Source organism: Nostoc sp. (assembly GCF_036917435.1).
Classification (GTDB): domain Bacteria; phylum Cyanobacteriota; class Cyanobacteriia; order Cyanobacteriales; family Nostocaceae; genus Nostoc.
The window spans coordinates 1-115,343 of the sequence record NZ_JBALDM010000051.1 but is presented as its reverse complement, the minus strand read 5'-3'; the positions used below and the strand labels follow the sequence as shown (position 1 = coordinate 115,343).

93 protein-coding genes, 1 tRNA gene and 1 pseudogene (1 of these 95 running past the window's edge) are annotated in these 115,343 nt (G+C 40.9%); 56 read left to right on the top strand and 39 right to left on the bottom strand.

All coding sequences use genetic code 11. From position 1 onward, the window contains the following. Nucleotides 1–2,158: the final stretch of a PAS domain S-box protein gene (locus tag V7K98_RS25695; RefSeq protein WP_335027071.1), read on the top strand. The gene continues 3,494 nt to the left of window position 1, outside the view; 2,158 of the gene's 5,652 nt are visible here — the last part of the coding sequence; its start codon lies off the left edge, out of view; its stop codon occupies nucleotides 2,156–2,158. Between the two features lie 100 nt (nucleotides 2,159–2,258). Here V7K98_RS25695 and V7K98_RS25690 read toward each other — a convergent pair whose 3' ends face one another. Beyond that, the gene (locus tag V7K98_RS25690) at nucleotides 2,259–3,440 is read right to left on the bottom strand and encodes a GNAT family N-acetyltransferase (protein WP_335027069.1); all 1,182 of its coding nucleotides are present in this window, start codon (nucleotides 3,438–3,440) and stop codon (nucleotides 2,259–2,261) included. A 133-nt stretch (nucleotides 3,441–3,573) separates the two neighbouring features. After that, on the bottom strand, nucleotides 3,574–4,326 hold the full coding sequence (locus tag V7K98_RS25685) for a RibD family protein (RefSeq protein ID WP_335027067.1): 753 nt from the start codon (nucleotides 4,324–4,326) through the stop codon (nucleotides 3,574–3,576). Between the two features lie 294 nt (nucleotides 4,327–4,620). Between V7K98_RS25685 and V7K98_RS25680 the strand changes: the two genes are divergently transcribed. Continuing rightward, nucleotides 4,621–6,750 carry a sensor histidine kinase gene (locus V7K98_RS25680; protein WP_335027065.1) on the top strand — a complete coding sequence of 710 codons (2,130 nt, stop codon included), beginning with the start codon at nucleotides 4,621–4,623 and terminating at the stop codon, nucleotides 6,748–6,750. A 379-nt stretch (nucleotides 6,751–7,129) separates the two neighbouring features. Here V7K98_RS25680 and V7K98_RS25675 read toward each other — a convergent pair whose 3' ends face one another. Then, entirely contained in the window at nucleotides 7,130–7,540 is a 411-nt protein-coding gene (locus V7K98_RS25675; protein WP_335027063.1) for a hypothetical protein, read from the bottom strand. A gap of 219 nt (nucleotides 7,541–7,759) precedes the next feature. On the opposite strand from V7K98_RS25675, the gene V7K98_RS25670 reads away from it, so the two are divergent. Further along, nucleotides 7,760–8,095 (top strand): hypothetical protein, encoded by a 336-nt coding sequence (locus V7K98_RS25670; protein ID WP_335027061.1) that lies wholly within the window; start codon nucleotides 7,760–7,762, stop codon nucleotides 8,093–8,095. On the opposite strand, the gene V7K98_RS25665 is transcribed toward V7K98_RS25670, so the two are convergent. From V7K98_RS25665 to V7K98_RS25655, 3 genes are all read right to left on the bottom strand, one after another. Beyond that, nucleotides 8,049–13,286: an nSTAND1 domain-containing NTPase gene (locus tag V7K98_RS25665; RefSeq protein ID WP_335027059.1), complete on the bottom strand. Its 5,238-nt coding sequence runs from the start codon at nucleotides 13,284–13,286 to the stop codon at nucleotides 8,049–8,051. The genes V7K98_RS25670 and V7K98_RS25665 overlap by 47 nt on opposite strands. Before the next feature lie 171 nt (nucleotides 13,287–13,457). After that, nucleotides 13,458–14,822: a radical SAM/SPASM domain-containing protein gene (locus tag V7K98_RS25660; RefSeq protein WP_335027057.1), complete on the bottom strand. Its 1,365-nt coding sequence runs from the start codon at nucleotides 14,820–14,822 to the stop codon at nucleotides 13,458–13,460. Nucleotides 14,823–14,930: 108 nt separating this feature from the next. Further along, entirely contained in the window at nucleotides 14,931–15,311 is a 381-nt protein-coding gene (locus V7K98_RS25655; protein ID WP_335027055.1) for a hypothetical protein, read from the bottom strand. A gap of 664 nt (nucleotides 15,312–15,975) precedes the next feature. Here V7K98_RS25655 and V7K98_RS25650 point away from each other — a divergent pair. The 3 genes from V7K98_RS25650 (at nucleotide 15,976) to V7K98_RS25640 (ending at nucleotide 19,697) form a co-directional block, all read left to right on the top strand. Then, complete coding sequence (locus V7K98_RS25650; protein WP_335027053.1) at nucleotides 15,976–17,202, top strand: RNA-guided endonuclease InsQ/TnpB family protein; 1,227 nt, start codon at nucleotides 15,976–15,978, stop codon at nucleotides 17,200–17,202. Nucleotides 17,203–17,245: 43 nt separating this feature from the next. Further along, nucleotides 17,246–18,412 (top strand): sigma-70 family RNA polymerase sigma factor, encoded by a 1,167-nt coding sequence (locus V7K98_RS25645; protein WP_335027051.1) that lies wholly within the window; start codon nucleotides 17,246–17,248, stop codon nucleotides 18,410–18,412. Between the two features lie 109 nt (nucleotides 18,413–18,521). Continuing rightward, nucleotides 18,522–19,697 carry a DUF1822 family protein gene (locus tag V7K98_RS25640; RefSeq protein ID WP_335027049.1) on the top strand — a complete coding sequence of 392 codons (1,176 nt, stop codon included), beginning with the start codon at nucleotides 18,522–18,524 and terminating at the stop codon, nucleotides 19,695–19,697. A gap of 167 nt (nucleotides 19,698–19,864) precedes the next feature. On the opposite strand, the gene V7K98_RS25635 is transcribed toward V7K98_RS25640, so the two are convergent. The 6 genes from V7K98_RS25635 to hpsO all read right to left on the bottom strand — a co-directional run bounded on the left by V7K98_RS25635 (nucleotide 19,865) and on the right by hpsO (nucleotide 26,409). Further along, nucleotides 19,865–20,503 carry a peroxiredoxin gene (locus tag V7K98_RS25635; protein ID WP_335027047.1) on the bottom strand — a complete coding sequence of 213 codons (639 nt, stop codon included), beginning with the start codon at nucleotides 20,501–20,503 and terminating at the stop codon, nucleotides 19,865–19,867. Nucleotides 20,504–20,662: 159 nt separating this feature from the next. Next, entirely contained in the window at nucleotides 20,663–21,010 is a 348-nt protein-coding gene (locus V7K98_RS25630; protein WP_335027045.1) for a XisI protein, read from the bottom strand. Then, a complete protein-coding gene (locus V7K98_RS25625; RefSeq protein ID WP_335027043.1) occupies nucleotides 20,998–21,417 on the bottom strand; it encodes a XisH family protein in 420 nt (139 codons plus the stop codon). The genes V7K98_RS25630 and V7K98_RS25625 overlap by 13 nt, the downstream gene beginning before the upstream one ends. A gap of 58 nt (nucleotides 21,418–21,475) precedes the next feature. Beyond that, entirely contained in the window at nucleotides 21,476–22,651 is a 1,176-nt protein-coding gene (gene hpsP / locus V7K98_RS25620; protein WP_335027042.1) for a hormogonium polysaccharide biosynthesis glycosyltransferase HpsP, read from the bottom strand. Nucleotides 22,652–23,460: 809 nt separating this feature from the next. Then, complete coding sequence (locus tag V7K98_RS25615; RefSeq protein ID WP_335027040.1) at nucleotides 23,461–24,594, bottom strand: substrate-binding domain-containing protein; 1,134 nt, start codon at nucleotides 24,592–24,594, stop codon at nucleotides 23,461–23,463. 645 nt (nucleotides 24,595–25,239) lie between these two features. After that, complete coding sequence (hpsO, locus tag V7K98_RS25610) at nucleotides 25,240–26,409, bottom strand: hormogonium polysaccharide biosynthesis glycosyltransferase HpsO (protein ID WP_335027038.1); 1,170 nt, start codon at nucleotides 26,407–26,409, stop codon at nucleotides 25,240–25,242. A gap of 56 nt (nucleotides 26,410–26,465) precedes the next feature. On the opposite strand from hpsO, the gene V7K98_RS25605 reads away from it, so the two are divergent. Further along, nucleotides 26,466–26,612, top strand: a complete 147-nt coding sequence (locus V7K98_RS25605; RefSeq protein WP_335027036.1) for a histidine kinase — start codon at nucleotides 26,466–26,468, stop codon at nucleotides 26,610–26,612. Here the strand turns inward: V7K98_RS25605 and hpsN are convergent. The 4 genes from hpsN to glmM all read right to left on the bottom strand — a co-directional run bounded on the left by hpsN (nucleotide 26,554) and on the right by glmM (nucleotide 32,009). Further along, nucleotides 26,554–27,534: a hormogonium polysaccharide biosynthesis glycosyltransferase HpsN gene (gene hpsN, locus V7K98_RS25600; RefSeq protein WP_335027034.1), complete on the bottom strand. Its 981-nt coding sequence runs from the start codon at nucleotides 27,532–27,534 to the stop codon at nucleotides 26,554–26,556. The two genes, V7K98_RS25605 and hpsN, sit on opposite strands and share 59 nt — an antisense overlap. A gap of 57 nt (nucleotides 27,535–27,591) precedes the next feature. Next, entirely contained in the window at nucleotides 27,592–29,247 is a 1,656-nt protein-coding gene (gene hpsL / locus V7K98_RS25595; protein WP_335027032.1) for a hormogonium polysaccharide biosynthesis protein HpsL, read from the bottom strand. A 35-nt stretch (nucleotides 29,248–29,282) separates the two neighbouring features. Next, nucleotides 29,283–30,050 (bottom strand): glycosyltransferase family A protein, encoded by a 768-nt coding sequence (locus V7K98_RS25590; protein ID WP_335027030.1) that lies wholly within the window; start codon nucleotides 30,048–30,050, stop codon nucleotides 29,283–29,285. A gap of 486 nt (nucleotides 30,051–30,536) precedes the next feature. Beyond that, nucleotides 30,537–32,009, bottom strand: a complete 1,473-nt coding sequence (gene glmM / locus V7K98_RS25585) for a phosphoglucosamine mutase (protein ID WP_335027028.1) — start codon at nucleotides 32,007–32,009, stop codon at nucleotides 30,537–30,539. 571 nt (nucleotides 32,010–32,580) lie between these two features. On the opposite strand from glmM, the gene V7K98_RS25580 reads away from it, so the two are divergent. After that, on the top strand, nucleotides 32,581–33,297 hold the full coding sequence (locus tag V7K98_RS25580; RefSeq protein ID WP_335027026.1) for a biliverdin-producing heme oxygenase: 717 nt from the start codon (nucleotides 32,581–32,583) through the stop codon (nucleotides 33,295–33,297). A 374-nt stretch (nucleotides 33,298–33,671) separates the two neighbouring features. Continuing rightward, the gene (locus tag V7K98_RS25575) at nucleotides 33,672–33,941 is read left to right on the top strand and encodes a hypothetical protein (protein ID WP_335027024.1); all 270 of its coding nucleotides are present in this window, start codon (nucleotides 33,672–33,674) and stop codon (nucleotides 33,939–33,941) included. Nucleotides 33,942–34,120: 179 nt separating this feature from the next. Here V7K98_RS25575 and V7K98_RS25570 read toward each other — a convergent pair whose 3' ends face one another. Beyond that, nucleotides 34,121–36,217 carry a LysR family transcriptional regulator gene (locus V7K98_RS25570; protein WP_335027022.1) on the bottom strand — a complete coding sequence of 699 codons (2,097 nt, stop codon included), beginning with the start codon at nucleotides 36,215–36,217 and terminating at the stop codon, nucleotides 34,121–34,123. A gap of 205 nt (nucleotides 36,218–36,422) precedes the next feature. Beyond that, the gene (locus V7K98_RS25565; RefSeq protein WP_335027020.1) at nucleotides 36,423–36,575 is read right to left on the bottom strand and encodes an LLM class flavin-dependent oxidoreductase; all 153 of its coding nucleotides are present in this window, start codon (nucleotides 36,573–36,575) and stop codon (nucleotides 36,423–36,425) included. A gap of 752 nt (nucleotides 36,576–37,327) precedes the next feature. Here V7K98_RS25565 and sfnG point away from each other — a divergent pair. The 3 genes from sfnG to V7K98_RS25550 all read left to right on the top strand — a co-directional run bounded on the left by sfnG (nucleotide 37,328) and on the right by V7K98_RS25550 (nucleotide 41,318). Then, nucleotides 37,328–38,425 carry a dimethylsulfone monooxygenase SfnG gene (sfnG, locus tag V7K98_RS25560; RefSeq protein ID WP_335027018.1) on the top strand — a complete coding sequence of 366 codons (1,098 nt, stop codon included), beginning with the start codon at nucleotides 37,328–37,330 and terminating at the stop codon, nucleotides 38,423–38,425. A 289-nt stretch (nucleotides 38,426–38,714) separates the two neighbouring features. Beyond that, a complete protein-coding gene (locus V7K98_RS25555; protein WP_335027016.1) occupies nucleotides 38,715–39,923 on the top strand; it encodes an SfnB family sulfur acquisition oxidoreductase in 1,209 nt (402 codons plus the stop codon). Nucleotides 39,924–40,274: 351 nt separating this feature from the next. Beyond that, on the top strand, nucleotides 40,275–41,318 hold the full coding sequence (locus tag V7K98_RS25550) for a hypothetical protein (RefSeq protein ID WP_335027014.1): 1,044 nt from the start codon (nucleotides 40,275–40,277) through the stop codon (nucleotides 41,316–41,318). Nucleotides 41,319–41,658: 340 nt separating this feature from the next. On the opposite strand, the gene V7K98_RS25545 is transcribed toward V7K98_RS25550, so the two are convergent. Further along, entirely contained in the window at nucleotides 41,659–43,284 is a 1,626-nt protein-coding gene (locus V7K98_RS25545; protein WP_335027012.1) for an iron uptake porin, read from the bottom strand. Between the two features lie 647 nt (nucleotides 43,285–43,931). Here V7K98_RS25545 and V7K98_RS25540 point away from each other — a divergent pair. The 3 genes from V7K98_RS25540 (at nucleotide 43,932) to V7K98_RS25530 (ending at nucleotide 47,251) form a co-directional block, all read left to right on the top strand. After that, nucleotides 43,932–45,116 (top strand): acyl-CoA dehydrogenase family protein, encoded by a 1,185-nt coding sequence (locus V7K98_RS25540; protein WP_335027011.1) that lies wholly within the window; start codon nucleotides 43,932–43,934, stop codon nucleotides 45,114–45,116. 513 nt (nucleotides 45,117–45,629) lie between these two features. Further along, complete coding sequence (cobW, locus tag V7K98_RS25535) at nucleotides 45,630–46,670, top strand: cobalamin biosynthesis protein CobW (protein WP_335027009.1); 1,041 nt, start codon at nucleotides 45,630–45,632, stop codon at nucleotides 46,668–46,670. Between the two features lie 110 nt (nucleotides 46,671–46,780). Next, a complete protein-coding gene (locus V7K98_RS25530; protein WP_335027007.1) occupies nucleotides 46,781–47,251 on the top strand; it encodes an ABA4-like family protein in 471 nt (156 codons plus the stop codon). A gap of 51 nt (nucleotides 47,252–47,302) precedes the next feature. On the opposite strand, the gene V7K98_RS25525 is transcribed toward V7K98_RS25530, so the two are convergent. From V7K98_RS25525 to V7K98_RS25515, 3 genes are all read right to left on the bottom strand, one after another. Continuing rightward, nucleotides 47,303–47,518 (bottom strand): acetyltransferase, encoded by a 216-nt coding sequence (locus V7K98_RS25525; protein WP_335027005.1) that lies wholly within the window; start codon nucleotides 47,516–47,518, stop codon nucleotides 47,303–47,305. Between the two features lie 280 nt (nucleotides 47,519–47,798). Further along, the gene (locus tag V7K98_RS25520; protein WP_335027003.1) at nucleotides 47,799–48,107 is read right to left on the bottom strand and encodes a DUF3181 family protein; all 309 of its coding nucleotides are present in this window, start codon (nucleotides 48,105–48,107) and stop codon (nucleotides 47,799–47,801) included. A gap of 120 nt (nucleotides 48,108–48,227) precedes the next feature. Continuing rightward, complete coding sequence (locus V7K98_RS25515) at nucleotides 48,228–48,485, bottom strand: hypothetical protein (protein ID WP_335027001.1); 258 nt, start codon at nucleotides 48,483–48,485, stop codon at nucleotides 48,228–48,230. Between the two features lie 203 nt (nucleotides 48,486–48,688). Here V7K98_RS25515 and V7K98_RS25510 point away from each other — a divergent pair, with 203 nt between their 5' ends. Beyond that, on the top strand, nucleotides 48,689–49,360 hold the full coding sequence (locus V7K98_RS25510) for a Uma2 family endonuclease (protein ID WP_335026999.1): 672 nt from the start codon (nucleotides 48,689–48,691) through the stop codon (nucleotides 49,358–49,360). A 122-nt stretch (nucleotides 49,361–49,482) separates the two neighbouring features. Here the strand turns inward: V7K98_RS25510 and V7K98_RS25505 are convergent, their stop codons facing one another. After that, complete coding sequence (locus tag V7K98_RS25505; protein WP_335026997.1) at nucleotides 49,483–50,571, bottom strand: HoxN/HupN/NixA family nickel/cobalt transporter; 1,089 nt, start codon at nucleotides 50,569–50,571, stop codon at nucleotides 49,483–49,485. Nucleotides 50,572–50,917: 346 nt separating this feature from the next. Then, nucleotides 50,918–51,427, bottom strand: a complete 510-nt coding sequence (gene moaC / locus V7K98_RS25500) for a cyclic pyranopterin monophosphate synthase MoaC (RefSeq protein ID WP_335026995.1) — start codon at nucleotides 51,425–51,427, stop codon at nucleotides 50,918–50,920. A gap of 34 nt (nucleotides 51,428–51,461) precedes the next feature. On the opposite strand from moaC, the gene V7K98_RS25495 reads away from it, so the two are divergent. After that, a tRNA-Arg gene (locus V7K98_RS25495) sits at nucleotides 51,462–51,535 on the top strand. Nucleotides 51,536–51,566: 31 nt separating this feature from the next. Here V7K98_RS25495 and V7K98_RS25490 read toward each other — a convergent pair. Beyond that, the gene (locus V7K98_RS25490; protein ID WP_335026993.1) at nucleotides 51,567–52,820 is read right to left on the bottom strand and encodes an MFS transporter; all 1,254 of its coding nucleotides are present in this window, start codon (nucleotides 52,818–52,820) and stop codon (nucleotides 51,567–51,569) included. A 122-nt stretch (nucleotides 52,821–52,942) separates the two neighbouring features. Here V7K98_RS25490 and V7K98_RS25485 point away from each other — a divergent pair, with 122 nt between their 5' ends. Further along, complete coding sequence (locus V7K98_RS25485) at nucleotides 52,943–53,095, top strand: hypothetical protein (protein WP_335026991.1); 153 nt, start codon at nucleotides 52,943–52,945, stop codon at nucleotides 53,093–53,095. 11 nt (nucleotides 53,096–53,106) lie between these two features. Here the strand turns inward: V7K98_RS25485 and V7K98_RS25480 are convergent, their stop codons facing one another. After that, nucleotides 53,107–54,120: a glycosyltransferase family 2 protein gene (locus V7K98_RS25480; RefSeq protein ID WP_335026989.1), complete on the bottom strand. Its 1,014-nt coding sequence runs from the start codon at nucleotides 54,118–54,120 to the stop codon at nucleotides 53,107–53,109. Between the two features lie 14 nt (nucleotides 54,121–54,134). Continuing rightward, complete coding sequence (locus tag V7K98_RS25475) at nucleotides 54,135–54,839, bottom strand: C40 family peptidase (RefSeq protein WP_335026987.1); 705 nt, start codon at nucleotides 54,837–54,839, stop codon at nucleotides 54,135–54,137. Nucleotides 54,840–54,848: 9 nt separating this feature from the next. On the opposite strand from V7K98_RS25475, the gene V7K98_RS25470 reads away from it, so the two are divergent. Continuing rightward, nucleotides 54,849–55,781, top strand: a complete 933-nt coding sequence (locus tag V7K98_RS25470) for a serine hydrolase (protein ID WP_335026985.1) — start codon at nucleotides 54,849–54,851, stop codon at nucleotides 55,779–55,781. Nucleotides 55,782–55,963: 182 nt separating this feature from the next. Here V7K98_RS25470 and V7K98_RS25465 read toward each other — a convergent pair whose 3' ends face one another. Continuing rightward, the gene (locus tag V7K98_RS25465; RefSeq protein WP_335026983.1) at nucleotides 55,964–57,655 is read right to left on the bottom strand and encodes a metallophosphoesterase family protein; all 1,692 of its coding nucleotides are present in this window, start codon (nucleotides 57,653–57,655) and stop codon (nucleotides 55,964–55,966) included. A gap of 359 nt (nucleotides 57,656–58,014) precedes the next feature. Here V7K98_RS25465 and V7K98_RS25460 point away from each other — a divergent pair, with 359 nt between their 5' ends. Beyond that, the gene (locus V7K98_RS25460) at nucleotides 58,015–58,902 is read left to right on the top strand and encodes an alpha/beta fold hydrolase (RefSeq protein ID WP_335026981.1); all 888 of its coding nucleotides are present in this window, start codon (nucleotides 58,015–58,017) and stop codon (nucleotides 58,900–58,902) included. 104 nt (nucleotides 58,903–59,006) lie between these two features. On the opposite strand, the gene V7K98_RS25455 is transcribed toward V7K98_RS25460, so the two are convergent. After that, the gene (locus tag V7K98_RS25455) at nucleotides 59,007–61,724 is read right to left on the bottom strand and encodes a zinc-dependent metalloprotease (RefSeq protein WP_335026979.1); all 2,718 of its coding nucleotides are present in this window, start codon (nucleotides 61,722–61,724) and stop codon (nucleotides 59,007–59,009) included. Between the two features lie 908 nt (nucleotides 61,725–62,632). Here V7K98_RS25455 and gshA point away from each other — a divergent pair. Beyond that, complete coding sequence (gene gshA / locus V7K98_RS25450; RefSeq protein ID WP_335026977.1) at nucleotides 62,633–63,772, top strand: glutamate--cysteine ligase; 1,140 nt, start codon at nucleotides 62,633–62,635, stop codon at nucleotides 63,770–63,772. Between the two features lie 217 nt (nucleotides 63,773–63,989). Here gshA and V7K98_RS25445 read toward each other — a convergent pair whose 3' ends face one another. Beyond that, complete coding sequence (locus V7K98_RS25445; RefSeq protein ID WP_335026975.1) at nucleotides 63,990–65,462, bottom strand: glycoside hydrolase family 13 protein; 1,473 nt, start codon at nucleotides 65,460–65,462, stop codon at nucleotides 63,990–63,992. Nucleotides 65,463–65,749: 287 nt separating this feature from the next. Here V7K98_RS25445 and V7K98_RS25440 point away from each other — a divergent pair, with 287 nt between their 5' ends. The 8 genes from V7K98_RS25440 (at nucleotide 65,750) to rpsU (ending at nucleotide 74,323) form a co-directional block, all read left to right on the top strand. Beyond that, nucleotides 65,750–67,477 carry a S8 family peptidase gene (locus tag V7K98_RS25440; RefSeq protein ID WP_335026973.1) on the top strand — a complete coding sequence of 576 codons (1,728 nt, stop codon included), beginning with the start codon at nucleotides 65,750–65,752 and terminating at the stop codon, nucleotides 67,475–67,477. A gap of 114 nt (nucleotides 67,478–67,591) precedes the next feature. Further along, nucleotides 67,592–67,891, top strand: coding sequence for a hypothetical protein (locus tag V7K98_RS25435; RefSeq protein ID WP_335026971.1), 300 nt, complete (start codon nucleotides 67,592–67,594; stop codon nucleotides 67,889–67,891). A 362-nt stretch (nucleotides 67,892–68,253) separates the two neighbouring features. Beyond that, nucleotides 68,254–69,543, top strand: a complete 1,290-nt coding sequence (locus tag V7K98_RS25430) for a glucose-1-phosphate adenylyltransferase (protein ID WP_335026969.1) — start codon at nucleotides 68,254–68,256, stop codon at nucleotides 69,541–69,543. Nucleotides 69,544–69,581: 38 nt separating this feature from the next. Then, on the top strand, nucleotides 69,582–70,091 hold the full coding sequence (locus V7K98_RS25425; protein WP_335026967.1) for an AAA family ATPase: 510 nt from the start codon (nucleotides 69,582–69,584) through the stop codon (nucleotides 70,089–70,091). A 117-nt stretch (nucleotides 70,092–70,208) separates the two neighbouring features. Continuing rightward, nucleotides 70,209–71,237, top strand: a complete 1,029-nt coding sequence (locus tag V7K98_RS25420; RefSeq protein WP_335026965.1) for a DnaJ C-terminal domain-containing protein — start codon at nucleotides 70,209–70,211, stop codon at nucleotides 71,235–71,237. Nucleotides 71,238–71,613: 376 nt separating this feature from the next. After that, the gene (locus V7K98_RS25415) at nucleotides 71,614–73,233 is read left to right on the top strand and encodes a tetratricopeptide repeat protein (RefSeq protein ID WP_335026963.1); all 1,620 of its coding nucleotides are present in this window, start codon (nucleotides 71,614–71,616) and stop codon (nucleotides 73,231–73,233) included. Between the two features lie 457 nt (nucleotides 73,234–73,690). Beyond that, nucleotides 73,691–74,026: an RNA recognition motif domain-containing protein gene (locus V7K98_RS25410; protein WP_335026961.1), complete on the top strand. Its 336-nt coding sequence runs from the start codon at nucleotides 73,691–73,693 to the stop codon at nucleotides 74,024–74,026. A gap of 108 nt (nucleotides 74,027–74,134) precedes the next feature. Continuing rightward, nucleotides 74,135–74,323 (top strand): 30S ribosomal protein S21, encoded by a 189-nt coding sequence (rpsU, locus tag V7K98_RS25405; RefSeq protein ID WP_012407716.1) that lies wholly within the window; start codon nucleotides 74,135–74,137, stop codon nucleotides 74,321–74,323. On the opposite strand, the gene V7K98_RS25400 is transcribed toward rpsU, so the two are convergent. Beyond that, the gene (locus V7K98_RS25400; protein ID WP_335026959.1) at nucleotides 74,320–74,514 is read right to left on the bottom strand and encodes a hypothetical protein; all 195 of its coding nucleotides are present in this window, start codon (nucleotides 74,512–74,514) and stop codon (nucleotides 74,320–74,322) included. The genes rpsU and V7K98_RS25400 overlap by 4 nt on opposite strands. Nucleotides 74,515–74,605: 91 nt before the next feature. Between V7K98_RS25400 and V7K98_RS25395 the strand changes: the two genes are divergently transcribed. From V7K98_RS25395 to V7K98_RS25385, 3 genes are all read left to right on the top strand, one after another. Then, nucleotides 74,606–76,366, top strand: coding sequence for a serine/threonine-protein kinase (locus tag V7K98_RS25395; RefSeq protein WP_335026957.1), 1,761 nt, complete (start codon nucleotides 74,606–74,608; stop codon nucleotides 76,364–76,366). Between the two features lie 547 nt (nucleotides 76,367–76,913). Next, nucleotides 76,914–77,477 (top strand): pentapeptide repeat-containing protein, encoded by a 564-nt coding sequence (locus V7K98_RS25390; protein WP_335026955.1) that lies wholly within the window; start codon nucleotides 76,914–76,916, stop codon nucleotides 77,475–77,477. 199 nt (nucleotides 77,478–77,676) lie between these two features. Continuing rightward, nucleotides 77,677–78,873: a M20 family metallopeptidase gene (locus V7K98_RS25385; protein WP_335026953.1), complete on the top strand. Its 1,197-nt coding sequence runs from the start codon at nucleotides 77,677–77,679 to the stop codon at nucleotides 78,871–78,873. A gap of 81 nt (nucleotides 78,874–78,954) precedes the next feature. On the opposite strand, the gene V7K98_RS25380 is transcribed toward V7K98_RS25385, so the two are convergent. Together V7K98_RS25380 and V7K98_RS25375 are read right to left on the bottom strand one after the other, a co-directional pair. Next, nucleotides 78,955–80,007, bottom strand: a complete 1,053-nt coding sequence (locus V7K98_RS25380; RefSeq protein WP_335026951.1) for a hemerythrin domain-containing protein — start codon at nucleotides 80,005–80,007, stop codon at nucleotides 78,955–78,957. Nucleotides 80,008–80,729: 722 nt separating this feature from the next. Next, entirely contained in the window at nucleotides 80,730–81,227 is a 498-nt protein-coding gene (locus V7K98_RS25375) for a pentapeptide repeat-containing protein (RefSeq protein WP_335026949.1), read from the bottom strand. 335 nt (nucleotides 81,228–81,562) lie between these two features. Between V7K98_RS25375 and V7K98_RS28985 the strand changes: the two are divergent. From V7K98_RS28985 to V7K98_RS25305, 14 genes and pseudogenes are all read left to right on the top strand, one after another. Then, nucleotides 81,563–81,694 (top strand): annotated as a pseudogene (locus V7K98_RS28985) (IS4/Tn5 family transposase DNA-binding protein); the annotation flags it as partial. A gap of 248 nt (nucleotides 81,695–81,942) precedes the next feature. Next, complete coding sequence (locus tag V7K98_RS25370) at nucleotides 81,943–82,602, top strand: EcsC family protein (protein ID WP_335026947.1); 660 nt, start codon at nucleotides 81,943–81,945, stop codon at nucleotides 82,600–82,602. Between the two features lie 299 nt (nucleotides 82,603–82,901). Then, nucleotides 82,902–84,062, top strand: a complete 1,161-nt coding sequence (locus V7K98_RS25365) for a 5'-methylthioadenosine/S-adenosylhomocysteine nucleosidase family protein (RefSeq protein WP_335026945.1) — start codon at nucleotides 82,902–82,904, stop codon at nucleotides 84,060–84,062. Between the two features lie 160 nt (nucleotides 84,063–84,222). Then, nucleotides 84,223–86,298 carry a HEAT repeat domain-containing protein gene (locus tag V7K98_RS25360; RefSeq protein ID WP_335026943.1) on the top strand — a complete coding sequence of 692 codons (2,076 nt, stop codon included), beginning with the start codon at nucleotides 84,223–84,225 and terminating at the stop codon, nucleotides 86,296–86,298. 473 nt (nucleotides 86,299–86,771) lie between these two features. Then, complete coding sequence (locus tag V7K98_RS25355) at nucleotides 86,772–87,323, top strand: hypothetical protein (protein WP_335026941.1); 552 nt, start codon at nucleotides 86,772–86,774, stop codon at nucleotides 87,321–87,323. 153 nt (nucleotides 87,324–87,476) lie between these two features. Next, nucleotides 87,477–88,613 (top strand): glycine cleavage system aminomethyltransferase GcvT, encoded by a 1,137-nt coding sequence (gene gcvT / locus V7K98_RS25350; RefSeq protein WP_335027087.1) that lies wholly within the window; start codon nucleotides 87,477–87,479, stop codon nucleotides 88,611–88,613. A 125-nt stretch (nucleotides 88,614–88,738) separates the two neighbouring features. Continuing rightward, nucleotides 88,739–89,128, top strand: a complete 390-nt coding sequence (gene gcvH / locus V7K98_RS25345) for a glycine cleavage system protein GcvH (RefSeq protein ID WP_335026939.1) — start codon at nucleotides 88,739–88,741, stop codon at nucleotides 89,126–89,128. Between the two features lie 190 nt (nucleotides 89,129–89,318). Continuing rightward, on the top strand, nucleotides 89,319–92,255 hold the full coding sequence (gene gcvP / locus V7K98_RS25340) for an aminomethyl-transferring glycine dehydrogenase (RefSeq protein ID WP_335026937.1): 2,937 nt from the start codon (nucleotides 89,319–89,321) through the stop codon (nucleotides 92,253–92,255). Nucleotides 92,256–93,171: 916 nt separating this feature from the next. Further along, nucleotides 93,172–94,962 (top strand): translational GTPase TypA, encoded by a 1,791-nt coding sequence (gene typA / locus V7K98_RS25330; protein WP_335026935.1) that lies wholly within the window; start codon nucleotides 93,172–93,174, stop codon nucleotides 94,960–94,962. Nucleotides 94,963–95,093: 131 nt separating this feature from the next. Then, complete coding sequence (locus tag V7K98_RS25325; RefSeq protein ID WP_335026932.1) at nucleotides 95,094–95,834, top strand: DUF6585 family protein; 741 nt, start codon at nucleotides 95,094–95,096, stop codon at nucleotides 95,832–95,834. Nucleotides 95,835–95,897: 63 nt separating this feature from the next. Beyond that, on the top strand, nucleotides 95,898–96,635 hold the full coding sequence (locus V7K98_RS25320) for a hypothetical protein (protein ID WP_335026930.1): 738 nt from the start codon (nucleotides 95,898–95,900) through the stop codon (nucleotides 96,633–96,635). A 298-nt stretch (nucleotides 96,636–96,933) separates the two neighbouring features. Then, entirely contained in the window at nucleotides 96,934–97,227 is a 294-nt protein-coding gene (locus tag V7K98_RS25315) for a BrnT family toxin (RefSeq protein ID WP_335026928.1), read from the top strand. Continuing rightward, a complete protein-coding gene (locus V7K98_RS25310; protein ID WP_335026926.1) occupies nucleotides 97,190–97,441 on the top strand; it encodes a BrnA antitoxin family protein in 252 nt (83 codons plus the stop codon). Before V7K98_RS25315 ends, V7K98_RS25310 begins: the two co-directional genes overlap by 38 nt. Before the next feature lie 181 nt (nucleotides 97,442–97,622). Next, nucleotides 97,623–98,786, top strand: coding sequence for a DUF58 domain-containing protein (locus V7K98_RS25305; protein WP_335026924.1), 1,164 nt, complete (start codon nucleotides 97,623–97,625; stop codon nucleotides 98,784–98,786). Nucleotides 98,787–98,925: 139 nt separating this feature from the next. On the opposite strand, the gene V7K98_RS25300 is transcribed toward V7K98_RS25305, so the two are convergent. Next, nucleotides 98,926–99,582: a PEP-CTERM sorting domain-containing protein gene (locus V7K98_RS25300; protein WP_335026922.1), complete on the bottom strand. Its 657-nt coding sequence runs from the start codon at nucleotides 99,580–99,582 to the stop codon at nucleotides 98,926–98,928. A 459-nt stretch (nucleotides 99,583–100,041) separates the two neighbouring features. On the opposite strand from V7K98_RS25300, the gene V7K98_RS25295 reads away from it, so the two are divergent. The 5 genes from V7K98_RS25295 to V7K98_RS25275 all read left to right on the top strand — a co-directional run bounded on the left by V7K98_RS25295 (nucleotide 100,042) and on the right by V7K98_RS25275 (nucleotide 103,728). Continuing rightward, nucleotides 100,042–100,407: a ferredoxin thioredoxin reductase catalytic beta subunit gene (locus tag V7K98_RS25295; protein WP_334810291.1), complete on the top strand. Its 366-nt coding sequence runs from the start codon at nucleotides 100,042–100,044 to the stop codon at nucleotides 100,405–100,407. Next, entirely contained in the window at nucleotides 100,404–100,796 is a 393-nt protein-coding gene (locus V7K98_RS25290) for a DUF309 domain-containing protein (RefSeq protein WP_335026920.1), read from the top strand. Before V7K98_RS25295 ends, V7K98_RS25290 begins: the two co-directional genes overlap by 4 nt. A 232-nt stretch (nucleotides 100,797–101,028) precedes the next feature. Beyond that, nucleotides 101,029–101,526 (top strand): LptA/OstA family protein, encoded by a 498-nt coding sequence (locus V7K98_RS25285; RefSeq protein ID WP_335026918.1) that lies wholly within the window; start codon nucleotides 101,029–101,031, stop codon nucleotides 101,524–101,526. A 30-nt stretch (nucleotides 101,527–101,556) separates the two neighbouring features. Next, on the top strand, nucleotides 101,557–102,285 hold the full coding sequence (gene lptB, locus V7K98_RS25280) for an LPS export ABC transporter ATP-binding protein (protein ID WP_335026916.1): 729 nt from the start codon (nucleotides 101,557–101,559) through the stop codon (nucleotides 102,283–102,285). Between the two features lie 327 nt (nucleotides 102,286–102,612). Further along, nucleotides 102,613–103,728, top strand: a complete 1,116-nt coding sequence (locus V7K98_RS25275; RefSeq protein WP_335026914.1) for an LptF/LptG family permease — start codon at nucleotides 102,613–102,615, stop codon at nucleotides 103,726–103,728. Nucleotides 103,729–103,741: 13 nt separating this feature from the next. On the opposite strand, the gene V7K98_RS25270 is transcribed toward V7K98_RS25275, so the two are convergent. Both V7K98_RS25270 and V7K98_RS25265 read right to left on the bottom strand, forming a co-directional pair. Beyond that, nucleotides 103,742–103,924 carry a hypothetical protein gene (locus V7K98_RS25270; protein ID WP_335026912.1) on the bottom strand — a complete coding sequence of 61 codons (183 nt, stop codon included), beginning with the start codon at nucleotides 103,922–103,924 and terminating at the stop codon, nucleotides 103,742–103,744. A gap of 50 nt (nucleotides 103,925–103,974) precedes the next feature. Beyond that, nucleotides 103,975–104,595 (bottom strand): CBS domain-containing protein, encoded by a 621-nt coding sequence (locus V7K98_RS25265; RefSeq protein ID WP_335026910.1) that lies wholly within the window; start codon nucleotides 104,593–104,595, stop codon nucleotides 103,975–103,977. A gap of 420 nt (nucleotides 104,596–105,015) precedes the next feature. Between V7K98_RS25265 and V7K98_RS25260 the strand changes: the two genes are divergently transcribed. Beyond that, complete coding sequence (locus V7K98_RS25260; RefSeq protein WP_335026908.1) at nucleotides 105,016–106,257, top strand: hypothetical protein; 1,242 nt, start codon at nucleotides 105,016–105,018, stop codon at nucleotides 106,255–106,257. 156 nt (nucleotides 106,258–106,413) lie between these two features. Here V7K98_RS25260 and V7K98_RS25255 read toward each other — a convergent pair whose 3' ends face one another. Both V7K98_RS25255 and V7K98_RS25250 read right to left on the bottom strand, forming a co-directional pair. Continuing rightward, a complete protein-coding gene (locus V7K98_RS25255) occupies nucleotides 106,414–107,088 on the bottom strand; it encodes an S-layer homology domain-containing protein (RefSeq protein ID WP_335026906.1) in 675 nt (224 codons plus the stop codon). Between the two features lie 145 nt (nucleotides 107,089–107,233). After that, nucleotides 107,234–107,710 (bottom strand): hypothetical protein, encoded by a 477-nt coding sequence (locus V7K98_RS25250; RefSeq protein ID WP_335026904.1) that lies wholly within the window; start codon nucleotides 107,708–107,710, stop codon nucleotides 107,234–107,236. Nucleotides 107,711–107,902: 192 nt separating this feature from the next. Between V7K98_RS25250 and rpiA the strand changes: the two genes are divergently transcribed. From rpiA to V7K98_RS25230, 4 genes are all read left to right on the top strand, one after another. Continuing rightward, nucleotides 107,903–108,610: a ribose-5-phosphate isomerase RpiA gene (gene rpiA, locus V7K98_RS25245; protein ID WP_335026902.1), complete on the top strand. Its 708-nt coding sequence runs from the start codon at nucleotides 107,903–107,905 to the stop codon at nucleotides 108,608–108,610. Nucleotides 108,611–109,064: 454 nt separating this feature from the next. Further along, nucleotides 109,065–111,299: a hypothetical protein gene (locus V7K98_RS25240; RefSeq protein WP_335026900.1), complete on the top strand. Its 2,235-nt coding sequence runs from the start codon at nucleotides 109,065–109,067 to the stop codon at nucleotides 111,297–111,299. 13 nt (nucleotides 111,300–111,312) lie between these two features. Then, the gene (locus V7K98_RS25235; protein ID WP_335026898.1) at nucleotides 111,313–113,616 is read left to right on the top strand and encodes a COG1470 family protein; all 2,304 of its coding nucleotides are present in this window, start codon (nucleotides 111,313–111,315) and stop codon (nucleotides 113,614–113,616) included. Between the two features lie 19 nt (nucleotides 113,617–113,635). Next, complete coding sequence (locus V7K98_RS25230) at nucleotides 113,636–114,982, top strand: FAD-binding oxidoreductase (protein WP_335026896.1); 1,347 nt, start codon at nucleotides 113,636–113,638, stop codon at nucleotides 114,980–114,982. 179 nt (nucleotides 114,983–115,161) lie between these two features. Here V7K98_RS25230 and V7K98_RS25225 read toward each other — a convergent pair. Next, on the bottom strand, nucleotides 115,162–115,343 hold a 182-nt coding region (locus V7K98_RS25225; protein ID WP_335026894.1), incomplete at its 5' end, for a hypothetical protein.

Sequence of the window (115,343 nt, the reverse complement as noted above, 5' to 3'; positions counted from 1 at the left end):
AATTACAGATATTACCGAGAGAAAATTGGCAGAAGAAGCCCTGTGTGAGAGTGCAGAAAGGGAAAGAGCGATCGCCCAAGTTATTCAAAGGATGCGCCAAACACTAGATTTAGAGACTATATTTGCAGCTACAACCCAAGAATTACGGCAAGTACTCAATTGCGATCGGGTTGTTGTCTATCGTTTCAATCCCCAGTGGACTGGCGAATTTGTCTCCGAGTCAGTAGGTAATGGTTGGATTTCTCTCATCGAAGAACATAACAATGACCCTTCTCTCACAGAGGGTATCTTACAAGATGGCCGTTGCCTAGCAAAAATCTTGGATACAGAAGATAACTATCTAGAAGATCCTTATCTGCAAGCAACCCTATGTGCAAATTTCCTCTGTGTGCCAGACATTTACAACGCTGAGTTTCATCCTGCTTACATCAACCTCTTAGAGCGCTTTCAGGCAAAAGCCTACATTATTGTCCCCATTTTATATGGTAGTCAGCTTTGGGGATTACTAGCGAGTTATCAAAATTCCGATTCCCGCCAATGGAAACCAGGAGAAATCAATATTGCAGTTCAAATTGGCAATCAGTTGGGTGTCGCTTTACAGCAGGCACAATTACTAGCACAAACTCAAAGGCAGTCACAAGCATTGCAAGAAGCTGTGATCGTTGCTGATGCTGCCAACCGTGCCAAAAGCGAATTCCTCGCCAATATGAGCCACGAACTACGTACCCCACTCAACGCCATCCTCGGCTTTACCCAAGTCATGAGCCACGATCTTGCTTTATCTACTGAACATCAGCAAAATCTAGCAATCATTAATCGTGCTGGCGAACATCTCCTCAACTTAATCAACGACATTTTGGAAATGTCTAAAATCGAAGCTGGTAGAATAACATTAAATCTCAACAATTTTGACTTAATTCGCCTCTTAGAAAATCTCGAAGAGATGTTGTGCTTCCGTGCCACCTCCAAAGGATTAGAATTAGTATTTGAATATACATCTCACCTCCCCCAGTACATCCAAGCTGACGAAAGTAAACTGCGACAAGTCTTGCTTAACCTCTTGGGAAATGCCATGAAATTTACCGATACAGGGAGAGTAATATTACGGGTGGGGATTGGGCATGGGGCATTGGGCACTGGGCATGGTGAAGACATTTTATCCAATGTCCAATGTCCAATGTCCAATGCTCAATTCTTAATCTTCGAGGTTACAGATACTGGCCGCGGTATAGCCGCAGAAGAAATTGACTTGTTGTTTGAAGCTTTTGGGCAAACTGAAACTGGAAGAAAATCGCAACAGGGAACAGGATTAGGTTTAGCAATTAGCCGCAAATACGTGCAATTAATGGGGGGAAATATTAGTGTTACCAGCATTATTGGTGAGGGAAGTAAATTTGCCTTTGATATTCAAATTAGTCTAGCCACAGCCAGCGAAATCCAGATCAAGCAAATTAGACGGCAAGTTCTGAGTTTAGCACCAGATCAAAGCGAATATCGGATTTTGGTGGTTGATGACTCCATAGACAGCCGTTTAGTGCTGGTAAAAATTCTGACATCTATCGGCTTTGTAGTCCAAGAAGCGGCAAATGGCACCGAAGCGATCGCAGTTTGGCAGAAATGGCAACCACATCTAATTTTAATGGATATGCGGATGCCGATTATGGATGGTTACGAAGCCACAAAAATTATTAAAACGAGAGAAGAAATCTCAATTTCAAATTGCAAGACTATTATCATCGCCTTAACCGCTAATGCCTTTGAAGAACAGCGAGAGGCAATGATTCAAGCGGGTTGTGATGATTATATGAACAAGCCTTTCCGCGAGGAAGAATTACTAGAAAAATTGAGTGAATATTTAGATGTTAAATATATTTATCAGGAAGATAATTATCAGATAGGAAACTCAAAAGAACAGATAACAAAATCTATCTTAAAGCTTACAGATTTAGTGCCTATATTATCTGAAATGTCACCTGAATGGGTTCAACAAGTGTATACTGCCGCAGCCCAATGTAGCGATGACTTAATTTTAGAATTGATTAAGCAAATCCCTTCAGAAAATGAGGGGCTGCAAAATTTTATTAAGAATTTAGCTCAAAACTTTCAGTTTGAGAAAATTATGGAATTGACGAGTATTGCAGGAGTATTATCCAGTTAATTCAGAATTACAGGTTTGCCCATACTTGAAAATCTTTCTTTTCCGCTATTTTGCTTGAGTTCTGAACCTAAAAAATAGGCGATCGTAGGCAAAAGCTTTCTCAAGAATTCTTCTCAATAAATGGCAACTCTGCATTAATCGCCTCAATCTCCTGCTGTTCGAGTTGATTCACTTCTTTAATATAGGGACGGATAATTTGTCCGAGACGATTGTTGTAAAAGCGGTGCAAACTGTGATTGGGCATAGCGGGGAAACCGCGCCGTTTTTTATGGCGGCCACCCGCGCCAGGATCAAAACTTTGGATGTTGTTAGCGATCGCCCACTCAATCGGCGCATAATAGCAAGCATCAAAATGTAAACAATCTATTTCTTGAAAACTCCCCCAATAGCGTCCATAGAGTTTGTCACCTTTAAACAAACAAAAGGACATTCCTAAAGGATGAGAATTATCTTCCTCGCTATATGCAGCGACAAACAAGACTCGATGGCGATAATCGGTGTATAGCTGCTCAAAAAATCGCTGTGTGAGATACTTGCTACCCCACCAGCCAAACTTATCACAGGTGTCACCATAAAATTGGTACATCAAAGGAAATAAAGAGTAGGGAATTTCATCACCAGTCAGAGGTTGCAATCTTAAACCTGCTTTCTCTACAGCTTTGCGTTCCCGCTTAATATTGCGACGCTGATTAGCGTTGAAAACTTTTAAATAATCATCAAAAGTTTTAAAGCCAGAATTTTCCCAGATGTAGCTGTGATGCAGCCAAGTTGTAAAACCATGCCGTTCCAGCATCGGCCGCCATTGAGGATCGACGTAGAGAAAATGACACCCAGAAATTTTATTTTTGGAGCAAAAAGTGTCAATTTCATGCACCATTATCGCTGTGATTTCATCCTCATCTTCTCCTGGGGCAATTAAAAACCGATAACCTTCAGCTGGAGTAAATGGTGTCATTCCCAGCAATTTTGGATAATATTGAACTCCGATGCGATCGGCTAACTCTGCCCATTGGTGATCGAAAACAAATTCACCAGAACTATGTCCTTTGAGATAAAGTGGCGCAGCCCCAATCAGCGTTCTATCTCGCCACAATGTCAAGTGATTTGGCAACCAACCAGCTTTAGCCGTAGCACTCTGGGAGGTTTCGATATTGTTTAACCACTCCCATTCTAAAAACGGCGTTTTGAGTGGCATTGCCAAAGCATTCCAGGCATTTTGGGGTACTTCGGCAATTTTGTTCGTCCAAACAACAGAATAGCGAGGCTTAAGTTGTTCCACCATATTAGAGGAGTAGGGGACAGGGGATAGGAAGCAGGGGAAGCAGGGGAAGCAGGGGGAGAAGAACCATTTATGATTATTTACCCAATGCCCAATTCCCAATGCCCAATGCCCAATTCCCAATAAATAGCGTAATCTAATTTGCTGATCGTTGCAGGCGATAGTGCAAAAACACTTCTTGCTCTACTGTATGAACCTCTAAAAGTTGCAACTTGGGAGCTAAATCAGATAAAAATCCTTTCCCTCCGGCGGGTGTGGGGGCGGTGTTACCACCTAAAATTAAGGGACAGACAGTTAGCCATAATTCATCAATTAAATCTAAGCCCAGTAGGGAAGCGACTAATTCACCTCCACCTAAGACTACCAATCGTGTTATATCTATATTGGCTAGATGCCTCAAAGCTGCGGAAATGTCGATTTCTCGCGTTGGTGTTTCAAAAACCAGAATCTGTTCAAATTCTGGAGAGAATTCTGGAGAACACTCTTGTGTTCCGGTTCTTATAGTTGAAGGAAGCGTCTGTAAGCGTCTTTTCCATAAAAGTGTTCCTGCTTTCGTCGTGAGTAGCCAGCGTCTAATTGGTTGCTTAAAAAAGTTAATTTCCGGATTGAGGTTTGCAGAGTGTGTAGTCACTATATGAACTGGCTGCGGAGGCTTACCTTCTTTTGCCCGAAGTTCCACTAGAGTTGGATCTGATACAGTAAGTGTCGTTCCGTAGGCCCGGAGAGTACCAGCACCGAATAAAACCGCATCAGAGGCAGCAATTTGTTTTTCTAGATGTGCTTTATCAACCCTTGAGCCAAACCGAGCAGGCGATCGCCTAAAATCTGCTATCTTGCCATCTACACTCATTGCTAAAACAACTGTAGTATGAGGACGATGCTGCAACATTAAATTGATTTCATAGGTTGAATATTTTCTTTATTAGTGTGTAGATTCGCAAAAAAATCCATGCCTGTAAGTTGCTTTTTTACAATTTTACCACTGTATTTATATGCAATACAAACAACTTTTGCATTTAGCATATATAATTTTTTGTATACTAGATTTCTTTTTAAATTATAGCAATTTGTTATTTTTAAACATTGAAAATAAAATTCTGATCATTTAATAAAATGTCTCATCTAGCCAGTCTAATTACATATCTTTGCTGTTGTGGTTTGCGGATGCAAAGTGAGACACTCGATGACTAATTCTCGCCAATCTTCCTTTCGTCGAATTTTAGTAACAAAAATATTGCTGGTGTTCGTTCCAGTTTTACTTATAGGCGAGATTATTGCCTTGAATAAGGCACGTTCTGGCATATTGGGAACTGCGCGTCAAAATTTAACAGAAAGTGCCATCAATAAAGGGGAGAGAATTGGCGATGCGATCGCAATCTTAAAAGCTAGTTTACTGAGTGTAAGTAAAACAACAGCGATTCCGTCTGGTTCACCTATACAAGAGCAAGAAATTCTCACGCAGCTAAAGCAACAACTTCCAACCAATATTGAATGCATCCAATTAACGGATCTCCTAAACCAGAAAGTAATTGCCAGCAGCTGTGGGGATCAAGCAATAGGAGAATTGATATACCCTTTGCCTAGTGATGGAATTGATGTCAAAGCAATCTTCCCGCCAAAGGCAGGAATGACTGGAAAAAGAAACCCACAAAATCAATTGCGATTAGTGGTATCTGCACCAGTCTCTGATAGCCGAAAAAATTTAGTTTACAGCTTAAGTATTCAGTCTGCACTATACCAACAAATTAGAAATCCGCCGGGATCGCTCACAGGCTCTATGGTTGTGATTGCTGAAGATGGCACAATTTTAGCGCACCCATACACAGACTGGGTGGGAACTAATATCAATCAACACCCAAATTCTTCCCAATTTAAGAGCATAATTAAAAATGCCCTTGCCGGACGAAACGATTCGATAAATTTGTCTTTTAAAGAGGGGAACGAATTAGTCGCTGGCTATACGGCTATTGCAAATCCGCTCACCCAAGAACAGCAGCAAAAATGGATAGTCTTAGCTGTTACTAGTGTCGATAATGCGCTTTTTGGTTTAGAAGAAATTAAACTGATTCTCATCGTTTTGACAGTTGGTTTGATTGGCGCAAGTTTGTTTGCATCCCTATATTTAGCTCCTTACTTGGCACGTCCTGTAGAAGAATTGCGAGACTACGCTCTCAATATTCACTCTCACCACGCCGCACAACCAGTTCCGCACAATTTCCAAATTCGAGAATTCAATCAACTAGCCCAAGCATTAGACCAAATGGTAGAACGGCTCAAAGCTGGGGCGGAAGAGTTAGAAATAGCATGGAAAGAAGCAAAAAGCGCTAACCAAATTAAAAGCCAGTTTTTGGCTACTACTTCCCATGAATTGAGAAATCCATTACATACTATTATTAGCTGCATTCGCGTGGTCGAAGATGGCTTGTGTGATGACCGAGAAGAAGAAATGGACTTCCTCAAACGTGCCGATGAAACAACCATTCATTTGTTAAATATTATTAATGATTTACTCGATATTTCTAAAATCGAAGCAGGTAAACTTTCTGTAGTCATTACACCTCTGGATCTCCGACAAATATTGCTAGAGGTGATTAATTTACAATCAGTTAATGTTCAACAAAAAGGCTTGCAATTAAAATGCGAGTTAGATCCTCAACCAATACCAATTAAGGCAGACGCGGCAAAACTGAAGCAAGTGCTGATTAATGTTATTGGCAATGCTACTAAGTTCACCGACACAGGAAGCATCACCATTGCTACAGAAATTCAATCTAGTAATGGTAAATCTCAAGTGGTGGTAATAGTTAAAGATACAGGTATAGGTATTGATCCCGCTCAACAACACAAACTATTTCGCCCTTTTGTGATGGTGAATGGTACAACCACGCGCCAGTTTGAAGGTACTGGACTTGGACTCGCAATTTCACGGAACTTAATCGAACTTATGGGAGGCAGCATTACTCTTGAGAGTACGGGACTTCATCAAGGTACGACACTGAAGATTACCCTACCTTTGATTGATATCTCGCTGTTACCTGTTTCAAAAAAAGATGCAAATGTTGGGGATATGGGATTTTCCTCTGAGAAGAAGGGGGCAAAAGCAAGCCAGCATTCTAGTCTACAACATTCTGGGGAAAGCCCCTCTTTGGAAAGCAACAAATCTGTAAAAGCAGGTGTAGATAAAGAGAAGTCGATGAAATTCCAGGTGTTACTTGGGAATGAGACTTACGAGATTAGTCTTTCGCCGCAGCAAACTCTCTTGGTAAGTCTTCCAAAAACAGAAGTTTATGCGAATGGGAGTTCTGAAAGGTAATAAGCTGAAAATACTTTAATTTGCATCCTCAAAAAAATAAATCTCTTGTGGGGTGGGCATCTTGCCCGCCCTAGCTGTGCAAATTAAATGCACGACAGCTTACCATTTTGGATTTTAGATTTTGGATTGAGAATTCTTTTTATTAAAGGGTTCTTTAATTCCATCTGTCGCAATTATTTTTCAAATTTGTAGAACCCCTTTTTTTATTTTTTCAGGAAGCTGTAAGTAAGTGAGCGTAGATAATTAAAGGTTTGTAGTAAGGGCTTTAGCCCTATTCTCAGGACTAAAGCCCTTACTACGAGCCAATTTAATTAATTTTACATTGCGTAACATAGTTTGATTTATTCTTGCCCACCTACTTAATTATTTAATGCTACTCTTAATTGCGATCGCTGTGATTAGGTGCTGACAGTTGAATTATCTCAGAAAAACGTGAATACTTAACCATATCAGTAAGAGGATAATCCTCTGACACTGCAAGTAAGCCAATTTTTATATCCTCGAAATAAATCACACCCCCAATACGTCCTTCAACTTGGAAAGGTCCATGAAATAACTGATACTCTGGAATGTAGATCAGAAAAAAACCAGTAATCTTTGTTGCTTTACCAAACAAATGCTTACAAGTTTTGTTGACGACAGCATCTAGGTATTCATTATAGGCAGCCTGACCTAGTTCAGTAAATTCTGGATGATCGGCAAAATGATCCATAAAAAATAACCAGATATTTGACAAATCTGATTCATTCGTCAATTTTTGCTTAAGTTCCTGGAATCGGTCGATTTTCATAGTGTGGATATTCACTCTTATGGGCCAGCAGACAGCAATGGTGAACTACTCATAAAACTGCATAAAAAAACTCAACTGGATCTATTAAGTTACTGAAGGGTTTTAAACCTATAATCTGGAATGCTATTGCTTGCCTTTGTAGCTAAGTATCTACAAAGGGATAGACTCTCTAGTAGTTCAGCTTTAAAAAGTATATATCCAAAAGGAAAAAGACTTGATATGCAAAAGCAAATTTTAAGTTTAGCGATCGCGTTACCAACAATATTATTCACTGCCTTACCCTCTTTGGCAAATCCCATACAATCTATCACACCCAAAGTTCGTAATTTACAACCAGGTTTGGTACAAACCAGAATTAATAATCCACTCAGGAACCCAGGCGATAGCGAATCACCAGGGCAAACAGGTAGTACCAAACCAGTAAAAGGCCCAGGGCCTAAACCTCCTCGCAGAGATCAAGATACATCGTTCCACAACCGGGGTATAGGTTTACAAAATACGCTCAATTCTAGCCCCGTAAATCTGAACATAGCGAATCCCGCTCTTGGTTACTAATCTTAGGGTTAGTTTTGAGGTAATCGTTTAGCAAATTACAACTGCGAATCAGGAGATTGTCTAAATCTTGGGTTTGCAGTTCTGTGCTAAGAAGATGCCAAAGTTTAGCTGTACCATCAAAACTGGCAGAAGCCAAAAATTTACCATCTGGGCTAAAACTGAGGCTCAATACTGCATTAGTATGACCTGGAAGAGTTTTGAGTTCTCTACCATCACGGTTCCAAAGTTTGATGCTTCCATCACCGCTAGCTGAGGCTATCATCTTGCCATCAGGACTAAAGCTGATGCTATAGACACCATCAGTATGTCCCCTAAGAGTTTGTAGCAAAACTCCATTGCTAACTTGCCAAAGTTTGATAGTTTTATCATCACTAGCTGAGGCGAGTACTTGACCATCAGGGCTGAAACTGATGGCGTTCACAGCATTAGTATGTTCTGAGAGAGTATACAGTAACTTGCCATCTTTAACTCTCCAAAGCAAAACTTTCTTATCTCTACCAGCTGAGGCCAAAATTTCACCATCAGGGCTGAAACGAACGCTCAAAACTTCAGCCGTATGTCCTTGGAGAGTTTTAATTAAAGCTTTTGTCTGAATATTCCAAAGTTTAATGGTCGTATCAGCACTAGCGCTTGCCAAAATTTTATTATCAGGGCTAAAACTAAGACCATTAACTTCGCGGCGATGACCTTGGAGGGTTTTAATCATATAGCCGTCACTAGTCCGCCAAAGTTTAATGTAATAGTCTTGACTCGCTGAGGCTAATGTCTCGCCGTCAGGACTGAAGGCTAAAGCGTAAATATCAGAACTGTGTCCATAAATTGAAGTACTATAACCTTCCAAGGTTTGGCGCAAACTTCCGTCACGCCGCCAAAGTTTGATAGTAGTATCTTGGCCTGCGGTGGCTAGAGTTTGCCCATCGGGGCTAAAACTCACACTATAGAGTTTACCTTGATGTGGTGTGAGAGTTTTGAATAGAAGATTGTCTCGCTGCCAAAGTCTCACCGTTTTATCAGCGCCAGCCGAAACTAAGGTTTGGTCATCTGGGCTAAAACTGACGCTGTAGACTGCAATACTATGTCCTAATAAAGTTTGAACTAAAGAACCGTCGTGAGAATTCCAAAGCTTGATTGTGCTATCAGCGCTAGTGGAAGCTAGGGTTTGACCATCATGACTGAAGTTGACGCTGAGAACCTCTGCATTGTGGGCTGCAATAATTCTCTGTAAACTGCCGTCTCTGCGCCATAGTCTCACAGTTTTATCTTCACTGGCTGAAGCTAAAGTTTGACCATCGGGGCTAAAAGCGACACTAGAAACTCCAGCGGTATGCCCTTGCAGGGTTTGCTGCAAGATTCCATCGCTAACGCTCCAAAGTTTAACAGTTTTATCTGCACTAGCGATCGCCAAAATTTCCCCATCAGGGCTAAAACTTACACTATTAACAAAATCCTTATATCCACTCAAAGTTCTCAGCAAATGACCATCGCTAACTTTCCAGATTTTAGCAGTGCGATCGGCGCTACCAGTGGCGATCATCTCACCGTTGCTAGACCAAGATACGCTCACAACTTCCGCAGTATGACCGTTTAGTGTTCTAATTAAACTACCATCCTTAGTTCTCCATAGCTTGACGGTACGATCAAAACTAGCAGTTGCAATCATTTGACCATCTGGGCTAAAACTGACACTCCGCACTTTAGCAGTATGCCCTGTTAATATTCGTAACTTTGTGCCATCACGTCCCCAAAGTATGGCTGTTTTGTCGTTACTAGCCGATACAATTGTTTGGCCGTCAGGACTAAAACTCACGCTCACTACTTCAGCGCTATGGGCTTCTAAACGATTGCGTTCTTGAGTTCCAGAAATTACTTGTTGTAAAACACCCAGAGTTTGAGTTTGTACCTCAGTTGGTGCTAGAAGAGTGTTTTTTAGCTGTTTACCTGCTTTGACACTGGCAATCAGTGCTTCTAACTGCTGATGTGATAAGAGATTAGCTTGAGATGAGGCATTTAATGCTTCAATTTCTCTTAATTGGGCTGCTTGAGATTTCCAATAGGCTAAAGAGCCGAAACAGACAGCCGCTAACCCCAAAATACTGAGTGCAACTACAGCCCTTTGAGCTTGCTTGAGTCTTGTTTTCTCTTGTAGTTGCTGTTGTTTTCTTTGTACTAAACAAGCTTCAATAAACCGTTGCACATCAGCAGAAAGTTCGTCGGTATATTTGATATAGATATCTTCTGCTTCGGCTAGTCGGACTCCTTGTAACAAGAAATCAGCTTGTTGAGTACGTTGTAGCCACAATTGGGAAGCTTGCTCAATTTGCCTTTGTTTTCGCAAGCGATCGCGGTTTTCTTCTAACCACCAACGTAAAGTTGACCAATGACGGATGAGGATTTCATGGGCAACTTCTACTGTTATGGGAGAAGGGGAGATATTTAGCAGGGGAGCAGGGGGAGAAATGTTTTCTGGTTCGCCTTCTCTACCTTGTCCTTCTGTGACTTCTTCTTCTTCTAAATTCATCACTACTAGCTTGGCAGAGGTTAAAGCGTTGAGGGTTTTTTCTACCAATGCGGCTGGATATTTTTTAACTATCAACTCTGATTTATGTATCCGTCTGCGAGTATCTTCTGTACCCTCGCCTAGTTGCGTTAAAGATAAAAAAATCCATTTAGCACACTCGCGCATTTGAGGATCTAAACTTTCGTAAACAGCTTGAGACGATCGCTCTAATGCTCCTTTAATTCCACCTAATTGCTCTTGATAAACCTGTAAAGTCAACTCACCAGCAACTCGATGTTGCCATAATTGCTCTAAAACAAATTCCAGTAACGGCAAATCTCCCGGTGAGTGATTTAGCTCCCGCAACAATACTTCCACCAATTCTGGTTCTACTTTTAACCCGACTTGTTGAGCCGGCTTTAGAATCACCCGCCGATAATCATCCAAACTGAGCTTCGGTGGAACTAACACGCTGAAATCCTGCAAAGCTTTAGCTAGTGCTGGTACTTCTAAACAGGAAGAAATAAAGTCTGCGCGTAAAGTAATAATTAATTTGAAGCGATCGCCAGCATATTGCACCGCTCCCAGCAATAATTCTAAAAATAGCTCTCTGTCTGCGGTTGGAGCGAGGGTAAAGAGTTCCTCAAACTGATCTACCACTAGCACCACAACTCGATGGGGTTGGTTGCGTATCCAGTAAACAAATCCCTCTACCCCTTGGTGAAATATTCCCTCTAACAAGAGATGGGGGGATTGGTGACTGGGAATTGGGAATTGGGAATTGGGAATTGGGAATTGGGAATTGGGAATTGGGAATTGAGTATAGTTGTTATTCTCCTTGTCCCCCTGCTCCCCTCCTACTCCCCCAAGTCGCCGCGCTAAAGCTTCTAACGGATTTGCTCCGGGACGAATGCTTTTAATCCACCATTGTTCGCTACTGGGTATTTGTTTACCCGATCGCAGTTGAGGGATGACACCAGCTTGCACAATTGAAGATTTGCCGCTTCCTGAAGCACCGATGACGGCTAGAAAAGAGCGATCGCGTAGTTGGTGAATTAATTGCTGAGTTAAAGCTTCTCTACCGTAAAAATATTGACTATCTTCTTCAGAAAAAGCACTTAGCCCCATGTAAGGGCATACTCTCAAATCCAATCCTGTGGTTGATTCTTGTGTATCTTTGTAAGTTTTTGCGCGGAGAATTTCTATAATGCCTTGTTTGCCTGATAGCCAGATGTAAAGAGGAACACCGCTACCTGCCAAGAATAATTGTAGTTGAGCGATCGCTCCGGCGGCTGAGAGTCCATCTGCTTGAGAAGCTGCCATCAAAGTATCGAGAAATTTTTGGGCAAAGCGTTCTGGTGCTTCAGCAGGGGAGGTGTAGGCGATTAAACATTGTCCTTGGTGGGAATCAATTTGCAAATCTTCTACCCAATTTTGCAAAGATGTATTAGCTAGAGGACAATCGAGGATGATAATTTGTTGAGCGTTGCATTGGCGTAGCTGTTGTTTCAACCAGGAACGTTTGATCCTAATATTTTCTCCCAGCAATAACCATTCACCTGTTTCGGTTTCTTCAATTCGTCCCCGCAGATAAAGTAGAATCACTTCTGAGGCTGGTTGTTGTAACTGACGAGCGATCGCTTCTTTAATCTGCTCGGCAGAGACTTTTGTTGCTGGCAAATACTCCACTGCAAAACCCCCAGCACTTCCGAGAAATTTGCTAATATCTAATGTTGTTTTACTAACTGATAATCCTTCTACTACTATTCCTATTCGACGTACCCCAAGAGTTGCCTTGGTTAATCCTTTGCCAATAATTAGTTCTCCAACTCCCTCAACAATTCGCTTAGGAGTTTGCAAAGGATATTCTCGAAAAATTTGAGTTTCTCCTTTGTTTTTTTTCTGCTGATTCATCAGTCGCAATTGTTGATTGCTTTTGTCTATATATTGCAGAGTTTGATGATATACATAGCGATACAAATTATCTATATAAATTAGACCTTGGCTATCTGCTGCCTCACCTTGCAACCCTTTCATTAAATAATAAGTAAATACCCCGTGTCCCAATTCGGGAAACTCCCAAGATTGCTGGTTAGTATCACAAGAAAGCAAAGCATAGAAACCTTTACTTTTCGTAGCACACTGTTGTAATACCTCAACCATTTTTGGTGTAGCATTCAGCAATGTTTCTTTTGTTGTACCTCTGAGTGTCATTCCACCACTATGACAAGCATCTAACCAAACAAGCTGATTTTGCGCCTTACTATTACCCAACAATTGTAAAAGTTCTTGTAAAGCTAAAGCAGTATTTTGGAGATCGGATTTTTGAGTATCTGCCAAACACAAAAATGCTTGTTGCGTACTTGGTTCTACAATCCCATGTCCAGAAAAATAAAATAAAACAGTATCAATAGATTGAGCCGCAGTAGTAATTTGCTGAAGACTAGCACGAATGTTTTCTAAAGATGGTGGTTGCGGTGCAAAATCATGATAAATTTTGACCTCTGTTTGACTAAATTGTGCGGCTGCATCTACCAATGCTTCTGCTAAACCTTGACAATCTACTGTTGAATAACTAAGGCTCGGTAATCCGTCATCTTGATACTGATTGACTCCCACCAAGATTAGCCACAATTTAGGAATTGCAGTTTGTTTGACTGAAGTTGAGCGATTAGTAATCCCAATAGGTGACATTATAGCAGTCCTAAATCATTTATATAAATCTCTCTTTCTTGTCTCTCTGTGTTCTCTGTGCCTCTGTGGTTAGATTAAAAAATATTTTTCACAACTCATTTATGATTACCATATTTGAACTGATTTTTATGCTGTTTTAGCATTATTTACTGTAAGAGTTGACTAGAAATATTAAGCATTAATTAAACTAACCTCCTGTAAACTCGATTCATCTTCCTCAATACGCGATAAAGCATAAGTTAGAAGTAAACGCTGCTCAATATTATGTTTTGCACTAGGACAAGGTGCTATTCCTTCCAGCCAACTTTTAGGACAAGCACCGCCACAAACTGGAAGCATCTGGCAGGTAGAACAGGGGTATTCGCCTTGACGAACTCGGTCATTAAAATCGCCTAAGCGATCGCGTTTACCAGGCATCTGTTCGCCAGATAGGTGGTCAATGGCATATTCATTAGGTGTACCATAAGTAGGTACGTAAGACACCTCAGTACAATTGAAAATATTCCCATAAGCATCCACCAATTCAGCATTCGGTGTTACAGCCATACAAACAATAGGTTTGATCTCTGGGATAAATCCAATCGGGAAACCAAGATTAATCATTTCACCGAACCAATTAATTTCCCACTCAGCAAACTCCTCTTTAGTGAGTGAACGAGTATGAGCATCATTTCCCCAAGAATGAATCGGTGCTACATAGAAACGAATCTTATTTTGTAACCCTTCATCAGCTAACTTTTGCAGTAGCAAAGAAACAGATTCATAATTTTCATGGTCAACATTACAACGGATATTCAACTGTACATCAAGGTCATCTCGATGTGCTAAAGCATTAACATTAGCGAAGATAGTATCGAAAGTTGGTAAGCCATTTTTCTGCATTCGCCGAGCATTGTGAAATTCTGCTACGCCATCCAAAGTAACCTCGATAAAAGTTACGCTGAATTCCTTAATTAGTTCAGTTGCCACCTTCTCTGTCAGTGCTAAACCATTTGTGACAATTCGGGCATCGTAACTACAACCAAAACTTTCAGCCAAAGATTTTAATTGAGGGGTAAGTGTTCTAATCACAGACAATCCTACTAGTGGTTCTGCACCAAACCAGCTAATAGAAAGACTATGAAACTTTTGAGTTGCTAACTTGACACGGGTACGTTCTAGGAATCTTTCTTGATCTTCTTGACTCATCATTTTGCTAGTATGCTCTTGACCACAATAATGGCATCCTAGCTGACAAAATGCGGTAGGTTGAACAACTAAAGAGAGAACATCATCATCTAATTTGGCAGCATTATTGCGATCCAAAATTGTTTTGAGTTCATCCTCATCGCTAGGAACTATCAGTTCAATATCAACAAAATCAAATAAGATATCTTGGGAAAATTGCTCAAATTCTCCAGCTTCTATAAGGTTCCAGCTACTATCGTCAATAATGCGTATACTTGCAGTACGTGTTGCAAAAATAACTCTTTTTGTCCGTTGTTCAGATTCATCAAAAATTGGCGATGTTGCAACATGATAATGGGAAAGTTTCATACTCATAATTTTCTTCCAAAATGTATAGGGAAGGAATAGTAGTTAAACTTTAATAAGTAGACATACTATTCCTGAGCTAGCATTGATATACCTTAATGAATCCAGCTTTTATTTGCGGATCTGAGGTAGAGATTGGTTGAGTAAAGACCCACTACGGTTGATAGGGTCAGTAATCAATTCACGTCCTCGTTCAGAAGGTTTCTTAACACCACAGGCACCATTCTTAGGACAGCTACCATTAACATCATCTAGTTGTCTTTGAAGTATTGAAGAGTTATTAATTCGTTCTACAGTAGGAGACACTTTTTCAATTGTGGTGTTTTGAATTTTGGTAGACTTAGTACTCAAATTGGCACGGTTCAAGAAAGCATCAACAGTAGCATCTGGCTTTAGAGTTTGAGCATTAACAGCTGAATTTAAAGCTGCAACGCTAGTCATAGCAAGAATACCGAGAATGAATTTAACTTGGTTAGCTTTTTTAGTAGACATGGAAATTATCCTTATTAAGTAAATTGCGATAGTGTGATATCTATTGAAAAACTCAGATTAGATTTTTCAAGTTTCACCTTTCACTTACTCAATAGGTTTGCTTTGATTTTTTTATGCAGCCTTGGGGGAAATTTTTGAGGATTTTATCAAAATTATTTTCCAAGACAAATTCAATTTGAGTGTAAACAGAAAAACCTCACAGAAGTGAGGTTTAATACTTGACTTTTCGGTTAACGAGACTTAAACATTCTTGAGAGAGAACAAGCCTCAAAGATACAGAGATAGGACTTACGCAAAACGACACGCGGTAGGGGCAATTCATGAATTGCCCCTACCGGAAACTCAAGGTTTCGACTATTTTTTGCGTAAGTCTTCAGAGAAAAGGAAATGCACAAAATGCTCAATATTTTTTTGAAGTCGAAATATAATCTTCGCCCCTTGTAGTAAAGTTTGTGTAGACGTTATTTAACGTGTCGCGGAAGTCCCCACTTTCAATGTACTCATAAGGTGGGGATTGTGAGCGGGGGATGAGGATTGCATCTGGAATTGATTTAATGCAAGAGCAAAAACAAATTCCAGATGTATGACGAATCCCCAATTATTTTATTACTTTACCACAATACATATTTATGGTAGGGTACGGATATTAAGCAGGTGACGTTGAGTGTTACACAAGGTTGTGCAAGTCCGTTTATATCCATCAGTTGAGCAGCAAATTCAATTAGTGCAAGCTTTTGGGTGTGCTAGATGGTGGTGGAACTACGCTCTAAATAAGTCAATCGAGACTTACAAGGAGACAGGGAAAGGACTTAGCCGTGCAGCACTCAACGCATTTTTACCTGAACTCAAAAAAGCTGAAGATACGGTGTGGTTATCTAATTGTTACAGCCAAGTTTTACAGGCTACAACACTAAATCTAACCACCGCCTACAAAAACTTTTTTGCAAAACGTGCTGGATTTCCTAAGTTCAAATCAAGGATAGGAAAACAGTCTATCCAGTATCCTCAAAACGTCAAGATTGTAGATGGTAATGTCAAACTCCCTGGAAATATCGGGATAGTCAAAGCCAAAATACACAGAGCGATTGATGGGACAATAAAAACTGTTACTGTGAGTAAAACGCAATCAGGTAAATATCTTGCATCTATACTGACTGAAGTTGAGGGTGAAAATCCAATTATTTCAGAGGGTAAAATTTATGGTATTGACTTAGGGCTGAAACACTTTGCAGTTGTGAGTGACGGAAATCATATTTCTAAGTACGACAATCCTAAACACCTTGCCAAGCATGAAAAAAATCTCAAGCGCAAGCAGAAAAAATTAGCTCGTAAAGTAAAAGGGAGTATTTCAAGAAACAAATATAGAAAAGTTGTCGCCAAGGTGTACGAGCGAGTTAGTAATTCGCGGCAGGATTTTCTACATAAACTTAGTTACAAGTTGGTCAGCGATAGCCAAGCTGTCATAGTAGAGAATTTTCATGTATTAGGCATGGTTCGTAATCACAAGTTGGCAAAATCAATATCTGATGTGGGTTGGGGAACATTCATTAACTTTCTAGCCTATAAGTTAGCTCGCATTGGTGGAAAGTTGGTTGAGATTGATAGATGGTTCCCAAGTTCCAAACTCTGCTCTAATTGTTTCTATCAAATAGGTGAGTTGCCATTGGATGTGCGTGAGTGGACTTGTCCTCATTGCAATATTCATCATGACAGGGATGGAAACGCCGCGATAAATATTAGAGCAGAGGGTATCAGAATGATAAAGGCGGAAGGTTCAGCCGTCTCTGCTGTAGGAGGGGAGGTAAGTCCTACTCTTGGGCGAAAGTCTAAGTTTAGGCATTCCCCCGTGATTGCAGAAGCTCCACCCTCAGCCGAAGGCAGGGTGGGGTAGTTCACCGCTTTCAGTCTTCCTATAGGTTGGGTTCCAATTTTTTATGCATCCTCGGCAAAGCATCATTGAAATCTTTTCAACTTTTATGCAATTTGAAGCCGATCGCTTCAGTCGTTGGGCGACGGAATCAAGGTTGCGTCGCAGTATCCAAAGTTGTCTCAACCGCACGCCTCAAGAAAGTTCGGAATATTTTTGGTCTTTATATTGGTATAAATTTTGGCTGATTCCTGAGACAAATTTACTGGCTAAACAGCATCTGACAGCTTATTTGCAAGAATCCTGTTATTGGGCATCCCAAAAAACAGTTAATAGTTTTGCGAGTACTCAATACAAGGTATCAGACTGTTTTCAAATTGCGATCGCTCAAGTTGATAAAGTCCTCAAAGGATTTAATGCAGATCAAGGCTTTATTTTAAAAAACTACGCTAGTGCAATCTTTAGCAGTGCTATTCGGGAAAATTTACGCCAAAATCGTGAAATTGATATTTGTACAGATTGGGGACTATTACGAAAAATTACTAAAAAGTTTTTGGTAGAGTCTTTACAAAATGCAGGTTTATTGCTAGACGATATTAATTCTTATGTCCTTGCTTGGAACTGCTTCAAAAGTCTATATATACCAACAAAAAAAGGTACTTCTCGCCAAATTGCTCAACCAGATAATGAGATTTGGGAGGCGATCGCTAAAGCTTATAATGCACAAAGTAGTCAGCAAGTCAACTCCCAAACCCTAGAAAAGCGGCTCTTAACTGCTGCTAAAGCCGCACGCCGTTATCGTTATTTTGCCGTTGACTCTTTGAATATCCCTAAAGGTGACGATAATTCCTGGGAATGGCTGGATAATATTCCCGGAACACAACAAGAGTCTTTAATTAATGAAATTCTTGCCCAAGAAGAGGAACAAACAAGAAACTTCCAACAAACTCAGATTAACAAAGTTTTAGTGGCTGCGATCGCTCAACTTGAACCGCAAGTACAAGAAATTTTACAACTTTATTATGCTCAAGAATTAACTCAAGACAAAATTGCCAAACAATTACAAATACAACAGTATACAGTTTCACGGCGACTGAAAAAAGCCCAAGAAACTCTATTACACTTTTTAGCTAACTGGAGTAAAGATAGTTTGCATATTTCTGTCACCTCAGACCTACTCCATAGTATAAACACACTAATGGAGGAATGGTTGAAAAATTACTATGGTGTATGACTGGGGATTGGGTAAGTTAGAACCTCGTTCATCCATCTCGAAACTCCGTTCATCCACCTGAAAGCCTCGTTAATCTAACTGAGAACCTCAACCCCAATCCTCAATCCCTATGACTCTTGACACCACTATATTTACTTTCGCTAGTTCCACAGATTTAGTTTTAGAAATCCCTATAATTACCCAAAATCAAGCATATTTGGATAGTCAAGCTTTTTCTAATGCTAATTCTCGCTATCAAGCTTATATTAATCAACTTTGCCTGAGTGCTATCTTGCTATGGTTGCAAGAAGATTGGACACCACAGACAAAAGTTTGGCCAACTACTACTGCTTTACCCAGTTTCTGGGAACTGGTTAATGGAATTGCACTCAGCCTTGAGGCAACAAGATTAATCTTGATACCTAGCGAGGCAATTGATTGGAGTGAATTACGAGTACCGCAAGAATGGGTGGATATTCCTAGTTGGGCAGGGGATTATTATTTAGCTGTGCAAGTTGAACCAGACGAAGGCTATGTCAGGGTTTGGGGTTATTGTAACCATGAAAAACTTAAAACTCAAGGCAGTTATGATGCCAGCGATCGCACTTATTGTCTAGACGCTGCTGATATAATCAACGACATCAGCGTTTTAGCTGTGGCGCGTCAATTGTGTCCAGAAGAACCCACCCGTAGCGTCATTGAAGAGATTCCCAGCTTATCGCCACAACAAGCACAAAATTTAATTGCCCGTCTGGGAAACCCGGAAATACTTACACCCCGGCAAGAAATTCCTTTTCAACTGTGGGGGGGATTAATTCAACATGGCGGTTGGCGAAAAAACTTATATCAACAACGCTTAAGATTACCAGAACAGTGGTCAGTTATCCAATGGTTGCAAAGCGGTATTTCTCAAGTTGCTGAGGCTGTCGGCTGGGGAAGCTTTGATTTACAACTAAGTGCGGCTGGGGCGCGGGGTGAGGAAGACACACAACTAAGTACTATTCTTTCTCGGCGGTTAGCGATCGCAGGTCAAATTTATGAGCTTAATATTATACCACAAGTAGAGCAAGATGCAACTATTTGGCGTTTTGAATTACGTAACACCGCCGTTGGTGCAGCTATCCCCGGCGGTTTTAAACTCCGATTACTCACCGAAGATTTACAGCCTTTTCCCGATAACGAAGATGTAGCCACAACAGCTGTAGAACAACTCTATGTAGAAGTTGCGTTAGAAGTAGGAGAAAGCATAGTCTGGGAAATACAACCTTTTCCCGACAACTACGATCGGGAAATACTCAAGTTTTAACAATCATACAAAGTACATCATAGCCCCCTCATCGCTTGCGGGGAGGGGGTTGGGGGTGGGGTTCAGTACCTACTCAACTGAGAACCGCTATATTCTCACGCAAAAAAAGCAAAGACGCAAAATTATATCTTTGCGCCTTTGCTTTTTATCCGAAATCATTTTCAGATTTACTTGTTAGGCTGAGGAGTTAGCCGCAGATATGGCTTGACTTCCCGATAGCCTTTGGGGAATTTTTCTTTGAGTACTTCTGGATCTTTCAGTGAAGGGACAATTACAACATCCTCTCCATCTTTCCAGTCAGCTGGTGTCGCCACGCTGTAATTATCAGTCAATTGCAGAGAATCAATTACCCGCAAAAGTTCGTCAAAGTTGCGTCCCGTGCTGGGAGGATAAGTAAAAGAGAGACGGAGTTTTTTATTGGGATCAATTACAAAAACCGATCGCACTGTCACAGATGCATTAGCATTGGGGTGGATCATGTCGTAAAGTTCAGCAACCTTGCGATCCGCATCTGCCAAAATTGGATAGTTAAGGGTGGTGCTTTGAGTTTCTTCAATATCTCCCACCCAGCCTTTATGGGATTCTACATCATCAACGCTGAGTGCGATCGCTTTGACATTGCGCTTGTCAAATTCTGGTTTTAGCTTGGCAACTGTGCCGAGTTCTGTTGTACAAACAGGTGTAAAATCAGCAGGGTGAGAGAACAGCACAACCCAGCTGTCACCTGCCCATTGATAAAAATCGATATCGCCGTGTGTTGAGGCTTGCGTAAAGTTTGGTACTGTGTCACCTAGACGGAGAGCCATGTGAGATTCCCTGTAGTTAGAAAAGCATATATATTCTAGTATGCCATCATGACATAAAACCCCCATTTCCCAATCGGACTTTAGCGGTTTGAAACAAAATTTTAGGTTGTCAGCACTCTCAGATAAGGGACGAGTGATGAGAAACGTTCTCTAACTTTCTCATCCCACACCATAATCACTCATTTCACGCATAAAAGGAGGATGGAACCCCAGCACAATATCTTGTTTGGGTACACCCAGCCTGACTAGATCAGCCGCGATATCATGTTCAGTTGAATTGTAAAAAATCCAAATTTTTTCATTCCGAATATCAAGATGCATTACACATTGATGAATCCAGCGCTTATGTTGCCAACCCAAATGCATAATTTGATAGTGATTTCGCTGAGTATCAAAAATAATTTCAACTTCAATATCACCATAAGCAGGCTTATTTTGAGCATAGCCAATCAATAATTGCTGGACAGTTTGCTGATAGTTGATTAATTGATCTGTCAGATTTTCCATTTTACAATCTGCTCCAATTGAATATCGTATATCAGCAGTTTCACAGTATTTTCTTGTAGCATTGCGGCAGGAAAATCAAGTTGAAAGAAGCTATTATAGGTTAAGTCAGGCACAGCTAGATAGAGGACGCGATGGGGTTCCTCACGACGCAAAGCCGCTCGGTAGTTAATGAACTGACCCAGTGCTGTATGAAACTGGTAAATTGGAGATGCGCTAGCCAGAAAACTTTTGACTTCAACCGCAATTTTTTCATCCCCTCGCTCTGCTGCCAGTAACCGTTCTGCCCCTAAATCAATCTCCATATCAATACCGCCCACCTTTATTTGTAATGGATCGTGAGTAATATTCCACCCATCCTTGCTGAGAGATGTCTTAACAACTTGATGAAAGCGATCTTTAGCAGCCACAAAAGATAATTTATCTTACAGTTTGTTATTTCAACCTATCACATTGCTCCCATGATACTTACAGTTTATTTGCCAGAATTTTCTGGTAGGCTTGGATTGTTTGCTTTGCGATCGCATCCCAACTAAAATTTTCCAAGGCATATTTTTGGGCGTTTAATCCCCGTCGTTGGCGTTCTGCGGGATTTTGCAAAGCTTCTTGCAGTAACTCTACCAAAGCTTGCACATCTGTTGCACCTACCCAACCAGACTCGCTATCACGTATTTGTTGACAAATATGCACTTGATCAGAAATTACTACGGGTACACCTGCTACCATTGCTTCCGCTACAGCAATCCCAAAATTTTCGTAGTAGGAAGGTAAGACAAATAAATCAGCCGCTTGTAGTAAACTAACTTTGAGTTCACCAGTAACAAAGCCTGTAATTGTAGTGTGCGATCGCAGTGGTGAATTTTGAATTTGGGATATTATCTTTTGTTCGTAATCTGGATCTTGAGGATTTGTCCCAGCTAAGACAAAATGAAACTTATAACCAACCGTTAACAGCTTCTCTAGCGCCGGAATCAACAAATTTAACCCCTTTTTAGGGTCAATTCGTGACATAAACAGCACCATTGGTACATCCTTTGGTATTTCTAACTGACTAGATATATTTTTAATAGAAGATTGAGGGGGAATAACACCCAATGGAATCACCAAATCTGGCGTAGATACCCCAAATCGTTCTGATATTTTAGCTTCTTGGTCGCTGGTAAAATGAATTGCTGCTGCACCAGCTAAATTTTGACGTTCTATAATTGCAACATAAAGCCGTTTTAATTGTTTTTTCTTCCGTAAATCAGCCGGATCGAGAGTACCCAAAGGACGGAAAATATAAGGTAGCTTTTGCTGACGACACACAATAGCAGCAGCGCTAATTATTGGGGAGAATAGAGCATGAATATGTGCTATGTCAAACTCGTGAGCATGAAGTTTTAGCCAGTTTAATAAATCTAAAGAAAATTTGTAGCGACGAAACGGCGCACAACGAAAGTAAATTATTTCATAGCCATCCTGTTTGATTGGGCAATTTAAAGGAACATCCAGAGGTGTTTGACCATTATCGCCATTACTATCAGTTGTGAGAATCGTAACTTCCGCTCCCTCTTTTACCAACGCTGGAGCTAACCCTAGTACCATTTGACTGGGGCCACCGTAAATTAGAGAAATAGAGGGGACAATTTGTAATATCTTCATTTTCTTGTCATTTATTATTTATTAACAGGGTTAAGTTAAAAAAATTTTCCTTCTCTTTCTTCTCTCTGTGTTGTCTGCACCTCTGTGCTAGCCGCTCCGCGTCTACGTTAAAAAAATGACTTCTAGAAAGACTGCTAACCTTAACCTAAGCGTAATAACTTTTTTGTTTGCTGGTACAGCATTGCACAATTAACTCAAGCGGCAAAATTGTATACTTTACCATAAAATAATTTTGCAATAGGTCTATTATATCCTTCCAAAAAGTCGGAACTCTCTGGACAAGTAACCTGATGGCTGCGGCGATCGCCTGATCCGGTTTTGTTGGGTTAATTTTCTCCAAAGCACTAAGTAATCAGACGAAATTAATTACACAAAAATCTGGTCTGAAATCCTTGATTGGCAAAGGATTGGTAATTGAAGAAGAATTCAGAAGTCAGAATTCAGGAGTCAGAATAAATCAGTCGGGGATTCAGCGCAAAGTGCGGTCTTGGGGTCTCCCCAAGAGGAGCAACTTTGTAAGAGAGACCGGCGCAGGATTTTGAGCTACTGAACGGTAGTTCAGTAGGGGTTTTAAACCCAATTATTCATCCACCAGTCGTACAGAATTCATGTCTGTTTTCTGACTCCTGACTCCTGAATTCTGTTCGATAACTAATATGTAATTAATTATGTTGAGGTACTTAGATTCCAAACTGGAAATCCTAATTACGAACTATCAAAGGTTGCTCACACCTTAATAGTGGTTGCAGCAGGAATTTAAATTTACGGAGAGTTTCCTTTAATCACACAACCAACCATTGCAATCCACTCTAAACAGTCGCTACAACTTCCCCAATCTTGCTGATATCGTAACCGCCGAGAATTTCAAATTGTGAGTGAACCATCCGATGTCCCAAAGTACTGAGCAACTGCTGTACAGGTGCTTCTTCGAGATATTCTTTGAGAATCACCAAATCATATCGTGATTGATGTAAAGGGATAAATCCCAGCCCGAAAGCGGTAGCTACAGATGCTGTGCTTATACCAGCATCAGCAATTCCTACTACTACAGCTTGGGCAACATCTTGGTGACTTTTGAGTATATTGTCAAAGCCTTGCACAGCATCGAATGGTATCTGCTCTTTTTGGAGTGTTTGTTCCAAAAGCATCCGACTACCAGAACCTATTTCGCGGTTGACAATAGTCCCGCCCCCTGCAACTAAGTCACTAACTGTTCTAATTCCCATCGGGTTGCCAGACTTCAACAAAAGTCCTTCTTCCCAGACACCAAGGGTAATCAGAACTGCTTCTCTGCCAGCCAAAACATCTCGAACAAAGGGAGTATTATACTCACCAGTTTCAGGATCGTACAGATGCATCCCAGCTATATGCGCCTCACCTCTGCATAGACTGTGCAATGCAGCCATGCTATTGGCGAAGTTATATTGAACTCGCAATTGAGGATGCCAGCGTTCGGTGGCTCTCGCCCATAGTGAAATCACAGGGGCACAACCAGCAATCACAACGGTGTTGTGAAGTGTGTCGAGATTATCGTCTAAAAGCCTGACTCGAACCTTATTTGTACCTGTTTGGCTAATGCCTTCACCATCAGCTGGAATCATATCTTGGCGAAAAGCATCCTTACCAATCAAGGGATAAGCTATCCATTGCCCGCCTACACGAGCCATGCTAACTCGTAGTTGCTGACCATTAGGAACAGGTTTCGCAAGAACGGCTTCAATTTCAGGTAAATCCCGCTCTAACCAGAATAGATCCTCAACTTGACAGCCAAGTGCCTTCGCCAAACGAAGTGTTATGGCAACTGAGGGAGCATATAGTCCTGACTCTACACCGCTAATAGTTTGACGAGTTACACTAGCGATGTTAGCCAAATCTTGTTGGCTCATGCCTAAGCGAGTTCTAATGGACTTCAAGTTATTACGGAGATCACTATCCTGCTTCATTGGCTTTATCTCTTAGTTTCAAAAAGCCGTAGCGGATTTAACTTATATCTGCCAAGGCGAAAGTGTGGTCTTTGAGTTTATATTATTTCTCTTTGACGACATGAGTCTGCTTTCGCTGTCTTGATTCCCCATATAAAAAGACTATCACATTCAATTGCCAATTTGCTTGCTAAGCGCAAATTATTTTTGCGGGTAGTTGCTTTTTAGTTGTTATTTTGGCTCAAAAGCCCCAAATTCCAATAAACAGAGCATTTGTCTAGTAAAATAAGCATACCAACCATCTTGATAAGAAGTAGTATTTAATACAGTTTTAGAAATTAGTTTCAGCTTTGATGCTTGATAGGCGAGTAATAGAAGCCGTAGAAAACATACCAACCGATTTCGCTTTTTGGGGTAAATTTTGCCCTAACTAAAAATTACCGATTTTATTCCTCTTTCTTTTTACTTTTTACTTTTTATTTTTGCCTTGTTCGGTGAGATTTTTCTTTTGTTTTGGGTAATTGGATGACTTGTATGTACACTGTACCCTTACTAAGGAGAGGGGAGAACTACTTGTTCTTTGTGGGGGTGAGGTTAAGTTGTATCTCAGTTGCTTACTCAAAATACTGCGAAAAATCGCTGCGGTTCAGGCAAGTTGTTTTAAAACTAAAAAACTAAATCTTGATAAAACTCTAGTTGCTGTTTAGCCAAAGCTTTATTTGTATATTTAACCATTGCTTTTTGATAACCCATTTTACCGAGAGTGTGAGCAAAATCTGGTTTATCCATTAATTGAACTAAGCAATTAGCAAGGGCTTGAGCATCACCTTCAGGAAATACTAAACCACCATCGCCAATTACATAGGGAATTTCACCAGAATCGGAACCAATCACAGGTACTTGGCAAGCCATCGCTTCAATTAGCACATGACCAAATTGTTCTTTCCAGCCAACAGAAGTTAAGGTTTTAAACTTAGAAGTTGTTTGTGAAGGCAATACTAAAGTACTCATTAAATTGATATAGTTTGTAACCTCGTCATGTGGGACGCTTTCTATCAAGATTAGCCGTCCTTGAAGATTGTTTTCTGCCGCAATTTTAATTAATTCAGTTTGCAACTCTCCTCGTCCCAGTAGTAGTAATTTCCAAGGTTTATTTTTCAAGGTAATTAAGGCTTGCAAAAGCGTTAATAAACCCTTCTCTTGCACAAATCTCCCAACAAAACCTACAACAAAATCCTCTGTGTTAATGCCAAACTTGGCTGCTAACTCTGGTTGGGCTTTGGGAGTAAATAAACTTTCATCTACACCCAGTTGTGGCATGACTTTAATTGCCCCTTTATATCCTCGTTGTCGCAAAACTTCTGCCCCATCTTGATTGCCAGAAATAATGCCGTGGCTGTGATTGAGGTTATATTTTTCTAATAAAGCAATTGGTAATTTCAGATTATATGGTAAATTCCACCAGGTAAAAAATACATTTTTTGCCTTGAGTCCTAATAGCTGATTTAAGGCAATCATCTGAGTATAAGCTAGCCCCCTAGACCCTTGTTCCACTTGGATGATTTGCGGACGAAATTGTTTTAGCAAAGATATCAAATCAGCGCCAAAAGTAAGAAGTCCCTGATGATTTTGACTAAAATTAGAAACGGGAACTATTCTAAATGTGCCTTCATCACGGTATTCAGTTTCAATAATTCTGTTTTGTACGCCTCCTGGTTTCCAGCGCTTTGGGACTACAACTGTCACTTCAACTCCCGGTTCTAGTTGAGATAAAGCGCGTAATTTTTCACAGTTGAGGTCTACGATATAAGTGTGACTAGCAACTAAGATTTTCATTAATATTTATTAATTGTTATTTGTCATTTGTCATTTGGCATTTTTTTAAATAACTAATGCCCAATGCCCAATGCCCAATGCCCAATGCCCAATGCCCAATTCCCAATGCCCAATGCCCAATGCCCAATTCCCAATTCCCAATAACTAAACTTGTTCATCCAATTGAGTGTAAATTTGGCCATCGTTCCACAGTGATTGGATGACAGTACCCAAGGCTTTGAAAAAACCCAAAGTGTAGAAAATAGCACGAGTGGCAATTTTGATGGGGGAACCGCTTTTGTTACAAGGTGGGTGTCCCAGAACGTGACAGTCAAATAAACGACCGTATAGACGTAAAGCTTGAGTTGCAGTAAGGTTTTTCAGCCCTAGCAAAAAATGGTTGTGGTAGAAGGTCAGCTGATATTTGAGCGATCGCATACTAATATCATGACAACCCCCAGTTTCTTCGCCTAAATGCACCAAATGGGCTTCTGGATCGTACCAAATCTTATATCCCGTTTTTCGCACCCGCAAACAAAAATCTGACTCTTCGCGCACTGCACTACCGCGAAACCTCTCATCAAACCTCAGCCCGTACTTAGTAAAGATTTCGCTACGAAATGACATATTACAACCCCTTGCTGTCAGCACTTGCTGGGGTTTGATGGTATGTACTAAATCAATATGATACCAAGCAATTCCTGGATCCATAGCTTCGGGAGGCAGATATTCAATCTGTAAATCTCCTCCAGAATCACCTAATTTCATTCTGTCAAATACCCGTCCGGCTACAGCCCCCACTTCTGGATTTTGCAAATAATTTTTCGCATGGGCTGCTAACAATTCTGGGGTTAGCTGAACATCATCATCAATAAATAATATTATTTCACCAGAAGCTCGCCGCACAGCATAATTTCGCGCTCCTGGCAAACTTGCCCAATCTAAGCGCAACCATCTAATTTTAGCTGCATTCGCCATCTCTTCTAGGTAAGCTTGAATTTCTGGTTGGTGCGTTGGAGTTTGGTCTACTACTAAAACTTCAAAGTTTGGATAGTCCTGTTTTAGCACGTCTACAATACTATCCCGTAGCGCTTCCTCTCTACCATAAGTCGGGATAACTACAGAAATTAAAGGATAATTATCCATGATTTTTATTAAGTAATTTTTCTATTTTGATAATAACTTTTGCCATTGTTCTCTGATTTAAATTGTTTTAAGACGTTTTTTCTTGTTTTTTTGCTGAGGGTCGGCATCTTCTTTATCTTGTTTATCCAGTTCTGGCAATTTAAAAAGAACTCCCGCAAAAAACCAATAATAGACAGCAACAGGATCGACATCCAAAGGGTAGTAGTAGGTGTTGTAGCTAATAAACAATATAAACACCCATAAAGCCGCTCCGTAACTGCGGAAATTACGGTTCTTTATGGAGCGATAGGTTTTAAAGCCAATAATTGTTAAACTTGTTACCAAACCTAGAAAAGCTAGTACTCCAATAATTCCAACTTCATAAAGTACTTTGGGGTAGTAGGTTTCTACAAGTTTAGTTGTACCCATTACGCGGGCAGAGTTAGTTGCTCGACCTAAGCCACTTCCCAAAGGCCCGTCTACGTCTTTCCAATTCTCTTGAAATTGTTGGATGATAAAATCTTGAGGTGGTGAAGCGTCCCACCGACTGGTAAAACTAGCGGTTCTCTCTTCGACGACGCTAGGGTTAGTCACCATCACAATTCCTAAAACTATAGCCAGTCCTATCCCTATGGGGATGAATCGTTTAAGGTTGCCAATTTGACCAGTTAGCAATAGCAAAATCCCGAAGCAGATTGGTACTAAAGCTAAGGCGATTCTTTGTCCAGAAATTACAGCATTGATAAAGACTGTTACTAAAGAACCTAAACCCACTAGCCGCCAAATTATGGAGGGATCGGTGAAGCCGGTGGCAAAGGTAAAAAAGGTGCTGGAAATTAAGAACCACGACCATTGCCAAGGGGCTACAAATGTTCCTGGTAGACGAATCACTCCTTCTTCGGGACTATACAAGAGCGCTCCGCCAAAATAGCACCGGGCTTCTAGTGATGTCACAAATAGGGCATTGCCTTCAAGACCTCTAGTGCCTTTACATATACCAGTTAGTAGTAACAGGTATTGGATAAATCCCAACAGACAACAAACCAGTATGAGGACAATCTGGAGGCGCGATAAAAAGAGAAAATCCCGCTTATCCCGAATTAGATAGTAAGCACAACCAAGCAGGGGGACATATCCTAAAAATACTTTTAGTCCGAGAATTCCCATACCTAAAGGTATTTCTTTCTCTACTTTTTCTAATAGTCCTACACTAGGTGGGTTAAACTGCTGCCCACCATTGACAAATAATAGTGTTAGAAGACTGCAACCCAAGACAATATAAAGTGGAATTTTAATTCCTTGGGGAATAATTAGGGGTAGCCCCTGTTTACGGCAAGTTTGCCAAAGTCCAATTAGCGCAGGGACATAAAAGGCATCTTTAGCTAATTGGAGTATGGGACTATTGCCTAAGTAGTAGGTGATAGTACCACCAATAGGGACGTAAATGATGAAGGCATATAATGCTTGACGCGGGTATTTGTAGGAAAGGGACAGAACTATTATCCCCAATACACCAGGGACTGCTGCTTTAATTCCACCTACAAAAAAAAGCACGATGCCAACGAAGAACCCGCCAAAAGAGGCGGTGGTGAGTAAACTAATGAGTTCTTTACGTGCTAGGGCTGCTTTGCGTTTTTGAGCTAACTGTTCTTTGAGGCTAAGAGTAGAAGTTTCCTTGGAAGCCTGCTTTTTCGAGTTTTTAGATTTCTGGGATTTTGACTTTATTTTCGGCATAGTAGCGCTGTAGCCTTTCAGCATCAAGGAATATATTATACTTGAGAAATTTCTTTGGATTGCTGTAAGTTGTACAATCCGAATTCATCTCTAACTGATTGATTTAATAATTTGCGATTAAAAATGCTAAATCTCAATCTTTTAGAATTATCAAAAAGGTTTTCTCCTGTATCCAGAATATAAACCGCTCCTGTAAATGGTAATGATTTAATAGCTTTTCCTTGGCTCTCTAAAATATCCTTAACTTTGCCATGATCTATATAATATCTATAGTATCCGTAGCCACGATTATATTCGGCAGTTTCGGGCAAATAATTCAAATCATAGCGAATAATGTTACAGCTACCGCACATTTTATAAAAGTTTCTTCTTTTAATATATATATATTTACTGCCTTCCTGATATTTATAACCTTTGTTGATAACCCATCCATCAGAATCGGGATGTTGTTGAATAAATTGGGCTAATTTTTTGCTGACACAATCATCAGCATCAATTGCCATAGTATGAGTAGGAGAAAATCGTTGAGCATGAATCAATCCTTTTAAGACTTTACGCCCTTTATCTGTATCTCCTTTAGCTACAGGGTTAGTCTCGTTAGGAGGGGAAAAATCAACTGTAAGGTATGTAATATGAGAATGGGTGAATTCTATTTTTGGCTTTTCGTGACAAACAACAATAACGTGAAAGTTAGGTGAGGTTTGATTGCAAACTGATTTAATGCATCTTTCAAATAATTGTGTAACACGTCCCCAGGAATTGGAAACTTTTGCACTTTTTAGTGGGATAACAAAAACAAGCATTAGATTATAAGATTCGTATTTAATTTCTAAAATATATGCAGGTTGCTTTATGCCAAAGTCTAACGCACTACCTGAAATTTTTGGTGTGTTACGCTATGCGATAACACACCCTACACATACTTAGATTTTTTCATAAAATCAAATCAGATTACTAAATCTTAGAAAAATAGCTAATAATCTTGAGGTAGATAATAACATGTTGATGCTGATGTAGTAAGTTTTCTCGGCAAGTAATTAGGGCTTTTCAAGAAATAAATTATTCATTTGTGGGATGGGCATCTTGCCCGTCCTAATATTGGGGACGGGCAAGATGCCCATCCTACAAGAAAATTTGGGATATTTTTTTATTTGGAAGTCCCTTAGCCGTAGACGATATAATAATACCAATACAAAATATCACAGCTTCTACAGTTAACCAAGGCTGGTTAATTTGTAGAAGCTGTGACAGAGAATTGGCGTTTGTTAAAAGCTGAGATAATAGCTAATTTAGTCCATCAGATGTTGCTGGACTTTTGAAACTAATTCATTTGTCCAGTAGTTGGTAAGTTCGGCATTGGCGGCTTCTACCATGACTCTGATTACTGGTTCTGTACCAGAGGCACGAACCAAGATTCTGCCGGAATCACCCATTGCAGCTTCAGCAAGGGCGATCGCTTGTTGTACTGGTTCGCAATCTTGCCATCCCAAACGGCGATCGCGATCTAGAACTCTCACGTTCCGTAATATTTGCGGATATGTCTGGAAGCTTTGATCTACTAATTCACTCAGAGAAACACCCGCTTCTTTCACCAAAGCTGCTATGTGCAAGGCTGTTAATAAGCCATCTCCAGTGACAGCATAATGACGGCAAAGAATATGACCAGATTGTTCGCCACCTAACATCGCCCCAGTTCGCTGCATTTCGGCTTGCACGTACTGATCGCCGACTGCGGTGCGAATTAAGTTACCACCAATTTGTTGCCAAGCTTTCTCAAAGCCTAAGTTGGCCATGACTGTAGATACAATCAGGTTATCTGGCAGTTGTTGGTTTTGTTGTAAATGCCGTCCCCACAGGTAAAGAATATAATCGCCGTTAACTTGCCTACCAGTGTTGTCTACTGCTAAGACGCGATCGGCATCACCGTCGAAAGCAAAGCCGATGTCGGCGTTGTGTTCTTTGACTGTGGCGGCCAGAATATCTAGGTGGGTGGAACCGCAGTTGACATTAATGCGATCGCCATCTGCTTCGTTATGTAAGCAGATTACCTCTGCCCCCATTTCTGTAAATACTGATGGTGCTAACCCAACTGCTGCACCCCACGCCAAATCTAAAACAATTTTCATTCCCTGAAGGTTTAGCGCACCATTCAAGGGTTTTTTCAATGCCTCGCCATAATGCGCCACTAACTCAAAACGTGAGTAATGCCGTCCGCAATTATTGACTTTAGCGATCGGTGATATTTTCCCACGCAGTCCCGCTTCTATTTCTGCCTGTAATACTTGCGGTAACTTTCCACCATTAGCACCAAAAACCTTAATTCCATTGTCCTCTGGGGGATTGTGGCTGGCAGAAATCATCACTCCGCCGATGGCATCACTGATGCTGGTAAGATAGGCAACGCAAGGAGTGGGACATAATCCCAAATACCAAACCTCTAATCCTGCTGCTGTTAACCCTGCACTCAAAGCCATCGCCAGCATATCGCTGGAGTTTCTAGAGTCCTGTCCGAGAATGACTGGCCCTATTTGAGTCGCATGGTTCTGTAAAACAATCCCCGTCCAAAACCCAACTTGTAATGCTAAAGGCGCATTTAGTAATTCTCCGACTCGTCCGCGAATCCCATCTGTACCAAATAAGGGATTTGCCGGTAGTGGGATTAAATTCAGCCCAAAACTGCTTTCAAGCCCTTTGCCTAATCCTTCAACCTCAGAAGCAGAATCCCCAGGAATGTCTGATGTTCGAGTTATAGATGAAACCATATATTTAAACACTCCACACAATCACACGAAAATAGTGATTAAGACTTTATTTAGCAATTTTGACATGCTTTTTCTCTTTAGAAATTCATTCTAAATAATAGCTATTTTTACGTAATTATACTGAATCGATGACTTTGAGATTGTAAATATTTCATGAAGCCAGTATTAGCTTTTACCTTATCAGTAAAGTTTCCACATTTTAGCTAATTATTTATTTTATGTCCTTAACTTGAGTTTTGATTTTTATCTGCATTAGTCCACACTTTGCAATGCTGTTAATAGAAAATAGAATGTCAGAAATATTACTTAGATTTCATCATCAATGTTTTTTAGGAAAACTCAGAATGAAAGCTGAAGTTAGCTAATAACAACAAAAAATCTAAACACGGCAATGTAAAGTTATATTTCCATAGTCTTACTGTTGTGTAAAAAACGACAAAATCTTTGCTGCTTAAAAAATTGTAATATAAATTCTCATCAAATAGTTTTAAGGTAATTTTTTAATGGCTATTTTTAGCCGTTAGTGAATTAAAACTCCGGCAGTTAACTTTTTAAAGTTGAGAAATTTAACATGAGCAGCAATTTAGCAACCAAATTACGTGTAGGCACAAAGAAAGCCCACACAATGGCAGAAAATGTAGGGTTTGTCAAGTGCTTTTTAAGAGGAGTAGTCGAGAAAAACTCTTACCGGAAACTAGTTGCTAACTTCTACTTCGTCTACTCAGCGATGGAAGAAGAAATGGAAAAGCATAGCCAGCACCCAATTCTTTCTAAAATTAACTTTCCCCAGCTAAATCGCAAGTATACCTTAGAACAAGACCTGGGTTATTACTTTGGTGCTAACTGGAAAGAGCAAATCAAACTGTCTTCCGCAGGGGAAGCTTATGTAAAGCGCATCCGAGAAATATCTGCCACAGAACCAGAACTGTTAATCGCTCACTCATATACTCGTTACTTGGGCGACTTATCTGGGGGACAAATTCTTAAAAACATTGCTGTAACGGCGATGAATTTGTCTGATGGGCAAGGAACAGCTTTTTATGAGTTTCCAGAAATTCCTGATGAGAAGGCATTTAAAGCCAATTATCGCCAGAATTTGGATGAATTGCCCCTTGATGAGGCTACAAGCGATCGCATCGTTGATGAAGCTAACGCCGCTTTTGGTACGAACATGAAGATGTTCCAGGAATTGGAAGGTAATTTGATTAAGGCGATCGGGGTAATGTTGTACAACAGCCTCACACGCCGTCGGACACGCGGCAGTACAGAACTTGTCACTGCTGAGTAACTCTGTTGAGATTGCGGAGTATGGTGTGTGGAATCTAAGCCCAGATAGCCTAATGAAAGATAATTAATAGGTGTTTCTGGAGAAAGAGCGATTAACGCTCAAAATATTTAGGGGCAATAGCCCTGTGACTAGCTTTGGATTGGTAAAAGCAAGCATAGGGAGATTGCCCCTCAATTTATGGTTTATTTAACTAAATTTAACAATCTTGTTACAAAAATTCTCCTAAAAATTACTTAACTTATTTGAGTGAAAAGGCTCAAAAATCAGGTTTGTGGCATGACCATAGATTTTTGGCTACCTGTTCCGAACAATAAATGCTTTTATTAGTTCTGAAACTACAATGATTGAAGAAGCAATCATTTGGTGAAATTTTGATGCAATCAATTTTCTGGACTGTAGAAGAAGTAGCCTTAAGAGCTAAACAATTTTACGAAAACGATATTCGTCAAAATGTCGAGTCTGGTGATAATATCGGTAAGATGATTGTGATTGATGCAGAAACTGGTGAATATGATATAGATCCAACTGGTGTAGAGACAGCATTAAAGTTAAAACAGAAAAACCCTAATGCTAGATTGTTTACTATACGGATTGGTTATGATGTTGCTGTAAGTTTTGGTGGTGCAATGGAGCGTACTGCTTAATGATTTATGGAAAAGTAATCGATGGTAGGGCAATAGTTCCAGTGGTTTTTCGTTTACCTTCGCAGCCAGATTTTTCTTTGGATTTTTTAAAAAGTAAAAAGTAAAAAGTAAAAAGATAATCCCCATAAATAAATTCAGGGGATTTGATAAAGTTATAGGACTAGCCCTTTCAAGGCGGCTCATAACATCTCTACTTTATTGTCTGGGCTGTGCCAGTTGCTATCTTCATTTTGTAAGGGTAAATCGTATTTATCATAGAGAACTTTTATGTGTCGGTTAAACTGCTCCTCGACAAAATAGCTGCTAGAAAATTCGCTTGCAAAAGAAACTTGATGAAAGTGATAATCTAGATTCAGCAAATTATAGACAAGTCTTAAAAAATAATCATCGATCCAAAAATCTACATCAAATAGTGAAATACCATATTTTCCTTCCAACCTGCGATTTAAGGTTTTGAGTAACCAAGACCATTGAGGTTTTAGGGTGGGATCGATGCGGTTCCCAAATACCGGATTAAAAAACTGATTTACTTGAGTTTTTCTCATATCAATCATTTTAGTTAGTAAATCTGCTGCTTTGATTGGAGATGAATTAAACCAATAGTTAGCAACTACTAAGTCATGTAAATAAGCAACTACAATTTTAGGATTTTCTTTAATGAACTGCGAACGACAGACAATTCCTCTGATTGATGGAATTCTTAAACTAATTGTTTGAGATAAAGGCAGTTTTCTAATAAAAGCATAAGTTTCTAGAATTGAGCCGAACGTGTGACAACACACGTAAGCATCTATAGTTTTATTTGCCAAACTCTTACTTACTTTACGAGGATCTTCATTCACTAATCTGCAATCTTTACTGACATCCATATTATAGAGGTCGAAAAGAGTGATGATGAACCTATGAGCATTGGAACCAAATAAGGTGGAAATTCGTTTACCTTTCAGATCCTCAATAGTATTTATTGAAGAATCTTTATGTAAAACAATATTTATATCTTGACCTAAAATATTATATGAAGCAATTCCAATTAATTTAGAACCAAAACTTAAATCATTAAAGAATTGGCTACCATTATTCAACAGAGAAATATCATCTAAAATACAAATATCTAATTCTCCCCGCTTCATTTTTCGGTTCATTTGTTCCCCAGAGTCAAAGGGCAGAATTTGTAACTCGAAATTTCGATTAATTTCAATATTTTTGACAATAGGCTGTTCAAGTGATGATGATGCTCTCTGTAAATCAGAAATATATTTAGTCCCATACCCAGCAAGAAACTGTCCTATGGAATCCCTCTGAATACCTATCCTCAGAATATTTTCCTCTTTGGGAGAATAGCTATCTAAAATTAGGTTTATATTAGGTAAGCTATCCAAGTTATCCTGATCTAGCCTAAAACTTCTCACCAAACCCTCTGCGGATATTAACAACTCACTAAAGCGAGGAACATGCAGATAAATACCATAAGCATTAATATCTTGAATAGGAAGAATTAAAACTTGGTATTGAGATATTATTTCACCTTGACAAAAATCAGGTAGAATCGTTAGCTTTTGATTTTTTGAAGCATAGTTTAGTACATCTTGGTAATTATGTAGTACGTGCGTGCCACTTAATTTATTCCTCAAACATCTATTTTTAGATAGTTCTTGATGAACCTCATCTAAAAGCACAATATCAGCCAGATCAATATCATTTATTTTAACTAGACTATGCTCATTTAAATATTTCCTTGCGCCAAAGGAAACCAACAGCATTTTATGAGTTGTTAATCGAGTGCAGTGGTGTTCTTCCTTATATCCAGCGCAACTGTTGAGCAGGAGATCCATTTCTATGAGTTGAGAATTTGAAAAAAATCTGCTATCTTTAACCGCAATTTGTTTAATATTTCTATCTGGAAAACAAAGCTGAAATCTCTGCAAATATTGTTTTAGCCAGACTTCTAAAATTAAACTAGTAGCCCCCAATATCAAATCTTCGCCTTCAGCGCTAAATGTTGTCTGAAATTCTTCTTGCAGATTTTCTACAGTTTCTACTACATTAAATGTCTGGGAAATCAATTTTTTGCCTTTATTAGTCAAGCAGATAGAGCCGGGAGAGCGATTTAACAGAATTACTCCGAAACAATCCTCTATTTGTTTGACTTTTTTACTAATTAATGCTTGACTATGCCCTAATTTTTCTGCTGCTTTAGAGAAGCTACCACAGTCATCTACTGCTTTTAAAATTTTGATATGGTTTAGGGTAATATCTTCGAGTTTAATCTTATTCATGCAAAATTTTTAATTACAACGTAACTAAGCTACTCTGCTGTGTATATTCGGAGATGAGTGACATACTGTTCGGTTAAGGCAAGAGACGTTTAAAACGAGGTTGTACAGCCGCAACAATCTTGATATTCTTGGTGTTTAAACTTGCTAAAGCTACTGTAATTCAAGCATCAGCAACATTATAGTTAGGCCCATGAACTGCATTTAATTAATGTTCAGGAATGTAATAAAAGTCATAACCTAACTCGTCTGCCTGAACCGCCAGCTTGACCAAATCTTGAGTGGATAAATTAGCCTCATGGTTGACAACGCGCAACCATCCACCACAGACGGGCGACCAAATTCCAAACTGAAGTTCCATAAATCTTTTTCCTGTGCCTTTTTTACGAGACATTAAAAGACTACGATATCCATATCTTTTTACCGTAGTTTAGTATTTCATGCTACCACGTTTATTTCTGCTATGTACAGTTGCTTATCACGATATGGAATAGTATCAAAACTTAGTTGAGTCCTGATTTCTGGTTACTCTGACTGAATCAGGTTGATAACCAGCAAATATCAAACTCAGTGAAATTGGGCAGTATTCCATTTTGGAATATCGAAATGGAATTTAAGTATATTGAGTCACGACATCAGAAAAATTCTCGTGATAAAGTCTGATTCATCAAAAACCACGGTAGTTCAGTCGGCTTATAGTATATTACGAACATAAGAATCTGAAATTGTCTACTTGTAAACTCAGAGTAGTTTCCAGCTGCTCTCAGGCTTTCAATTTTACCCTATCGTTTTCGCTTGTATCCAATATACTTTGACCTCTCTCCTCAAAGGCTACGGTATACACACAACTCCTATTACCCCCCTTAATCCCCCCGATATATTGGGGAGAAACAGGAAATCCGGTTCCCTCCCCTTTATAAGGGGAGGGTTAGGGTGGGGTAAAACCTTGTGTTCTTAATCTATTTTCAGACTTGTATATATCAAGGAGAGAGGCTTTAAATCTTACTCCCCTTCCCTTGTAGGGAAGGGGCTGGGGGTTAGGTCTGTATTGCATACAATATTTCCTCCTGCCTTCTCTTATAAACAAGCAGTTTCAAGTACAAACGCACAATTATGGTAGATATTAAGTTCGCATATTGGATTCCTAATGTTAGTGGTGGGTTAGTTGTTAGTAAAATTCCCCAACGCACAGATTGGACTTATGAATATAATGCTCAACTAGCTCAGACAGCCGAAGAAGTTGGATTTGAATATGCACTAGCACAAGCCAGATTTATCGCCAGCTATGGCGCTGAGTACCAGCTAGAGGCATTAACAACCGTGTCAGCCTTGGCTCCAGTCACCAAGAAATTAAAGCTAATTGCAGCAGTTCATCCTGGATTGTGGCATCCGGGAGTAGTTGCCAAAATCGGCTCTAGCATTGATTTTCTTTCTAACGGACGGTTCGCTCTGAATGTAGTTAGTGGTTGGTTCAAAGATGAATTCACTATATATGGTGAACATTGGTTAGATCATGACGAACGCTATCGTCGTTCAGAAGAATTTATCCGCGTTCTCAAAGGTTTGTGGACAGAGGATGAGTTTCACTTTAAAGGCGACTTTTACCGGATTAATGGCGGTTGGGTGAAGCCTAAACCAGTTAATCAGAATCCACACCCGGAGATATTTCAAGGTGGTAACTCTAAGGCAGCGCGGCGCATGGCTGGCCGCGTCTCTGATTGGTATTTCATGAATGGCAACACCATAGAAGGGGTGCAAGAGCAGATTGCAGAAGTGTCTGCATTAGCTCGTGATGAAGGACGCACAATTAAGTTTGGTCTGAATTCCTTTATCATCGTGCGAGATACGGAAGCAGAAGCCCATGAAGTATTACGCGATATTATTGCCCAAGCCGATGTAGAGGCGGTGAAAGGATTTGGTGAAGCGGTGAAACAAGCGGGAGCTTCTACTCGTGAACGTCAGGGAATGTGGGCAAATTCCAATTTTGAAGACTTGGTGCAGTATAACGATGGCTTCCGTTCCGGCTTGATTGGCACTGCTGAACAAGTAGCTGAAAAGATTCGCCAGTTCCATGAAGTGGGAGTTGATTTAATTCTTGGTGGTTTCTTACACTACACAGATGATTTACCTGCATTTGGTAAGACAGTAATTCCGCTTGTGCGCGAACTGGAAGCTAATCGTCGGACAGCTGATGAGTTAGTTGGGGTGTAGTGAAAAGTTAGATCCCCGACTTCTCAAAGAAGTCGGGGATCTGGACACCGCTAAGGAACAAGAATTAAATAACATACAGGTTATGTCCCTGGCTTACCTCACCCTCAATCCCTCTCCTTATAAAGGAGAGGGAAGCTAGAAACAGGATGAAGTTTTGCATTTTATTTAATCCACGTTCCTAACCACTCAGAATTAATGAAACAGACAAATAGATTAACAGGAACATACTTTGTTAGATGGGCAAGATGTCCATATCTCATAGTAGTAATCACAATCAAGGGGTTTTAGCATGACATCAGTAATTAATACAGAACAGAAGGCGCATATTATTCGGGATGATAAAGAAGCGATCGCGATCGCTCACGAATTAGCAGCTGAATTTGCCACGGGCGACTCAGAACGCGACCAAAATCGGCGTTTACCTGCCCAGGAAGTGGAAAAGTTCTCTCAGAGTGGATTGTGGGGGATTACAGTTCCTAAAGAGTATGGCGGGGCTTTTGTATCAAGTGCAACCCTTGCAGAAGTAATTAAAATCATCTCCGAAGCCGATTCTAGCCTCGGTCAAATTCCCCAAAACCACCTCTATATGGTGGAAGCAGTTCGGTTAGATGGCACTGATGAGCAGAAAAAGTTCTTCTTTGATTTGGCTCTACAAGGTAAACGGTTTGGTAACGCCTTCTCAGAAATTGGCACAAAGTCTGTCACTGATGTGCAGACAAAGTTACAACCAGATGGATCTGACTTCGTACTCAACGGACGCAAATATTACTCTGCTGGGGCACTCTTGGCACATTGGGTTCCCGTCATTGCCAGCAATCCAGATGGTAAAACAGTGGTGGCATTTGTCGAAAGAGATGCTGAAGGATTAACCCTACTTGATGACTGGACGAGCTTCGGACAGCGTACCACGGCTAGCGGCACTACCATTATTGAAAATGTGAAAGTTAAAGCAGAACACGTGATTCCCCACTACTTAGCCTTTGAAAGGGCTACACCAATGGGTGCGATCGCGCAAATCATCCAAGCCGCCGTAGACGTAGGAATTGCCAAAGCCGCAGTCCGTGACACCATCCACTTTGTCCGTAAATATACTCGCCCTTGGGTTGACAGCAATTTAGAAAAAGGCTACGAAGATCCTCTGACGCTCTATAACTTAGGCAATGTGCAAATCCAAGTTCACGCTTCTGAAGCATTGCTGCGTCGTGCAGGTGAATTTCTTGACATTGCCAACGAGTCAGGTTTAGAAGAATCCAAGGTAGTTGAAGCATCGATCGCAGTTGCTGAAGCCAAAGCTTTAGCTACCGAAGCAGCAATCCTAGCTACCAATAAGTTGTTTGAACTAGCAGGTACTAAGTCCACATTGGAAGAATTCAACTACAATCGCCACTGGCGAAATGCCCGCGCTCACACACTCCACGATCCCGTGCGCTGGAAGTACTACGCTGTTGGTAACTACTTCCTCAATGGTGTCTATCCTCCGCGCCATCCTTGGCTGTAATTGCCGCATACTCTACTGGGGTGAAACATTCGGAGGTAATACCGTTTCTTTGTGAAGCTGCGCCAAATTTCCTTTACTTCTTATTTCTTTCCTTCTTTGTGCCCTTTGCGTCCTTTGCGGTTCGTTCCTCATATAGTTCGGCGCACCTTCATGCAGAACTGGTATAACATTTACCAGAATACTTTACCCCAATACGCTTGGGTTAAGGTTAGCAGTCTTTGTAAAAGTCATTTTTTTTAAGCAACCACAGAGGCGCAGAGAACGCAGAGAGAAGAAAGAGAAGGAAGATTTTTTTAGCCAAGCATATTGTGCTTTAACCCTAATAAATCCAACATTATTTAAGTTGATACTATGAGTGTTGCAAACCCAATTCAGAGGCGGAGCCTTTGGAAAAATCAGCCATTTAAGGGGCTGCTTTTTATTGCTGTAATTGCTGTCATTAGCTATATTTTTGAACTCATTTTTGGTCAAATTATTCAGCTAAACGTGGGAACAAAGTTGACCTACATCACAATATGCTTTGTCTGGTGGTGGCATCTAGGTTTTTCCCTCAATGGCTATCCAGGTTATCGCTTTTCTTCTACCCGATTTGGACGGGGAACAGTGAATTTAGTAGTGCTATTAGCGCTAGTTTACATTACTGGAGAAGCCTGGAAATTCATTTCTGCAAAAACAATTCTCACTGATACACCTGTTGGCTTGTGGGGACAAACAGCAATCATTGCTGCCGCCGCTAGTTTATTCTTCTTTGATAATACGATTGTCACCACTGAGGAAGTACGCAGATGGCATCCAGTGAGCGGCTTTCTTAATATCTTTTTTGCCATCTTCTTTATTGCCCCTGCCCTTACCTTTTTGCCGCAAATGTGGGGACTTAAACCGTTTTATATTCCTTGGTACTGGTATCCTTGTTCGACAGTATTCGGTAGTTTCTTTGAACGTTGGCCATTAAGTAAATTGGAACTAGGAATGCCACGTTTAGGGTTACTCCATACAGGTATTATTTTGTTACTCACTCTGATTACAGAATTATTTCTCAAACAGCTAGGACTGGATTTGTTTACAACAACGACAGGGCCAACCTTTGCAGCTATTTGGACAACCGTTGGTTTAGGCTTTGTTTGGCAATTCAATATGTGGCCTTTCACGGATCTATCACAGCCTACAAAAGGTATAGTTGCATCTGTTGCCAGCTTAATAATTTCGGTCTTATTGTACTTGGTGACAGTATCTCTGGTAGGTCAAGAAAATATTATTCAAGGGCTTTATTGGTGGTTTAATATCCTTTGGGTTCAAGTATTCTTAATGGCTCCAGGATTATATGATGGAATTAGCCTTTGGCAGGATGTGCCGCCACTAATTGAAGAACAGCAACCCCTCAGCTTGAATCGTTAAGGACAAAAATAATTCGTAGTTAATAGTTGTGATATTGCGCTCTCTGCTCCCTCTCTCCTCGTAGTAGCTACAGTGTAGACACAAGTCATCAAATTACCCAAAATGAAACAAAAACCTCACCTTCGCCTATCTTTAATCCCTCTCCTTAATAAGGAGAGGGACAGGTTTTACGAAGTAAAACCAGGGTGAGGTATCTCAAGGGCTACGCGATAAATCTTAGATGGTGTCACTAAAGACTTGTGTGTACACTCTAGTCTTGTAGCAATGGGAGAGTTTTCTCTCACAGCAAATTCATATTCTCAATCAGCAACGCCAAAATTCGTAACGTTGCTGAGATTATTCAAAAGGTAAAGGTTGTTCTTACAGTACCAATTACACCATCTTGATTGTCATTGTTTTGAGCAGGAGCCGTAATCCAAATTACGCCAGGGGTGATGGCAATGTTATCTGTAAGCTGATATTTGTAAAAGCCTTCAATATGTAAGGATAAATCGTTTGCAGGTGCTGGATTACCGCCCCGATAAGGTTCTGCACCCACAAGAATGCCACCAAGGTTGCCTTGTTTACCTAAATCTGGGAATGCCAACCCTAGAGCATAGTACCAAATATCTGCACTACCACTGCCTGCCAGATTTTTGGCGTTAGTGTAGCCAAAAAATCCATTGACTGCAAATCGAGAACTAAATTTATAGAAAGCTTCGACTCCGTAAGAGTTGGTAATCATCCGCTCAAATGGAGTATTGGCTTGTTCTGTTCCGACAAGTGTAAAACCACTACCCAGATCAAATATTGCTCCCCGATTTTGGTAGGCATTTACATAAGTCAAACCGATACCAGAGTTCTTGTTTGGGTTCCATGCTATTTGTCCAAATGCGCTGTATTGACCATTAAAAAAACCACTATCTGGTTGAGGACTGGCATGATCTCCTGCTAAGTAACCCAAGCTCAATACCAATTGGTCGCTGAGTCGATAATTGAATCCCCCACCAGCACCACCACCAATCCGGTAGATAGGACTAGAGGAAGCAAATTCTGTCAAAGCGCGACCACCGCCTGTAGCACTATCAAGATAGGGACTCAGAGTAGGAACAAAATCAAAAAATACTCCGTTTATTGCTCCTATATAAGCATCGATTTTGCTACCAACGGGGAAATAGTAAGAGAGCCAATCTACGGCTACTTGGTTGTTGTTACTAGGGACAAGATTAAAGGTTTGCAAACCTTCAGCTGAACCACCAGGAAGCTGCAAAGTAGTAGTGTTTCCAGCAGTTAAACGAGTATTTAGAGTATCTCTACCTGTAAAACTAGTTTTGAAAACGAGGCGAACTCTATCTTGAAAAACTGTGTTATCACCATTGACTGAGCCTTGAAAGGCATTTGTAATTACAAAGATGGCTTCGGCAGAAAGCTTTGTGGTTGTTGAAAACTGATTGGCTTCTAGTTCCGCAGTGCGAGATTCTAAACTATCAACGCGACCCCGGAGAGTTCCTAGTTCAGCAGTAAATTCTTCTTGCAGCCTTTGTACAGTAGTTAAGTCTTCTTTGGTAACTAAGTCAGATGTAGCTGTTGCAATTAGCTCGTTGATCCGAGATAAACAAGCATTTAAGCCTGCTGCAAATTCATAGCGAGTGATGGCGCGGTTTCCCCGATAAGTACTATTTGGATATCCCGCAATACATCCATAACGCTCAACTAAAGACTGGAGTGCGCCAAATGCCCAATCAGTTGGCTGCACATCTGAAAACTGAGATACAGATGTTACCTGAGACATCCTGTTTGTCTGTGGAATAGTTACATCACTATCGATTGCAGGAATTTTAGGCGTTTGTGCGATCGCAGTTGATCTAGTTGTTTTAGTCTCAGCTACTAAATTATTGTCTTCACTATAAGCTGATGTGGTAGTTAGCAAAGTAGCCACCACAATCATCGATTCCACGAATAAATTATGAAATGAACGATTGAACATTTCTATCACTCCTCACATTTTTGGTTTGAAAAATTTAGTGCAAGTCATAAGAGATTTCAGTGGCTTGACAAGCTAAAAGATTATGGCTAGCCCTGAAAAATGTTGAATTGCTCTGACACTCGAAAATTTTTACTAATATCGTTATACTTCCAGATATTCACTGATCTATCTGGAAGTGTAATCCGCATATTTCAGTGGATAAAAGACTTGTTTGCACAAAAATATAATCCCTATATAAGCTGGCCTATTTGCTAAGGGAATATGTATCTGTAAAAATATTTAAACTTTAGACAGAAAGCTGAACTTTTTGCACTTAGATAGTATCTACTGTTATTTTATCTATTTAAAGTAGATTATGATATTCAACTTATTAATATTGCATATATTTTCTTAAAAGACAAGTAAATTAAAATATTTTTTTCAATTCACTTTTTTCTTTTTAACTCTCAAATAAATATTTTTTGAGATTGCACTAATAACCTATAGCTTTATGAAAATTAATTGAATTTAAACTTGCCTTATTAGTTCAAATATGCAATTATATTTCTATTAGTACGGTGGTTCTATCAAAACACTGTAGATTAAAAATTTTCCAGCAAAATTTATAGTTGCTCCTCACAGAAGGTTAGCAGGAGAAGTTGCAAGATATGCAATTAATCGAAACTAAAGAATCTCAAAATTATCTTGATATAGCTAAGTCTTTAGCAAAAGAATTTGCCCAAACTGCTGTAGAGCGGGATGCCCAAGGGGGAACACCAAAACATGAACGCGATCGCTTGCGTCAAAGCAACTTGCTGAAACTAATTATACCCACAGAATACGGTGGTTTAGGGCAAAGCTGGATTACCGTTCTGCAAATTACCCGCGAGTTTGCCAAAGTTGATAGTTCCATTGCTCACGTCTTTTCTTATCACCATCTAGGTGTAATTATTCCTCATATCTTTGGTTCGGCAGAGCAAAAACAGCGATATTATTCAGAAACTATTGACAAAAATTGGTTTTGGTGCAATGCTCTCAACCCTTTGGATAAAAGAACTATTCTGACACCGGAAAATAATTATTTCCGCCTGAACGGGATTAAAAGCTTTTGCTCTGGCTCTCAAGACTCGGATATATTGCCGATTTCTGCCACTAATCAAGAAACTGGGGAATTGAATATTTTGGCAATTCCCACCCAACGGCAAGGTGTTACAGTTCATCATGATTGGGATAATATGGGGCAACGCCAAACAGACAGTGGTAGTGTTACTTTTGAAAATATGTTGGTATACCCTGAAGAAATTTTTGGTAGTAGAGACAAACCCAGTCAACCCTTCAGCACTATTCGCGCCTGTTTAACTCAATTAAATCTTGCTAACATCTACCTGGGAATTGCACAGGGAGCATTTGAAGCTGCTAAAACATATACTTCTACTAATACCAAACCTTGGCTGACATCAGGTGTAGAAAGTGCAACCCAAGATCCTTACATCCTTCAGCACTATGGTAAAATCTGGGTTGATCTCCAAGCAGCTGTCTATTTAACTGAGCAAGCGGGAGAATTACTACAAGCAGCTTGGGAGCAGGAATGGTCACTTACCGCCGAACAACGGGGAGAATGTGCGCTTTTGGTTGCTACTGCCAAAGTTTTCGCCACTAAAGTCGGTTTAGACATTACCAACCGCATCTTTGAAGTTATGGGCGCACGCGCTACTAGTGCAAAATATGGGTTTGATCGTTATTGGCGTAATCTCCGCACGTTCACTTTGCACGATCCAGTAGATTACAAAATCCAAGATATAGGAAAGTGGGCGTTAAATGATGAACTGCCAAAACCCAACTTTTATTCTTAGTAGTCTGTCAAGCTAGTAATGAAAAGTTTGTAGTAAGCACAAAGCGTGCTTATACCAATTCTGTATGAACATGCGCCAAACTATATAAGGAACGAACCGCAAAGGGCGCAAAGGACACAAAGAAAGAAGGAAGGAAGGAAGCCAAGAGAATTTGGCGCTGCCTCACAAAGAAATGGTATTAGAAAATAAGGACTGAAGTCCTTACTACGAAATTTTTTACCCATCAATTTAATAAACTTGACAGAATAATAGCTATAGCGATTGTTTCACTAAGCCAAAAGTTGTTTTGAAGATACAGCAGATTGCAACAGGCGTGAGGTACAGATCATCGTAGGGGCACAACATGTTGTGCCCCTACCCGTGTACTTCATTTACCCGCAATACGCTATATTTTCAGGCTAACCATAGACTTTCAGCTTAAAATAACTAAGTCAATCTTCAAACCAAGCTTAATCTCAGTATTTAAGTTTGTAACCCGTAAAACTTCTCATACTGAGTAAATCAGGCAAAAATATGGCTACGAAAATTCCTGTTACTGTGATTACAGGCTTCTTAGGTAGTGGAAAAACCAGCCTAATTCGCCACCTGCTACAAAACAACCAAGGACGACGCATTGCCGTTATAGTCAATGAGTTTGGCGAACTCGGTATTGATGGCGAATTGTTAAAATCTTGTCAAGTTTGCCCGGAAGATGGTGAGGGCGACACTAATATTTTTGAATTAACTAACGGCTGCTTATGCTGCACCGTACAGGAAGAGTTTTACCCGACGATGCAAGAGTTAATCAAGCGGCGAGATAGCATCGACTGCATTTTGATTGAAACTTCTGGTTTAGCCTTACCAAAACCATTGGTGAAGGCTTTTCGCTGGCAAGAAATTCGCAACGCTGCCACTGTGGATGCTGTAATTACCGTGGTAGATTGTGCGGCGGTTGCGGCGGGGACATTTGCTAGCGATCCAGATGCGATCGCAGTCCAGCGACAAGCTGATGATAATCTAGAACACGAAACACCCTTGCAAGAACTGTTTGAAGACCAACTTGCTTGTGCAGACTTAGTAGTGTTGAATAAAATTGACTTGGTGGATGCCGAGACAAAAGCGAGAGTTGAGGAATTAATTAAGCAAGAGTTGCCCAGAGTGGTGAAGATTGTCGAGAGCGATTATTCCCAACTAGACGCATCTATATTATTAGGATTCCAAGCCGCAGTTGAAGACAATTTAGATTCTCGTCCTAGTCATCACGATACTGAAGAAGACCACAATCACGACGAAGAAATTACTTCAACTAATTTAATTTTAGATCGTACCTTTGATCCAGAAAAGCTGCAACAGCAGTTAGAGAAATTAGCACAAGAACAAGAAATTTACCGGATTAAAGGCTTTGTGGCAGTGCCAAATAAATCTATGCGTTTGGTGATGCAAGGTGTAGGAACTAGATTTGATAAATTTTACGATCGCGCCTGGAAACCCGAAGAGGCGCGGCAAACCCGCTTAGTTTTTATCGGACGTGATTTAAAGTCTTCAGAAATTGAATCGCAACTTGTAGCTTTATAAGTATATTTAGATCCCCGACTTCTCAAAGAAGTCGGGGATCTATATGCTGAGAGTTATGAATAATTAGTTAATTAAAAACAATAGCTGAAAATTCTTCACTTTACAAAAATATGACAATCTCTCAACTATTTAACGTCGCCAATCTTTTTGTGTTACCTTTTTGGGCGTTGATGATTTTATTGCCAAATTGGAAAGTTACACGGCAAATAATGTCATCATATTTGCCCTTTGTGCTGTTGGCTGGAGCGTATTTGTATTTGTTTATCAGCAGTATTACGCCAGAAAATGCCCAAGCTTTATCAAATCCTCAATTAGCTGATATCGCGCGATTTTTCGCAGATGAAACGGCTGCTGCGACAGGTTGGATTCATTTTTTAGTGATGGATTTATTCGTTGGGCGCTGGATTTATTGGGAAGGGCAAAAGACAGGTATTTGGACAATTCACTCTCTTGCATTATGTTTGTTTGCTGGCCCTATGGGATTGCTGTCTCACATCTCGACTTACTGGATTGTTAAGACATTTTTCCCGAAATCTCAGCAGAATGAAACGGTGATGGTAGAAGAAAAAGTTGCATCATAATCTGTAAAAAACCAGAACCCCGACTTCTTTAAGAAGTCGGGGATCTTCTAGTTAAGCGTTGTCGTGTCTGTAGTCTGCATCTAACCAACAGCGTGGTAGAACTTCACCTGAAGGAAAAACGAGATTTTCTTTTTTAAAACTATCAGGTGGTTGTTCTTCTTCACCTTCTTGTTCTCGTCCTTGAACGACGTTACTATTAGGATCGAGCAATTCTTGAATTTCGAGAATTTTCACCAATTTGTCACTATCTTTAAGTTGTAAAAGCATAGAAATTGCCTCAATGAGTTTGCATGAAAGTTCAAAGCGAGTCTCAACATAAACTCGCTCAAATCTAAACTGATTTTGAACGCGGAGATTCCTTAATTGTTAAAGGAAATTTTTATCAGATACCCACAGAGAAATTACACGATATTCATCTGTGTGTATCTGTAGAGTTAATTTTTATAAAATTGACGTAGCAAAGCTATACCTAATTCAGCAGACAAAGTTAAATCAGGAAGTGCTGATTAATAAAATTGCTTAACTAAGATAGTATTGGTTTTAGCAATTATGAATCGCGTTGAAATTTCTCCAAAATATCAACTAAAGTAACCTGGCATTGCAGTGGTAGTAAATCAATTAAAGGAAGTTCACTTCTACCGCCGCCAATTTTTACTGTAATTGATTGCAAGACTTTTAGAACTTGGTCTTCAGTGACACTGTTAGAAGTAATTAAAGGATACAGTCTTTCGGCAACAAGGGTATGTAGTTTGGCATTGGATAAATAAAGATGCCATTTGGCAATGTCTATGTAGACATTTTCGCCAATTTCAGATGCTAGGGCTTCTAGTAGTTCGGTGGTGTTAGTCTTAGCCATAAAAATAACCTTAAATTAAGTAAAGAGTGCGAAATCTCAGGCTTTTTTACATTATCACTCAATTAAAAGGCTGATTCCACTACCACAGGTTACAATCGCCCTAGCATTAGCAGTCCGTCTTCAGGTGGATTTGGGTGGAGTTTCGGTATAGTTAGCGATCGCACTAATATAAATCAGATGCACTAACACTATTCCTGTCCAACTTAAAGTTACTAAAGGCAGCCACTCCCAGGTAGTAGCTTTCAGAATGTGGAAAAACCATAAGCCAGAGTTAATCGTAGCAGCGATCGCTACATGGGTGGCAAAATTCATCCGGTCATCGATTTTGCGGTAATCTGGGTCTTTGCGATCGGGTTTGCGAGGCCAACGAGGAGGCATAAATATTTGTTACAGATTTAAATACACCCTATTTATTCTAAGGTTTTTGGGGCAATGGTTGCTATTAGACCCTTACAACCAGTCAGACAATTTTGGATTTTAGATTTTAGATTGATTCCACGGATAAATCCCCTTGCTTTGTATCATCAGGGAATTATTGGTGATAATTGAATTGGAAGTCAAGAGCCACTGGGTTAAATCAAATGACGATCTTTGAGCAAATAGATCCCGATCTCCTCTATCCAGATAGTGACGGCAAACCAATGGCAGACAATACAGAACAATATCGTTGGATTGTCCTGATTAAGGAGAATTTAGAGATTCTGCTTGCTAATGATGAGAATGTTTTGATTGCGGGAGATTTGCTTTGGTATCCCGTCCGTTCTAGGCTGATTACACCGACTGCACCTGATGTAATGGTTGTCTTCGGTAGATCAAAGGGAAAACGTCGTTCTTATCGTCAGTGGCAAGAAGATAATATTCCACCGCAAGTAGTCTTTGAGATTCTTTCTTATAGTAATGATACTAAGGAAATGGAGCGTAAGCTGGAATTTTACGATACTTACGGTGTTGAAGAATATTATTTATACGACCCTGAAAGTTTTCAACTAGATGGCTGGTTGCGGCAAAATAACCATTTGAATAAGCTATGGCAAATGGATGGTTGGATCAGCCCCAGCTTAGGAATTAGATTCCAAACTGGGCAAGGGGAGTTAGTAATTTACCGTCCAGATGGACAGAGATTTTTGAATTCGCTGGAACTCAATCAACGGGCAGAACAGGCTGAGTTATTGCTAAAACAAGAACACCAACGTGCTGAACAGTTGGCAGCATATTTGCGTAATCTCGGCATTGATCCTGACAATCTACCGTGAATGGGGAGTGGGGATGAGGCCAGTCAACGAGGAGGTATTGATAAGTATAAATATTTGTTACAGATTTAAATACACCCTACTTATTCTAAGGTTTTTGGGGCATTGATGTCGTGCATCTAGCCTCAATGCCTATTTCTCCCCTCTTTAGTAGTTGTACCACTAGTGACTTCTAAATCATCATACTTATTGACTTTGTAGATGATGGTCGAAAGTAACCAACTGAATATAAAAATGGCAATGATTAAGTAACCAATTGTGCCAAAATTATCACCTAGTTTACTAATGAAATCCCAAAACGGACTTTTCAGTTGTAACTGATCGCCAATAATATTCAGAGCTTCAATTCCACCAATAACCACAGCAACTAGTACAGAAACAAAGGTGATGGTCATGTTGTAGTAAAGCTTGCGAATTGGTTTGATGTAAGCCCAGCCATAAGCACCAAGCATTAAAATACCATCAGTGGTGTCAATCAGGGACATCCCTGCGGTGAACAAAGCTGGAAATATGAGGATTGACCAGATAGGCAGACCTTTAGCTGCTTGATTCGCAGAAATCCCCAGCAGTGCTACCTCTGTCGCCGTGTCGAAGCCTAAACCAAAAAGGAAACCTAAAGGAAACATTTGCCAGCTACTATCTATCAACCGAAACAAAGGACGGAAAATGCGACCGAGTAACCCACGTTGGTTTAGAAATTCATCTAAGGATTGCTCGTCGTAGATTCCTCCCCGCTTGACGGTTTGGAAAGTCTTATAAACATCCCATAGCACCACCATATTGATTGCTGCAATTGCTAGTAGGAAAAGTGCAGAAACGGTACTGCTGATTAACCCTCCAAGCTTTTCTAAATTGGGAAAGTCGTTATGGATGGTTGCAGTGGTTAAGGCGATCGCAACAGAGGCGGCAATTACAACGGTGGAATGACCTAGAGAGAAAAAGAATCCAACAGCAACGGGTCGTTTGTTCTCCTGCATCAATTTACGGGTAACATTGTCGATCGCAGCGATGTGATCGGCATCGACAGCATGACGTAAACCAAAGCTATAAGCTAATACGGCAGTCCCAAGCAGAAGGGGGTAGCTGTGGAATGTAATTAGAGCAACTACCCAGATCAAAATATTCACGCTAATCAGAAACGCATAAATGTTGATAACTTTACGTCTAACGTTTCTGGAACTATCGTTGAAAACACGCGAAAATCTGGATAGCATTTATCACTCCTCATAAAGGCATATTTCGACAAGATGAAAAATGAATGAGACTCTGTATGAGCTGTACCAACATACTGAGCCAGCTATTTCGGTTTCATTCATGAAAATTACTTATGTTGACATCCATGTAAGGTTTAGTAAAACCTATATAAATGACAGAAGTATTGCAAAGTTATGTCAAGAGTGTGGCTATTCAGCCCAGTCAGAAAATCCCATTTTTATTTATTTAGGATTTACGCACAATAGATTCCCCAACCCCCTTAAAAAGTGGTCTTTCAGTTGGAGATGCTCCGGTAACGCTTCGCTCGCAATGACTGTAATTAATTCTGCATGGTTACTTATTAGGCTACTGCTCTGGCAAATAATAATCTCCTGATTTACCGCCACTCTTGCTGATTAAACGAATCGATTCAATTTGAATCGACTTCTCTAAAGCTTTCGCCATATCGTATAAAGTCAGGGCAGCCACAGAAACGGCAGTTAAGGCTTCCATCTCTACACCAGTTTCAGCTTTGGTTTTAACTGTGGCTTGAATTTGATAACCAGGCAGTTGCGGATCGGGTATAATTTCAACCGCGATTTTTTGCAAAGGCAATGGATGACACAAAGGAATTAAAGCGGCTGTTTGCTTGGCTGCCATAATCCCCGCCAATCTTGCAGTTGCTAACACATCCCCTTTTGGGACATTTCCGGCTTGAATTGCAGCGAAGGTTGTTGACAACATTCGCACATTGGCGGCAGCTACTGCTTGGCGGATGGTGGGTGCTTTACCCGTCACATCTACCATTTGTGCCTGCCCGTGTTGATCTAGATGGGTTAAGCTGGCAAAATTAGATGGAAAATTATCTTGCGTCATTTAGTTAGAACGTGTTAATATGAATTGTCAGTGAGGGTGTGTAGCTCAGTGGACTAGAGCACGTGGCTACGGACCACGGTGTCGGGGGTTCGAATCCCTCCTCGCCCGTATTTTGAAGTTGAAAGTTAGGAGTGATGAATTAAAGTTCCTCACTCCTAACTTTTAAGTTTTTCAAGGCATAAGCATCTGAGGCTAGACCTAGTGCAAAGCGTAGGGAGTTGGATAAATCTTTGCTCGACTGGGTGAGGAAGATTATCAGTGCTAGAGAAGTGATTGCAGCACCGTAGCCAAACATATCGCGGTAGCCCACAAGTTCCGCGATGATACCCAGAAGAGGAGCAGCGATCGCAATTCCCAGGTCAAGCCCAGCTACGCATAGACCAAAAACTTGCCCCCGTTCTTGCGGCAGTGAGCGGTCTGCCATCAATGTAATCATCATGGAAATGAGTGTACCACCACCAGCACCTTCAGCGATCGCAGCCAGTAAGAAAACCATCGGGCTGTGAGCCTGCCATAGCAAGATTAAAGCTAAAACGTAACAAAAAATACCAAAGGTGATAAATAAACCACGACCAAAGCGATCGCTTGCCTTACCAGCAAATACCCTGATACTAAAACTAGAAATTGCCGCAGCTGTAAAAAACAGTCCGCCGTTGAAGTCTACCTGACTGGATTTGAGGAACAATGAGACAAAAGTATGTACAGCACCGACAGACAAGCCGGCTAGCAACATAACTATGGTGGGTACTCTCACCTGGGGACTGCTCAAAATTTGCCAAAAGTTGCGATTATCCCCCTGAGTTTGTTCCTGTCTTTGCACTGGCGGATTCATGACTTGGACAATTCCCAAGAGGGCGACAAAACCCAATTCGGCAGAGAAGAGAAATAATATCCCGTAACCACTTGTAGCTTCTAAATATCCTCCCAAGGCGGGGCCAATTGCTAAACCAAGGGGAGTTGCGAGAGTCATGTAACCAATGATTTCGCCACGAGTTTCGGCGGGGGCTAAATCTGCGATTAAGGCACTGTAGCCAGTGGTAAAAGCGGCAACACTAATACCGTGAAAAATCCGCACCAAGATTAATAGTCCGATTGATTGGGTTGCCAAATAACCAAATGGTGCGATCGCGGCGACTATCGTACCAATCAACAAGACAATTTTGCGATCGCGTTTATCGGCTAACCGTCCCAGCGTCGGGCGAGATAGCAATAACCCAATGGCGAAACTACCCATTACAATCCCAATTTCTTGCTTACTTGCGCCCACATCATTGATGTAAAGCGGTAAGGTTGGTAAGAGCGAAGACAAACTCGACCAGAATAATAAACCTGCCGTAAATAAAACCAGCAGGTTTTGCCGCAGTTCGGTATCAAAAGTATTAAATGCTTTCAAGGTAGATGCAATTTAATTGGTTTTTTGTCAATAGTTAGGAGTTGGGAATTAGGAGTTAGGAGTTAGGAGTTATAACAATACTGCGTAGGTTTTGCCTAAAAAATAAAAATGCGTAGGTTGGGTTGAGGAACGAAACCCAACATTTTTCGGGGTTTGTTGGGTTTCGCATTGCCTCAACCCAACCTACAAATATTCTTAACCGAGCAGTATTGGGAGTTATAAGAATTCTTTCCCCAATGCCCAATGCCCAATGCCCAATCCCCAATCCCCAATGACTATTGTTACGTTACTTAACATTTTTTGCTACTACTTCTCGCACGCGATAGATTGGCCGCCCTTGGGATTCATGGTATGTACGCATGAGTAATTCTGCTAAAAGACCGAAGCAAAATAACTGCACTCCTGTTACTAGCAGCAGAACTGCTAAACTCAGCAACGGGCGATTGCCAATCATTTCACCTAAAGCTAATTTGACGAAAGTTAAGTAAATTCCGATCGCAGCCCCCGAAAGCATTGAAATTAAGCCCAACAGCCCAAATACGTGCATTGGACGGGTGAGGAATCTTTTCATAAACAGAATGGTTAACAAATCCATCAACACCCGGAATGTCCGCCAAATCCCATACTTACTCCGGCCAAAGCGACGGGCATGATGACGCACAGGTACTTCAGTAATTCTAGCTCCTTCGATGTACGCCAAAGCGGGTAAAAATCGGTGGAGTTCGCCGTAGAGGTTCATATCTGCCAACAGTTCTGCACGATAAGCTTTCAGCGAACAACCATAATCATGAATATTCACGCTAGTAGTACGGCGAATTAGCCAGTTGGCAATTTTGGAAGGAAGTAACCGATTTACAGCACCATCTTGGCGATTTTGCCGCCAACCACTCACCAAATCGTAACCTTCATCTAGCTTTGCTAATAACATAGGGATATCAGCCGGATCGTTCTGGAGATCGGCATCTAAAGTAACGATCGCTTTCCCCACTGCATAATGAAACCCAGCAGCCATCGCCGCAGTTTGTCCGTAGTTACGCCGCAAAATCACCGCCTTTAAATCAGTGCGAATTTGCGCCTCTTTTTTCAGAAAATCCCCGGAACCATCCGTAGAACCATCATCCACACAGATGATTTCATAATTTATTTGACTAGAAGATAAAGTAGATGCGATCGCTTCTAATAAAAGCGGCAAACTTTCCACCTCATCATGTATTGGCAGCACCACCGAAACATCTGGGACAATTGCTGAAATTGCCCCATTCTCCTCACTCAACCCTTGATCGATCAACCCACTCCTCATAAGCCTCAGCGCCCTCAGCGTCTCTGTGGTTCGTAACTCTTAAAAATTCTCCCAGCCCCTCGTAGCTGCTGATAATACGACTGACTAACAGCATCTCCCTGTTCCGAGAGAATATCAATCCCAATCCCATCCCGTCCCTCATCCTTCCCAGAACTGTGGACGTAATAACCATCTGCTAAATAAAGCCCGACATGGGTTGCTTTTTGACTAGTTCCAAAAAATACCAGATCCCCGGCTACTAATTCCGCAATAGTAATTGGTTTGGTAAATTCTTCCTGTTGATAGGCATCTCTAGGTAGCCAAATACCCACCGAAGCAAACGCCGCCTGCATCAACCCAGAACAGTCATAATTTGGGCTAACCGTACCACCCCAAAGGTAATAATTGGATTGTTGCATTGCTTTTTGAGTAAAAACAATAACCTCTGCTAGCAGTTTTTGAATCTGAGATTCAGAAAATGTTGCAGCCTGATAAGGTACAGTAGCAGGTTGTAATGAATCAAAATCTGAAAGCGATACCCATCCCGGATAGTCATCTTCACACAAATACACCCCAACTGCTAAATTTTGATGATTTGATGTTACCCATAAATGTCTTCCAGATGAAGATTGAGTTGATAAACGTGTACATTCAGGAGAATCATATAAATTAAGGTCAGCGATACACTGATACTCCCCTGATTTTGGGTTTTGGACTTCGGATTTTAGATTAAAGGACATTATTCGAGAATGATTTTTTTTAATAAAGACGAACAACTCGAAAATATTGGTAATGGCATTTTAGATGCAACTTGGGCAGCATTTCCGACTTTAGCCAGGAATCAAATTGCCTTAACTTGGGTTGTTTACGATCCACCAGTGCTAGTAAATACTGGTGGGGCACTGACTCCCAAGGCTTTTTGGGAACATCCAGTCCGTGGTTTTACTTATCGTGGTGTTGAACGGATTTATCCCGCCAGTGTAGTCAAGCTGTTTTACCTAGTGGCGGTAAATGAATGGCTAGAAAAAGGCATGAGTCAAACCTCCAAGGAGTTGGAACGCGCTTTGCGGGATATGATTATCGATTCTAGTAACGATGCTACCAGCTTGGTTGTGGATATTTTAAGTGGTACTACATCGGGGACAGAATTACCAATTGGGCCCTTTGAAACTTGGAAATATCAGCGTAATATCATTAACCGCTATTACCAATCTTTGGGTTGGGAAGAAATGGAGACGATTAACGTCTGTCAAAAAACGTGGGGTGATGGCCCTTATGGACGCGAACGGGCTTTTGTGGGAGAGTTGCTAGAAAATCGCAATATGTTGACCACAAATGCGATCGCTAGGTTACTCCATAGTATTGTAGGTGGGGTGGCGGTTTCCAGTGTGCGATCGCAAGCAATGATGGCTTTACTGAAACGTCCTCTCAACGATTTGTCCTCTGACAGCGAGGAAAATCAAGTAACAGGTTTCTTAGGCGGTGGATTACCTCAAAATGCTCAAATTTGGTCAAAAGCAGGTTGGACAAGTCAAGTGCGCCATGATGCTGCGTATATTGAGTTACCAGAACAGCGTCCTTATCTCTTAGTGGTATTTACTGAAGGTAAAGCCCAAGCTAAGAGTCGGGATATTTTGCCCTTTGTTTCTAAGTTAGTTGCCGAAGCAATTAGCAGTTTATAATCCAATATCATGAATTAAGCATTTATTTCTTCTCTCTGCGTCGCGCCAGTTGCTACAAGTCGGGGAACCCGCCCAACGCACTGGCTTCTCTGCGCCTCTGCGGTTCGTTAAAAAATTAACTTTGATAAAGAGTTTTAGCCTTAACTGAACCGTATTGGTCTGTAGCAATCCTAAATCATTCGCTAAGAAAAAGATCCCCGACTTCTTGAAGAAGTCGGGGATCTGAAGTTCCTATTTTTCAACTTAAATTCATCAAACTTCACTACTTCTGAATCAGGCTTGCGAGTATCAAAACGATAACTACTTATCGTACCTGTCCCCGTATCAAAAATACTAAAAACTGTAATATCATTACTCGAAACATAAGGCATCGGCTTACCATCTTCGCCCAGCAAAGGGGCAATTGTTGGTACTATCGGTTTTAAACCATTAGGATCGCCAAGCTTAACATAATCCTCTTGATATCCAGTTGGCACTTCTCGCTTTCTGTCGCCCCAAGCAGCACCGTAAGTATTGCCCACATTAGATGTTTCTAGAAAGTGCATTCCACTGGAACTAACAAAACGGTTCCATAAATGAGAATGCCCATAAAATACTAATTGCACATTAGCCGCCTCTAACAAAGGCACAACATCGTGGATAATATAATCTGCATCTTTGGGGTATTCATAACGCACAGCTTTGATATTATCTCCATCCCGTTCAATTATTTGAACAGGTTCTGTATAAGCAGGAACTATATTATCACCAAGAGTATGGGGTGGATGATGGAACATCACAACTTTGTATTTTGCTTGTTTAAACTCAGGGCTGTTTAGTTCTGCTTCTAGCCAATTATACTGCTTGCTGCCTTTAGCAATTGGCTCATAAATAACCTGTCCATAACCCCAGTTTTCAGAATTATTGAAATCCTTTTCAGCTTCCTGATATCTACCCCTATACTTTTTATCCAAGTTGGGAGTTCGCCACATATTCGTAGCGTATAGTACCACCAAACGCACATTACCAAAACTGACTGCATAATACCTTTTTCCACCCTCTTTACTTTTTGGTAAAGAAAAAATCTCTTCGTAGGTGTTAGTATTAAAAGAGTTATCTATTAAAGATTTGTCCCGATATATTTTTTGAGCAACGGCACGAGGGATTGTATCATCAAATTCCCCATCTAAACTTCCCACTCTCGCAAATCGCCCCATCACCTCATGATTACCAATGCAAGTAAACATGGGTGCATTTTGAATTATTTGTCCACCAGTGTAGGTTGTGTTAACACCGTCGTGCGTCATGTTATATTTAGCACGACCTTGTAAACCGGGAAACAACGCACCACCACCATTATCATCAAACCATTCTGAGGCGCGATCGCTAACATTGACCAAATCACCAGCAAACCAGACTCCATCTACTTGTCCAACCGTTTCTACCACCTTTTGCAGATTTGCTGCTGTCATCGGCTTTAATTGATGATCTGAGGTAAGTAAAATTTTTAGTGGTGTATCTGGTTTAGGAGTCGCTGCGAGGCTAAAAACACCACTGCTAACATTTTCCCTATCTTCTCGCACACTGGTAACACGATAGTTTACCCGCACATCAGGAGTTAACCCAGTTACCTCAGCTTCATGTCGCCAAATATCTCGCTGCACGGGTTTTTGATAAACTTCGCCGTCTTTGGTTTGGTTGGCAACTCTTGATTGCTGGTCTTCACGAGTGCGGCTGAGTTTGGTAGTATTTGCTTTAGCAGTTAGTTTGAGATTTTCACCGTAGGTTACTGTGTGATTAACACCAGCAAACTCAGTAAACCAAACTACTCGCACTGAGGTTTCAGTTGGTAGTTGTAAAAATGGATCGGTGAGTAGTTGGGGTGCTGATGTCATAATTGTTTGCCCAAATGAACGCACGCTTACCAGAGTAAAGCATATAACAAGCGCAAGTATAGCCACTAAGAAAATTTTACGGCTATGTAAGTGTCTGAGCATGAGTAATATACCAAATTTTATAGGGTGTCTATGACTGAACGCAATTTTATTATTAGTTTATTGAAAGCTGGCTATTTTTATTGCTTAAATTTGGGGAGCATCCCAAATGTGCAAGTTTAATTTACATCCGGGATTGTAACTTACTCCAGAGGATAAAAAAACGAACCGCAAAGGACGCAAAGGACACAAAGGGAAGAGAATTGAAAAGGGTTTTCGCATCTTTTCAAACATCGTCTTAAACTAAACTCTTTAATTTTATGCTTCAGTTTCAACCTTCTGGCTTTGGACATAAACTTATCCATACATCATTAGGCGCAATGGTTTACTATACCCAAACGAATGCACCTTGGGCGAACGCTGATGCTGAAGATTTACCTCCACTACTGTTTCTTCATAACTTTGGTGGTGGGGCATCTGCTTATGAATGGTCTAAAGTTTACCCCGCTTTTGCCTCTAATTACCAGATTTTAGCCCCCGATTTAATCGGCTGGGGAGAATCGGCTCATCCTGTGCGGGATTATAAAATTAGAGATTATCTCAGTACGATCGCAGAGTTTATCATCGAAACGTGTCGCCAGCCAGTGACGGTGGTAGCCTCATCCCTAACAGCCGCTTTTGCTATCCGCCTAGCTATTGTTCAACCCAATTTATTTAAAGCCCTGTTTTTAGTGTCTCCTTCTGGATTTGATGATTTTGGGCAAGGTGCTGGGCGCAGACTTCCACTTTCAGTAATCAATGCGCCTCTGTTGGACAATTTTATTTATATCCTTGGTGCTGAAAATGAAATTGCAGTCAGAAATTTTTTACAAAGTTTTCTGTTTGCCAAGTCACAACGAGTATCTCAAGAAATGGTGGATGCTTACTTAACCTCTGCACAACAGCCTAATGCCAAATTTTCCGCCTTGGCATTTTTACGTGGCGATCTTTACTTCGATCTGAGTTTATATATTCAGCAACTGACAATTCCCACAGTGATGTTTTGGGGAGAAAAAGCACAATTTACCAACATCAAACTAGGACAACGTTTGGCCAACTTAAATCCAAGAGCAATTCGAGAATTTTATGCGATCGCAGATGCAGGAATATTACCTCATTTAGAAATGCCAGAAATTTTAATTGGCCTATTGCAACGATATCTTGGGTAACTGGGGATTGGGGCATGGGGCATTGGGCATGGGGCATGGGGCAGGGGAAGGGGAAATAATAACCAATGCCCAATGCCCAATGCCCAATTCCCAATTCCCAATGTCTATTTAGAAAGCAACTGTGCATTTAATGCTTTGGTGATGCGATCGCCAGAAGCTTCTAAGTGAGCTAAGGTGTAAATATCAAGACTATCACTAAGTTGTTTGACTCTAACATCAATAGCTTTTTGCAATTGACGCAATTCATACCAAGCCAATGTCCGCCCATCTTCAGGTGTATCAGTATTACCCAACATCATCTCTAGCAAAATATTCAAATATTCCCGTTGCAGTGAACGGCGGATGCTAGAAATTGGCTTTGGTTCTCCTGGGGTTAAAACTTCTGTCCAGATTCCTGTTTGCAGGGTGTCAAACAGTTCTGGGATAGAAAGTGCTTCCCCAGGCAGAGTTTTTAATTCTATGTCTTGTAAACGATTCAGGCGTTCGGTGTGTAATAGCGATCGCAACACCGCACCTTGCAAGTTCAAAATATTTTCGTGAATTGGATAATCAAGACGATTACTAGGTATAGAACTACCCCAGTGTTCCCAACGTGATGGCGCTAATTGATTAAGCAATTGTGGTGAAAAACTAAACGCATCCTCAGCAAACACATATTTTTGTAGCTTTGTCAATGCCTGACGTTGTTTTAAAAGTGAAACTGGTACAAATGTCCAAGAAGCATTATCACTAGGGTGGAGACGCACAAACGATTGTCCACCAATGTATTTAGAAAGCAAAGTGGCGTTTTGAAAATAATATTTAAACACTCTATTGAATGAGACACGCAGGTTACTATAGCTTTCTCCTTTCAATAAATAACCCTTATCAAGGCGTTGCCACATAATGCGGGCATTATCCATTTGCCACTGTGAATAAAGTAGTATATCACTACTCATATCCCAGACATTTGCCAAAGGATTAATGTCCCAGATATCCTCATCACTTGCATAAGATAATTCTGGTTGAGGTGACGCTAGTGCAATCTGCTCTAAAAAACTTTTTTCGGATTCTGGAATGATTCCTTCAATTGCTGCTGATGGGCTTGTTTTATAACCATACTCAATTGCCCATTCGTCATAAGGCCCAATAATTCCTGGAAAATAATCACCTTGCTGTACTCCCTGTGGTGCTATATTCACAGGCAGATAGTCCATCACCGAACCAACTAAACCTTTGGTGTGAGTAATTTCAGTGTTATTTAATTCTTCAGGCGCTAACATAGTACTGCCGTGAAAGTTATGGCGCAAACCAAGAGTGTGCCCAACTTCGTGAGCGATGAGAGAACGCAAATATTGATGTACATACTCTTTCATCGTTTCACTACTAGATGTAGTATTTGGCAAAATTGACAACGCCAGCGCCCCCATTGCAGCTTGATTTGAAGACTCCATACCATAGCAGAACTCAGAGTCTGAGGGCAGATAATTATTCGCTCTTGGTTTTTGGCTTCCCGAAAGGGTTTGACATGGATTTTTGCCTGCCAAAGATGAATTTACTTCCATTAATGCGTGATATTCTTCCTGAATTAAACGCACCATTTTGGCATCTACAATAATATCTGCATCCAATATTTCGCCGGTGAATGGGTTGACGCGCATCGGCCCTCTGGCAAAACCTGCATCCAAAGAATTGAACCAGCGAATAGTATTGTAATGTACATCTGCGGGTTGCCAATCAGCATCATCTGGCATTTGTTGCACTTCAATAGCATTTTGAAATCCGGCTTTTTCAAATGCTTTATTCCACATCAAAACGCCTTCACGAATTGCATCGCGGTACTCCAGTGGTACAGCATTTTCAATCCAATACACAATTGGCTTTTTGGGTGGAGATAAAGGGGCATTAGGATCGGATGGTTCTAGATGCCAACGATTAATATAACGGGTAAATGATTCGTGAGGATTATTATTGGAGAAATCTTGAAAAGCAGTAATAAAATATCCCACTCTATCATCAGCAAGTCTGGGAATATAAGCATTGTTTTCTCTAAGCTGAGAAAAACTGTAGTGTACCTTCAGACTGAGTGCCCTACTATCGGGTACGGTGACTAAATTTGCTCCTTCTAATGCTGAAAAACCGTAAATAGAATCAATTTCTATATTTTCTGGAAAGCTGTTAACATCACCAAAATATGACTTGTGTGCATCCCAGTGGTAATCAGCCTGCAAAGAATATTTCAAAATGGTAGTTAATCCCGGAAAATCCTGCATTAACATTTCATTTAGGTTAATCAGAATATTTTCATTCTGTGGATCAATATTGGCTATTTCAAGTGAATAAAGAACTGAATCGCTAAATGAACGAGCAAGCGATCGCTGTTCTGGTTTACTTTCTGCACGGAATTTCACATTCCGTACAACAAAATGCAATCTATTGTTTACTCGTTGGAAGTAAAAAATAAAATCAGAAAGAGGTAATCCACTATAAATCCCACTTTCCCCAATACCTGATTCCAATGTAACTATAGCTAGATAGTCTTTATTTAGCTGCTCTGGTTTAATTTCTAAGTAAATTTTTCCCGAATCATTAGTGCAATAAACTCTGAAAAGTCCTTCTAGTTTATCTATCTCTTTAACAATGTCATTCAACCGACAAAAATCTTTCTTTCTAGTTTGAGCAAGATCATTGTCAGTATTTATTAAGTTTTCAACTACTGGAACTGCATTTACTTGCTGCACATCAACATTTGAAAGTTGATTTGCTCCTGCGTAATCAATTGGTAGAAATAAACTATACAGTAATATTATAAATATTGCTAATTTCCCGATCCAGTATTTCATCCTTTGGCTTTCCACCTGAAGCATTTCTCGTGTTGAGGAAAAAAGGGGATTCATTGTTTATCTGCAAGCCCTGCAAATATCTAGGGATTATGGTATAAATCCACTCAGATAGACAAACAATGTCTATAGCCTAAAAGTCTTGTGGCTAGTGATTCGTTGTGGCTCTTTAGGAATTTTCCACTAAACATTTATGTTGGAAGATAGATATTTTATCCAACTAAAGATATATGTATTTTTTGCTTGTATATGTATTAAAAACCAAATATTGTATTAAAAATGTATTTAGTGCTACATTTGCAATCCAAAGGTAATATCAACCATGTTTTATAAACAAAGAGTGAGACTTTTAAGTAGGCTGTTACTAAGCAGTTAATTAAATGAGTAATAAGTAATGAGTAAATACCCATTACTTATTACTCATTACTTCAAAATTAAAGACAGTTGGAGTCGGGGATTTAAACCCTTGATTTGGTGATAAATTTTGGACATGAATTTTGGAAGCTTATACTAATGTGAACTGTTCTGTTAAGTAAGTAGGCGAGAATAAATCAAACTAGATTAAGTAATGTAAAAAATCTTGAGATTAGTTTGTAGTCAGGGCTTCAGCCCTAATTTGAGGACTAAAGTCCTCACTACAAACCTTTAATTATTTACGCCGTTCTACTTATATGGTTAATTCCTTCTTCTCAATTAAATCCTGCTGTCTATTGCCCAGGCGTATTTACTTGAGTTGAACCCACCCTCAAAAGTTTGATAATTTTTCGGAGAACATCTGAGAAATCTGTCATCCTGATTTAGGTTGAATTGGTAATAAAATGATTCTTAACCTTTGATTGGCTGAAAGATAGATGCTAAAAATGCGTCTAATTGGATACAATTTGTATGTAGAGAGAGCCGAGGAGAACAAGGTGGTCTTATTGAAAGGCTTTGAGATTGAGATGTATACTGGCACGCCTCAAGGTGAAATCGTCGGTCTCTCCGACAAAATTGTTGCAGCTTTGGATGGGTTTATGCGGGAGCCAGATAGCCGCAACGTCGAATACATAACCCAACCATTGCACAATTACGAGAATTTATTGTGTGCGTTGCTGCGTCCCCGGCGAGAGTTGCGAAACTACCTGAATCGCTTGGGCGATTACACCTTGATACCGGGAAGTACTTTATCTTTGGGTGGTAGCGATCGCTTCTTACGTTCCGATCCAGCAAATTCTTATCATGATTATATTGAGAACACCTACGGCACAAAAGTAGTCACCGCCAGCGTTCACATCAATATAGGCATCAGCGATCCAGAAGTATTAATGCGGGCATGTAGAGTCATTCGGATGGAAGCGCCTTTATTTCTTGCCCTCAGCGCCTCATCTCCTTTCCTTGATGGCAAAACTACTGGTTATCACTCCACCCGATGGGGACTATTTCCGCAAACACCTAACCACGTGCCGTTATTTGCCAGCCATGCCGATCATATTCAGTGGGTGGAAGATCAACTCGTTGCCGGAACTATGCAAAACGTGCGGCATTTGTGGACATCAGTGCGGCCAAATGGCGATCGCCGTCCTTACGATCTAAATCGGCTAGAATTGCGAATTTGTGATTTAGTGACAGATCCCATTGCCCTGCTAGCCATTACTGCCTTATTAGAAGCGCGTTTGTTGCAAATCATCGAAAATCCCAGCATCGATCCGTTAACCCAAAGTACCTTTTCTGGTGAAGAACTCATCACCCTCACTACTGAAAACGAAGCGGCGGCGGCTGCTGCTAGTCTTGATGCTCCTTTGAGACATTGGCAAGATGGTAGAACCATTCTAGCCAGAGATTGGATTTCGGAAATGTACCAAGATGTTTGGGCGATCGCAAAACAACGGGGTTTTAGCTGTTTCCTTTCTCCATTGCACAAAATTCTCCGCGAAGGCAATGAAGCTCAACAGTGGTTGCAATTACATACAGTTGGCTTTGATAGCCAGTGCGTCGTCACTCAGGCTATTCTCGCCACCCAAGAGCGCGAAATCGAACTCGAAGACAAATTGTGTTCGTCATTGCTAGCTTAGGGACTTCCAAATAAAAAAATATTCCAAAACTGAGGCAAAAATCCTCTTAATCTCTGCGTTCTCTGCGTCTCTGTGGTTCGTTTCTTGGGATAATTTATCCCTTGGAAATCCCTTAATTGAAGAGGCAGGGAGCAGAAATGATGCGTGAGTCCTACATTTTGGATCTCACTTACTTGCAACCTGCTGTATCTATCACGTCTGCACCTCTGCCTTTTCCCTAATTCCTACTCCCTACTCCCAAAATGCAGCCACTGCGTGCCGGAAGAGTTAATGACAAATGCTGAGTTTCCCCTTCACCATTCCACTCAACTTCAGCAGTACCATATAACAGCTTGTTAGGTTGAGTATGCAAACTAACCACATCTGCATTCGCTGTTGCCGAACTTGTGCCAGCATTGACAGCAATTATCAATTCCTCTGTTCCTAAAGTTCGAGCAAAGATATAAAGTTCTCCTTGAGCGTGGAGAACTTGATAATCACCTGTACGCAAGGCTGGGTAAGTTTGGCGGAGGGCAATTAATTCACGGTGAGTATTAAAAATTTCTCGATTCCACTTGGCCTCTAAAGGAAAACCGCGCCGTGAATCGGGATCTATGCCACCAGGTAAACCAACTTCATCACCATAATAGATGCTAGGCGCACCGGGAAAGGTAAGTAATAGTAGAGTTGATAATTCTACACTCGCTATATCACCACCTGCAATAGTCATCAATCGGGCTGTATCGTGACTTGCTAGCAAATTCAGTTGAGTTAGCTGAATTTCCCAAGGGTAAAGTTGCAGTACTTCCTGAATTTTGGTAGCGTACTCGGCAGCAAATAAAGGTGGGTACGGTTGATAATCACGGTCTTGGACTTGTTCTAAGACTACGCGATCGCCAGCTGCAAAGGCAATTGTCGGCCCAGCAAAGAGATAATTCATCACGCCGTCAAATTGCGTTCCATCCAACCACTGGCGGGAATCTCCCCACACTTCGCCCACAATATAAGCTTCAGGATTGATGGCTTTAGTGCGATCGCGGAATTCTTGCCAAAAACCAGGAGTTTTGATTTCAAATGGTACATCCAATCGCCAGCCGTCGATGCCGAATTTAATCCAATATTCGGCAATTTCCATAATGTATTCCCGCACTTCTGGATTGTCATGGTTAAATTCTGGCAAAGCACGATTTCCCGCCCAACCCCCGTAGTTAGCAGGTAATTCACCATTGTAGGGTGCTAAAGGCCAGCCTTCAATTTTGAACCAATTTACCCAAGGCGAATGGGGGCCGTTTTCTAAAACGTCGTGGAAAAAGAAAAATCCCCGACTAGAATGGTTAAACACGCCATCTAGAACGACTTTGATATTCCGTTCATGGGCTGCATCAAGCAATTCTTTAAAAGCTTCGTTGCCCCCTAACATCGGGTCAATTTGGTAATAATCGTGGGTATGATAACGATGATTGCTGGCGGATTGAAAAATGGGTGTGAAATAAATCGCGTTAATCCCCAAATCTTGGATGTAGTCTAAACCCTCCATGATGCCCCATAAATCCCCGCCTTTATAACCCTGGAGAGTTGGCATAGCATCCCAATCTTCCCAGCGAGCCTCGTGCAACAGCCGTTTGCGTGGCTGTTTGCTTCTGGCAAAGCGATCTGGGAATATTTGGTAGAAAACAGCGTGCTTTACCCAGTCTGGTGTTTGAATTTCCATGAATAACTCTTTGTACGTTCAGAAGCGATCGTTGCAAATATTAGCTTCTTTATGTCTCCTACTTATGATAGAGAATTGGGAATTGGGCATGGGGCATGGGGCATTGGGCATTGGGAAGAGTTGTCTCTATTCTTTATCTACTATGTTTTTTGAGCAAATGTTATTACTATAGCAATCCTGAATGATTCGTGAGACAAAAGATCCCCGACTTCTTTAAGAAGTCGGGGATCTGCGGCTTGCGCTAATTGTTGGCTTGTAGCTTCCAATAAATTAAATTTGAGGTAAAAATGAGACACGAAAAACTTTCCCCTGGATTACTTTTAGCATTTCAGGACTATCACAATGAGGGAGATCAAGCTTTAGTTACACACAAGCGATCGCTTGGCATTATTGCCCACAAAAGCCCAGTCAAACCGACAAAGAGTGTCATTTTTATCTACTGCGAACCTGATGCAGACTTGAGTTACCTATCACAATATAATATTGAAGTCAATCAAAACTCTGGGAGTGTGCGGACAGCTTTCTTACCGATAGAGAGTTTAGATGTCTTATCAGAACAAGATGTGATTCAGCGAATCAAGCCATCACGCAAACTTCATTTGAGAATGGACAGTGCAATGGAAGCAGTCAAACTGCCGGAGTTTCAGAACAAAACCGGACTGACTGGCAAAGGAGTAATCATCGGCATTATAGACAGTGGCATCGATCCAAAACACCCCGCCTTTGCTGGACGAATTTTGCACATTTGGGATCAAACATTGCCAGGGCCAGGAGTCACAGAAGGCGGCTATGGGGCTGAATTTACGGGGGCGCAACTGACAATTTCTCAGGATACAGGCGGTCATGGTACTCACGTTGCAGGCATCGCCGCCGGCGCTGATACTAACTATAGCGGTGTTGCACCAGAAGCGGAATTAATTATCGTCAGGTCAGATTTACAAGATGCCCATATTGCCGATGGTGTGCGTTACATTTTCCGAATTGCTAGAGAGTTAGGACGCGCAGCCGTGGTAAATCTCAGCTTGGGCGGACATGCTGATGCCCATGATGGTAGTGATTCCTTATCCAAAGTCATTGATGCCGAAACTGGCCCTGGAAGAATAGTTTGCTGTGCTGCGGGTAACGAAGGAAACGACAACATTCATGGACAAGCGACAATACCCAGTGGACGGACTCGTGGTATGCGCTTTAATGTTCCTTTAAATCAAATAGGCATAGTTTGGTTAAACGCTTGGTATTCCAAAGACAGCGAATTGGAAGTGTCTGTGCGGAGTCCTAACGGTTTTGTCACTCCCTTCCAAAAAATAATTGCTGATGCTAATGCCGCACAAGATTACCAGTTACCAGATGCACGGGTGCAATTAGCGACACCAGCGCCAGATAAAGCCAATGGCGATCATAATTTCTTTGTGCAAATCCGGGGTATTGACCCCTCGCCAGTCATGGGAGGTATTTGGCAACTGCGAGTCCGCAACACTTCTGCAACTGACACACGTTTAGATGTGTGGACATTAGATGATAGTTCATCAGTCTTTTTTACAGGTAAAAGTGTGAAGGATGCGGTAAAAATTGGTTCGCCAGGAGCCGCCAGCAGTGCGATTACAGTTGCCGCTTATACTACTAAAGCCACGTACACAGATATTGATAACCAAGTGCGAGAAATGGGCTTAGAACTGCATACTATTTCAGAATTTAGTAGTGAAGGCCCACTACGCAATGATGGACAGAAGCCTGATATCACAGCACCAGGAGCAATGATTGTTTCCACCCTTTCCGCCGATGCCAGTTTTGACCGCTCATCGATGATTAATTCCAAGTTTGTGGTAATGGCTGGTACGAGTATGGCGACACCTTTCGTCACTGGGTTAGTGGCACTACTATTGCAGCGTGATTCTAAACTTGATCCGGCTGCTGTGAAAGATTTGCTACGTAAAAATAGCGCTATTCCCGGAAAACCCGCAGGCACATTTGATGACAAATGGGGTTATGGAGTGATTAACGCTTTAAATCTGTAATTAGACTGAGAAAGGTAGATATTATTTCTGCACAAGAGTAGGCGATAAAAACCTGTAAATTTGATAAGTTAGGGTAGGCAAAAATTGTCTACCCTTTTTACCAAGGAATTACTGATGAATTATCAGAAACTAGATGCCGCTCTTGCTACAGCGCTAAATGATGTTCAAAATTCAGAAGACCAGAGTTTGGGGGTTTTCATCCATACTGAACCAATTTTAGACTCTGCTGCAACTGCTGTTTTAGAAAGTTTAGGCGTTAGTGGTGTTACTAGTGGTAAAGATATTTTTACGGCAACATTGTCACCAAATGCCATTTCCCAGTTATCAGAGCAATCTTGGGTGAAGCATTTGAAGCGATCGCAGCAATTGCGTTTGGTCAATAAGAGAATAAATATAGGGAAGTTGGGTGTTTAATTAGTAAATAAGAGCGATCGCATTGCTTAACCAACAATCCACCACTTGCTGGCTAAGTTTGCTTTTTCAATTAGAGTTAATAATTAATATTAATATTTTTTATACACAACATATAGTATAGCGATTCATTGATTTGGAATAGTTAGTTTATTTAAGCTGTGCGGTGGGTATCTAAACATCCTTGAGAAATACTAAAATTCAAAATAGTACAGATGCTCTAGTATGTGTTCTTTAGCAGCACTCTCCATCGCTAGTAGTATTTTGTATAATTCTCTCTTTAGAATCTCCGATCCCCACTTACCAGCTGCTACATACAGTCCTAAACTGAAGATGAGAGTTGAAAGGCAGTCGGGAGAAATTTTGTGAAAAAAGTATTATCAATCATTCTTGGTGGTGGTGCGGGTACTCGGCTTTACCCACTAACCAAACTCCGCGCTAAACCAGCAGTACCAGTGGCGGGGAAGTACCGCTTAATCGATATCCCTGTTAGTAACTGCATAAATTCCGAAATATTTAAAATCTACGTCCTGACACAATTCAACTCAGCTTCGCTGAATCGTCACATTGGCCGTACCTATAACTTTACTGGTTTCAACGAAGGTTTTGTGGAAGTGCTAGCGGCACAACAAACGCCAGAAAACCCCAACTGGTTCCAAGGTACAGCCGATGCAGTGCGTCAGTATCTGTGGTTAATGGAAGAATGGGATGTAGAAGAATATCTAATTCTTTCAGGCGATCACCTCTACCGTATGGATTATCGCCAGTTTATCCAGCGCCATAGAGATACAGGGGCTGATATTACTCTCTCAGTTATCCCCATAGACGAGCGCCGCGCCTCAGATTTTGGTTTGATGAAAATTGACGATTCTGGTAGAGTAATCGATTTTAGCGAAAAACCCAAAGGTGAAGCTTTAATCCAAATGCGCGTTGATACAAGTGTACTGGGATTAACAAAAGAACAAGCCCAAAAACAACCTTACATCGCTTCGATGGGGATTTATGTCTTTAAAAAAGAGGTTTTGTTCAAGTTGTTAAGAGAGGGTATAGAAAGAACTGATTTCGGTAAAGAAATTATTCCTGATGCCTCTAAAGATTACAACGTTCAAGCTTACCTTTTTGATGACTATTGGGAAGATATTGGAACAATTGAGGCATTTTATCATGCCAATTTAGCTCTGACTCAGCAGCCCCAGCCACCTTTTAGTTTCTACGATGAAAAAGCACCAATTTATACCCGCCCTCGTTACTTACCTCCGACTAAACTTTTAGATTGCCACATCACAGAATCAATTATCGGCGAAGGTTGTATTTTGAAAAATTGCCGCATTCAACATTCAGTTTTAGGAGTGCGATCGCGGATTGAATCTGGCTGTGTCATCGAAGAATCTTTGCTCATGGGTGCAGATTTTTATCAAGCTTCTGTGGAACGCCAATGTAGCTTAATAGAAAATGACATTCCCGTAGGTATTGGTACAGATACAATCATTCGCGGTGCCATCATCGATAAAAATGCCCGGATCGGTCACGATGTCAAAATTATCAATAAAGATAATGTGCAAGAAGCTGAACGCGAAAATCAAGGTTTTTACATTCGCAGTGGTATCGTCGTTGTGCTGAAAAATGCTGTCATTCCTGATGGAACAATCATTTAGTCATTGGTCATTGGTCATTAGTTATTCACGAAGGACTAATGACTAAACTCTTTTTGCTGATTGGTCTTCCAGGTAGCGGTAAGTCAACTTTTGCAAAGCAATTGCTGGCAGAATGCCCCCAGATGTCGCTGATTTCTACAGATGCCATCAGGGGGCAATTATTCGGTTCCCAAGCCCTTCAGGGGCCGTGGCTGCTGATTTGGCGGGAAGTAGAGCGGCAATTTCAGCAAGCTATTTCTACAAAAAATACAGCCATTTTCGATGCAACTAATGCCCAGCGCCGCAATCGCCGTGAAGTCATTGCTTTAGCCCGTGAATTGGGCTTTACCCAAATTACGGCAATTTGGGTGGATACACCAGTCTGGTTGTGTTTAGCACGTAATAAAAGGCGATCGCGCCAGGTTCCTGAAGAAATTATTTTGCGGATGCACCGTCAACTCCGGGATGCTCCACCAAGCCTGGAAGAGGGGCTAGACGGGCTGATCCGCTTATCAGAAAAATCGGAGTACGGAAATTGCGATCGCACTTTGAGCGAGAACCACACTTGATTTTCTATATTCTTTGTTAATTTAAAATCAGATTCTTTTGCTTGGCACTACAGCTAGCAATTAAATATCTGTGATCTTAAAAAAAACATAACAGTAATTTCTATAGGAGGCTAGTAGATGGCTGCAACCGACTTCAAAGACTATTACGGAATTTTGGGAGTTAGTAAGACTGCCACTCAGGACGAGATTAAACAAGCCTTTCGGAAACTAGCCCGCAAATATCATCCTGATGTCAACCCAAATAATAAACAGGCAGAGGCACGCTTTAAAGAAGTTAGCGAAGCCTACGAAGTTGTGTCAGATGTAGATAAACGCAAAAAATACGACCAATTCGGTCAATATTGGAAGCAAGCTGGTGAAGGTTTCCCATCTGGCGGCGTTGGTGCTGATATGAGCGGCTTTGACTTCAGTCAATACGGCAATTTTGATGAGTTCATTAATGAGTTGCTAGGACGCTTTGGCGGTGCTAACCCTCGCGCTGGAGGTGGAGGTGGAGGTGGGCGACAAAGTTACTCACAAAGTTACTCTTCTTACCGCCCTCCTACAGGTGCTACAAGTGGTTTTGGCGGCTTTAACGATTATGGGTTTCAAGATCCAGGTGCGGCTACTTCCCAAGATAGTGAAGCTATAATTACCCTAACTTTTGCGGAAGCATTTAATGGCGTGCAAAAGCGCTTTAGTTTAGGTAACGAAACAATTGATGTTCGGATTCCATCTGGGGCTAAACCTGGTACTCGTCTGCGCGTGCGGGGAAAAGGTCAAATCAACCCCATGACTCAACAACGAGGCGATTTATACTTAAAAGTCGAACTTCAGCCGCACTCGTTTTTCCAAATGGAAGGCGATAACTTGGTATGCGAAGTGGCAATTACACCAGATGAAGCGACTCTGGGAGCCTCTATTGATGTACCTACTCCTGATGGTTTAGTTAATGTCAAGCTACCAGCCGGAGTGCGTTCTGGCCAATCGCTGCGTTTGCGTGGCAAAGGTTGGCCCCTCGCCAAGGGTGGACGTGGCGATCAGTTGGTGAAGGTGGCGATCGCACCTCCAAAAGACCTCAGCCAACAAGAGCGGGAATATTATGAAAAAATCCGGGCTATCCGTACTTATAACCCCCGCAGTCATTTGCAGCAAGTCAAGCTGTGAAAATTTCAGATTGTAGAGACGGTAAATTTACTGTCTCTAAATTAATTAGCTAAAATTTTGCTGACCACAGTCATTCAAGGATTTTGGGCTATTTTACCTTCTTATCTTGCACCGGAATATACTTCTTTGGTCTGATAATCTAGATACTGCAACCTTTTCTTTCTTTTTCAGCAACCCCTATTTATAGGACTTACGCAAAACTACAGCAGATAGGGGCAATTCATGAATTGCCCCTATCTGAAAATCTTTATTTTCAGTTATTGTTTGCGTAAGTCCTAATCTATATGAAACATCATACTGCTGTTCTCAGCTAAAAAATTGCCTTATTAGAGAAACTATGGGCTTTGAATATCAATAAAAAAAGAGCTTGAAGACAATGAAATACTTATTTATAATTTGGGTGCTTATACTTTCTTTAGTCGCTCCTAGTGCAGCCATCGCTCAATCAAGACAGCCCTACACCTTAATATCTGGACTTGGCACAATTCACCATCCAGTTTCTACTGCTAATCTCCAAGCGCAAAAGTTTTTCGATCAGGGATTAAATTTAACGTATGCTTTCAATCATGATGAAGCAGTGCGTTCTTTTCAACATGCTGCCAAACTCGATCCGCATTTAGCGATCGCATATTGGGGTATTGCTCTGGCTCTCGGCCCCAATATTAACTTAGAAATCGATCCCAATCGAGAATTAGCCGCTTACCAATCTGTACAGCAAGCTTTGGTGCTTTCCAGCCAAGCATCTAACCAGGAACAAGATTACATTACCGCCTTAGCAAAACGTTACTCTCAAGATCCCGATCCAGACTTGTATCAACTCGCGGTAGACTACGCAAAAGCAATGGCAACCCTAGTCAAGCGTTATCCTGATGATTTGGATGCGGCGACACTTTACGCTGAAAGCTTGATGGATCTGCATCCCTGGCAGCACTGGACTAAAGATGGTAAGCCACAGCCAGATACAGAAAAAATTGTGGCTCTTTTGGAATCTGTTCTCAAACGTAACCCAAATCATACCGGAGCCAATCATTATTATATCCATGCGGTGGAAGCCTCGCCTTCACCAGAACGGGCCCTTGTGAGTGCCAAAAGATTAGCAACCCTAGCGCCATCAGCAGGACACTTAGTACACATGCCTTCCCATATTTATTTTCGTGTGGGAGATTATGAGGGGGCAATGCAAGCAAACCAGCAAGCGATCGCTCAGGATGATATTTACATCAAAAAATATCAAGTCCAGGGCACTTATCCCATGATGTACTACAACCACAACGTACATTTTCTCATGGTGGCTAGCAGCATGGCAGGAAAATATGAAGATGCTCTCCAAGCCGCAGATAAATTAGTTACAAATGTAACTGCTATTAATCCATATATACCAATGCTTGAGGGATTTCTGGGCAGCAAAATGCTGATTCAGACACGCTTTCATGACTGGGATGCCATCTTAAAAACTCCTGCCCCAGATGTTAAATTGCCCACTACCACAGCACTGTGGCATTTTGTCCGAGGTATGGCGATCGCTGCCACAGGCAAACTTGAAGATGCAGTCAGTGAAAGTCGGACATTAGTGGCTGCCAAACAGGGAATTTCCACCGAAGCAACAATCGGATTCAGTCCCGCCACTGACATTTTAGACATCGCCTCAAAAGTTCTAGATGCCAAAATTGCTAAGGAAAAGGATGATTATCAATCTGCTATTCAATTACTAGAAAAAGCTGTCGAAATGGAAGATACCCTTAAGTACGTAGAACCACCAGACTGGTACTTTCCGACGCGGGAATCTTTGGGCGCTGTGCTTTTAGCTAAAGGTGATTATAGAGAGGCGGAGAAAGTCTTTCGTGCCGATCTAGAAAAATATCCCTCTAATGGGCGTTCTCTATTTGGCTTGCAAGCAAGTTTGCAGGGATTGGGCAACGATGATGCTGTTAAAGTTGTCAAAACCGAATTGGAAACAGCTTTGAAAGGTCAAACAACTTTGGATTTTAAATTTTAAATTTTAGATTGGCCCCATCCATAGAAGGTTCTCCAAAGAAGTACAAGCCGAAATAGCCTTTATTTGTTGCCTGACTTTAGCTTTCGTATTAAAATTTTGAAGTAATGCTTCATGGTTAATCCAGTCAAACGTTCAATTCGGATATTCAAAGATGCGCCCCTGTCTGTCTGATTTCCTTTATCACCCTACAGAATTTATTTTCTTCCATTTTCAACCCTTTTTTGGTTTGGACTGTACTTAGGGTAGGTGGGGCAGGTGACGATCGCGTAAATGCGATCGCATCACTAGTTAACGATCTACTGGATGCAGAGAGATAGCTCCTATGTCATCCTAGATTTAGGAGAGTTAATTCAGTGATATCTTTGATTTTAGTATTGAAAGGCTTTTTTCCTTTTAGTATTTACAGACTTTCAGAGAAATTAAAATCTCTACACAGTGATGATTTTGGAGAGAATCGATGTCAATTTATGTAGGTAACCTCTCTTATGACGTTACACAAGAAGATTTAAGTGGTATTTTTGCAGAATATGGTACTGTAAAGCGGGTTCAAGTACCTACTGACCGTGAAACAGGTCGTCCGCGAGGCTTTGCTTTTGTGGAAATGGGAACTGAAGCGGAAGAAACAGCTGCCATTGAAGCTCTCGACGGCGCTGAGTGGATGGGTCGCGATCTAAAAGTAAATAAGGCTAAACCCAAAGAAGATAGAGGTGATAGAGGTTCCTTTGGTGGCGGCAACCGAGGAGGAGGATACGGCGGTGGCGGTGGCGGCGGTGGACGCGGCGGACGCTACTAACTTTGGAAACAAAAAAAATTTACCAATAGTCTTAAGGTCAGACGAACAACAGTCTGTCTTTTTTTTGTAATGTTCCTGCCTGATTAAGTCAACTTAGTAGGAGAAATAATGACCCAAGTAATTGTAGGCGACAATGAACACATTGAATCAGCCTTACGACGATTTAAGCGAGAAGTTTCCAAAGCTGGAATTTTTCCAGATATGAGAAAGCATCGTCATTTTGAAACACCCTTAGAAAAACGCAAGCGCAAAGAAGTTGCCAAGCATAGACAGAGTAAGAGAAGTTTCCGCAATTAAGTGCTGACATAGATATGAAAAACTGCACGCCACTTGTGGCGTGCAGTTTTTGGGCATGGGGAATAGGGAATGGGGCATTGGTAACTCTTCCCAATTCCCAATTCCCAATTCCCAATTCCCTGCTTTTCTAAGGGAGTTAGGGAGGATAAAGCTTTAACCAAGCCTATTGAGATATAAACGAATGCCCCCATAGATTCTATGAGGGTTTTCCTTTTGCCTATTTTAAAATCAGGAAACTTCAATAAACGCTAAAATCAAGTCAGCCTTTGTATTGTAGCGGTTGTGTCCCACATCACTCAGAGTGCGGTTCACTGCATAAATCCTGATTGTCAACGTCCTTATCCCCAACCTTGGGGAAACAAATTCTGCAACAGCTGTGGCGCACCGCTAGAGTTGTTAGACCGCTATGTTCCACTTCAGCCATTAGGTTCGGGAGGATTTGCTCAAATTTACACGGTTTGGGATCAAAAAACTCAAACAGAGAAAGTGCTGAAAGTGTTGGTAGAAGATTCACCAAAGGCACTGGAGTTATTTACCCAAGAGGCGGCTGTTTTATCTAGTTTGCACCATCCTGGTGTTCCCGCAGTCGATGCCGAAGGTTATTTTCAGGTACAACTCTTTAACCCCAAGCTGCACCAACTGCCTTGTCTGGTAATGGAAAAAATCAATGGGCAAACTTTAGAAGAGATATTAAAAAAGTTTCCTCAAGGGTGTCCAGAGAATTTGGTTATAAACTGGTTTGCTCAAACTGTAGAGATTTTACAAGAATTACACAAACGTCAGATTATTCACCGGGATATTAAACCTTCTAATTTAATGCTGGGAACCTCTTCGCCCACTGTAACCACCCCTCAAGGGCAAGCACAGGGCGATCGCTTGGTACTAATTGATTTTGGCGGAGCAAAACAATTTAGCGCCTCTAAGCTGCGTTCTCAGTCGAGTTCCACCCGATTATTTTCTTCCGGTTACAGTCCACCAGAACAAGTAACTGGAAGCATTGTTGGGCCAAGTGCCGATTTTTATGCCCTTGGTCGAACGATGATTGAACTACTAACAGGTAAGTACCCGCTAGAGTTGGAAGATCAGCAAACTGGGAAATTGCGCTGGCGAACTGTGGTAAATGTCAACCCTCAATTAGCAGATTTGCTGGATGAGATGGTGCAGGAAGATGTGCGATCGCGTCCAGCAAATGCAGCTATGATTCAAAAACGCTTGGCGAAGATTTCTCAACCATTACCGCCGACAGGATTATTTGCTCAACTGCAAGACAAGATAAAGCAAACTTTAGGGCAAGTTTCCCAAGGATTTACACTGCTAATCCAAGCTATTGAGCGAGTTTTAGCTAATTTTACCCAAGCTGTAACTAAAACCGTTGTTTTTATCGCTCAGACAATCATCAAAATTTTTCAAGCTTGTTTGGCGACCATTTGGGCAATGATCTTGGCTTATGTTGGCGCTTGTTTTGGTGCGATCGCTGGTTTTATTTTGGCATATCATACGAGCTTGGGGCATTGGGTTGTGCAATCTATTTCGACTCAGCTAAACCAATTAGTGCCAAATACTCAACCTATCTTCGGGGCAGATATTTTGGTATTCATCGCCGCAGGCTGGGGAACCGCTTGGGGACTGACAGTATCCGGGTGTTTTGGTCAACGGCGGCGTTTTTTAGTCGCGTCGGTGATGGGCATGATTAGCTATGGCTTTGGTTGGTTCATTTTGCAATTAATCACACCAAAAGATAGCGGCGAGGGCTTGGTGGCAGTGATTTTAGTAGCAGCTTGCCTACTCACATTAAGCTTAGGTCTTCGCAGCCATCATGTAGTGTACGCCGTGTTCGCGGCTTTTGGTAGTGCGATCGCTTATGCACTTTTGATTATTTTAGGATTAGCACCTCCCATCTTCCAATTTTCTAGTCAGCCCGCCTGGTCAGAGTTACAGTTACCTCTCATTTTTTTTGGTTCCGTAGGCTTTTTTATCAGCTTCTGGTTAGGAGTAAGTTACTACCTAATTGTCCCTGGATTGCGCTTTTTAGGGTGGCGATAAAAGAGGAAGGAAGGATTCCTATATTTAGGACTTGCCTATAATTGGGGATTAACTATGGAACCTATTTCTATGATTATTGCTGCTTTAGGTGCTGGTGCGATCGCACTTTCGGGAAAGTTCACAGGCGATTGGTATACTGAAAACAACTTTTAGCAAGGGCGATCGCGTTCCTCAAAATGAAACCCAACATTTTCATTGATTTGTTGGGTTTTACTTCCCTACGGGACGCTACGCGAACGTTCAACTCAACCTGTAGAGTTTATGCTTTTAATCAAATGCCCAAAAACAAGATCCCCCTAGTCGTATTTTTCATCGAGCTAGGGGGATCACATATATAGTAGTCTATAAGAGGTTCGGTATAGTTGCTTACGAATCGATTCTATAGCCTATATTTGAGTTTGAGTAGTCTTACTACTAGAATTTATAGTATTTTTACAGCTTCTTAATGAATGCTTCATCCTTGTTCTTCCTTAGAGAAGCGGTATATGTAAGTATGACAGTACGCAGTGTGCGTAACTTGTCATTTTTGTGGATATCTGTAAAAAATATGAAATTTAAGATTGTTGCTACCGTCGCTTTATTAGCTTGTTTTGGCTTTGCAGAGCAGGCGCTGGCGGTAAGTCAGGTAGATTTGGATCAGTTAAAGGCAACAAGTTCTTGTCCCCGGTGTAATTTGAGTGGTGCCGATCTAAGTCAACTGAATCTAGCTGGAGCAAATTTGCGAGGGGCTGACTTGAGTCGTGCAACATTATCTAAAGCTAATCTCACGAATGCCGATCTCACCGGTGCAAATTTAGAAGGTGCGATTCTGAATTTGGCGAATCTTAATGGTGCCTCTTTAACAGGAGCAAATTTGAAATCAGCATCTTTGGAAAATGCCGATCTATCTTACGCCGGCTTCATCAGCGCTAATTTGGAAGCAGCAAACTTAAAAGATGCCAAAATACAGTTTACCAATTTTCGCGGGGCTAACTTCCGACTAACAACTCTGGCGAATGGTGTCGTCACCTCCGATAAGCCTTACGGCTGGTCGTCAGAGCGTCAAAAGGACAGAGAATGTAATGAGTTCAAACCCGAAAATACTCGAGGCACAATCTGTTATTCCAAATAAATTGGGAATTGGGAATTGGGCATTGGGCATTGGGCATTGGGCATTGATTATTTCTCGCTCATCCTTCAGCCTTCTGCCTCACTTCAACTATGCTCAGTGACCACCTGCTCCCTGCTCCCTGCCTCCTTGTATAGCAAAAGCATTTTGTTTGTTAAGGGTTCTTTATCATGGGAAAAAAGCTTGTAGATTAATTGAATCGATGCTTACCCATATTAAAGACTTAGCAGCAAAACTAGCGCCTCGCTTGATTGAAATTCGCCGCCATATCCACTCTCACCCAGAACTCAGTGGTCAGGAATACCAAACAGCAGCCTTTGTAGCTGGTGTTTTGTCTTCTAGTGGACTGCATGTACAAGAAGGTGTTGGTAAAACGGGCGTTATTGGAGAATTGCAAGGCACTGGTCAAAATGACCGTTTATTGGCAATTCGTACCGATATGGATGCCTTGCCAATTCAAGAGGGTACAAATTTAGAATACGCCTCCCGCGCAGTGGGAATTATGCACGCTTGTGGTCATGATGTCCATACCACCGTGGGCTTAGGAACAGCGATGGTGCTGTCCCAAATGGCTGAGGAGTTGGGTGGAAAAGTACGGTTTTTATTTCAGCCAGCCGAGGAAATTGCTCAAGGGGCAAGCTGGATGATGAAAGATGGGGCGATGGAAAATGTCTCAGCTGTATTAGGGGTTCATGTTTTCCCTTCTATACCCGCAGGATCTATTGGTGTGCGTTATGGGGCATTGACAGCCGCCGCAGATGATTTAGAAATTCTGATTATGGGAGAATCTGGACACGGGGCGCGTCCCCATGAGGCGATTGATGCAATTTGGATTGCTTGCCAAGTTATTACTGCACTGCAACAAGCCATTAGCCGGACGCAGAATCCTTTGCGTCCTGTAGTGTTGAGTATAGGGAAGATTAATGGTGGCAGAGCGCCGAATATAATTGCGGATAAAGTGGAGTTGTTGGGAACGGTGCGATCGCTCCATCCCGAAACCCGCGCCCATCTCCCTAGCTGGATTGAAAACATTGTATCTAATGTTTGCCATACCTACGGGGCAAAATATCAAGTGAATTATCGCCAGGGCGTACCCAGCGTTCAAAATGATTACGCCTTGACACAATTGTTACAATCAGCCGCAGAAGAAGCTTGGAGTAGCGATCGCGTCCAAGTTTTACCCGAACCTTCCCTTGGTGCGGAAGATTTTTCTATGTATTTGGAACATGCCCCCGGTTCCATGTTTCGCTTAGGTGTAGGCTACAAAGAAAGAATTATTAACCACCCATTACACCATCCCCAGTTTGAAGTTGATGAATCTGCCATTATCACCGGAGTTGTAACTATGGCGTATGCCGCCTATAAATATTATCAGCAGAATTATCAGCAAAATGTTTAAACAAAAACTCCCAGACTTGATGTGCTGGGAGTTTTTGTTTAACTATCTTTTTTTAGCGGATATAGAAAGCTCAAAAGCATTCTACGCTTTCGATTCGCTAACAACACCTAGCTTTTGTTGAATTTTAGTCTTAGCAGCTTTGAATTCAGTAGCCAATTGTTCACTTTGCTCAGTAGTTAAGTTGTTGCGAATGGCAGCAAACATTGTGCTTTCTTCTTGACGAATATGATCGGCAATGGCTTCCCTCAGCTGTTTGACTTTCTCTTTGAATAGCGGTGAAGATGGGCTAAGAGCCTTAATTTCTTCTAATGCCTGCTTTGCATGAGCCTGTTCATCAAACAATTCTTGGGTGTTGTTTTGACCATAGAAAGGACGTACTTTTGGGTATACGACTTCCTCTTCAGCTTCAGCGTGGACACTTAGATCCTTATAAATTTGACCGAAGTACTCTTGGATCTTCTCAGGATTGTTGCTTTGTATCAATTCGGCGAACAGGGTATTTAGCTTGTTATGGTCGAGGCGGATGGCATCCTGGATATTCATATCCTTTTTGTCACTGGCTTGGGTAACAGCGCTACCTACCACACCACTAACTGCTGCCAAAGCGTCTTGAACACGTGCCCAAATTCCTTGATCTGCATCTTGTCCAGTGAGTTCGCGGACACCCAGAATTTCTAAAATACCTTTGAGTTGCTCTTGGTGAGCGCGGTTTTCAAAGTTTATGGTATTGAGAGGTGCGATCGCTAGCAAAACGTCAGCACCAACTTTTTGAGCAGCTTTGTGAATTATCAAGCCACTCATTACTGCTTGATGTTTCAGCAATTCATGCTGAGATACTTTTTCATACAGGCTCAACTCAGAACCTTTGAACAACTCACGAGCTTTTTCAATGAATTGTGTAACATTTTTCTTTGGTTCAGCCTGAATGCCATACTGACCGATTACAGTTTCTAGAACACCAAGATTTTTTTCGTCATCATTAAGAAAATTCCGAATGCGATCTGCAATTTCGGCATCGAGTCCTTCTCTCAAAAGCAATTGCTCATTTTCAATGACCAACTGTTGGAGGGCTTTAAGACTTGCCAATTTAATAGCAATAGCATTGCGTTTCGTATCATCTAAAGTAGCTACCATCTGTGTTCTCCCCGGCAAAGTGTTTTGTAATTCTTCCTTGATATAACCTTGACACAGAGGTTAAAGAGATTCCATCTTTCTTTTGAGCGATCGCTATCACAACTCTGGGTAGAAAAATGCAATTATTCTTCATAAAAAAACTTTGTTTTTATACTTTTAGATAGATATATGAAATTTAAACTATATCCTCAGATATAAAACTCATATTTAATTTTGTGAAATCAACGTAAGTATGTTAATAAAACGCAACGTATACCCAAACCTTTTGGTGCATTAATAGATTTTTTCAAACAATCAAATCAGATTGCTATAGATACTTATTACTTTTTGTTTTATCAAACAGGATAAAAGTAAATTAATTCAAATAAAATTTGATTTGATTAACGATAAGATCGTATTTGTAAATTAAAAAAACTCTAGTTGAAAAGAATTTAATTAATATTTCTAAGGTTATTTTGATTAGTAATACCAATTTTTTATGAAGATGCACATAATAAGTCCCCCCTTCACAAGGCTACGGTGTACACAGAAGTGATTAATTACCCCAAATCTCGTTACGTAGGGTGCGTTAGGACTTGCGTCCATAACGCACCCTACCAAAGTCAGATAAGGTTTTTCCGACTTGTGTATACACCGTAGCCTTAGCAAGGAGAGGGGAGACATAACACAGCTTTATCGGTGTGAGGTTGCTATATGTCCACCTTTTAACGAGGGGCTAGATTCTACTTACATCCCAAAGACTCACGAGTATCTACACCAGTTTTAGAATTAACACCACTTGCTTTAACACAAAGCTTTTTGACTTGCGTTCCATCTAAGATTGCATTTGTAAAATCAGCGCCTGTGACATTTACATCATCAAAAGTAGAACGCAGCATCATTGCATCAGTTAAGACAGCATCACTCAAATCAGCAGCCTTAAACCTTGATAGATAAGCTATGCCTTCACTAAAATTAACACCATGCAGATTTACTCCCTCCAGCAGAGTACCGTTAAATACAGTACCACGTAAGTCAGCATTGCTAAAATTCGCATTCTCTAATTTGAGATTGGTAAACTCAGTGCCAATTAAACTTTGGCCAGAGTAATCCTTCCCCTTGAGTTCATCATTACCCACAGAACGGGTAATACTGGAAGAACTTGCAGCTTCCGCCGATAGGGGAAACAAAAAAAGAACCATAGCTAAGACAAAGCTAGCTAACAGTTGCCAATATTTCATAATGTCTTCTTAATAAATCTCAACACTTTCACCATTCACTATTAAACCTCACAGAAGGGGACAAAGGGGATGAGGGAGCAGGGGAGGCAGGGAAAGCAGGGTGAGACAAGGGGACAAGGAGAATAACCATGCCCAATGCCCATCTGACTTTTCCCGTCAAGTATCAAAAAGCTGACTCACAAAGGATTTTAGATAAAGCACAGCATATACGGTGCAGTAATTGAAATCGGGTGCTAAAGGTGACGAGCAATGCTGGACTAGTAGGAGAAAAATTTTGCAACCTGTGAATTGAGCGATAAGCCTGACGGCATGGCTACGCTTACCGCCGATTAAATGAGCGTGCAATGTCAATCAGCTATGCTCTAACTCAAGGATTCTGTAAAGCACTATCAGAAATCTTCAACAGAGGAACCGTACTCAAGGGAGCATACGAGTTTTTGCCAACCCCAAATTATAGTCATTTATAAAGTTATTATAAAGCTTAAGGCGTAAGATCACTATACTTTATAATGTGTCTACTTACGTAATAAGTTATGATATTTGTAGAGATTCAGTAAAGCTCTATCTATATTGTTATAACTCTTATTGTGTTGCTTCGCTATGTAAATGTTTATCAGAGCAATACCCTCTTTTTAGAGAAAAACTATTGCATAAGTGCTTTTGGTAAAAACGATTTATTTTTAGGACTAATTAATAAAATCATTTATCTAAAACAATGACTGAAGAATTAACTCAATCGACTATTCAGAAGACTTTTGAATGGCTCTATCAAAGAGCGATTGATGGAATATCTGGTTTTGATTCTGCGTCAGAAATGGCTGAACACTATCTTGCTAAGGGTGGTTATTTAGAAGATAATGTCAATGCTCTCATCAAATGGCAAATTGTCAAAGCTGGAACATCGGGCTTTCTTACTGGTCTGGGTGGTCTGTTAACGTTACCTATTGCTGTACCTGCTAATCTTGCCAGTATAATGTATATTCATGTCAGAATGATTGCAGCTATTGCCTACATGGGTGGATACGATCTTAACGATGATAAGGTTAAAACTTTAATCTATGTCTGTTTGGCTGGAAATTCTGCCAAAGATATTTTCAAACAGTCAGGAATAGTAGTCGGTAAAAAGTTAACAACTTCAGTCATCAACAGTATTTCTAAAAAGACGATAGGAGAAATTAACAAAAGAGTTGGGTTTAAACTCATCACTAAATTTAGTGAAAAAGGTGCGATTGTTTTAGGTCGTGTAGTTCCTCTTTTTGGTGGTGTTATTGGAGCATCTATTGATGGGATAGCAACTCAAAGAGTTGGCAACATTGCCAGAGAAACATTTATTGTTAACAAGCCTCAAAGTTTATCTTTGGAGACAGATAATTAATTGGTTTTTCAAAAATAAAATAGGAACTATACATCCTTTTTTAATCAATATTAGAAAAATTAAAGTTTCACCCCCAGCCTGACGAAAGCAGGATATTACTTTATTTAAAGTATAAAACTGTACTTAGATATTTTTATTTATCTTATTATTCAGTAGCGTGCAAAACTTTATTATCTGAATAACTATAAATTAAAAATCAAATTATGAGCGATTACGATAGATTGAACAACTTAATGAAAACAGAGGGATTGATGTACAAAGCTTGGGAGAAAATTAAAAGAATAGTTCGGAGATAGGCAATGTCAGCAGAATATCAAAAGCAAGTCTTAGAAGACCTAGAAAAAGTCAGAAGTAGCTGGCAAAAAAGAAAGCACGCTTTTCAAATCGAAATAGGTAGTATTGATGGTTTAGGAAAAAGACTTGAGTACCAAAAAGAAATACAAAGATGTGATGAAGAAATTCAGAAAATAAACACAGAAATAGAGCCTATTAAGAATTACCTGATGAAAAACCAACTAAATACTACTCAATGTTCTGAATCATCGTCATCTACTCTTGACAACAGTGAAAGAAAACCAAAAATTGGAATTGTTACAGCCTTGCCAGAAGAATATGCAGCAGTAATAAGATTACTTAAAAATACTGAAAAGGTTTCTTTTCCTGGAAGAAGTGGAGGTCGCTCATATCATCTAGGAGATGTTTTTACAGAAGAAGGAGGAAAACATACTATTGTTTTGTGTCTAGCATCAATGGGAAATAATGGGGCAGCAATTCGTGCATCATTACTACTCAAGCATTTTCCTGATCTTGAAGGGGTCATTATGGTAGGAATCGCAGGAGGAATTCCTTATCCAGAAAAATCAGATGACCATGTTCGCCTTGGAGATATAGTTATTTCTAATGAAAAAGGTGTTATTCAATACGATTTTGATAAAGAAACAATTACAGAGACTGTCCACAGACATCCCCCTCGACCCCCTAGTGCTTCATTAATAGAGCAAGTAATATATCTTCAGATAGGTGAGATGTTAGGAAAGAAACCCTGGTTAAAATTTATTGACCAAGCACTTTCAGAGGATGAGCAACGCCCTTCAATTGACAAAGATATCCTCAGCGATTCAACTAATCCCAGTATTGTAATTCAACATCCCCAAGATTCTAAACGAAAAGATGGTGAACCAAGAGTTTTCCTTGCTTCTATTGCTTCGGCTAACAAACTTTTGAAGAATCCAATCAAACGAAATAAACTTCGAGATATGTTTGGAGTTAAAGCCGTTGAAATGGAAAGTTCGGGAATTGCCGACACAACTTGGAATTATGAAATTGGTTATTTAGTTGTCCGTGGAATTTGTGACTATTGTGATTCAAATAAGAATGATGATTGGCGCTCTTATGCAGCAGCAGTTGCAGCAGCTTATACAATTGCTTTACTTGAATCGATACCAGTCCCAAAGTTATAGAGCCTCAAGTAACTAAAATAAAACTTGATGTACCAAAGAATGACAACATTAAAGACAGCCCTAAAAAAGTAGTTACGAAAGTTAAGTTTTTAGGTCGTCTAATAGTCGAAATCGAAAAAACATTTTATCTGTAGTATTCAAATAAAGACGGAGTATTCCAATGGATTATCAACAAGAGGAAATAAAAAATCTAGAGAACATTATAAGTAAATTACAAAGAAGAAAGTACGATTTTGCAAATGAAAAAATTGATATTGATGGTTTAGGAAAAAGACTTGAGTACAAAGAAGAAATTCATAAATGTGATGAAGAAATTAAGGAAAAACTTCAGAAACTAGAAGTATTAAAAAGTCAAAATCAACAAGAGAATTCAAGGGTTTGGAGTGAATTAAGTCAAAAAATTAAACATATTCCAATCCAAGATGAAACTATTGATTTTTTTGTTACAAGGAACATAACTGAGCCTGTTGTGGATTTTCAATGGAAAGAATCGGTAATTTTATCACTTACTCAACTAAGGCAAACATCTACTCAAAAAGAAGATTCAACAACTGCTTCGACCGATCACGTAATAAATAGGATATTACGGCTCGATAAATCAAAGGAACAATCTCGTGCATTAGCTCTATTTGCATTAGAATACTTAGCTGAAGAAGCAAAAGAAAATGAGCTTAAAGATAAAACAGTTGAATTTATTATTAATAATGCAATAAAAACTCTCAACGAAAATGATGGTCGCACCAATAACCCAAGTACTAGAATCGACAAAGCTTTTGAGAAATTACTGCGTTATTCCTGTTTTGCCCAAACATGTCAAGATAGATTGATACAAAGCTATATCTCAGCTTATGATAATGATAAATATCGCACTACGATTGGATGTATTTTTCTGTATACTCTGAATGATATCGAAGTCCTCAATGCCAGAAATTGTACTCAAAAGTTATATCCTCTTCTAGAAAAGTTGACTAAGGCTAGATTGGTTGAAGATCGTGTTAAGGCAGGACTTAGATTGGTTAATGAATTTTTTCTTCCACATCTAAACAATAACCTTACAGAAATAAATTTCTTGCCAGAAGAACTTTTAAATTTGACAATTAAAATTCTGCTTAAAATTATTAGTGAGAATGTAACAGATAACAATGCAGTTTCAACTACTGCGCTCTGGGCTTTAAAATGGTTAACAGCATCATGTGAAAATAGTAGCAATTATACAGTTTATCGTTTTACCGAAAAAGAACTAGATATTCTGCGGGAATTTGCTACAAATAATAAACAAGACGTTGTTGCCAGGGGTTGGGCAGTTTTAATCTTGAGTAAATGTAATTGTAATTACGAAAAGCCTGTATTTGCTCAAGCAGACTGGATATATGAATGGGCAATTGTAGCAGATGGCGTTAAGCCTCAAAAACAGCTACCAGTCATGATGTCTCTTAATCGTCCCCCAGATATTGTAGTGCTGAAATATTTAATAGGTTCTGATTTGCCTATCGAAGGAAAACGCTCTGTTGCTATTGCCCTGGGAAGATTAGGATGTTTTGTAGAAGAAATGATAGAGCCACTTCTAAAAATTTTTCATGACGATATGGCTGTTTTTAAAGAGCGTGACGAAGCATTAGTTTATTTAGCTTTTATTGGTAATTCCAAGGTGATATCTCAACTTGGGCAAGAAGCTCAAGAACCATTTGAAAAAGACCCTAAAAAATATGATTTACCTGGACGATGTTTTCTAGCATTAATGGGGATAGGTAATTTAAAAGAACTTGAATACAGACTTATTCATAGCATCAGCGAACAATTCCAGATTAATGCTTATGCCTATGCACTGGCAGGCATTGCAAATTCTCAAGGGATAGAGGTTTTAAAATCTCTAAAAAATCATCATAAAAAGCAAGTACGTGATGCGGTAAATAATGCTTTATCTAGAGCAAAAGAATGGAGTCATAATAATTATAATCAAATTAGTCCTAATTCTTCTAGTAACAATGAAGATAGATTTTTAGCTCGGCAAGGTCACTTAATTCATAAGATGAAAGCTAAGGATAGTACTGGTAGATGGGCATATTATTTCCTTTACGTAGAACCTAGTAAAGAAAAGGAATTTATGAATGCACTTAACTCGAATCACAGTATTGATTTGGAAGATTATGGTAAAGTAGTTGGCTCTTGTTATGGAGAGAAGCCCGATGAACAATTAAGAAATCTTTTAAAAGAAAAGTATGGGTTTGAGGTTTAATATACAACAAGAGGATTACTATTCGATATCTGATGCAAACTTGAAATTGTAGTCAGGAAATATCCATCAGTTATCATCTGCTGTAAATAGTTTTATTGAGAAAAGAATTAGTTCGATTCCTGATTTTACCCCGTAACTAACAGTCCCTAAATACCAGATATATCAGGGATTACAGCAATTATGTAGTCAAGAAGCCAAATATTAAGCGACCATTTGAAGCTGCAATCTCTCTAACTACCAAAATCTTTGAAACCTATAATTTGCAAGGGTTTTCAGCCTCTATTTCCGCTTTTGTAAGGATCTCGGCTCTATGCCGTCTACACTAGAAAGCTCATAGCAGTGAGCCTCAAAACTATTCTGTATACTATTTTTGCTGTTTTATTAGGTCTTGCTCAGGTTTTAGTTAATACTGGTAGTAAAGTACTGAGCTAGTCAAAATACTAGGGTAGGGTGATGTTCTTTAGGAGACAGCTATGAGCGATAAAGATCAAATCCTTGAAATTTTCTTTAAAGAATATGACAAGTTAAAGTCGGAGCAGGCTCAACGAATTGGCTTTCGGGACAACCTACTTTACGTGACGCTAGGCTTGTTCGGAACAGTTGTCTCGTTTGCCGTTTCCAATCCATCTAACTATTACGCCCTACTCGTGATTCCCTGGGTTTGTCTCATTCTAGGTTGGACTTATGCAGTGAATGACGAGAAGATTTCGTCGATTGGCAAATACATTCGCTACAAGCTGGTAGACAAAGTTAAGGAACATACAGGTTATATGGATCTGGAAACCCTCTTTGGTTGGGAGATTGCCCATCGTAACGACAAACATCGTAAGCGCCGCAAGGTTCAGCAGTTGATCGTGGACGAAATTACATTTGTCTTTTCGGGCATGATTGCTCTTTCGGCGTTCTGGTTTCTGGTTTCTCAGCCTCCCCTGGCGGTAACTATTCTTTCCTGGGTCGAACTTCTGCTTTTAATTGTGTTAGGAGTCGAGATGCTTATTTATGCTGACCTGGCAGAGGGGCGCTAGCGTTTTATCCTGAGAGTGTGCCATGCAGAGGTATGCCCTGTTTGGCCCAATTCAATACCCAAGACTGTAAAACCAGCAAGCATCTCGTAGGATGATAGATGTTGAGGTGCGATGCCTAATGGCAAGTTGCTCCGCATCTACGCAAAATTACCTGTGACAAATCAAGAAGACAACGCCCAATCTCTGGTGCGAACCCCCTTATATCAAGTGGGTGTAGAACTCAAAGCCCGCTTTACCAGCTTTGGCGGTTGGGAAATGCCTGTGCAATTTAGTGGCATTAGCCGCGAACACGAGGCTGTAAGAAATACAGCCGGAATGTTCGATATTTCCCACATGGGCAAATTTACCCTCCAAGGTAAAAATCTCATTTCCCAACTCCAGCCTCTAGTGCCTTCAGACTTGAGTCGATTGCAATCCGGTCAAGCACAATACACCGTATTGTTAAATCCCCAAGCCGGAATTATTGATGACATCATTGTTTATTACCAAGGTGAAGACAGCTCTGGTATACAAAAGGCATTTATCATCGTCAATGCAGCAACCTCTGCTAAAGATAAAGCATGGCTTTTGCAACATCTAGACCTAGATAAAGTGCAATTCCAAGACCTTTCACCAGAAAAAGCCTTAATTGCCGTCCAAGGGCCAAAAGCGATTAAATATCTCCAGCCTTTAGTGCAAGAAGACTTACAACCAATCAAAGCTTTCGGACATTTAAAAGCAACCCTACTAGGTAAACCTGCCTTCTTCGCCCGCACAGGTTACACCGGAGAAGATGGCTTTGAGGTGATGGTAGACCCAGATGTGGGCGTAGAATTGTGGCGAAATCTTTATAAAGCTGGTGTTATCCCCTGTGGACTCGGTGCGAGAGACACCCTGCGCTTAGAAGCAGCAATGGCACTTTATGGGCAAGATATCGATGACATCACCACACCCTTAGAAGCAGGTTTGGGGTGGCTAGTTCACTTAGATACCAAAGGTGATTTTATTGGACGGGAAGTTTTAGCACAACAAAAAGCCTCTGGAGTGCAGCGTCGATTGGTGGGTTTACAAACTCAAGGACGTAACATAGCCCGTCATGGCTATCAAGTGTTATCAGCAGGTAAAGTTGTGGGAGAAATTTCCAGTGGCACTCTGTCGCCCACACTTGGTTATCCCATTGCTTTAGCCTACCTCCCTACCGAACTGGCAAGCATCGGTCAGCAGCTAGAAGTCGAAATTCGTGGTAAAGCTTATCCAGCAGTTGTGGTTAAACGTCCCTTTTATCGGTCAAAAAATCGTGCCGCCAACTGATAAGCGCCAGGCTTTTTAAGGAATAATGTGTTGTGAGTTACTCAATCTACAGTAAGGTTCATTACCAGACATGGCTTTGATGACTATTGGGGCAATAATTTTTTTGATAAGGGAGAGGAAGTGATATGTCTTTTGAATATCCTCAAGATTTTAGATACCTTGATTCTCATGAATACGTGCGAATAGATGGCGAAATTGCCACCATTGGCATTACTGAGTTTGCCGTACATGAATTGGGTGATATCGTCTTTTTGGAACTGCCAGAAATTGGCGACGCTCTTACCAGGGGAGAAAACTTTGGCACAATTGAATCAGTGAAAGCCGTTGAAGAACTGAATTCACCAGTCACAGGAACAGTTGTAGAACGCAATGATGCTTTAATTAACGATCCCGAACAAGTTTCTGATGATCCCTATGGTGAAGGATGGTTCTTGAAAGTGCGCGTCAATGACCCTGGTGAAATTGAGGATGCCTTGACAGCAGATGAGTATCGCGCACTGGTGGAAGGCGAGTAGGGAGTGGGGGATGAGGAGGATGAGGGGGACAAGGGAGACAAGGTAAAATTTTCTCCCCCATCTCCCCCATCTCCCCCACTCCACTCCCCTCGAAGATAAGTCATGAAATTTAGATAAACTCAAAAGTTACACCTACTTCTGATGAGTATTTATTGCAAAATATGAAATAGTACTATCTGGAGAGTAATTTGTGGTATTGAACGCCCCTGTTCTCAAATCAAATGAGCAGCAAGTGCTGAACCAAAAAAGTCAAAAATTAAGTAGTTTTGCGCCAAGACACATTGGCCCTAACTCCGACGACATCCAGCTTATGCTTAAGGTTTTGGGATTTCCCAGCCTGGATGCCCTAATCGACAAAACAGTTCCCCAGACAATCCGGCTGAAGCAACCGCTAAAGTTACCAGAAGCCGAAAGTGAGTATGCAGCACTGGCATCCTTAAAAAAAGTTGCTGACAAAAATCAGGTTTTCCGTTCATACATCGGTATGGGATATTACGACACTATTACCCCTCCTGTGATTGGGCGTAACATCTTAGAAAACCCAGGTTGGTATACTGCTTACACTCCTTATCAGCCAGAAATTGCCCAAGGGCGACTTGAAGCGCTGCTAAATTTTCAAACCCTGATTATTGACCTCACAGGTTTGGAAATTGCCAATGCTTCGCTACTTGATGAAGCTACAGCCGCAGCTGAAGCAATGAGTTTAAGCTATGGTGTCTCCAAAAATCAGGCTTATGCCTATTTTGTCTCTGATGAATGCCATCCCCAAACTATTGACGTGTTACAAACACGTGCTAAACCATTAGGTATTAAGATAATTGTCGGCGATCATCAAACATTTGATTTTGATCTACCAATTTTTGGGGCTGTTCTGCAATACCCCGCAAGTGATGGCACGATTTACGACTACCGCGCTTTTATAGAAAAAGCCCATGCTAAGGGTGCATTGGTGACGGTAGCAGCAGATCCTTTAAGTTTAACTTTGCTTACCCCTCCTGGGGAATTTGGTGCTGATATTGCTGTCGGTAGCACCCAGCGATTTGGTATTCCGTTGGGGTTTGGGGGGCCTCATGCGGCATACTTTGCAACGAAAGAAGAGTATAAGCGGCTGGTTCCAGGGCGAATTGTCGGAGTATCAAAAGATGCTCAAGGTAAACCTGCACTGCGTCTGGCTTTGCAAACCCGCGAACAACACATCCGCCGCGAAAAAGCTACTAGTAATATTTGTACTGCACAGGTGCTACTGGCGGTAATGGCGAGTATGTACGCTGTTTATCACGGGCCAGATGGACTTAAGCAAATTGCGGAGAATATCCACAAGCTAACTTTAATGTTGGCAGCAGGACTAAAGCATTTGGGTTACAAAATTAGTTCTGAACATTTCTTTGATACATTGCGCGTGGAGTTGGGAACACGCAGCCTGGCAGTAATTCTCGAAGCTTGTCAAGCACGGAATATTAACCTGCGGATTTTTGATGACAATGCCGTTGGTATCTCTGTAGATGAAACAACTACAGTAGATGATTTGTTAGAGCTTTTGGAGATTTTTGCAGCGCCTGATAGTCTATTGTTCGGTTTTAAAGAAATTGGAGACTTAATTGCAGCACAGCGCAAATCACATCTAGATAATTCAACCCTCTCCCGTACCAGTAAATATCTCACCCATCCTGTTTTTAACCGCTATCATTCAGAAACTGAATTATTGCGCTATCTGCACAAGCTAGAAGCTAAGGACTTGTCGCTAACAACATCGATGATTCCCTTGGGTTCTTGCACAATGAAGTTGAATGCAACAGCAGAGATGATTCCGGTAAGTTGGGAGGAATTCGGCAAGATTCACCCATTTGCACCCGCGTCGCAAACTCAGGGTTATCAACTCCTGTTTGAGCAACTTGAGGCATGGTTAGCTGAAATTACTGGTTTTGCCGGAATTTCTCTACAACCAAATGCTGGTTCTCAGGGCGAATATGCTGGACTTTTAGTAATTCGTCAATATCACGAAAATCGGGGTGAAGCACACCGTAATGTCTGTTTGATTCCCACCTCTGCACACGGGACAAACCCGGCGAGTGCGGTGATGTGCGGTATGAAGGTGGTGGCAGTTGCCTGTGACTCACAAGGCAATATTGATGTTGATGACTTGAAGGCTAAGGCAGAAAAACACAGCCATGAATTAGCCGCGTTAATGGTGACATATCCCTCAACTCACGGTGTCTTTGAGGAACCAATTCAGGAAATCTGCGCTGTTGTTCATAGTCACGGTGGACAAGTTTACATGGATGGGGCAAATATGAATGCCCAAGTGGGAATTTGCCGTCCTGGAGATATTGGCGCGGATGTCTGCCATTTAAACTTGCACAAAACCTTCTGTATTCCTCATGGTGGCGGTGGCCCTGGTATGGGGCCCATTGGGGTAGCCTCTCATCTTGTGCCATTTTTGCCGGGACATCCTGTTGTAACTATCGACAACTCAACTCAGCACTCGAATATTGGTGCTGTTGCTGCTGCACCTTGGGGTAGTGCCAGTATTCTGGTGATTTCTTGGATGTATATCGCCATGATGGGTGCTGATGGTTTAACCCAAGCAACTAAGGTGGCGATTCTCAGTGCTAACTACATCGCCAAGAAACTGGAATCGTACTATCCGGTTTTGTATCAGGGGAAAAATGGTCTAGTTGCCCATGAATGTATTTTAGATTTGCGATCGCTAAAAAAATCAGCCGCGATCGAAATCGATGATGTAGCCAAGCGTCTCATTGATTACGGTTTCCATGCGCCGACTGTCTCCTGGCCTGTAGGGGGTACAATCATGGTGGAACCTACAGAAAGTGAATCTAAGCAAGAGTTGGATCGTTTCTGTGATGCCTTGATTTCTATTCGCCAAGAAATCGCTGAAATAGAATCAGGTAAGGTGGATATTCAAGATAATGTTTTGAAGAACGCACCCCACACCGCCGAAAGTCTGATTGTCGGAGAATGGCATCATCATTATTCTCGTGAACAAGCCGCCTATCCTGCGCCTTGGACTCGTGAATATAAATTCTGGCCGGCTGTCGGTCGAATTGATGCAGCCTTTGGTGACAGAAATTTTGTTTGTTCTTGTCTGCCAATGGATGCTTATTCCTGATATAGCTATACAGTTTAGTTAAAATTTGCTCCCCTTAACTCTCGTTTTCAGAAAGTTAAGGGGATTTTTCGCGCAAAGACTCTTTCTGCGTCTTTGTGTGAGAAAAGTAACTTTGATAATCGAACCACAGAGGCACAGAGGACACTGAGAAAGAGGGAAAAGTTAATGATTGCTATTATGTGGTGCTGGGTGAGCTAATTTTTTTATCTGTCGTTAGGATAGGTTACAGATGTAAAAATTATCTCTGCCGTTAGCGAAGATTGGCTTAGTCTTAGGACTTACGTAAGTAATAGCCGAAACCCTTATTTCTAGGTAGGGGTAATTCATGAATTGCCCCTACCGTATGTAGTTTTGCGTAAGTCTTAAGTCTGATAAATATCTAATTCTAATAACCTAAGTTGCGGCTTTATAGACTTCAAAGATTCAGAAAGAATGTCATCTCCTCAAATAATTCATAAGCTGTAACTGCAACTGTCTTTTGACAGAATCTGTCGTTGAGTCTTTGTTTTTATCGCCTGTTTCATCAATAATCAATATAATTTATTGCCTAGCCAAGAGAGCGTCCCAATGAAAGCAAATTTATCAAATATATTGTCATTGCGAATGAAGCAATTGCAAAGTCTAGGTACACAAAATATCTTGAGAAATTTTAACCATATATTTACCTACCCTTTAACTACCTGAGTTAAAGTTTACAAAAATATCACGTAAACAATTTAACCTTAAATAGACAAAATTAGCCTGCCTAACTTCCAATATCAGCAGCGTTTACAAAACTCACCGCAATTGTGACGATTAAGGTAGAATTATTAAAGGTTCTTTACAGAGTTTTGCTAATCATACCCAATTCTGTTAAAAAAGCCTAGCATTCAAATGTAAATATCAAAACCCCCTCTAGAGTTCACCAAAAGTTTCTATGACGCTCCCAATTCGCAACGTCGCCATTATCGCCCACGTTGACCACGGCAAAACCACCCTGGTTGACGCACTCCTCAAACAATCCGGCATTTTCCGCGAAGGCGAAGACGTTCCGGATTGCGTTATGGACTCCAACGCCCTAGAACGGGAACGGGGTATTACTATCCTGTCTAAAAATACAGCCGTTCGCTACAAAGAAACACTAATTAATATTGTTGATACTCCTGGACACGCTGACTTTGGTGGCGAAGTGGAACGTGTACTCGGCATGGTTGACGGATGTCTTCTAATTGTCGATGCCAACGAAGGCCCCATGCCCCAAACACGCTTTGTCTTGAAAAAAGCTTTAGAAAAAGGGCTACGCCCCATCGTTATCATCAACAAAATTGATCGTGGACAAACTGACCCCCACGTTGCTGTTGATAAAGTCTTGGATTTGTTCTTGGAATTAGGGGCAGATGAAGACCAGTGCGATTTTACCTATCTGTTTGCCTCTGGTATGGCAGGTTTTGCGAAGGAAAGCCTGGAAGCAGAATCGGTAGATATGCAACCTTTGTTTAACGCGATTCTGAAACACGTTCCATCACCAGTGGGCGACAGCACCAAGCCTCTGCAATTGCAAGTTACAACCCTAGATTATTCTGAATATCTGGGACGGATTGTAATTGGCAGAATTCACAACGGTACTATCCGAGCAGGACAACAAGCAGCTTTAATTACAGAAGATGGCACCATCGTCAAGGGTAAAATTACCAAATTGATGGGCTTTGAAGGACTAAAGCGGATAGACATGGAAGAAGCAACCGCAGGTTATATTGTGGCGGTGGCTGGTTTCGCTGATGCTTATATTGGGGAAACCATTACTGATCCCAACAATCCGCAAGCTTTACCACTAATTAAAGTGGATGAACCAACCTTGCAAATGGCCTTCTGGGTGAATGATTCGCCCTTTGCTGGTCAAGAAGGTAAGTTGGTGACTTCCCGTCAAATACGCGATCGCCTATTCCGCGAACTCGAAACCAACGTGGCTTTGCGCGTCGAAGAAACCGATTCTCCCGATAAATTCCTCGTTTCCGGTCGTGGAGAACTCCACTTAGGTATCTTAATTGAAACCATGCGCCGGGAAGGATTCGAGTTTCAGGTATCTCAGCCACAGGTTATTTACCGTGAAATTAACGGTCAACCTTGCGAACCTTATGAACTTTTGGTGTTAGACATTCCTGCTGATGGTGTGGGTAGCTGTATCGAACGCCTGGGACAACGTAAAGGCGAAATGCAAGATATGCAACCAGGTAGTGGCGATCGCACCCAGTTAGAGTTTGTCATCCCCGCCCGTGGTTTGATTGGTTTCCGGGGTGAATTCATGCGGATGACTCGTGGTGAAGGCATCATGAACCACAGCTTCTTAGATTACCGTCAATTCAGTGGCGAAATAGAAGCCCGTAACAAAGGCGTTTTAGTCTCATTTGAAGAGGGTGTTTCTACCTTCTACGCCATGAGAAACGCCGAAGATAGAGGAGCATTTTTTATCACTCCCGGCACAAAGGTTTACAGAGGTATGATTGTGGGAGAACACACTCGTTCCCAAGATTTGGAACTAAATATCTGTAAGACCAAGCAGTTGACTAACCACCGGGCTGCTGGTGGCGATGAATTGGTGCAACTGCAAGCACCGATAGACATGAGCCTAGAGCGTGCTTTGGAATACATCGCAGCCGATGAATTGGTGGAAGTTACACCCCAATCGATTCGTCTGCGGAAGATGTCGAAGAAGTTGGCGAAACGGTAAGTAAAACTGTAACTTAATTAATTTAGAAAGCCCACTAGTGTGGGCTTTTTTGTTTGCTATGTGTGTAACAATCATTTTTAAAATGGGTATAACAATAATACAAGTCTAATAATATATGATGTACATCACACATGAGTCAGCGTAACCATCCTATATTAGGAAAGTTTGTTAAAGAATTTAAACCAAAAATTTCCAGAGAACTTGGTAAGATTATTGGTATTACTTTTTGTCTTATTTTGTTTAGTATCTCCCAATTTTTATTGGGTTTACCTCAAGGAAGTGTAAGCCTAATATTAAGCTTAGTATGTCTTATAATAGCTGGTGTTTTAGCATACCGTATTATAGATATACTAAAAGACCGTTTATTTCTATATGAAAAGGGATTAGTTTATCAGTCAAGCAATAAAATAAGCATTATAAGTTTTAGTGATATTGTGGCGCTATGGCAATACAGCGCTAAATATTATTTATATTTTATAATTCCTACTGGTAGAACGACTTATGAGTACACTATTCAGACTAAAGATGGTAACAGAATAATTCTTGATGAAATAATTGCTAAAGAGGAATTAGGTAAGCATTTAAATTATGAACTTTTTAAACACCTGATGCCTAGCCTCAAGTTTAACTATAATGCAGGAAAAGAGGTTTTTTTTGGAGAAATAACAATCAGTAAACATGGAATAAAAACTAAAAATGTTACATTACCTTGGTTAGAGGTTGAACGTATAGATATTTCAGCAGGCAAACTTTATATTAGGAAAAAAAATAGTGGTTGGCTGGACAAGAATTGGTATGTTACGGAAGTATCGACAATATACAATTTATATATTTTTCTAGAAATGACTAATACAGTTCTTGAAAATACGTAAACAACCTGTATAACAAATATTAAACACTCAAGTTAGTGGTGGGGTGTAATACATTAAATTAGTATGGTTAAACTCACTAAGTCACTATTACAAGTATTGGGATGGCTCTTTTTCTTGGCAGCATTTGGAAGTCTTATTCTTTACTTTCAGAATAGGATTGATAGTATCATTCCGTCTGCAACTTTTGCTGCTCTTTTTGGTGTATTTCTAACTGAAGCTTCAAGAACAGCAGATAAGCAGATACAGCGTTCTAAATTTTTTCTTGAGCAGTCACTTTCAGGCTTTGATCATGCTGTTAACTTACTAAGTGACAGGAATAACGATAGACGTAAATATATTTCTGTAGCTCGCAGACTTCAGCAATCCTTAGAACTTTCAAAAAATATTACAGAGAAAGAACACAAAATTATCTTGCAAATAGAAATTGATCGATATCGGCATCAACTCTGGGAAATTTTGAACCCCGATGACGAGCATATTACTTCTGCGTTCTTCTATGGTGTTAGCGATCCGAGTTTAAATATTGATGAAGCAGCAAAACAATCCAGTCTTCCTAAAATTGGAGAGCCGAAGGATAGGATATCTTCGATACATAGCTTGTCATCTAAATCGCTGTTCGTGATTTGGAATTTTATGGAGTTTCCAGAAAATTATGCAGATCCACTTCATAATACCTTTTCGCAGGAACAGATTGAGGCGTTGCAGCTACAGCACAAACCTTTGTACGAGTACCTACAACATAAGCACAAACACCACTCTATTGCTGGTAAACTTCACAAGTTATTAGACAAAGAGCAATAGACTGAGCAGCTGAATATCCACTCAAGTTTATCCGCGCTATGCTTGGTACTGCTTTCATTTCACACAAACTCTACACGTCCTATCATCTCTTCAGGTGTCATCACCTCATAAATTCAAACCTTGGTTTGAATGATTTCACCAATTGAACGAGTTCCTTTTTTGCAGTAAGTAATACCAGGATGATCAAGCCTATAACTTGCAATAATCAAAAAATCTGCATCTTGGGTACTAACTCATCCTCTTCTGCTGTGCGGCGAGCAATCTCGTCTCAGCGATCAAAGTCCGGTAAAATCAAGGTATGAAATTCGAGTGGGATCACCAAAAGAACCAAGCAAATATTGCAAAGCATGGACTTGATTTTGCAGACGCTCCCAGAATGTTCAATCTACCACTACGTATTTCTCTAGACGAACGTCAAGACTACGGCGAGGATCGATGGATTGGGTTGGGAATACTTGATGGACGTGTTGTGGTTGTAGTTTTTACAGAACCAGACGAGCAAACAATCCGAATTATTTCACTTCGCAAAGCTCTGCCTTATGAACGAAAACGATATGAACAATTCCTCAAGGACGAACTGGGACAAAGTTGACTCACTCACAGAAGAGGAAATTGATACATCTGATATTCCTCCCTTAACCGAGGAATTTTTTGGTAATTCACGGTGGTGGAAACCTGTAACACCAATGAATGTTATTGTCCAAGTAGATCCTGAAACGCTGGCTTGGTTCCAATCTCAAGGCGAGGATTATGAAAAGAAAATGGCTGCGGCACTACGCATTTATGCAGAGGCTCACAAGATGTAAAGATGTTTTATGAAGAAGGAAGTTGAAAACGAAATAGAAGATGAATTACGTCCTGAGTACGACTTCGCTCAAATGGCAAGCAGTCATAAACCAACCAAATATAAAGCGGTTTCAATAAGAACATCAGGCACAACCCCTGAGACACTGTGAATTTTGGGTGGGGTTGAGTTAAAAAAGAAACATGAAAATTATTAAACCCATCACCAATTGGTTAGAAACCCGCGCTTGTACCCCGACTTATGGCGGTTGGGTACTAGCAGCGACCGCTATTTGTTTTTTTGGAGCAGGTATCAATACGATGGCTGGTTGGCTGTATGCCATTAGCGGCATCAGTTTTGCCCTTTTGGGTGTAGCAGCTATCTTACCGCCGCGATCGCTCACAGGTCTATCCATCACTCGCCGTCCCATACAACCTGTGTCAGCAGGCGACGATCTGACAGTGGAATTAGAAATCTGCAATCAGACACAGCAGCCTGTAAGTTTATTGCAAGTCGAGGATATATTACCCTTCGTCTTAGGGAAACCAGCACAAAAGGCGATCGAAACAATTCCTAGCCAAGGTAGTTACCGTTGGGTATATTACCACCCTACCCAGCGCCGGGGCGTTTATCGTTGGCACACAGTTGAACTAGGTTCTGGTGCGCCTTTGGGATTGTTTTGGTGTCGCCGTCAGCGTGATTGTGCTGCCACAGCGATCGTCTATCCCACAATCTTACCCTTGGCTACCTGCCCCTTGGTAGACGAAATGGGGCAAGAAGAGAGCAAAAGGGGCGATCCTCGTGGTAGACCATTGCAGACAGCGACAACAGGGCTGGTGCGATCGCTCCGTCCTTATCGCCTGGGAGATCCTACCCGTCTCATTCACTGGCGAACTAGCGCCCGTTATGGTGAATTAAGGGTACGGGAGTTAGAAATGGTGACAGGTGGCCAAGAAATAGTTATTGCCCTTGATAGTGCTAGTAATTGGGAAGAAGAAAACTTTGAACAAGCAGTAATTGCCGCAGCTTCACTGTATTTTTACGCACAGCAACAGCAATTACAGGTGCAACTATGGACAGCATCGACAGATTTAATTAAAGGCGATCGCTTTGTACTAGAAACTTTAGCAGCAACAACAAATACAGAAGATGCTAGTTCAGTAGTTCCTAAAAGTCATCCCTTGATTTGGTTGACTCAGAATCCTTTGAGTGTTGCTACTCTTCCTCAAGGTAGTCGCTGGGTTTTGTGGCCAAATATTTCTTCACCAGTAGAACAAGAGATAATCAATCGCGATCATCCTGGTATTTTTGTGCAAAGCGATCGCGCTCTACAACCCCAACTGCAAAAAACGTTACATTCGTATTGATCAATACTTTAGGCAAAAAACTAAAGACTAGAAGGGCTATACTAACAAAGCCGATCTCTACAAATTGTAAAGCTTTTAGCCTACGGAGGTAAGCTTTGTTTGTCTAGCCGCAACTTCTAGGCACTCGGCAAGGTTTAAGTTAACTTTGCTTTAGCTGTTTACGTCTTAGTACTGATCCAGCACTTAAAGCAGCTATTGACAGTAGCGCTGGTAGCAATGTAGGTTCGGGAACAGACGTAGCTTTTTCATTAAAGGTAAAGTTATCTAGCACAAATTGTGTCCCACCACCCTTCCCTATAAAATCATCTGGATTAACAACAAAGGACGTAAACCTTAATTCATCAACACCAACATAATCAAAATTAACTGAAGTTGGCTTTATCGTATCTACAGCCACAGTTTTTGAATACAGGGTTGTGCCACTCTTTAAACCTTCGACAGTAACTAAAAGACCATCATACCAAGCAGCTGTGAGGTAAGCACTGTTAAAGTCAAAAATACTATTACTGACTAGAGAAGAAGATTCGCCCTGCCCATTAAAGCTTACGTAGTCTCCTGATACTCTACCCGTGTTATAGCCTTGATAAGTAGGCGAGTACGAGCCATTTAAGTAGTAAAAATTGTCCCAATTAAATCCACCGTAGCCGTTAGGAATTAGAGGATTTGCAAAATCTGGAAGAGGACTTATATCATCAAATGTTAAAACAGTTGCTTGTGCTACTGCTCCTATTCCCAAAACAATTACTGTTGCGATCGCAGCAGTCGATAACTTTTTCGCAACGGTTGAAATACTCATACGTTAGTAGTGGTAACTCGTGATAATTTTGTGCTGTTTTTGTTACACGCCTCATAACATACACTAATTGCCAACAATAATGAGTATTATTACTTATTAAAACGATGAATTCTTATAAAGTTATGATGAAGATAATTCAGTACAGAGGCTAGCATAATTGCTTATATAGGAATTACCCTTGTTGTCTTCGCTTAGAGGCATCACAGCGTACTTTTTTTGATGAGCGTAAATCAACCTCTTCACTTTTCAAGTCTGCCTCAAGATACAACTTGATTTTTGACTAGCTTAGAAGTTAAACTTCTGTGATTTTTAAGATTTTGTCTGATCCCAGCACACCGGACATATCAGCCTTTGAGCAAAGGTAAAACAATCTTGGCTGGTAAGGTTGGGGAAATCCACCCAGTAATCCCTACATAAGGCTGAGGTACAATGCAAAGAAATATTTAAATTATGAGCGACATGATCACATCAGAACATAACACAAAATCCAGCGATAGAAGCCTAGAGGCAATGCGGCATTTTTCCGAACAATACGCCAAGCGGACTGGAACATACTTCTGTTCTGAACCTTCTGTTACCGCAGTTGTGATTGAAGGACTAGCCAAACATAAAGACGAACTAGGTGCGCCTTTATGTCCCTGTCGCCATTACGAAGATAAAGAGGCTGAAGTCCACGCCACCTACTGGAACTGCCCTTGTGTGCCAATGAGAGAACGCAAAGAGTGTCATTGTATGTTGTTCCTCACCTCTGACAACGAGTTTGCTGGAGATAAACAAGACATCTCTCTCGAAACCATTAAAGAAGTCCGAGACAGTATGGGATGAGCGAAACCATCCCCCAAGAGTTTTGGCAAGGCGTAGAACAGTTCAATTCTGGTCAGTTCTACGCCTGTCATGACACTTTAGAGGCTTTATGGATTGAAGCCAGTGAACCAGAAAAAACCTTTTATCAAGGCATTCTCCAAATCTCTGTGGCGCTTTATCATTTGGAGAATCGGAACTGGCGAGGTGCAGTAATTCTACTGGGTGAAGGTGGCAATCGCCTACGGCGTTACCCATCTAGTTACGGCGGCGTTGATGTAGATGAGCTATTGAGTCAGAGCGCAGCACTGTTGACGACATTACAACAAATAGGGCCAGATAAGATTACATCAGGCGATCTGGGTGAAAATCAAGTTTTATCTTTGCCTAAAATTGTGCTATCTACTGATTGACATCTGGTAAATTAATTATGCGTTGCCCGAAATCCTTCGCAGGCACAGTTTATGAATTGTGCCTACGTCATTTTCACTCAGATGCCAATTACCTGAAACCTTGAGGTTGGGGGTAGCGTCACTATTTCAGCCAGTAGTTATCGTAAATCACTCCAGATTGTATATTTCATAATCTGGATAAAGTACTTGAGATAATTAGAATGCAAGCTGAAATCCCGAATCTCTAACTCCTATGATGCCCTGCTATCAATTGCCCATGTCACAGTTCCGTCGCTTTGGATTAGCTTTAATGCTGCCAGTTGCACTCTTGGGCGCTTTTGTTTTCCCTACCCAACTGCAAACCGCTACTGCACAAACAACTAAAGACAATCGCCCCCTGACTATCCGCGCTGATGTGCAAGAATATGACGCGAAAAATCAAGTAGTCACCGCTCGCGGTAATGTGCAAATGTTGTATCCTTCTCGTCAGATTCAGGCAACATCTGCCCAAGCACAGTACTTTAGTAAGGAACGCCGAATTGATTTCAGTGGTAACGTCTATATTTTGCAACAGGGAGGTAACAGTATCCGGGCAGAGAAGGTAACGTATTTAATTGATGAAGGGCGATTTGTTGCTCTACCTCAATCCAACCGTCAGGTGGAGTCTATCTACATGATTCAGGAATCAGATAATGCTGGACAAACTGCCCCACCTGTCCCAAAGACACCACCTTTGAAGCCTTCTAATTAGCATTTACCACCAAGAAAGGGTGCTTCTAGCGTGAAAATTGTTTTAGAGAATATTCACAAATCTTACGGCAAGCGAGTAATTGTCAATCGTGTTAATCTTTCTGTTGGTCAGGGGGAAATTGTTGGTTTACTAGGCCCCAATGGGGCTGGTAAAACGACGACTTTTTACATTGCCACGGGTTTAGAAAAACCCAATCAAGGAAAAGTTTGGTTGGGCGATCTGGACGTTACGGCAATGGCAATGCACCAAAGGGCGCGATTGGGTATTGGTTATCTCGCACAAGAACCAAGTGTTTTCCGCCAACTCTCGGTACAAGATAATATTCTGTTGGTGCTGGAACAAACGAAGGTGCCACGACGGGAATGGTCAAGGCGACTCACAACTTTACTGCGGGAGTTTCGGTTAGAAAAATTAGCCAATAGTAAAGGAATTCAACTTTCTGGTGGTGAGCGACGGCGGACGGAATTAGCGAGGTCTTTAGCTGCTGGAGTAGAAGGGCCAAAGTTTTTACTTTTGGATGAACCATTTGCGGGAGTAGATCCGATCGCAGTTTCAGAAATTCAGCACATTGTCGCCGAACTGCGCGATCGCGGTATGGGAATCTTAATTACAGATCATAATGTCCGCGAAACCCTTGCCATTACCGATCGCGCCTACATCATGCGCGAAGGACAAATTCTCGCTTTTGGCGGTGCTGACGAACTTTACAGCAATCCCTTAGTTCGACAATATTATTTAGGAGATAATTTTCAAGTCTAAATTCATAATTATTTAGTTAATAATTTTTCAAAGGCTATTTTTATATTTAATTTTAATTATCAATTGATTAATTTATTTCATTCTGCTTCTTCAGCCATTGAGAATTAAACTGAATTAAACTTTTATCCTAAATACGGCAAATACAGCAGTTTGCAATTAAGTGAAGTACACAAATTAGACTTCAACACAAAATATGAAGACTATTTTAGTTCTACCTCCTGCTCTCTGCTCCCTGCCTCCACCAGTGTTGCAAATTTTAAATTGCTTATGATTTCAAAGAATTTCCCGTCTTTCTACAACCTCTATTCGCTGCTACCTTTTACGATCATGGATCGTTACCTTGCTAGCGAATTGATAGCGCCGTTTTTATTTGGTGTCGGAGCATTTTCATCACTTGGTGTCACTATTGATGCTGTATTTGATCTAGTCAGAAAAATCGTAGAATCTGGGCTACCCGTAGACATTGCCATTCAGGTTTTTTTGCTAAAGTTTCCCAACTTTATTGTTTTAGCCTTCCCCATGTCTACCCTGTTAGCTACTTTGATGACCTATAGTCGTCTTTCTAGCGACAGTGAACTAATTGCCCTACGTGGTTGTGGAGTCAGCGTCTATCGCATAGTACTAACTGCTGTGATGTTAAGTCTTGTGGTTACAGGAATGACATTTGTGTTTAACGAACAAATTGCACCAGCAGCAAATTACCAAGCGACGATGACTCTAGACAAAGCCCTCAAATCAGACAAGCCAACTTTAAAACAGCAAAATATTTTCTATCCTGAATACCAGGATGTTACCCAAGCGGATGGTTCTAAAAATAGAATATTGTCACGCTTGTTTTATGCTGACCAATTTGATGGTAAGCGGATGAAAGGTTTGACAATTATAGACCGTTCAACAAAAAATCTGAATCAAATTGTGGTATCAGAATCAGCCCAGTGGAATCCTTCCCAAAATCTCTGGGATTTTTACAACGGTACGATCTATTTTGTTGCTGCCGATCGCTCCTATCGCAACATCATCAGATTTGAACACCAACAACTGCAACTACCGCGCACGCCATTAAGTCTGGCAGAAAAAAGCCGAGACTATGGTGAGATGAATATTGCTGAAGCCCTAGATCAACTACAAGTAGAATATCTTGGTGGCGATCGCCAAAAAATTCGTAAACTCGAAGTGCGAATTCAACAAAAAATCTCCTTACCCTTTGTATGCGTAGTTTTTGGCTTAGTCGGTGCAGCAATGGGAAGCATCCCCCAGCGAACTGGAAGAGGTACCAGCTTTGGGATTAGCGTTGTAGTGATATTTTCCTACTACTTAATTTTCTTCATTACTGGTGCGATCGCGCAAACAGGTTCCCTTTCTCCCTTTATGGGAGCTTGGTTGCCCAACTTTCTTTTTTTGGGAATAGGTCTATTCTTATTGATACGAGTTGCCAAACGCTAAGGGGGATAATTCTTTAGAGGGAATTGGGCATTGAGAATTGGGCATTGGGAATTGGGAATTGGGAATTGGGCATTGAGAATTGGGCATTGGGCATTGGGAACGAGAAAGACTTGTTTAAGTTCTCACTCAAGTCACCTTGTCCCCTGCTTCCCCTGCTTCCTTGCTTCTTCCCCATTCCCCATTCCCCATTCCCCATTCCCCATTCCCTATTCCCCATTACCCATTACCCATTCCCCATTCCCTAAATTACGGATGAGAATTTCGGCATTGCGGTGCATTTGGGTTTTCCTTGCAATATTCTTCAAAAGAGACTTTGGCTGATATCATACCCTCAGCTTTCTGATGAGCAGCTTCTGCTTGGAGTTCTTCTACCTCATCCCAAGCAGCTGCACAGGCTTTAGAATAAGCACCTTGTTCGGTGCAAATAGCGCGAGACTGTTCAATTGCTTTTTGAATTCTCTCCTCCAGCAGTAGCGCTTTTGGGGCTTCCACAAAGTCGCTTTTGGTCAAAATGTCGGTAATTGAGATAATGCCTAACAGCTTGCCTTGAATCACAGGGGCGCGATGAATACCAGTGTTAGCAAATAACCGCGCTACATACTCTACACCCAAATCAGGATTTACCACTATGCAAGGCTTGCTCATGATCTCGTAAACCCGCACTTGATTTGGATCTTTCCCGTAGGCTGTTACCTTATAGACAATATCCGTTTCTGTGACAATACCATAAGCATCATTTTCATGGCGAATATCTACAACTAGCGCCCGCAATTTTTTTTCCTTCATCAGCCCTACTGCTTCAGTGACAGTCGCTGAACCGCGAATGGTAACTACGTTTTTGGTCATGATATCTTCAGCTTTCATCATTGCTGTAGTCTCCTGGTAAATAGTAGGGTGCGGCACAGCGCCCTCACAGGCGTATGTATCGAAGTATTGCAGCCTACAGTTTGCTAACTAGAAAGTAAAAAAGTCGAACTTTTGTCCAGCTACAACAATAAACTTAGAACAACTGTCAACTCGTGATGTTATCCAATGTGACCAATACCCAAAAACTAACCATAACTTTCTAGAAAATCTTGCCAAAGGACTCCAGCCGCTAAAAAGTAAATTTTTGACTATACATGCCTATTGGTAATGACTAATAACTGATAGAGAAGTTAGGATAAAATTACTATCCAAGTTCACTTGAGATATTTTCCTGTTGAGGAAAGTAAAAGCATTAAACAGTAACATCTTCAAATTCCGTCAAATTTGCCTGATTCTGAGTAAATTTCAATTACGAATCCTATGTCACATCGTGATTATCCTCCCGCCTACTTCCGCTATCTCAAAGCCAGATTATTGAATTTAGGACGACCTGGTTTTTGGGTAACTGTAATTTTTTTATCTGTACTAGGGCTAGTAACTTGGGAATACTGGTCAAATCCAGACATTTTCGCTTATAAGCAAAAAAAAGAAGTTGCTTCCCAAGCGCCTGTTGATTCTTCACTTTCAGAAGAAAACAGAGCGATCGCAGCAGATATTGATAACCTACCGGTTTTGTTTAATGACTTTGAGCAAGCAAGTCTTTCACTACCGGCAAATACCCCCAATGAAAAGGCAAAAGATACTGGGAGTAAAAGCTTATTAGAGGATGTAATTAATAAACAAAAGTCTGCTAGTGATGCCAAATTAAATCCGGCTTCAGGCGTTAATGGCGACACCTCCCCAATTGCGAAAAATCCCTTTGTTGTACAAACAGAAAATTTATTGCGGGCTGGGACAGCAGATAACAATAATCAGTTTCTCGGTTTCAAGAGCTTTAATGCACCGTCTGAACCAACAGGCGAGGAACGAACATCTTCTAGTCTGGGAATTGGATTCACCAATCAAACCAACAAAAATCAAAATTCTGTCTTCATCAGCCCTCTGCAAGCAGCACTCAACCAATCGACAAATCAAAAGCTGTCTAGCTTCAATGGTAATGCAACTGTGCCAAATGGTTTGGGACAAGTCTCTGACTCAAAAACAACGCTAACACCACCTATCAACAGCTTAACCAGTCAGAATTCTCTACCAATTACTGGGTTAACTCCAGCGACGGGCTACACCTCAACGGGTAGGAACTTGCAACAAAATCCCTACAATAATTTAAATAATGGTCAGGTATTACCCAATAATGGGTTAACTCCGGGGACGGGCTACACCTCAACGGGTACGAACTCACCACAAAATCCCTACAATAATTTAAATAATGGTCAGGTATTGCCTAATGTAGCACCAGTTACGTCCCCAGTCACCTCTACCGCACCAAGTAATATTTCACCTTACTCTAGCCAGATTCCCAATCAAGGCATTGTCACCCCCATAAATGGGAATTATGGCTTACAGCAGCCAATGCAACCACCACAGTCTAATTATGGGAATTATGGCTTGCAGCAGCCGACACAACCATCACAGTCTAATTATGTGCAGCAGCAACCAACACAGTCTAATTCCTTATATCTTCGCCAGCTTCGAGACAAGTATAGAACTCCGGGTCAAAACTGATTGTTAGCAGATCGCTTAACTGGATAAAGTCTAACTAAGTAAGTCGGCGGAAATAAATTCAACTATGTTATGAAACGTAAACAGGCTTCAAACCCCTACCAATGACAAAGGACAAATGACAGCCCCCACTAGTTAGCTTTAATTGCACCGATCTACTTAAGGTGATTGTGGGCTATTTGGGATAGTCGGAACTTCTGGTGTTTCGGGTTGTCGTTGTTGTCGTTGTAAATATTTACTTAATACATAAGCCATATCTCCACGGGTAACAGGTTTTAATGGAGAAATATTGCCTTGAGCATCTCTATTGAGAAATCCCTCAGTAGCTACTGTAGCGATCGCTTTTCTAGCCCAAGTTGGGATAGACTTTTCATCTGGATATGAAGCTAGAATCTCATTCACAGCGTCATCCGGAAACTGAAATACACCATAAGCCTGGGCGAAAATAGCCAGAGCCTCCGCCTTTGTCACTTTTTGATTAGGGAAAAATTCATTACCGCGATAGCCTTTCATGATGTCAGTTTTTAAGACTGTCTGTATATCATTAAATGCCCAATAAGAACTAGGAACATCTGGAATAGCTAAATTTTCTTTGCTAACAGCTTGTCTTTTATCAAGCCGAAATGCTTTTACCATAATTGACGCTAATTCAGCCCGACTCAGTAACCTTTCTGGATAAAACTTGCCATCAGAAAAGTTTGTCATCCATTTAGCAGCAATCACTTGTTGAATGGAATCAGATGGGATTGCAGAAGTAGTTTCTGGCACTTGAGCAATTACTGGCAAATTTTGTAGCAATACCATTAAAGATAGAGTAATTGAAAGCTGACGCATTATCATAACCACTTTTAGCCGCTAACGAGAATTTCAAAAACTACGTTACTGAGATTAACGCAAAATTTAGTGTTCCTAATAACCTGTAACTCAGCTAGTGACGAATTTAGGCTGGGCAATGTTGCGTAGCTACGTAGGTGTAGCTTTAAAAATTAGGATTGTGTTCAGAATCCCAGCATTTCTGATCGTGCCAGATTCTACCAGTGTGTTCACATTCTGAATTATCGTAAATCCAAGGAATTGAAGTTGGGTAATTGGTAGATAGGGGAGTAAGTGAAGACAATATAAAAGAAAATATAGTATAGCCAGAAACCGAGAGAATGCTTAAAAAACCTATGATGAACAAAATATTTACAGGAGTCCAAAAAGGATATAAACCTTTTTCAGAGCGTAAACGCACTTGAGAGCGACGTTCTGAACCTGCTAGCAACACCAGATAAAACCTTAATCCGGGAATTGGCACTGAAACTCTTATGTCTAAAGAATGAGGAGTCCAAACAGGAGAGCTAAAACCCCTTTTGATGGCTTCTAATTGCTCCACTGTGAAAGTATTTGCTACTTTGGGGTCAATCTCAGCGAAAAGTTTTTCAAAGGTAAGAGCAGTATGCTGCAAGGGTTTCATAAAATTAGTATATTAATATACAATCTTTTTACATGAACGATCTCCTCTGTCCCGGACACTAGAATGTTTTATTTTTTATAAGTTTCTAAAAAAGGAAGTAGAAATTAGCAAAAACTTGTTTTTTAGCTTTCATCTTTTGAGGTTATCTCCCCACTACTATGGACTATAGTCAGTTTTTCAGGAGTTTTGGAAATGACAGCAACAGATCCCGTAAAGTTGATGAAGCAAGAAGTTGGCAAAGCCGCCGCCGCCCTGGTAAAATCAGGTTCCATTGTTGGGTTGGGTACGGGGTCAACTACAGCATATACGATTCAGTATTTAGGCGATCGCCTTAAGTCTGGTGAACTCAAAGATATCATTGGTATACCTACCTCTTTTCAGTCAGAAGTGCTGGCGAAGCAGTACGGTATCCCTCTCGCCACCTTGGATGCTATTGACCACATCGATATTGCCATTGATGGGGCAGATGAAGTCGATCCGCAGAAGAATTTGATTAAAGGCGGTGGTGCAGCACATACCCGCGAAAAAGTCGTAGATTACTTGGCAGAACAGTTTATCGTTGTTGTAGATAGTGGTAAATTAGTAGACCACTTGGGTTCTAGTTTCGCTGTGCCGGTAGAAGTAATTCCAATGGCCATTACTCCTGTTACCAATGCGATTAAAAAACTTGGTGGTAAACCAGAACTCCGTATGGGTATAAAAAAAGCTGGCCCGGTGATTACTGACCAAGGTAACTTTGTCTTAGATGTCAGATTTGACTCTATTGAAGATCCAGCCGGTCTAGAAAAGACATTGAATAACATTCCCGGCGTTCTGGAAAATGGGATTTTTGTTAACTGTGTCGATTTAGTTTTGATTGGTGAAGTCAAAGATGGTCAGCCATTAGTGCGTCAACTGTAAAAGTTATAGGTTTTGGATTTTAGATTTCAGAGACATCTAAAATCCAAAATTAAGCTATGACATCATGTCCGCTTGGTTACTTGTTAAACCCAAAGAACCCCACCCCGCCAAAGCTGTGCTTTGTCTCTCCTCCCCGCACGCGGGGAGGGATTAAGGGGAGCGTTTTTTTATTTCGAGTTTAGGTCATGAGGGAAACTAAAACCGACTTAAGCCTTGTCATTACGGGATTTCTAGACAACTACTGAGAGTTATAAAACTATATACTTACTAACTTTTTTCCCTACTGGAAAATCACTGTTTGGGCTATTTTTTGCGTAAGTCCTAAAATTGACAAATTTATTACACAGTATTGAATAATCAAATCAAAGGAACTATTGTCCAATTTTCACAGAGCAGATATTAATTTTTTAATCGTGTTAGTTATACAAAACAATAAAATAGTATAGGTAATAACATGGAAAAAAGTGTTATTAATGCCAGTCTTTCTACTCAGAATCTAACCTTTCGTCCGGGTGATACTCCTGTATCATTTGAGGTAACTGTCAATAATGATAGCGATCGCTTTGTCAATTTTCAGGTAGAAATTACCGCCGCCGGAGAAACCCGCAACACTGGATATCGCTGGTATCGACTCGAACCAGAGGTGGCAGCAGCTAAACCACCAGGTAGTAGCACCATCTTCCAAGTCTTCATATTCAATACACCCATTCCGGGATTTGTCGGTACTGTCAACTTGATGGTGAATATTTTTTCACCACAATTAGCACAACAGTGCAGACTTGTGCTACGCCTAAAAATTGAGCGAGACAACAGACCAACACATTTAAGTGTGGAATTACCTGTGCGAGAGTTCCAAGTTTATCCCCGCAATTCGATAGATATACCAGTACGGGTGCGGAACTTAGGGCAACAACCAACTGATGTGGTACTACGTTTTACAGGCGTTGATCCATCTTGGCTGACAGGTAGTGCAGAACGCCGATTATCTCTCGATCCTGGTGGATTAGCAGAAGCCATATTTCAATGTCAACCTCCTTCTGTAGTGCAAGCGCCTAGTCAAAATTACCCTTTTACTATTGAAGCTGTTAGCAATAATGGTTATCCCAGCAATGCGGAAGGCAAGATTGAAGTTTTACCAGTTGGTTTTATAGACTTTACCACTAGCCAAAAACACCTCAAAATCCCTAGTAAATCAGCATGGTTGCCTGACTGGAAATCTGATACAGCTTCCTTTGAATTACTATTTAAAAATGCTAGTAACCTCAACCAGCAAATTAATGTGCAGGTACAGGGCAGAGACTGGCGAAAATGTAGTTTCAAAAAACTTCCAGAGGATGCCAATCTTCATCTAGGAGAGACAACTAAAGTAATCCTCGATGTGAAAACAAAACGCCCTTGGGTAGGAATCGGCAAAACTCTATTATTAGAGGCGAAATCAGAATTATCCGACCAACGTTTAGGGAGTACAGACCCAGCCACGCAGACATTAGAAGTAGAGACTCTGCCAATTATACCTGTATGGCTACAGCTAGCTGCGATCGCACTCTTAGCCGCACTCCTCGCATTAATACTGCAACCAAGAGATGTAATGCATACACGTTCTGTCAAATCAGTACGTTTTAGTGGCATTGGTTTATCAGTGGTCAGTGGTTCAGATGATTGTACATTAAGACTTTGGAGAATTAATTCTGATAACTTAGACCCCGATAATAGCGCAACTTATGCAGGGGAACCAGTTGCTTGCGAACAACGGCAACAGCCTAAAGGTTTGATGGCCATTACTGATGATGCTGTAGAAGTCTTACGCTTCATGCCATTGCAAAACGATCGCGTGGCTGTTGGTCTAGATAATGGTGTAATTGAACTTAGAGATGTACCATCAGGGCAAAAAATTAGCGAACTTCAAGATACTAAAGATCCTAAAGCAAAAGGCGATCGCGTTTTTGACTTAGCATTTACCTCAAACTCACTTAATTTATTCAGTGGTTATGGCAGTGGTAAAGTTAGATTATGGTCAAGATCAGCGCCTAACAGCGATTTTCTGCCAGAACCGCAAGTTATCGATGTCCAAAGTACATTGAAACTATCAGGTTTCCAAGTCCGGGCATTAAATCTCAGCCCAGATGCAAAAACTCTAGTAATTGCCGGAAACTTTAAGCGTTTCATCTTGTGGCAATGGAATCCAGCCCAATCTGATAAACAATTACCAAATTTATCAGTGCAAAATCTAGAAAAACTAGACCCATTAGTTGGGCGTGAAGACTATATTTGGGGATTGGCTTTTGTTCCTAACTCGGCAGAAAAAATCATCGCCACCTCCGATTCTGCGGGATTCATTACCATTTGGAATTTGAATCAGTGTCAAACTTCCAAAAATCCGAATCCACTCGAAAAAGTAAATGAACTCAATTGTTCGCCAATAGACCGTTGGCCAGCATCAAAAACATCTGTGCGTAGTCTCGCATTTAGTGATGATGGTAGTTTGCTAGTAAGTGGTGGTGATGATGGACGAGTAGTCGTTTGGTATTTAACCCCCGAACATAAACTCGATAAAACAAAGGCAGCAGAAGGTAAAACAATTTACCAAAGCTCTAAAAAAATCAATAGTATCGACTTGAAAACTAATCAAGGAACCATGATTGTGAGTGGTGGAGAAGATTTTCAAGTCAAACTACACCACATTAAATAAGAGAGTCAATGACATGCAAGCTAAATTCAATCCACTGCAAGTTATTATCAATCCACCTGGAATTCAATTTGGGATGCCAGGAGATACCATTGAACTCTATGTTGTTGTGATCAATCAGGGAGATCAAAGCGCGGTTATTGACTTATATTTTGTTTTTGATGAAGTATTTCAAAACTTAACCGGCTGGTCTAGTTCTCCGAGAGAAAGTTTAGCATTAGCTCCAGGGCAAAATAGTGACGAAGTAAAATTTGAGTTTCAAATTTCCGCAAATGCTCTTCCCGGAACCTATGACTATACATTAGTTGTAGATTCCCCTCTCCATTATCCCCAAAATACACCAATAACCTTCGCCAATCAAATTAAAGTTTTACTACAAGAACAGACTGCAATTCGGATAAACGACCCGACATTTTCGCTTAGACCGAATACCAATCCCAACAAACCGTTAATTTTTAAACCTAGTGAGCCTCTGCAAGTAGAGGTGATAGTTGATAATCGCTCTTATCTCGTAGATAGGTTCCGTTTGAGTTGCCCAGATTTAGATGATGACTGGTTCACAATCAATTATCCAGCCACTGGATTTGAGGGGCCAGGATTAATTTCTGATGCGACTGCACTAGAACTAAATCCTGGTAATCAGGGTCAAATATTTTTGAGATTTCATCCACCAGGTGATACCCTTGCAGGAAGTTATTCTCCAACAATCCGCTTGTATTCAGAAAACTCTCCCGACTTAGTATTACTAGATTTGGTATATATTCAAGTTCCGACAAATTATCATCTAAATATAGAATTCAATACCATTTTAGGACAAGTTAGCCGGAGTGTAGGGAAGTACGAATTATCACTAACAAACCAGGGTAATATTGTCCGCGAACTGATATTAAGCTTAAAAAGTCGAGATGAAGAAGAACTATATATTTATAAATTAGATCCGACTGAAGTCAGATTATTACCAAATAAAACTGCTATCAGCAATTTGAGAGTTAAACCTAAACCTTGGTGGCGACAACCTTGGTTTGGTGCAGGATTAGTAGTCAACTTTCAACTGGAAATCAAAGACTCACAAAATTTACCCATACCAAACACATTGCCTCAAGGTAGTTTGGTATGGAAACCCCGCCCTTGGTGGCAATTTCTTTTGTTGATTTTGGCAATTTTGGGATTATTAGGAGGAATAGGATTTATCATTTGGCGAATTTTAAACCCCGAACCTTTGAGATTAGAAACTTTTAGTGCCAAGGACTCTCAAATTACTGAAGGTGACGAAGTTGCTTTGAACTGGGAAATTTCCCAGTATAAACAGTTGCAAAAGTTAGTTCTTACAACCAAAGGTTCTCAACCTATTGAGCCTATTATCTATGACTTTAGCCGTGGTATTCCTGAAACACTGAGTAAAGCGAGTACACCTCTTTGTCAGGTGCAAGAAAAACAAGATTTAATTTGTAGCAACATTAGAACTGGAGTGACAACAAAAGGTGATTACACTTTTAAGCTACAAGCTTTTTATCGTAATGGTATACAAATATTGTCTCCAAAGACCCAATCTGTCGAAAAAGAGATTCCAGTAAAAATATCTGAAAAACAAATCGCAGAAATCATAAATTTTCAAGCAGATAAACGACAGTATATAAAAGGTCAAAATATTCTTTTAAGTTGGTCAATTGCACGTCCATTATTGTTGTCGCAAACTCAAATTACTGGCATCGGAGATGATGGTATATCTTATGGAGAACCAATCAATTATAAATTTATTCAAGGTAATATTACCGACCTCAAGCTGCAAAAACTATGTACACAAACTAATCAACAGCTACAATGTAAAAATATTCCTTTAGCCGCAAATAGAGCCGGAAATTTCGCTTTTGAAATCAAAGCAGTTTCTAACAATGGAAGTAGCAAATTAAGTTCCAAAAAGACTGAATCTAAAATAGAAATATTACCTAAGCCATTTAAGATTATTTCTTTCACAATCAACGGGCTTCAACAACCAAATCTAGAACTTAATGAAGGAACAACCGCCAATTTGAATTGGATAGTTGAAGGGGAAAATATTCAGGTTAAACTTCAGCCATACGGAAATGACGTTCCACTAATTGGCTCACAAAGCCTTCCAGTCAATCTAGCTTTTCCAACTAAAATTTCGCTGCAAATTAACGATATATCTGGTAAGCAACAAGCCCAGGAGAGAGGATTTGCTATCAGAGTAATTCCCAAAGTAGTGCCTACTCCCATACCCAGCATTAACCCAGTTCCACTTGTGCCACCTAGTAGTAATCCATTTAAGGCTCCCTTACCTCAGAGACGAGCTTTTTAAACAATTCATAATTAAAATAATGACAACAAAATTAGATGCCCTGATTAATTCTCTAGAAGGCATAGAAATAATCACAGATTCCATCCAAGTAGCAAAATTATCTCAGGATTATCACACCTTTAGCCCGGTGCTAGTGCCGAAACTAGAGGGAAAAGTTGGGGATATAGTTGTGCGTCCCGTTAATGAAACAGAGGTTTTAAAAGTTGCAGCCGCTTGTGCCAAATATCGTGTACCTGTGACAATGCGGGGCGCGGGAACTGGGAATTATGGGCAATGTGTACCCTTGCATGGTGGCGTAATTTTAGATACGACACGGATGCATGAGATTCTTTGGGTGAAACCTGGCGTAGCGCGGGTAGAAGTTGGGGTGAAGTTGGCGGCTTTGGATAAGAAAACCAGAGAGATTGGCTGGGAAATCCGCATGGCCCCCTCCACATACCGTACAGCTACAATTGGCGGCTTTATTGCTGGCGGAAGTGGGGGCATTGGTTCGATCCAATATGGGTTACTTGGCGATCGCGGTAATATCTTAGCATTGCGTGTGGTAACTGTAGAAGATGAACCCCGCGCGATCGAATTACGCGGCGATGATGTACAAAAAGTGAATCATGCTTGGGGAATTAACGGCATCATTACCGAAGTCGAAATCCCCCTGGGGCCAGCTTATCCTTGGGCAGAAGTCATTGTCACCTTTGATGAGTTTATGACAGCAGCAAAATTTGGTCAGGCTGTTGGCAATACTGATGGCATGATTAAGAAGTTGATTTCTGTCTTTGCATCCCCAATTCCCCAATACTTTCACGCCCTACAAGAGTACATTTCTGAAGAGACTCACGCAGTATTTTTGATAATTGCTGAATCAAGTTTGGAATTCTTACCGGGTTTGGTGCAGAAATACGGCGGAGAGATTACATATAAAAAATCAGCCGAAGAAGCGGGAAAAGGGACACATTTAGCAGAATTTAGCTGGAATCATACAACCTTACACGCCCGGAGTGTAGATACTGGAATTACCTACTTACAAAGTATGTTTCCCCGCCAGAGCAATTTGCAACTAGTAGAGCAGATGTATCATCACTTTGGCGATGAGGTAATGATGCATTTGGAATTTTTTCGGGTTAACGGTGCTGTAGTTCCTGGTGCTTTGCAACTTGTACGTTACACCACAGAAGAACGCCTCAATGAAATTATCCGCTATCACGAAGAACAAGGTGTGAGTATTGCCAATCCTCACACCTATATTATTGAAGACGGAGGCAGAAAAGTTATTGATCCTGAACAGTTAAAATTTAAAGAAATAGTTGATCCCTATCGGTTGATGAATCCCGGCAAAAGTAAGGTTATTCAATTGCCAAATCAAAATTAACGTGAGTTTGGCCAACCTCTCCCTGCCTTGAACTAAAGTTCAAATCTTTCCCTCTCCGACTCGGCTACGGTGTACACACAAGTATGACTAGTATAGGTTTCAACTCTTCTAGTAGTTTCGTAGGGTGCGTTATGGACACGCCGAAACAACAAATGGGTTCACCGAAATAACAAATGGGTTCACCGAAATAACAAATGGGTTCGCCGAAATAACAAATGGGTTCGCCGAAATAACAAATGAGTTCGCCGAAATAACAAATGGGTTCGCCGAAATAACAAATGGGTTCGCCGAAATAACAAATGGGTTCGCCGAAATAACAAATGAGTTCGCCGAAATAACAAATGGGTTCGCCGAAATAACA

Coding starts and splice junctions, on each gene's coding strand:
- V7K98_RS25690 (WP_335027069.1), bottom strand. CDS start 3,440: ATGGTGGAACAACTTAAGCCTCGCTATTCTGTTGTTTGGACGAACAAA.
- V7K98_RS25685 (WP_335027067.1), bottom strand. CDS start 4,326: ATGTTGCAGCATCGTCCTCATACTACAGTTGTTTTAGCAATGAGTGTA.
- V7K98_RS25680 (WP_335027065.1), top strand. CDS start 4,621: ATGACTAATTCTCGCCAATCTTCCTTTCGTCGAATTTTAGTAACAAAA.
- V7K98_RS25675 (WP_335027063.1), bottom strand. CDS start 7,540: ATGAAAATCGACCGATTCCAGGAACTTAAGCAAAAATTGACGAATGAA.
- V7K98_RS25670 (WP_335027061.1), top strand. CDS start 7,760: ATGCAAAAGCAAATTTTAAGTTTAGCGATCGCGTTACCAACAATATTA.
- V7K98_RS25665 (WP_335027059.1), bottom strand. CDS start 13,286: ATGTCACCTATTGGGATTACTAATCGCTCAACTTCAGTCAAACAAACT.
- V7K98_RS25660 (WP_335027057.1), bottom strand. CDS start 14,822: ATGAAACTTTCCCATTATCATGTTGCAACATCGCCAATTTTTGATGAA.
- V7K98_RS25655 (WP_335027055.1), bottom strand. CDS start 15,311: ATGTCTACTAAAAAAGCTAACCAAGTTAAATTCATTCTCGGTATTCTT.
- V7K98_RS25645 (WP_335027051.1), top strand. CDS start 17,246: ATGCATCCTCGGCAAAGCATCATTGAAATCTTTTCAACTTTTATGCAA.
- V7K98_RS25640 (WP_335027049.1), top strand. CDS start 18,522: ATGACTCTTGACACCACTATATTTACTTTCGCTAGTTCCACAGATTTA.
- V7K98_RS25635 (WP_335027047.1), bottom strand. CDS start 20,503: ATGGCTCTCCGTCTAGGTGACACAGTACCAAACTTTACGCAAGCCTCA.
- V7K98_RS25630 (WP_335027045.1), bottom strand. CDS start 21,010: ATGGAAAATCTGACAGATCAATTAATCAACTATCAGCAAACTGTCCAG.
- hpsP (WP_335027042.1), bottom strand. CDS start 22,651: ATGAAGATATTACAAATTGTCCCCTCTATTTCTCTAATTTACGGTGGC.
- V7K98_RS25615 (WP_335027040.1), bottom strand. CDS start 24,594: ATGAAGCAGGATAGTGATCTCCGTAATAACTTGAAGTCCATTAGAACT.
- hpsO (WP_335027038.1), bottom strand. CDS start 26,409: ATGAAAATCTTAGTTGCTAGTCACACTTATATCGTAGACCTCAACTGT.
- V7K98_RS25605 (WP_335027036.1), top strand. CDS start 26,466: ATGCCCAATGCCCAATGCCCAATGCCCAATGCCCAATGCCCAATTCCC.
- hpsN (WP_335027034.1), bottom strand. CDS start 27,534: ATGGATAATTATCCTTTAATTTCTGTAGTTATCCCGACTTATGGTAGA.
- hpsL (WP_335027032.1), bottom strand. CDS start 29,247: ATGCCGAAAATAAAGTCAAAATCCCAGAAATCTAAAAACTCGAAAAAG.
- V7K98_RS25590 (WP_335027030.1), bottom strand. CDS start 30,050: ATGCTTGTTTTTGTTATCCCACTAAAAAGTGCAAAAGTTTCCAATTCC.
- glmM (WP_335027028.1), bottom strand. CDS start 32,009: ATGGTTTCATCTATAACTCGAACATCAGACATTCCTGGGGATTCTGCT.
- V7K98_RS25580 (WP_335027026.1), top strand. CDS start 32,581: ATGAGCAGCAATTTAGCAACCAAATTACGTGTAGGCACAAAGAAAGCC.
- V7K98_RS25575 (WP_335027024.1), top strand. CDS start 33,672: ATGCAATCAATTTTCTGGACTGTAGAAGAAGTAGCCTTAAGAGCTAAA.
- V7K98_RS25570 (WP_335027022.1), bottom strand. CDS start 36,217: ATGAATAAGATTAAACTCGAAGATATTACCCTAAACCATATCAAAATT.
- V7K98_RS25565 (WP_335027020.1), bottom strand. CDS start 36,575: ATGGAACTTCAGTTTGGAATTTGGTCGCCCGTCTGTGGTGGATGGTTG.
- sfnG (WP_335027018.1), top strand. CDS start 37,328: ATGGTAGATATTAAGTTCGCATATTGGATTCCTAATGTTAGTGGTGGG.
- V7K98_RS25555 (WP_335027016.1), top strand. CDS start 38,715: ATGACATCAGTAATTAATACAGAACAGAAGGCGCATATTATTCGGGAT.
- V7K98_RS25550 (WP_335027014.1), top strand. CDS start 40,275: ATGAGTGTTGCAAACCCAATTCAGAGGCGGAGCCTTTGGAAAAATCAG.
- V7K98_RS25545 (WP_335027012.1), bottom strand. CDS start 43,284: ATGTTCAATCGTTCATTTCATAATTTATTCGTGGAATCGATGATTGTG.
- V7K98_RS25540 (WP_335027011.1), top strand. CDS start 43,932: ATGCAATTAATCGAAACTAAAGAATCTCAAAATTATCTTGATATAGCT.
- cobW (WP_335027009.1), top strand. CDS start 45,630: ATGGCTACGAAAATTCCTGTTACTGTGATTACAGGCTTCTTAGGTAGT.
- V7K98_RS25530 (WP_335027007.1), top strand. CDS start 46,781: ATGACAATCTCTCAACTATTTAACGTCGCCAATCTTTTTGTGTTACCT.
- V7K98_RS25525 (WP_335027005.1), bottom strand. CDS start 47,518: ATGCTTTTACAACTTAAAGATAGTGACAAATTGGTGAAAATTCTCGAA.
- V7K98_RS25520 (WP_335027003.1), bottom strand. CDS start 48,107: ATGGCTAAGACTAACACCACCGAACTACTAGAAGCCCTAGCATCTGAA.
- V7K98_RS25515 (WP_335027001.1), bottom strand. CDS start 48,485: ATGCCTCCTCGTTGGCCTCGCAAACCCGATCGCAAAGACCCAGATTAC.
- V7K98_RS25510 (WP_335026999.1), top strand. CDS start 48,689: ATGACGATCTTTGAGCAAATAGATCCCGATCTCCTCTATCCAGATAGT.
- V7K98_RS25505 (WP_335026997.1), bottom strand. CDS start 50,571: ATGCTATCCAGATTTTCGCGTGTTTTCAACGATAGTTCCAGAAACGTT.
- moaC (WP_335026995.1), bottom strand. CDS start 51,427: ATGACGCAAGATAATTTTCCATCTAATTTTGCCAGCTTAACCCATCTA.
- V7K98_RS25480 (WP_335026989.1), bottom strand. CDS start 54,120: ATGAGGAGTGGGTTGATCGATCAAGGGTTGAGTGAGGAGAATGGGGCA.
- V7K98_RS25475 (WP_335026987.1), bottom strand. CDS start 54,839: ATGTCCTTTAATCTAAAATCCGAAGTCCAAAACCCAAAATCAGGGGAG.
- V7K98_RS25470 (WP_335026985.1), top strand. CDS start 54,849: ATGATTTTTTTTAATAAAGACGAACAACTCGAAAATATTGGTAATGGC.
- V7K98_RS25465 (WP_335026983.1), bottom strand. CDS start 57,655: ATGACATCAGCACCCCAACTACTCACCGATCCATTTTTACAACTACCA.
- V7K98_RS25460 (WP_335026981.1), top strand. CDS start 58,015: ATGCTTCAGTTTCAACCTTCTGGCTTTGGACATAAACTTATCCATACA.
- V7K98_RS25455 (WP_335026979.1), bottom strand. CDS start 61,724: ATGAAATACTGGATCGGGAAATTAGCAATATTTATAATATTACTGTAT.
- V7K98_RS25445 (WP_335026975.1), bottom strand. CDS start 65,462: ATGGAAATTCAAACACCAGACTGGGTAAAGCACGCTGTTTTCTACCAA.
- V7K98_RS25440 (WP_335026973.1), top strand. CDS start 65,750: ATGAGACACGAAAAACTTTCCCCTGGATTACTTTTAGCATTTCAGGAC.
- V7K98_RS25435 (WP_335026971.1), top strand. CDS start 67,592: ATGAATTATCAGAAACTAGATGCCGCTCTTGCTACAGCGCTAAATGAT.
- V7K98_RS25425 (WP_335026967.1), top strand. CDS start 69,582: ATGACTAAACTCTTTTTGCTGATTGGTCTTCCAGGTAGCGGTAAGTCA.
- V7K98_RS25420 (WP_335026965.1), top strand. CDS start 70,209: ATGGCTGCAACCGACTTCAAAGACTATTACGGAATTTTGGGAGTTAGT.
- V7K98_RS25415 (WP_335026963.1), top strand. CDS start 71,614: ATGAAATACTTATTTATAATTTGGGTGCTTATACTTTCTTTAGTCGCT.
- V7K98_RS25410 (WP_335026961.1), top strand. CDS start 73,691: ATGTCAATTTATGTAGGTAACCTCTCTTATGACGTTACACAAGAAGAT.
- rpsU (WP_012407716.1), top strand. CDS start 74,135: ATGACCCAAGTAATTGTAGGCGACAATGAACACATTGAATCAGCCTTA.
- V7K98_RS25400 (WP_335026959.1), bottom strand. CDS start 74,514: ATGGGGGCATTCGTTTATATCTCAATAGGCTTGGTTAAAGCTTTATCC.
- V7K98_RS25390 (WP_335026955.1), top strand. CDS start 76,914: ATGAAATTTAAGATTGTTGCTACCGTCGCTTTATTAGCTTGTTTTGGC.
- V7K98_RS25385 (WP_335026953.1), top strand. CDS start 77,677: ATGCTTACCCATATTAAAGACTTAGCAGCAAAACTAGCGCCTCGCTTG.
- V7K98_RS25380 (WP_335026951.1), bottom strand. CDS start 80,007: ATGGTAGCTACTTTAGATGATACGAAACGCAATGCTATTGCTATTAAA.
- V7K98_RS25375 (WP_335026949.1), bottom strand. CDS start 81,227: ATGAAATATTGGCAACTGTTAGCTAGCTTTGTCTTAGCTATGGTTCTT.
- V7K98_RS25370 (WP_335026947.1), top strand. CDS start 81,943: ATGACTGAAGAATTAACTCAATCGACTATTCAGAAGACTTTTGAATGG.
- V7K98_RS25365 (WP_335026945.1), top strand. CDS start 82,902: ATGTCAGCAGAATATCAAAAGCAAGTCTTAGAAGACCTAGAAAAAGTC.
- V7K98_RS25360 (WP_335026943.1), top strand. CDS start 84,223: ATGGATTATCAACAAGAGGAAATAAAAAATCTAGAGAACATTATAAGT.
- V7K98_RS25355 (WP_335026941.1), top strand. CDS start 86,772: ATGAGCGATAAAGATCAAATCCTTGAAATTTTCTTTAAAGAATATGAC.
- gcvH (WP_335026939.1), top strand. CDS start 88,739: ATGTCTTTTGAATATCCTCAAGATTTTAGATACCTTGATTCTCATGAA.
- typA (WP_335026935.1), top strand. CDS start 93,172: ATGACGCTCCCAATTCGCAACGTCGCCATTATCGCCCACGTTGACCAC.
- V7K98_RS25325 (WP_335026932.1), top strand. CDS start 95,094: ATGAGTCAGCGTAACCATCCTATATTAGGAAAGTTTGTTAAAGAATTT.
- V7K98_RS25320 (WP_335026930.1), top strand. CDS start 95,898: ATGGTTAAACTCACTAAGTCACTATTACAAGTATTGGGATGGCTCTTT.
- V7K98_RS25315 (WP_335026928.1), top strand. CDS start 96,934: ATGAAATTCGAGTGGGATCACCAAAAGAACCAAGCAAATATTGCAAAG.
- V7K98_RS25310 (WP_335026926.1), top strand. CDS start 97,190: ATGAACAATTCCTCAAGGACGAACTGGGACAAAGTTGACTCACTCACA.
- V7K98_RS25305 (WP_335026924.1), top strand. CDS start 97,623: ATGAAAATTATTAAACCCATCACCAATTGGTTAGAAACCCGCGCTTGT.
- V7K98_RS25300 (WP_335026922.1), bottom strand. CDS start 99,582: ATGAGTATTTCAACCGTTGCGAAAAAGTTATCGACTGCTGCGATCGCA.
- V7K98_RS25295 (WP_334810291.1), top strand. CDS start 100,042: ATGATCACATCAGAACATAACACAAAATCCAGCGATAGAAGCCTAGAG.
- V7K98_RS25290 (WP_335026920.1), top strand. CDS start 100,404: ATGAGCGAAACCATCCCCCAAGAGTTTTGGCAAGGCGTAGAACAGTTC.
- V7K98_RS25285 (WP_335026918.1), top strand. CDS start 101,029: ATGATGCCCTGCTATCAATTGCCCATGTCACAGTTCCGTCGCTTTGGA.
- V7K98_RS25275 (WP_335026914.1), top strand. CDS start 102,613: ATGGATCGTTACCTTGCTAGCGAATTGATAGCGCCGTTTTTATTTGGT.
- V7K98_RS25270 (WP_335026912.1), bottom strand. CDS start 103,924: ATGGGGAATGGGGAATGGGGAATGGGGAAGAAGCAAGGAAGCAGGGGA.
- V7K98_RS25265 (WP_335026910.1), bottom strand. CDS start 104,595: ATGATGAAAGCTGAAGATATCATGACCAAAAACGTAGTTACCATTCGC.
- V7K98_RS25260 (WP_335026908.1), top strand. CDS start 105,016: ATGTCACATCGTGATTATCCTCCCGCCTACTTCCGCTATCTCAAAGCC.
- V7K98_RS25255 (WP_335026906.1), bottom strand. CDS start 107,088: ATGCGTCAGCTTTCAATTACTCTATCTTTAATGGTATTGCTACAAAAT.
- V7K98_RS25250 (WP_335026904.1), bottom strand. CDS start 107,710: ATGAAACCCTTGCAGCATACTGCTCTTACCTTTGAAAAACTTTTCGCT.
- rpiA (WP_335026902.1), top strand. CDS start 107,903: ATGACAGCAACAGATCCCGTAAAGTTGATGAAGCAAGAAGTTGGCAAA.
- V7K98_RS25240 (WP_335026900.1), top strand. CDS start 109,065: ATGGAAAAAAGTGTTATTAATGCCAGTCTTTCTACTCAGAATCTAACC.
- V7K98_RS25235 (WP_335026898.1), top strand. CDS start 111,313: ATGCAAGCTAAATTCAATCCACTGCAAGTTATTATCAATCCACCTGGA.
- V7K98_RS25230 (WP_335026896.1), top strand. CDS start 113,636: ATGACAACAAAATTAGATGCCCTGATTAATTCTCTAGAAGGCATAGAA.